Origin of the sequence: Nostoc sp. C057 (assembly GCF_013393925.1) — a bacterium.
Classification (GTDB): Bacteria; Cyanobacteriota; Cyanobacteriia; order Cyanobacteriales; family Nostocaceae; genus Nostoc; species Nostoc muscorum_A.
Window position 1 is genome coordinate 2,554,737 of record NZ_CP040281.1, and the last position, 115,343, is coordinate 2,670,079.

Sequence of the window (115,343 nt, forward strand, 5' to 3'; positions counted from 1 at the left end):
CGGAACGCACGTCGCAGTTAGTACAGATGTGATTTTGCTTACCTCTTCGCTTTCCATTCTTCCGGATTTCCGTAGACCCACAGTATGGACATTGCACAGTAGATAACCTCAATTCATCCCTCTATTATGCAACGCCCATTTTCTAGCTGTCTTAGCCATTGCTCGGCTAGATTCTCTCACCTACATGGATAGTGAGTTGTCACTGGTCGAGGATTCAAGTGCGAACTCTACCCTATATGCGTTACTCAACCATTGCCAGTCATCCCCCCTTTCAGGTTTCGACTGAACGAATCGCACATAAACTAGTCCTATAAAGCATGAATATAGACAGGGACAGGTTTATGCAATGGCAGGAGCAAGTAATGCTCATGTCATTATTTCTCTTAATATTGCTTCAATGCTAAGAAATCATTTGCGCGGGAGTGGTTGTCAGGCTTATATCTCAGACACTAAAGCACATATTGAGTCGATTAATGTCTATTACTATTCCGATGTTATAGTAAGTTGTGACCAACGAGATAGAGCTTTTAACAACTTTCTGCGTTACCCTCGCTTAATTGTAGAAGTGTTATCTCCGACAACAGAAGCCTTTGACCGAGGTGATAAATTTGCTGACTACCGACAGATGGAATCACTTCAGGAATATGTACTTATAAGTCAAACTCGATTAAATGTTGAGTGTTTTCGCCGTAACCCAGAGAGTCAATGGGTACTTTATCCTTATGGACAAGAAGATATAATTCATCTGGCAAGTGTGGATTTTCGGTGTGCTGTTGCAGATTTTTATGAGGATGTTACTTTTGAATCGCTGTAATTGACAGACTACTAGTTTAAAAGCCAGAAACCAGAACCTTGAGGATTTAAAAATGTGTTTTTATAAAGCAAAATAAAAAGGCAAAAGAAGATTTCTTTTGCCTTTTCACTTTTTACATTTTAATAGAGACGCGAAATTTCAAGTCTCTATTCGTCGTCGAAATCATCCTCGTCGTCTTCCTCTTCTTCCTCGAAATCGTCGTCGTCTACGACTTCATCGGCGATTAATTCATCTTCATCATCTAGAACTGACCTTTCTGCACGTCTGCTACCAAAACCAGATTCCCCAAGAGTCGGAGAATCTAAATTATAGGTACGAGCTGTGCGGTCATCTAAGACCATATCCAGAGGATCATCAACTTCATCCAAGACACTACTGCTAATTTCAGCAGCATAATCTTCGATCGCTCCTGGCTCTTCATAGGTATTGTACCCAGTACCAGCCGGAATCAATCGCCCGATAATCACGTTTTCCTTTAATCCGCGCAGCCAGTCAGATTTGCCTTCGATAGCTGCTTCGGTAAGTACCCGTGTTGTCTCTTGGAATGATGCGGCGGAAATAAAGCTGTCGGTGTTCAACGATGCTTTGGTGATACCTAACAATACTGGGGTATACTGGGCCCTCGCACCGCCTGTAATTGCCATAGCTTCGTTCACCTGCTCAACTTGGCGCAGTTCCACCAATTCGCCGGGAAGCATGGTAGTGTCACCACCATCATCAATCCTGACCTTGTTGGTCATCTGGCGAACAATTACTTCAATGTGCTTATCGGAAATATCAATCCCTTGAGATTGATACACCATTTGCACTTCATTCACTAAGAATGTCTGTACCTTCTGCAAGGCAAGGCTAGCACAAGCATAGATTCCGTCTTCGGAACCAAGGCTAAAGAAGATTTCCAAAATTTCGTGGGGATTAGATGGGCCATCAGTTAACGGTTGTCCCGCTAATACTATTGATCCATCTGGCACAATCAAGTTTTGTCCAGGGCCCAGAGGATAATCTGTCACCACGCCATTTGATTCTACGACCTTAATAGCGATCGCTTCATCACCACTTTCAGCGTAAACTACCTTAACTTCTCCGCCCCGCCGACATAAAATACAGGCTTCTTTCGGTTTACGAGCTTCAAGTAGTTCCTCAATCCGAGGCAAACCTTGAATGATATCTCCGGTTTTGGCGCGTTCAAACACCAGCAACACCAAGTTATCACCCCGTTGTACCAAATCGCCGTCTTCTATCTGCAACACAGCACCAGGGCTGACTCGATAAGGGCGACCGATACGGGTAGTAATAACGTAGTTTTTAGTACTCAGAGCTGATTCCCCACCAGATGCAGCAGCAGCATTTTTAATATCTACTACCTGTCCTGATTCTGGAGCAAAAACTCCAGGAGCAACTTCTGTACCTTCTACTAGCAAGTCACCCACTTTCACCTTTGGCTGAGTACTAGTATTAATGGTAAGTCTGTCAGCGTCACGCAACACTAAGCAGCGACGCACGTTTTCGGTTCCTTTGCGGACACCTCGTACTTCCCCACCTTCTTTACACAAGATTTGGGTACGTGCGACTACAGAACCTGGGGCGATGGTTAACCCATCGTATACCTCAAGTGTGGTCTGGGTGCTACCTTGGGTGGCATCGGCGGTAATATCTCGACGAATTACCAAGGATTCCAAAATTACCAGTTGTAAACGTTGAACTTCTGGATCTTCAGTATCCTCTACTAATTCAATATCTGCTGCCAGGGGTGAAGCATTATGGTCTTGTTCGCCTTCTTGCTCAATTTCCAGTACTAGCTGGGTTCGCAGTAGTTCTACACCTTCAACAGATTTGACACGTTCTGAATCTTTGTAAGGTAGTCTCTGTACCGCTCTTAATTGAATCGATCGCCCGGTTTGTTGACTTACCGATGTAGTGGATGGCACATCTGGATTATCTGGTACGGCAAACTCGACTACTGGACGACTCAATAGGGCAGGGCCTTCTGGTGTCTCCACATACTGGATATAACGCAATTCCGTGGCGACATTGCCTTGGAATTCCTCACCTGGTTGGATGAAGGTGTTATCTCGCCCGATGACTGATTCTGGATCGTCCACCATCAGCAGTTCGCCTGGCTTCACTACGACTTCCCGCAGGATGTCGTTTTTCTGGGTCACTTCTACCACACCACTGTTTTGGCAGAAGATATCTTTCACGACTTCGGTGCCAGCTTCGACAAACTGACCGTCTTCCACCAACAGCAAGGAGATATCTTTATTAACTTCGTGGCTTTCTTCAGGAATCCACAACAAGGTACCGCCCTGCACGACTTCATAACCTAGCTTAGCTTTACCTTTTTTCTGGACTTCTACACCTGCGAATTTTAGGAATCCACCAGTGGTTGTGCGATAGCGGTCATCAATTAACTCAGCGACTACTTGACCATTTTGCACTTTTGTGCCTGGTGTAGCTCGGAGGTTAAATACCTGGTTGTTGCCAGTAGATACTAAGTAGTTATTACGACCTTGAGAACTTTGGACTGTCACGGTTGCCTGGTCTAAAACCACAGAAGCAGTGATAATCTCAATTTCCCTGGTACTCTTACCTGGGGTAGCTTCTGGCAAGCGCACCACACCGCCGTGTAAACTGGCTAATTTGGTTTCTGCTAAAACTCCATTAGCAGCGATCGCATCACCATTTTTCACCACCAATTCGGCCCCTGGTGGCAAGTTATAAACTTCCCCAGACAAAATCCAAATCAAACCACCGCGTGCGGCTGTGGTTGTGGTATTGCCTTGACGGTCAGTTTTTTGTTCTGGAACAACTTCGGCAAATTGCACTTCCCCTGCTAAGTCAGAGGCGACATCTTTAACTGCTTTTTCTGTATTAGTCCGAGTTGTCCGTCCACCAAGGGCAACCTCTGCCAACAACTGACCTTGTTTTACCTTATTTCCATCAAATACATATAGTGTTGAACCTTGGGTAAGATGAACCTCTTGGTTCTCTGGAGTAACATCACCTACTTTTGTTGGCTCCAAAAGCATGATGCCATTAGCCTCAACATAGAGGGCATCTTCCCCGTGGCGGGTACGATATGTTCTGGTTTTCAGTTTGCGGGGAAGTTTGACAGTCCCATCAATTTTGGAACGAACTTGTTGTGCCACTTCTCCAGTAAACACCCCACCAGTGTGGAATGTCCGCATGGTTAACTGAGTACCAGGTTCACCGATACTTTGGGCAGCAATAATCCCTACAGCTTCGCCCAAATCCACCATCTTGGCGTGTGCCAAACTCCAGCCGTAGCAGTGTTGACAGACAGAACGTGCGGCTTCACAAGTTAGTGGCGATCGCACCACAACTTCTCCCACCCCAGATTTTTCAATTTTCTTCGCCAAGTCTTCAGGAATTGGCGAATTGCGGGCTGCAATCAATTCTTTTGTGACCGGATGCACCACATCTTCGCCAATTACCCGTCCCATCAAGCGGGTTCCCAGAGGAATCAAGGTTTTAGCACCTTCTGTCATTGGTCGAATCGCTAGACCTCTAGTGGTGCCGCAGTCAAATTCCCGAATAATTACATCCTGGGAAACATCCACCAATCGGCGGGTGAGATAACCAGAGTCAGCCGTCCGTAAGGCAGTATCTACCAATCCTTTTCTGGCACCGTAAGACGAAATAATGTATTCCGTTACAGTTAGCCCTTCACGGAAGTTGGTTTTGATCGGTAAATCGATAATTTCCCCTTGAGGATCTGCCATCAGTCCCCGCATACCCACCAACTGCCGGACTTGTGAGATGTTACCCCGTGCCCCGGAGAATGCCATCATGTATACGGAGTTAAGGGGATTAGTCTTCTTGAAGTGAACGACTACTTCATCTTTCAAGGCTTCACTGGTACCATTCCAAGTATCGATTACCTTTTGGAAGCGTTCTACTTCAGTGATTTCTCCCCGTTGATAACGGGTTTCAGTAGCGCGAATTTCTTCCTCGGCTGCTTCTAAGAGTAATCGCTTAGTTGGTGGTATCATCAAGTCATCTACACTGATGGAAACCCCTGCTTTGGTAGCATAGCGAAATCCCAAATCTTTCAATTTGTCCGCCATCACTGCGGTTCGCGCTGTACCATAATTTGTAAAGGCCCAAGAAATTAAATTTCTCAGTTGACCTTTGTCAACCACGCGATTGCGAAAAATCATTTTTTCGTTAGTCATTAATCATTAGTCCTGAGTCATCAATAATTAATAATTCGTAATACTCGCCCAACGCGAGAAGCTACGTAATTCGTAATTAATTCTTTAATTACGAATTACGAATTAGAAATTACGAATTAACTTGCTAGTGCTTCCTGAATGGCATTGTTGTAAATAACGCGGCCAGGAGTTGTGTATATATACTGTGAAAGTACATTGCCCTTAGCGTCTTGTCTGACTCGACGGAACTTATAGAGTAATGTGCGGGTACCATCCTCGTTTTCCGTCACTTTCACGGGTTCTGTATCCGGCTGGTCTGATTCTATTTCGCCGTCAAACCTTACGTAAATATAGGCGTGCAAGTCAATTTGATCTTGCTGGAAAGCCATAATTACATCTTCCAGCGAAGAAAAGTAATTTCCTGCCCCTTTTGTCGCACCGGGATTTTCTGCCGTTAAATAATAGGCTCCCAATACCATGTCTTGGCTAGGCGTGATGATGGGTTTACCTGTGGCTGGTGACAAAATATTGTTAGAAGCCAACATCAACAACCGCGCTTCAGCCTGACTTTCTAACGACAACGGGACGTGTACCGCCATTTGGTCGCCGTCAAAGTCGGCGTTAAAGGCTGGACACACCAGAGGATGCAGTTGAATTGCTCTACCTTCTACCAAAATCGGTTCAAAAGACTGAATACCCAAACGGTGCAACGTTGGTGCCCGGTTTAGCATTACAGGGTGTCCTTCAATCACCTCTTCCAGCACATCCCAAACACTGGGATCATTGCGGGATATCAGCTTTTTCGCAGCTTTGATGTTATTTACCATCCCGCTACGAATCAGGCGGTTAATTACAAATGGTTGAAATAGCTCAATTGCCATTTCTCTAGGCAAACCGCACTGGTGAATTTTCAGCTTTGGCCCGACCACAATTACCGAACGTCCAGAGTAGTCAACCCGTTTACCTAACAAGTTTTGTCGGAAACGTCCTTGCTTACCCTCAATAATGTCGGACAAAGATTTCAGGGGTCGGTTATTTGCCCCTACCACAGTGCGTCCCCGACGACCATTGTCAATCAAAGCATCCACTGCTTCTTGCAGCATCCGCTTTTCGTTCCGCACAATAATTTCTGGTGCCAAAATTTCCTGCAAGCGTGCCAAACGATTGTTGCGGTTAATTACCCGCCGATACAAATCATTCAAATCGCTGGTGGCAAAGCGTCCGCCATCTAGCTGCACCATTGGGCGCAAGTCGGGAGGAATCACGGGAATAACTGCCATTACCATCCACTCTGGTTTTGAACCAGTAGCGATGAAGTTGTCAATCACCCGCAGTCGCTTAATTAGCTTGGCTCTCTTTTGTCCCTTAGCGTTGCCAATTTCTTCGCGTAGGCTTTCGGCTTCTTGTTCCAAATTGATATCGGCAAGCAAACGCAACAGCGCTTCAGCCCCAATACCTACCTCTACGCCTTGCAGCACAGAATCTTCGCTATAAATTTGGTCTTCTATTTCCAACCACTGGTCTTCACTCAGCAGTTGCTTGTAACTTAAAGTTTCGGCATTACCTGCACTCAGGACAACATAAGAGTTGAAATAGACAATCTGCTCGACATCCCGCAATGGCATATCCAATAGGATGGAAATATAGCTAGGAATGCCTTTGAGATACCAAACGTGAGCTACTGGTGCGGCGAGTTTAATATAGCCCATGCGGTGGCGACGCACCCGTGACTCGGTGACTTCTACCCCACAGCGCTCACAGACAATACCTCTATGACGAACTCTTTTATACTTACCACAATGGCATTCCCAATCTTTCGCTGGGCCAAAGATGCGCTCACAAAATAAGCCATCCATTTCTGGCTTGAGAGTTCGGTAATTAATCGTTTCTGGCTTGGTAACTTCACCGACTACTTGACCATTAGGCAATGTTCTTTCGCCCCACTGCCGAATGCGTTCGGGGGAAGCCAAGCCGATTTTTACGTAGTCAAACTGATTAGTTTGGGCAGGTCTCATACTTAAGTGCTGAGTTTCGAGTTATGAGTTTTGAGTATATTTAGTTTTAAGGTTTGAATTAAGAGATATCCAAGTGCTAAATGCCAATTACTGAGTTTTTTAATACTCAGCACTCAGCACTCAGCACTCAGCACTCTTTATTCGTCATCTTCCAGCGATTCGCGGGAAAGAGATTCATAAGTTGGTCGAGGAGGTGTGCGACGGGCTGATTGGTCTGCCATCAAATCGACTTCTACATCTAGGGAACTGCCGTCTGCTTGGGTTTCTACCTTGTGTACAGCAATATCCAACCCTAATGATTGCAACTCGCGCATTAGCACCTTAAAGGATTCTGGGGTTCCAGGTCTAGGAATTGCCTTACCTTTAACGATCGCATTTAACGCTTCATTTCGTCCTTGCATATCGTCAGATTTAACTGTGAGCAATTCCTGTAAGGTGTAAGCTGCACCAAAGGCTTCCAATGCCCACACTTCCATTTCTCCAAACCGCTGACCACCTTGTTGTGCTTTACCACCCAAGGGTTGCTGAGTCACGAGTGAGTATGGGCCTGTGGAACGGGCGTGGATCTTATCATCCACCAAATGCACCAGTTTCAGCATATAAGCCACACCGATGGTAATTGCTCGGTCAAAGGGTTCGCCTGTACGACCGTCATACACCATGATTTTGCCTGGGTTATCTGGGTTATATACCCAGTCTTTCCCTGTTTCGTCTCGTGCTTCTTGCAATTTGCCATGCACGATTCGGCGAGATGTCTCTTCACCGTACATTTCATCAAAGGGAGTAATCTTAAATCGGACTCCCAAGGTCTGACCAGCCCAACCCAAGAGGCATTCAAATACTTGTCCGACGTTCATCCGGCTGGGTACACCCAAGGGGTTAAGTACAATGTCCACTGGTGAACCATCGGGCAAATAAGGCATATCTTCTGCTGGTAATATCCGAGAAATAATCCCTTTATTACCGTGCCGTCCTGCCATTTTGTCGCCAACTTGGATTTTGCGTTTTTGGGCAACGTACACCCGGACTACCATATTGGCTCCTGGTGGCAGTTCATCGCCTTGTTCACGAGTAAACAAGCGCACATCAACTACGCGACCTTTTTCACCGTTAGGGACTCGCAGGGAATTGTCGCGCACATCCCGCGCTTTTTCACCGAAAATCGCCCGCAATAGTTTTTCTTCTGGTGGTTGGTCAGATTCACCTTTGGGTGTTACCTTACCCACCAAGATATCTCCAGCTTCTACCCATGCCCCTATACGAATGATTCCCTGTTCATCCAATTGGCGCAAGGCATCTTCCCCGACGTTGGGAATTTCCCTGGTAATTTCTTCTGGTCCCAGTTTGGTTTGTCTAGCTTCAATTTCATATTTTTCAATGTGAATTGACGTGTAAACATCATCCTGCACCAGTCTTTCAGAGATTAAAATTGCGTCCTCGTAGTTGTAGCCTTCCCAAGGCATGTAGGCAACGACGATATTTTGTCCTAGCGCCAATTCACCGCCTTCGGTGGAGGAGCCGTCAGCCAATACCTGACCAGCAACAACCCGTTCACCAATGCGGACGAGAGGTTTCTGATTTAAACAGGTGTCTTGGTTTGAGCGTTGGTACTTGGAAAGGGTGTATCTAATTTCGGAGGTGTTAGGTTTAGGACGGACGCGAATTTCTGTAGCATCCACATAAGTAACATCGCCATCGGTACGCGAGACAACCACCATCCCGGAGTCTCTTGCTCCTTGCGCTTCCAAACCAGTACCCACTAGAGGACGCTCTGGCTTGAGCAGAGGTACTGCTTGCCGTTGCATGTTCGACCCCATCAGCGCTCGGTTAGCGTCATCATGCTCCAAGAAGGGAATCATGCTGGTTGCTACCGACACAATCTGTACGGGAGATACTGCTACGTAGTCCACCTGTTCTGGTGTTGTGGTGGAAAATTCTTGACGATAACGGACTGGCACTAGTGGGCCAATAATGTGCCCAGTTTCATCTACAGGAATATCCCCAGGAGCAACCCGTAGATCGTCTTCTTCATCGGCTGTCATGTAGGCTGGAGGCAAGTCAAATCTGACTCGTCCATTTTCCACAGGTCTAAATGGCGTTTCGAGGAAGCCGTACAGGTTAACCCGCGCATGGGTTGCTAAGGAGCCAATCAATCCGGCGTTGGGGCCTTCTGGTGTCTCAATGGGGCAAATACGCCCATAGTGACTAGGGTGAATATCCCGCACGGCAAAACCGGCGCGTTCGCGGGTTAAACCACCAGGGCCAAGGGCGCTCAGACGGCGTTTGTGGGTCAGTTCTGCCAGAGGATTGGTTTGATCCATGAACTGACTTAACTGGCTGGAACCAAAGAATTCTTTAATTGCTGCTACCAATGGTTTGGGGTTCACCAAGGAAGCAGGGGTTAGCACTTCGGCATCGGATACGGTCATCCGTTCCCGAATGATTCTCTCTAAGCGGTTTAAGCCTACTCTTACTTGGTTTTGCAGCAATTCACCGACGCTTCTAACTCGACGGTTGCCTAAGTGGTCAATGTCATCGATGTTACCGATGTCATACTCTAGGTTAATTAGGTAATCTACGGCTGCCAAAATATCGCCAGCAGTCAACACCCGCATGGTGTCTGGGACTGAAAGACGCAATTTCTTGTTGAGTTTGTACCGTCCAACGCGACCAAGGTCATAACGTTTCGGGTCAAAGAAACGAGAATCTAAGAGTTGTTGTCCACCTAAGACCGTGGGTGGTTCACCAGGACGCAGTTTCCGATATAACTCCATCAGGGCTTCTTCTTCAGAAAATTGCCCTTCTTTTTCGATGGTTTTTTGGAAATATTCGGGGTGGCGTAAAGCGTCAAAGATTTCGTTGTCTGATAACCCTAAAGCTTTTAGTAGTACCTGCGCTGAGAGTTTGCGGGTTTTGTCGATACGCACCCACACCAAATCGTTACGGTCTGTTTCAAATTTCAGCCATGCTCCCCGGTTAGGAATTAAGCTAGCTGAATAAGTACGTCGCCCGTTTTTGTCGATTTCTGATTTGTAATAAACTCCTGGCGATCGAACGATTTGGTTGACAATTACCCGTTCAGCTCCGTTAATAATAAACGTGCCGCGATCAGTCATCAAAGGCAAGTCACCAATGAATACCTCTTGCTCTTTGATTTCCCCGGTTTCCTTATTAATCAACCGTGTGGGAACATACATTTGGACGGCATAAGTACTATCCCGCCGCTTGGCTTCTTCGACGCTATACTTTGGCTCCTTGAGTTTGTAGTTATGACCCAAAAAGTGCAATTCTAATTTGCCCGTATAATCTGTAATAGGACTAAAGGAGTTAAGTTCTTCTATCAGCCCTTCTTCCAAAAACCAGCGAAAGCTCGATCGCTGGATTTCAATCAAGTCGGGCAACAGAAAGGCGGGTTCCATGTATGTTTCTTTAGTCATGCCTCTTCCTTTGTCAACCTGGTAAAATTTTCCCTTGGACACTGCTGTTTTACGCTTCCCACTGCTAGTCAGTGTCCTTAGTTGTTTGGGAACTTTTGACACACTTGCTATTTACAGGTGTGGGCAAACGCAGCGATTAAAGCTGGAATGAGCAATTTGGACAAGGGGAGAATTGCCCCTAATCGGGTACTTAGACACCAAAAACTCACTATAGTCTTGATTTAAGAAGAATATACAGTTTAGATATTCCTGAGTTTTATCTACGTTCTTCATTTCCCCTCCAAAAAGCGCGTTAATTTGCTGACGCAGCTCTAGACGGTGTGTTTTAAATCCACCCGGCTATTTATATTCTCAGTGATATCTTAGATATCCTAAGACTGAGGGAACGATCCGCACCTTGTCGGTTTTGAATCAGAATTACTTCGTTTTGCTGGATTGTACTCACAAGGCAATTTCGTTTAAGGATTTTGTATAGGTTAAATACACAGAAGCCGATGTTGTGCAAAAAAGTCTAGCTCAACCTGGTTTGGCACGGTTAGTCATGTGTGGAGAGCATCCGCTTGTAGAGATTTGGAGGATGGCCAAGCCGATAACATCATTTGAAAATTAGGCTCAGAAATTTTAGGTTCCTTCCTTTATCATTATGGCGCACGCAAAATGTTTTTGAGGGAATAATATTAGCATATTTTTGTCCCCCTAGAGTTTTATTTTTTTAGCACAACTGAATAAAAGTGATTAAAGCCCACTTTTATATTGACAGACCAAATAATTCACAGGCGTTTTGGGTGGTTTGATGGGCGATCGCTTCTACCGTTTCTTGACGCAGTTTCGCTACTTGCTCGGCTACATAAAGCACGTAGGCGGGCTCATTACGCCTTTGTCCCCGTTTAGGAACTGGGGCGAGAAATGGGCAGTCTGTTTCGATCAGTAGGCGATCGCTACTCACCATCGCAGCTGATGATTGGATCGCTTTGGCATTTTTGAACGTTACCGTCCCGCTAAAGCTGATGTAGAAGCCTAAATCGAGAAACCATTGGGTTTCTTCTGGCGTTCCTCCCCAGCAATGCATAACACCCCGCACTCTTTCTCCCTTAAGTTTCCGCCATTTTTGCAACACTTCTCTGGTTGCTACAGCAGCATCGCGGCAGTGGATAATTACTGGTAAATTGAGTTCAGATGCGATCGCTAGCTGTGACTCAAATACCAAAAGCTGATGCTCATAGTTATCAGCTTTATAAAAATCAAGCCCCATTTCGCCAATTGCTACCACATTCGAGTCAGAACTAGCTAAAGTTTTGATTGTCTCGGCTGTTTCGCTATTCCATTTCTCAGCATCTAGAGGATGTAATCCCACGGCAAAGCTGATTTCAGGAAACTGGTGTGCTATGGATTGAATGCTGGAAAACTCACCTGGGTGAACACAGGAATGTACTAAACGCACTACTCCTGCTTCTTGCCACCGCGATCGCACTGTTGCTAAATCCGGCTGAAAAGTATCAAAGTTGAGATGAACGTGCGTGTCTATCAGTTGCATTCTTTGTCATTAGTCATGAAATTGTTAGCCCCGATCGCGACTAAGGACAAATCATCCTTCGGGTAAATCTTTTTCCTGTGGTAGCCACTAAGCGATCACCAAATTTTCCAGAGGGAACGCCACTTGTTTTAATTGGCATAAACAAAACCAGTTACTCATGGTGCTACCCTGCTGTAGAAGGGTTAAAAGGCACAGAGTAAATTGGTGTGTGTGTGGAAACCCTCAAGATTACACTAACTTCAAATGAGCAACTGGCGTTTTACGCCAGTTAATTACTACAGCTTTCAGAAAATTTGTAACCTAGTGACTCACTCAGTTAAAAGATCGCATTAGCTCAACAATGACTATTCAGCTACTGTTGTTTGAGTGATGGGCTTTAGTTTATGAGCCAATCTTGACTTTTTCCTTGCCCCATTGTTGGGGTGAAGGACACCCCGTTTGACTGCTTTATCGATTTTGCCGTAAGCTTCGGATAACCGAGCCTGTGCTTCTTCTTGTAATTCTGGGGTAGGATTAGCTGCATAGACAGCTACAGCATTAGAGTATTTCTTCATCAGCGTCTTGACTGCTGATTTGTAAGCTTTGTTACGCAGTCGGTTACGTTCTGCGATTTGGGCACGCTTGAGAGCAGACTTTGTATTCGCCACAGTCAATTCCAAAAATACTATTAATATGTACACACACTACTAGACTTACTAATATAGCATCCAAATTGCCAATGTTATAATTTCCTAAAAAAAATCTGCCATTGGACAATAGTTCTTCTTCCCCTGCTTTCTAAAAATCTCTTCAGTCCGCGATTGAGTGTGTCGTCAATTTAGGAAATGCGTTAAAATAAGCCATATCAAATAAAACTGTTATCCTAACTCACCACTACCTGAGAAAGCGATGTGATTGCCAATGTAATATTTCCTAGATTTTAGGATCTATTATCACAGGCAAAGAACTGTAAACAGCTAAATTTCAGGGTTATCAAAGTATAGAAGCGATACTATATCGTGTCTGTACAAATGTAAACTACTGAGAAGTTAGGAAAATAAGTAAAAATTATACTCAGACCCTACCCCCTGTAAATCTAGGGGATTGGATGTGCAAACACACCACCTGCACCCCGCAAGGAGTGAGGGAAAGGGCATAAGGGTAATGGGAAATGGCACACCCACATCCTGCCGCTATCCTGCTAAGGGTTGTCGGACTGAGCAATTAAGTCGCCTTCTCAAGCAAACCATCTGCTGGCAACCTTGAGAGTATCAAAAAAATCCAGGTTAAGCTAGAGAAGAGAATTAGAGTCAGCTTGCACACCCCAGTGGGTCAAGAGCAATACTAAATCTCAGGTGTGAATATTATAATTTTGGCATTGTCCTTACTCCATGCTGCGAATCATTACTCAGCAGGCAGACGTTAGAGCAGAACTGCAACGGATCTGCGATCGCACCCATGACGAACAGGTGCTTCACAAAGAAGCAACGGTGCGGGAAGTTTTGCAAGCAGTGAAGCGCCAAGGCGATAAAGCTGTATTGCATTACACAGCCGAATTTGACAAACAAACCCTGAAAGCAGAAGAACTCCGAGTTACAGGCTCGGAACTAGATGCAGCCTATCAGCAGGTGTCAAAGGAGTTTTTGGGCGCAGTTCGGCTAGCTCGCCGCCAAATTGAAGCGTTTCATCGTCAGCGAGTACCAAAAAGCTGGGTACACTTTGGCGACGATGAAGTAGTACTGGGCAAACGCTACACCCCTGTAGATCGAGCGGGGCTGTATGTGCCCGGTGGCCGCGCCGCCTATCCTAGTACAGTGCTGATGAATGCAATTCCCGCTCATGTCGCTGCTGTACCTCATATAGTGATGGTGACACCACCAGGCCCAGGGGGTGTAATTAACCCAGCAGTCTTAGTAGCTGCCCAAGAAGCAGGAGTGCAAGAAATTTATCGTATTGGGGGCGCACAAGCGATCGCTGCTTTAGCCTATGGCACAGAAACAATTCCGAAAGTGAATGTGATTACTGGCCCCGGTAACATTTATGTCACTCTTGCGAAAAAACTTGTATATGGCACCGTCGGTATTGATTCTTTGGCAGGCCCCAGCGAAGTGCTGGTGATTGCCGATGAAAGTGCAAATCCGGTGCATGTAGCTGCTGACTTGCTAGCCCAAGCCGAACACGATCCAATGGCGGCAGCAATCTTGCTGACGACAGATGCGGCTTTGGCGAAAAACGTGCAAGTAGCCTTGGAAAGACAGCTAGTGGATCATCCACGGCGAATAGACACAGAAAAAGCGATCGCTCATTATGGGTTGATTGTTCTTGTGGAATCGCTCCAAGCAGCAGCAGAACTGTCAAATGAATTTGCCCCTGAACACCTGGAATTAGAAGTAAAAGACCCTTGGGCACTCCTACCACAGATTCGCCACGCTGGGGCAATCTTTTTGGGTTACTCCACACCAGAAGCTGTAGGAGACTATTTGGCAGGGCCTAACCACACCTTGCCAACTTCTGGCGCTGCCCGCTATGCTTCGGCGTTAGGGGTTGAAACTTTCCTCAAACATTCCAGTATTATTCAATACTCCCAAACTGCGCTGCAAAATGTGGCTGGTGCTATTGATGTGCTAGCAACAGCAGAAGGTTTACCTTCTCATGCTGATTCAGTCCGCCGCCGAATTCAGCAAGAGGAGTGATTTGGAATGGTTAATTTTGTTTAATACTGTTGACAAAAGTCACTTTTTAGGTAGCAAATAAAGCATTTGCTACCCTGCTTTCAGGGTTTTGGCGGGCATCTACTAGACATTGCCCGCCTATTGTATTGTAATTACTGATTATGTAGTAAGCTTTAGCGTGCCCAAATGACTGGCGAAAATATCTTTCTACAATGTACTAGCGTCAAATTTGGGTGAAACCAATTCATCGCATAACCTCGAAAATATATACTAAGTAGGCAAATATAAAAATAATTTAGTGTAGCTGCTAACAAGTTTTACTACATACTTATGTAACGGGGTCTACTCTTATAGGAGACGGGAGCAGTGCTAAAGAATATTTTGATAGCTCTGGACGGTTCGGAAATGGGAGAACGAGTAATTCAGAGTTTAGATAATTTGGTGTTATCAAAAGATGCCAAGGTTATTCTCTGTCATGTATTTCCTACACCAGAGTCTGAAATGGAGATACCTGCCGATCGTCCTCAGCCAGAGTCCCCAACATTTTCTTATTTTCAACTGGAAAAACAGCTGCAATCCTATCAAGAAAAATTATCAGTCCCAAGTGAGTTAGAACTGGTAACTGGCGATCCTGCTGAAGAGATTATTCGTCTTGCCAATATTTACAAAGCTAACCTAATTATAATTGGTAGTCGGGGATTGATTGGGATGAAGCGAATTGTCCAGCGTTCTGTAAGCAGTCAAGTTGTCGAAGAAGCTAATTGTTCGGTGTTGGTGGTAAAGCCGAATTAGAATTAGGTAAATTGAAGTATGTGATTTAACTAATCAGAGACTCAATATAAGTAAGTGGGCATAAATAATTGTCGTTGAGATAAGGCAATAGGCAACAGGCAAAAGTCAAGAAGACTCTTTGAGTTGTACTGAATGTTTTCAGAAATAAAATTATGAGTCCTATATATATGACTGGTGAAGATTGGCGTTTTGGAGTTTATCATCGTGCGAATCGTCAGGTGACTCACAATACGGTTCGGTTAAGGCAAGAGACGCGATAAATCGCCGTCTCTATAAAGGACTGATTATTTTAGAGACGGCGATTTATCGCGTCTTTGCGATCATAAGGCATGTCATCAAAAAACCTTATCCGAACCATATTGAGGTGACTCAAGACCAGAAACGCTATCAAGTTACAGAAGATTTATCTGTCGTGGTAAAAATTATTGTAGGTATTATTTCTACTTCTAGAACTGGGAGCTAGGGACATAGAGACTAAGGAAAGAAGTCGGGGAACAAGCTTGCCATCAGCGTAGGCGAACGGTAGCAGGAAGTAAGGGAACAGGGGCAGAATAAAAATTAGCTCTTTCCCCTCTGCTCCCTGCTCTCTTCCCCTCTGCCTCTTGTGCCCCAATTCCCAATCCCTTCACATTCAGTCGATTCAACGTCCTTGAGTTGCCAGAAATTGACGCAAGCTCAACAAACTCAAGGTTTGACCCAAATTTAAGGGCAAAAGTGAAACTCCTTCCAAGCGGGATTGCACCCAACCTTCTCCCCAATACCATTCATGAAACCCGTCAATACCTCCACTGAGTAGCAAACGGAGACAGTTGGATTTTACAACGTCTACTTGATGATGAATTGAGACTGGCCCAGTCCAGGTAGTAAACTGAAATCCCGGAAGTAGTTCTTCTGGCATTCCTGGCGCAAAGCGTTGCGCTAAGAGCCATTTTTCTAGTTGTACCGGATGCAGCAGACTATCACGAATTGCATCTGTTGGCGCTTCAATTTCGATTCGCAGTTGACTTTGTTGAAAATTACCTAGCATTTTTCTAAGATTGCCTAAAAGTGAGATATCGCTATTTCTAATATTGCAAATAGTCTTTGTCATTAGTCATTAGTCCTTTGTCCTTTGGAAATAACTAATAACCAATACAACTCTTGGAGAGGCTACGCCCTAAGCGTAGCTATGCCGTAGGCTTTAGCGATACGCTCAGTACAAGTGAGCAATGACCAATAACAGCCGTTTATTTACGTGACACCCCACTACGTTACTTTTCTTGCAGCAGAGAACTTAGAATAGAAAAAGTGAACTTGTTAAGAAATGTAAGGTTATTCATGGCGGATCAGTTAATTCGTGCAACAGCAGCCGAAGGTGGAATTCGTGCCGTAGGTGTGATCACCACACGTTTAACAGAAGAAGCACGGCAGCGACACAAGCTTTCATACGTGGCAACGGCAGCACTGGGTCGCACTATGGCGGCGGGCTTGTTAATGGCTTCTAGTATGAAGCGAAGTGGATCAAGGGTCAATGTGCGGGTGAAAGGCGATGGCCCTTTAAGTGGCATATTGGTAGATGCCGGCTTAGATGGTACGGTACGCGGGTATGTGGGGAATCCATCTATAGAATTACCTCCTAATGCCAAAGGTAAGCTAGATGTTGGTGGTGCAGTGGGTGGTGGCTACCTCTACGTTGTGCGAGATGTTGGTTATGGTTATCCTTACTCTAGTACGGTAGAACTAGTTTCTGGTGAAATTGGCGATGATGTGGCTCATTATCTGGTGAATTCTGAACAAACACCTTCAGCTTTAGTTTTAGGTGTGTTTGTGGGAGCAGGGGGAGTAACTGCGGCTGGAGGATTACTAGTACAAGTGTTACCCAAAGCTGCCAGAGATGAAGCTCTTGTAGAAACCTTAGAATCACGGGTCGCTGGTTTGGCAGGATTTACGCCATTATTGCAAGCCGGGAAGAATTTGACTGAAATCTTTAGCGACCTCTTGGGCGATATGGGCCTAGAAATCTTTTCCGAACGGCAAATGCTGCGTTTCCACTGTGGTTGTTCTTTTGATCGCGTTTTGGGGGCACTGAAAATTTTAGGAGAAGCCGAACTGCAAGATATGATTGTTAAAGATAATGGTGCTGAAGCAACTTGCGACTTTTGCGGCAACGTTTACCAGGCAAGTAGCGATCAGTTAGCTCAACTAATTGCCGATTTGCAAGCTGAATCTACTGTTTCAGGATAAAGTATAAAAAGACACTAATTTTTTAGATTGAACATGGTATTCTGTGGAGAGGGATAATCAAAAAAAGTAGCTTTTTGATCGCGAGAAAGTTACTATGGCATCAATGGAATTATCGACCTAAAACAGAGCGCTATTCAATTATTTTGGTGTGAGAGATGACAGAGCGGGATATTCCAGACAGTTGGTCTTCAGCCAGTGATAGAGAGCCAGATCAAAACAAAAGATTATCCCGAACAGAACAATTCGGTGAAACTCAACCATTTGGTGTCCCACCTACTGGTTCTACTTCCAAATCAGTGAAGCGGCGAAAAAAAAACGATACACAAGGATTACCTATAAATAGTCATTCAGGAGAGACTGCCAAACTCAGTAGTGCTTCTGGGAAATGGCCACGCTGGATGAAAAGCTGGACATTGTGGCTAGTACTACTAATGTTGATTCCCGGCAGTGTAGGATTCTTGGCAATGGCAATGCTGCTAAAGTTGCCATCTGCCCCTAATTGCCCCTCGATTTTCTGGCCCCTAGCTAGTGCTTCTGTGCGGCTACATTGCGCTCAGTTGGCGGCTTCTAAGCAAACAGTGAACGACCTATTGCAAGCGATCGCTCTGGTGAAGCAACTACCACAAAATCACCCGTTGCATGGAGAAATTGATCGTTTCATCGAAGAATGGTCGCGGGATATTTTGAAGCTAGCCGATCAAAGTTTCCAAACGGGGAATTTAGAGGAAGCGATCGCTACTGCTCGCAAGATACCCGAAGATGTGGCAGCTTATAAATTAGTCGATGAACAAGTTGATAAATGGCAGTCAATTTGGACAAAGGCAGAAGAAACATACAACGGTGCGATCGCCGAAGTAAAAGAACGGCGCTGGCAATCGGCGTTCATGTTATCTGCCAAAATGCTGCGCGTAGACAATCAATACTGGGCGGGCACTAAATACGACCAATTGAATCGTCTAATCGCCGGAGCGCGGGAAGATGGCGATAAGTTAGGAAAAGCGGAAAGTTTAGCAAGCAGCAAAGTAGTCGATAATTTACTGGAAGCCATCAAGCTAGCTGAGTCTATTGGGCAAGAAAGTTACCTTTACCAAAAAGCTCAGGAAGCGATTCCCGCATTTGGACGCAAAATGCTGGAATTGGCACAGGCAAAACTAGACAAGCGGGATGCCGATGAAGCACTGAATATTGCTAGACAAATTCCAGAGAGTACGAAACTACAGGGTGAAACAGACGACTTTATCGCCATAGCTGACGCGAAAAGAAGTGCTTGGATCGGTAACGTTTCTGGTTTAGAGGCTGCGATCGCTCAAGCACAACAAATCGATCCTTCCAGACCAGTGTATAACGAAGCCCAACAACTGATTGCTCGTTGGCAGTTGGAAATTGAAGATGTTGCCAATCTAGAAAAAGCGAGATTGTTGGCTAGCCAGGGAACAGTCCCTAATTTAACAGCAGCGATCGCACAAGTACAGTTAATACCTGCAAATAATCCCAGGGCCACCGAAGCTAGGCAAGAAATGGATCGCTGGCGTGCCCAAGTGGAGACAATTGAAGATCAACCTTACTTAGAACGTGCCGAACAGATAGCTGTATTCGATGATATCAACTCTTTACAAGCTGCGATCGCTCAGGCCAGCGAAATTCGTAGAGGTCGGGCATTATATCCAGAAGCACGGAAAAGAATTCGGACTTGGATAGGAAAAATTCAGCGAATTCAAGACCAACCCTACTTGGATCAAGCACAAGAACTGGCTCAGAGTGGAAATCTCACCGCCGCCATTAGCGCCGCTCAACAAATTGCCTCATCAGGAAGGGCGCTTTCACAAGAAGCGCAAGCTGCGATAAATGATTGGGAAGGGCAAATCCGCACTAGAGAAAACTGGAAAAAAGCCCAAGAAGTTGGCGCGGCTGGTACGCCAGAAGCTTTGGTTGAAGCAATACGGCTGGCAGATCGGGTTTCAAACAATAGCATCTTACGTATGGATGCGAATCTGGCTATTGACCAATGGAGTCAGCAATTGTTAGAAATAGCTCGCTCTCAAGGTCAGTCTGATATTGCTAGAGGGATTGATATTGCAAAATCGATTCCACGCGGTAGTGCTGCTTACAGTGCGGCGCAAGAGCAAATTAAGACTTGGCAGGATTTTCTGAATCCTAAACCTGAACCTCAGCCTCAACCCCAGACTGAATCTCTACCATTTCCTCAATCAACTACTAATGGGCAGTAATATCGTTATTTAAAGATTAAAACCTTTTAATTTAGCATTTTCAAAAGGCATATCAGGGATGCCGGGGTGTAAAAAAACTTTTTAAGTAGGGTAGCACAGCTAACTGTGCTACCCTACTTAAATTTATCGAAACAGAATTCAGGAGCCAGAATGGGCGAAACCTTAGCTATCCGCTAACAGAATGAATTTTGTACGACACAACGACAGGCGGTAGTTGAGCGTAGCCGAAACTCAGTGCATCGCTGGTGGATAACGCAGTGTCTTCATTCTGACTCCTGAATTCTGACTTCTGAATTCTTCTTCAATCCTCCATCACTCTCCCCATTCTTTAATTACAGAAAATAGTGATGAGTAATCATCATCAGCAAATGACATTTTTACGGCTGTTTGCAAGATTTGCCGCACACCTTTAATACTGCTGAGATCCAAACTTCGAGATTTCGCCTCAGAGATAAACAATTCTGTATCTTTGAGCAAATGTTTGGTGGGGAAATTCGGATCGGCATAATTGCCATCCAACATCCGTTGTAGCTTTTTGTCAAAGGTCGGTGCGTAGAGTGGACTGTCGCGCAAGATTTGCATAAACATATCCACATCAACACCCTGACGCTGGACAAAAGCCAGACTCAGAGCAAAGCTAGTTGTTAGGGAAGCTATTAGTTGATTTAGTGCCAATTTAAGCGCCGCCGCAGATCCTACTGGCCCTATAAGTAAAGGTTCTGTGCCAAAATTTTGGAGTAACTTCAAGTGCCGTTTATATTGTTCTGGCTCTGCCCCTACCATCACACTCAACTTGCCAGCTTGTGCTTCCGGGATACTACCTAATACTGGTGCTTCTAAATACTCACCACCACCACCAACGATCGCGTCTCTAATTTCCTGGCTTTCTGTGGGAGTAATTGTTCCCATTTGGATGATTGTGCGCCCTTCCAGAGTTTGCCAAGAAGTATCTGAAAGCAACACATTATAAATGGCAGGGGCATTAGTCAGCATGAGAATTACGCACTCAGCAGCACGAATGGCGTGGCGGGGATGTGTAGCAATTTCAGCCCCAGCTGCTTGTAGTGGTACTAATTTTTCTGGGGTGCGATTGTAGGCAACTAGCTGTATATCTGCGGCTAATAACCTTTGAGCCATTGGTAGTCCCATCAGTCCAGTTCCCAGAAATGCCACCTTCATTTTTTACGTTCCTTTAATACAGCGTAGGCGTAGTCTGTTGTAGACATAGCGTTTCCATTGTTTGATTTTGATCAGCTGTTCTACATTGAAATTGCACAAGCTGGGCTGGCTTTTCGGCCTACCCCACAAGAGTTATGTTTATTCGATTATGCAAATTAAATGTTTTTTAGCTTATCAGTTATCAGTGAACAGTTATCTTTGAACACTGATAACTTCCTATTTGCTGATTAGCCACCAGCCGCAAAAGTCGCCATAATTATCACTGAAAGCAAAATACCAGGAGTAAGTAGTGTTACTAGCATTAGCAGGTCATGGGTGGACATAATTATTACTTTTGTATTGTGTTTAACTTTACAGTATTCACTGTTATGCTAGTCTAAATAAGATTGATACTGCATTCTTAAATAGAGTTTTAACTTTTCAAATTTACCTGTTACTCTGGCAGAGTCAATCCTTTGAGTTTTTGAGAAGTTTCTGTATTGTCCAGACCTTTGCTTTGAATTAAGACTCCAAAGCCGCCGAGTCCTGTGGGATCTATAAGTTGGTGTAGTGCATCCCGATGCTGTAGTAACTGCGAGAGAGATTGCTTTTGCTCGGAAAGGGCTGCAATGCGATCGCCTAACCCCAACGCCATCAAAAATAATCCCTGCTGGATAAAACCAACTTTTTCTAAACTACACCGCTCACCCCAGCGTTCCAAAGCCGTAAAGTCAACATGGGCAGTGATATCTTGTCGCCCAATATTAATATAAGGGTTGTCATGGAAACGATGCTGGTAATAGCACTGTAGTGTTCCCTGCGATCGCCTGGGATTGTAGTAACGGCTGGCGGGGTAGCCATAATCAATTGTTAACACATAGCCGCGCTGCAAGCGGTCTGCTACTATACTCAACCAGTCACCAGCCGCTAAATTAATTTCACTACGGTAGCCATCTGGATATGCACTTTGGGTAAAGTTCATTTCCACTAGGTCTAAATATTCAGCTAGTTGGGGGGTTGAAGGTTCTCCTGTGACTTCTATAAATGATGAGCAGGTTTCTTTCTCATTACTATCTGTAGTTACATAAATTTCTCGGAGTTCTCCCGTTTCTAAGATGAATTGATGCACGGGGAACGCATCTACTAACTCGTTAGAGAAAAAGCAACCAGCGATCGCACTTGGTGGTATATCCTCTAAATTGCACCAACGCACCGGGAAATCTTGCAAGCGTTGCTGTTGTTCTTGTCTTAAAGTTGGGGACTTTTCAACAATGATGTACTCCAGCGCCGTAAAAAAATCTGGGTAGTGCAGTTGATGATATTTGAGGATATGCAAAGCTAGCAATCCTTGACCTGCTCCCATTTCTACCAGAGAAAAGGGTACAGGTTTTCCTAAAATCTCCCACATTTGCAAAAATTGTTCTGCTAGTAACTCGCCAAAGTCAGAACAGAGATTGGGAGAGGTAAAAAAATCACTATCTTTAAAACCTATTTTGACTGCATCACTGGAATAGTAGCCGTATTCAGGGTGGTATAGTGCCAAATCCATGAATTGGGCGAAAGTAATTCGTTGTTGAGGACTAGTGGTAATATGATTTGCGATCGCAGTACACAGCAAAGCATTGGAATCCATAAAATTTCAGATTTTAGATTGGGAACACGGATAATATAGCGGTTCCCAATTGCATGGAATATAGACCTAACCCCCAGCCCCTTCCCTTCTAGCGTTGGGGAGTAAGATTCAAAGCCTCTCTCCTTTGAGGAGAGAGGTTTGGAGAGAGGTCAAAACTGTACTGCACCCAAGCGAGAACCGCTATATCAACATTACTGTTACGACGCAGAACACCACGGATAATCTGATTGTTAAAGTTCTCATCAGCCAAGAAACGCAGCATCGTAATTTACCCTTGTGGGTTGCGTCTTGCTAAAAGGCGATCGCGCACTCCAATAGGGTTAAAACGCTTTTCAGCTTCCTGCTGAACTTTCGTGGCAAGTCTTTGACGCTCTAGAAGGTAGGCATCAACCTCGGCTTGGTGTTGTAAGTAATAACCAATCACCAAATAGATATCCCAAAGATGAAGCGATGGGTACTGTTCTCTGATCTCTTCTGCTGTAGCCCCTTCAAGGAAAGCTGTAACCACTGTATCTAAAGTGATGCGGGTTTTGCTAATTTTAACAACGCCATTTGCATCAGTTACAAGGGGAATCGGGGTAACAGTAGGAATAAGTAGCATTTTAATATTTGAGCAGTGCTGTTTTCCTATAGTTAGTATAAGCCAAATCTAGAAGCAGCCATCTAGATCAGGACATCTGCTAAAAGGCAATTTGCTAGTTAGCCACTCACCAACGACACCAACACACCATTGGGATCGCGGACACGAGCAATCATTTGTCCCCCAGGCTGAGATTTAGGAGCATCTAGGGTTTTTGCACCAGCGCCGATCGCTCTCATGTAAGCACTACCAACATCGGGGGTAATAAATGATATCTGAATTAATGTCGGTGGTTGTGTGGGATCGTTGGCATGAAAGCCCCCAGGAAATAATTTCTGTGCTTCGCTACTTGAAGAGAAAGCTAGTGTAGTGCTGCCGGTTTCGATTTCCGCCCAGATAGATTGTCCTTTATCCACGAGAGTGCGACGAACCAGACCAAAAGCTTTTTCGTAAAACTCAACCGTTTTAACTACATCGTCTACCCAGATGACCGTATAACCAAATTTCATAATTCTTTCTCCTTATCTAGAAAAAATTGAGGGTTTGAAACCCACGGAGGTGGGTAAAGCCTTGTGTAGACGCGGTTTCTAACCGCCCTTTTAACTACGAATGACGAATGACAAATGACAAATGACGAATTATTTTAGCTCTCCAAAATATTGCGATCTGTTGCTAGAGTTTGCGCCCCTGTTTGCATCATTTCTATATCTGATGACGACCAATCATGAGGCCCTTGACAGTAATGTGCTACTAGCAATCCCCATAATCCTCTAGGGATGACAATTGGTACAACCAAGTTGGCGCGAACCTGCATATTGCGGAGAAAATCTCGGTGACAAGACTCGATCGGCTCTAATTCAATATCAGCGATCGCTTTTACCCGTCCTGCTAAGTATAAAGCAGCATACTCGTTGTTAAAACAATCATCTGGGAGTGGAACCAAGTATTGAAAATTCTTGAGAACTTAAAGATTCAAAAGTCACCTGACCTTGCCACTGACTGTAAAAATAATACAACACCACCCGATCAACCTGAAGCGATTCTCTGAGTTGATTGGTCGTTTGCCGGACTAACTCATCGCGCTGCATTGTTTTAACAAGGCGATCGAGCAAAATTTGCAAACCCTGTTCACGGCGATCGCGGCTCTGGTTAAATTCGGAGTGAGGATGAATTTTCACGGTTATAATATGACGACTAAGTAAATGCTGCCGGATTTATATAGTAATTTATTACACTTTATTTAAATACATTTTTGTATTGATAGCAGCAATTCAATTTTAACGAAACATAATCGGAGTCAACCTTTTTAGGAAATTTAAAATAAATTATTAAGAAACTACAATTTTTGATTCGCACCAAAAATAATTCAAAATTATAAATTTAGTATTAAGAATTTTGGAAAATTACAAATAATATGTTTCGTCTTTCCCAAGCTTGAGGCAATAAATATACTTCAAACTTTAATGTAACAATTTAGTTTGTATTCCTGGTTACAGATATTAGAGGATGTTTGAAAAACCATTTTCACGGTAGCAAAACGTTTTAGATCCCCCTAAATCCCCCTTAAAAAGGGGGACTTTGATTCCGGTTCCCCCCTTTTGAAGGGGGGTTAGGCAGGGTGGATTAATTGTCGGGAGAGAAAAAATTTTCTGACTCGACGGTTGGACTCATAGGTATTCTGGAAGAGGAGTCGGAGTGGTCAAATAGGGCATCAAAAATCATTTGAAGTTGGTTAGCCATCAGCCTTAACGCTTCGGGAAGAGTCCGAGAATCTAACTGACGAGCCAGGGAAACTAAAAACTGTCTGACCATCGCCCAATTAGCTGGTGAAAAACCGCCAGTATGAATACAGTTATCTTCATTTAAAGTTACATCCTTGACCCAATGAAGCTGATTTTCGATTGACCAATGACCACGAATAGCCTCAGCAAATTCTGAGGCTGAACAATTTAAGCTACTCAAATAAAAGTGTCGTTCATGATAATCAACAATCTGGCGACGACTTTTCTTTCCTTGAGGTCGAGTTCCATATCTGTTAACCTCAATTAAACTTTTAGCACCAACCCAATCAGGTAGTGACTCAGGTGGAATTGGATAGACTTTTACTTGGCGAGTAGTCTTTCGTCCATGCAAATTTTCATCCAGGGAATTGGTATCGATAGCGATTGAGGATTGAGCTAGTTCAGTAGCTACTTTCAGCAGATTTGGCTGGTTTCCTTTAATAGTAATAATGTAGTCATTTTCTCCCTCAATAATTAACTCAACAGTTTTTTTTGGCAATGTAGTGCATCTGCTGTAATCACAATATGATGCCCAGAAAGTGTTTTAATTAGCTCTTCTACCACACTAATCTCACTTTTTTCGTGATTCTCCATAGCTTGATGTCTGACTACCCATCCTTGCTGATGACTATAAACTGAAACGATACTCACAAAGTTTTGATAAGATTTATTTCCTCCTGTGACAGTACTTTTAATACATTTACCATCAATGGCAAATAATTCTTTGTAATTAATTGGCAAACTATTCTCTGCCCAGATGTTAAATAGTTCAGCTAATATCTGAAAATCAATAGAAGTCATGATATTTCTGAATGTTGATGCTGATGGAAATTGAATATCTGGAGATAAATCTAATAATTTGATTAGGGATAATCGATGATTTTTAGTGAACTCAGCTAAAGGTTTGTATCCCCAATATCCCGTACAACTACCTAACAAAACTATAGTTAGTATTATCCAAAGTCTATGTCTAATCCCTCTGGCATGTCTATAATCGGGAACCCCTTGAATTGCTTCGATTAAATTCATTCCCAACTTTCCTCTGGTTTTGGTCTTTTTCTCAAGGAATCATCCTTCCATGTTATATTTTCTCTCTCGACAATTAATCCACCCTGCTTTTTAAGGGGGGTTAGGGGGGATCAAAAGCCTGTAGCGCAACTCTAGAAGATTTGTATATACACCGTAGCTTTATAAGGGGGGTTAGAGACAGGGCGAACGCACGGGATTTCTGAAACCCTTGCTGGGCAAGGATCTTGATGAAAAAATAGGCTAAATTAAAAAACGCCAAAACCCTTGCTATTAAAGGATTCTTATACTTTAGATGCGTTTGCCCTGGGGTTAGAGAGGATCAATAAGTGCAAAGATACAGCAAATTACTTTTCAAACAACCTCTTAGTCATACTGATAGTATTCTTTGTTTCCATACTCTGTATGATAACGAGAGACTAACAAGAGACTAATTCTGAGTTTCCAAACATTGGCACAAAGCTACGGTAAGCTGACAATGCTGCTTCTTTAACAGTTGCATTCACAATCGGAAAGGTAGTGAGGATGTAGCTAAATTCATCTTCGGTTAAACCGTAAAGATGTGCTACCATTCCATCGAGTTCTGCGCGGAGTTTGGCGCGTTCTGCTTCGTCGGTAACACCTTGTTGATGGGAACCTAGACCGACTTCTTGCGCGAGTTCGTCAAATTCTGGTGTAGTGCAGATGAGTTTGGCGGCGCGTTGTACAATATCGTTGAAGTTGCGATCGTTTTTTGTTAAACGTGGGACGGGTAGCTGGTAGACATAGAACATATTGAGATTTGTAGTAACCTTCTGCCGTAAACAGTAATCAATCACCAAACTATTGAATACGGCTGTACTAAATAACATCTCTGAGTTATTCATATTGATTTGATTATTTTCTGAATACCTCAGCGATATTAAAAGTGAATTTCCACAAAATACTGATTTTGGTATAATGCTTGAAATCAGCGATCGTTCATTAGTGCTTGATGCTACTGAGCGGAAACCAAGTCGATAGCCTTGATAATCTAAAGTCTGGTCTTTATCAGTTTCATTGCGTCCTAATAAAGCTTTCCTCGCTTCTTGTTCATTCACCCAATATTTTGGTTCAGCATATAAGTGAGTGAACTGATGAATCATCTTACCTTCGTAAAGTGCTAATCTTCCTTTACTAGGCTGTTGCTTGAATAAATGACTATCATTCGTCATATCAAACTCACGGGTTAAGCGCAAATTCCATTTACTCTCAATTTTTTCCCCTAGTAAAGAGAACTTAGCCATTTTTTCAGCCATGTGGATGTCTATCTCATTCTTAAACTCCATCACCGATAGAGAATCAGGAGACAAACCCCGAATAAGTGGAACTGAAATTTTAACTCGTTCATCTTTATTTTTGAAAAAAGTTTCTAGCTGATTTACTTTAATAGCTTCATGCGGATTGATACGGAAAGCTGCCGTAAATGAATCAGTAACACCATCTTTTTCAAAAGTTAAAAGTGAAAACTTGAAACGATGATCTACCCCTTCAAAAATAAATCTTTCGTTTGATAGTCCAAAAATTGCATCAATATTAGTCTGAGAAAATAACATTTCCCTTAGCTGCTTGGCTCCGAGATCAGTATAAACGCCAGAAGGTAATAGAATCCCGCACTGTCCACTGTTACACAGCAGGTTAAAGGATTGTTCTAAAAATAGTTTGTAGAGATTAATATCAGTACCGGATTTTTTACCATTAACAACAGAAATTTGATTTTTATACTGTTCTGCTGAACGATAATAAGCACTTATATGTGGAAATTGACTTTGATATCCTAACCAAGTAGTAGCTATTTCAGGATTTGCTAAAAGTTGCTTTTGCTCTTTTTCAAAAGCCTTGATGTCCATCTTGCTCTTTCTCACAAGATCATTATGCTGAAGAAAGAATTCTCTTGCATTCGGCTTAAATATTTCCCACGGCGGATTAGTGATAATGACATCAAAACCGCCGCGTTCTAAAACCTTGTCAAAATGATAACCCCAGTGAAACGGCTTCAAAGCTGCAATATCCTCAACCTTCAAAACCCGCTTCTGTGATTTCCCAGTTAATTGAACCTCCTCATACTTGATACCCAAACGCTTACTAAACTCATCCAACAGCAAAAGATTTAACTTTTCCTGCGATTTTTTATTGAGTTGTTCAATATTTTTGCGGAGGTGTATCAATCGAGTATCTTGAGGTGTATCTGTATCGGGTAAAGCTTTAGGTAAAAAAGCGTGTTTTTTGTACAACTCAACAGATTTATTTTTTTCTTCTAAAATTTGCTTATAATTATCTGCGGCTAAAGACTGTAATAGATTTCCTTGTAGTGAATTTCCCACAGCATCAAAAGCCGTGTCATCTACCTTAATTAATCCAATCAACGAATTACCCGCCATAATATTAAAATCAATATTAGGCAAAGGCTCTAACTCTTCCACATCATTAGCAGAAGAAACCAAAGCTAAGAAAAGACGTAGTTTAGCAATTTCCGTTGCTTCCTCCATAATGTCTATACCATAGAGGTTATCAGAAACAATCCGCTTTTTTATAAAATAAGGTAATGAGGGATGGGAATTTTCTATATCTTCAAGCTTAGTTTTGAGAATACCATCATCCATCAATTTAATTGTCCCAAACACCGCGCTGTAAACTTGGATAAGCGTCTTCATCGCCGCCACAAGAAAAGCACCAGAACCGCAAGCTGGGTCAAGAATTGATAAATTAGGAAGAATATCATCCATTAGTAGACGACAAACATTTGTATCCAGCTTGATGAGGAGTTCATTAATATCCTCAAATGGCTTATACTGATCAGGCAGCGCATCATTCACACGGTCTACAATTAACTTGTGAATAGTTCTATCACATAGATATTCTGTAATTTGTGGTCTAGTATAATACGCCCCAAAAGCCTTTTGGTTAATATATTTCTCAAAAATATATCCTAAGACATCTGGATTTATCTCGTCATCTTTTCCTTCCGGCGTATCATCTAGATTCCAAGAATAATGCCCAAATAAATCTAGAACTTGCTCAAACGCCTCATCAACAATAGAAATTTTATATTTCTCTTCAATATGATGCTTGAGAAATAATCCACCATTCAGGTATTTAACCTTTCCTACCAATTCTTGTACAGATAAATTGCGTTCAATCTCAGGTTTAGCAAAGCTTTCAAAAAACAAAGCCTTGAGAAATTCACCATAAAAATGATTTTCAGCTTTTTGTTTACTTTGCTCAAGCTTATTTTGCAGATAATTTAAATCTTTATTATCAATAAAACCCTTACGCTGGAGAAAATAAACAAACATCAGGCGATTCAGAATTACCGATGTATACCAACGTCTATCTATCTCATTATCAATTCCTTTCACAAACAGCAAAAACTTCTGGTGTTGCTCTTGAAATTCCTTGTAAAACTTCTTGGTTACTGGTTCAACATCGAAACCGCGTTGTAGTTTATAAGCAATTTCGACAACAGTCGGTTCCCCATGTTCTAATTCAGTAATATCAATAACTAAAGAACCAAGCTTGCTTAAAAACAAGTCTCCTGGTTGACCTTTCACATATAAATGGTCACGAACAGAGGTTTTACTTCCTTCTCGTTTCACCCAATACCAAAGACTCCGTGTGCGTTCTTCGGTAATAAAGATGAGTAGATTTTCAGCTATTAGTTTAGTAACTTCTTGATGAATAGCAACTCTCACTTTAGCTTCTGGTATATTCCCGTCTGCTGCGGTGACTTCAAAGATTGCAACTCCTGAGAGTTCAGCAATTTTCTGATATTGATACGTCTTGTTATCAATCTTTAAGGTTTCAGGTTTTTGTCTTGAGGGTTTAGACCAACCTAATTCTTCTATAAATAAATCACTAAATTTAAACTTAGAGAGTAAATCGCGTGTTCGTTGAAAATTAAGTGACATAATTTACCATGCTTGGTTTTTATTTTCCAAGCATGGTAAATTTGCCATTCAGAAAATAAATCTGTGGCTTTAAAAATTAAGTCTGCGCTGGCGGACTTCAAGAAACTCTGTTTATAGGAGTTAAATTTTTACCATGCTTTTTATACTTTATAAATCCTTTACATTCAATTAGGCTGAGAAATTATACGTAAAAATTATCAATTTATTTAAACGTCGGCTTTATTTGTGCAGCCGTGATTTTTTATTGTCAAGTATATTTGCTGATTACTTTATCAAAACGCTTAATTGCTTTATAAAAAGGTCTGTTTACTTTCTCAAAACACTGAAATGCTTTCTAAAAAGAAGCTTTTACTTATTCAAACCCCAGTTTGCTTTCTCATTTCAGTGTTTTCCGCAAGCAAAAGAAGCTTTTACTTATTCAAACTCCAGTTTGCTTTCTCATTTTGGTGTTTTCCGCAAGCAAAAGAAGCTTTTACTTATTCAAACCCCAGTTTGCTTTCTCATTTCAGTGTTTTCCGTAAGCAAAATGAGCTTTTACTTATTCAAACCCCAGTTTGCTTTCTCATTTCGGTATTTTACGTAATATAAGAAAGAAAGACGCGATAAATCGCCGTCTCTACAAAGGGTTAATTATTGTAGAGACGGCGATTTATCGCGTCTATTGCCTTAATGAGAAATTACAAATTATCAAATAACCCCAAAGAACAAATAATCTGAGGTTCTCGTTTCTCCAGTTCTTCAGTTACAATACACAAACGGTCATCCATGCGTAACGACACAACTAAATCAGCCAACACCTGATTATTTATCCCACTTCTCAATTGACGATTCAGAGTATCAATAGCTGACTGTCGCAAAGGATAACGGTAAATTTCATCAATTGCTTTTAAAAGTTCTTCACTAACAAATAGTGTTCCCTTCATTTCTTGAACATAACTCTTCAGTCGTTCATAACTGCGGAACCTTGCACCTGATGGTCGCCCTAATTGACCGCCGGCATTTTTCTCTTCTTCAGCAATCAATTCAGCACCTTTTTGTACTAACTTGTGATGCTGTTTATCTCTGGGTATCGCTGGGGTAGATTCTTCACACGCCGCCACCCGAAGCACGGCTAACTGTGATTGAGTAACGCTATTTCCATCGCGGTCAACATAAATCAAAGAATCATTTCCCTCGGTGGTTTTCATATAAAGCAATACTCCCTCTGGTTGCACAGGTTGCGGAGTATGGGCGCGGGTAGAATAAACTACATTTTGCATTTCCTCAATCGTCTTTTTCAAACCTGGATTATTATCGGTGGCTTTTTTCCAAATTTGAAATGCTTCTGAAGTCAAATCAACTTCCGTATCTTCTTCACCATCTAAAACTCCAGATTTCTCGTTGTAGAGGTCGAGAATTACCCGTGCATCATCATCTTCAAAAAATGCTTCATCAGTTCCCACCACTTCAGCATTTTCTTGCAGTCGTTTGCGGAGTCGTCCCCGCAAATTAATAATGCGTTCTACTCCCTCGGCTGGTAAAAAAGAATAACAAAGAATTTTATCAGCATTTTGGCCAATGCGGTCTACTCTTCCGGCGCGTTGAATTAAGCGAATAATCGCCCAAGGTAAATCCCAATTGACGATAATTGCACAGTCTTGCAAATTATGACCTTCACTCAAAACATCCGTAGCGATTAAAATCCGCAACTCATCTGATGATGAAATTTGCTCACGTTTTCCATTACTCACAGGGCTAAATCTTCCCGTCATTATTGTGGGGTCTTTAGATTGTCCCGTTACCCCAGCTACATTAGTCATAAGATTCAACTGCAAATTATCTTCAAGGTAGCGGACTGTATCAGCAAACTGTGTGAAAATTAGTACTTTATCTTGAGGGTGAGTTTTTGTTAGCAGTTTGATTAAAGCTGCCAGTTTTTCATCTTTTTGAGGATTCCATTCGCCACACTGTTGCAGTATATTAATCAGTGCTTTGGCATCTTCTAGCAAATCACGTTTCAGTTTTTTAATATCAAAAAGTGTAGACCGCAACCACTTAAATCTTCGTTGATATCGAGTTGTATATTCTTGGTAAATTGATTCTGCTCTTTGACGAAATATTTTTTCTTGACTTTTCACATAATCTGGAAAACCTCTCTCCAAACCTCTCTCCTGCAAGGAGAGAGGCTTTGAATTCTCCCCATTCCCTAGTAGGGAAGGGGGCTGGGGGGTTAGGTCAGAATCATCTTCTTCGGTTTCTGTATCAAATAAAGCTGCTGCTACAGAATCGGCATCTTCATCATTATTACTTGTATCTAATAATTCAGCTTCTTGAGTTCCAATAGGAATATCAAACCCTTGCTCTAAAGCATATAAATAAATAAAATTCCGTAATATATGGCGCTCAATTGATTGAATAAAAGCAACGCCACTACTTTCTAAACGTTTAAATAAATTAGTGCGAGAAAAACCCATTAACCTCCTACCACCACGAAATAAGCTATTAATAAAGCGTTGCTCAGTGTCTGTAGGTGGCTGTTTTTGTTTAGCAATAACGTAATTTCCTAGCCCATAACGAGGTAAGTTAAGTTGATTAATGACTTCTACTACTAACTCAGAGTAAAGACGAGCATAAAAGTCTGTGTTAGAACCTTCTAAAGGAAACTTGAGACTACGAGGTAGACGCTGGGGAAAATAAGAACGTGTCCCATCAGCAAATTCTAAATATTTCCGTCCGGTTTCATCTGTGTGGGCATAATTATCTTTAATAAAAGAGCGAGTGCGTCGCACCATGTAACGCTTCATCAATTCTCGCCAGTCATCAGGGTGTTCGCTTTTTTCAAAAGCAGCTAAAGAACGGACAGAACATTGATGCTTTCTAATAAACTCTAATTCTCCTATGGAACTGCCACCAAGTTCATTAATTAAAGCTTCTGGTCTTAATCCTAAATCTTGGTCTTCTGGCACAAATAGCCGCAGTTGCGCGGAAAGGTCAAGATAACTTTTATTGTATGGAGTAGCAGATAATAAAATACATTTACTTTCGTTAGTAGCAATATATTCTGTAATTGCTCGATAACGTTTACCTTCGCGGTTCCGTAAGTTGTGACTTTCATCAATTAACACAACGCGGTAACGTCGGAGTTTTGGTAACTTATTTTGTACTTGACTAATTGGCATCACTTCAGCAAGTAGCCGATAGTTATTGACATATTCTTGCCACATTGACACCAAGTTTTTTGGGCAAATAATCAGTGTTTCTAAAAAACAATCTTCTTGTAATATCTTGGCAAGGGCGGTTCCAACTAAAGTTTTACCCAAACCGACTACATCACCCACTAATACGCCGCCACGCCTAGTTACATGACGGGCTGCTAGCTGTACGGCGGCTTTTTGGAAATCGAATAAGTTGTTAAATTCGCGGGGGATGCGGAATTCTGAAAGTCCTGCGATCGCTTCATGGGATAAGTGGTAAGCTATCTTCAGGTAGATGTAGTAAGGTGAAACTAACTCTTGCCTAGCCCAACTCTGATCGATAATTTCCGCTAATTCTTGGGAAATATCTACACAACCGTAATCTTGCCAGCGATCGCTAAACCACTTTTGCAGTTTATTACAAGCATCGTGGTCTAAAATATCTACATTCAATTCCCCTTGTTTTGCCAGTCCGGGAAGGGTTAAATTACTACTACCCAAGAATCCCACAGTTGGGGTATTAGGGTCATGGCGATGCACAAGATATAACTTGGCATGGAGAGAATGCCGCAAAAACAGTTTAATAATTACCTTCTGACTTTTTAGCTGATGACTTAACCGCCGCAACCCCGCTTCATCTTGATTAGTCGGCGCACCGATAGTCAGCTGCTGGCGAAATTCCGCCGCCATACGTTTTTTAAACCGCACAATGCTACTGTTGTCAATTCGTCCATCACCACTAACAAGGCTAAATGCTGCATGAACTTCATCACTGGGTAAGCTTTGCATCCCAATTAGCAAACGACAACAAGCATTTTCACCACCAACATACTGTTCGATTAAATCATCAATTCTTCGCCAACCTCTGAGGTTAAAGTAGCCAACGCAAAAGTCTGCGCGATAAGAGACTTTGAGGGTTTCTCGTAAAATTGGTAGTAATTGTAAATCAATGTTGTCAAATATCCGGGGCATTATTTAAAACTCGATAAATATTTTGTACATCTGTTATATGAGTAAAAAATTTTTCTAGCTAGATTAGAGACGCGATAAATCGCCGTCTGTACAATAATCAATCCTTTGTAGAGACGGCGATTTATCGCGTCTTCAAAAATTTATCGCGTCTTCAAAAGTTATAAAAAAAGAGCAGTTGCATAATACAACTGCTCTAAAAATTATTAGATAGATATTTTCTACCTATCTACAGAACCCATAATTACGTCAACACTACCGAGAATGACCACAATATCTGCAACCTTCATGCCGCGCAGTAAATGTGGAACAATCTGAAGGTTGTTAAAATCTGCGGCGCGAATCTTCCAACGTGCAGGGAAGACATTATCATCGCCAACCAAATAAATTCCCAATTCACCTTTACCACTTTCTACACGGGCATAGATTTCACCCTTGGGTATCTTGAAAGTGGGGGAAACTTTTTTACCGATGAATTGGTAATCAAATGCGTCCCATTCAGATTTTTTACCTGCGGCTAAACGCTTGGCTTCCAGATTTTCGTAAGGGCCGCCAGGAAGTCCTTTAATTGCTTGGCGAATAATCTTCACAGATTCGCGCATTTCCCGCATCCGCACCACGTAACGGGCAAAGCAATCACCGGCAGTTTCCCACTGTACATCCCAGTCGAAATCGTCGTAACATTCGTAATGGTCAACTTTCCGCAAATCCCATTGCACCCCAGAAGCGCGTAACATTGGGCCAGAAAGTCCCCAGTTAATTGCTTCTTCACGGGTGATAGTCCCAATACCCTCAACACGTCGCCGGAAGATGGGGTTATCTGTTACTAAACGTTCGTACTCATCAACTTTAGGTAATAAGTAGTCGCAGAATTCCAGACACTTATCTACCCAACCATAAGGTAAATCAGCCGCTACTCCACCAACGCGGAAGTAGTTATTATTTACCATCCGATAACCTGTAGCAGCTTCCCACAAATCATAAATCATCTCCCGTTCGCGGAACTGGTAGAAGAAGGGAGTTTGAGCGCCTACGTCAGCTAAAAAGGGGCCAAACCATAGCAAGTGGTTAGCAATGCGGTTCAACTCCAGCATAATCACGCGGATGTAGCTAGCGCGTTTGGGGACAGCGATACCTGCAAGCTTTTCTGGGGCGTTAACAGTGACAGCTTCGTTGAACATTCCCGCAGCGTAGTCCCAGCGACTAACGTAAGGGACATACATTACATTAGTGCGGTTCTCAGCAATTTTTTCCATTCCCCGGTGCAGGTAGCCGATGACCGGTTCACAGTCAACGACATCCTCGCCATCCAGAGTCATGATTAGCCGCAGAACCCCGTGCATTGAGGGGTGGTGTGGCCCCATGTTTAGCACCATTGGTTCAGTGCGGGTTTCTAGTCTGGTCATAGATTTCGTGTTCTCCTGTTGTGTTCGTGTAGCGTGCCAAAGGCAAGATTTTGAATTGAACCGCGTAGATGCCAACCAGACCCGATTTATCTAGTCTGCCAAGCCAAAGTTAAGCTTGCAGGAGCAATACTTTTAAGAAAACTGCCTTAAGGCGTTTATAATGTATTGCCCATACAGGGGTATGTTGGAGAGGGAGTGACAGAGGAGGGACTTTACTTGATGTTTAATTTTGTTGCACTTCTTCAACTATTATATGGAAGCTTGATCTGCACTTAATTAAGACATCGGATTTTTTTATAAGTAAGGCAGCCTGAAAACCCTTGAGGAACAGGCACAAAGCGCCGTATTCCGTACTTCAGGCATGTTGGTGCGATGTCTACGACAGGCTACGCCTACGTAAACAAGCATTGCAGTTGATCGTCCGAAAAGGCAACAGTTGTAGGCAAGTCAGGATTATCCAAGTAATTAAGTACGATTAAACCGAAGTATGTAAAATTTTATAGGATTAAAGGGTAAAAGTTTTTCTTTTATCCTTTCCCTTTACCGTTGTGAATATAACGTGAGTTTAATTACTGCGATCGCATAGATCGCTAACCAAAATAACTGATTTGCCTTTGTCTGGGGTGCGATCGCAATTGGATTAATCTTGTACCAAGTAAAAATGCGATCGCATTCATTAACGATCCCATCAAGGTCTATAATTATTGATTTTGATTATTTGAGACCACAGTACTGGTTTTGTCATTTTCTAGTTCTCTCATTAGAGAATCAAAACCACTAGCGTTGTTTCCACCTTTAGACAATAAAGACTGAATTTTATTTATTATTGCACTCATATTGTCAGAGAAAAATCTACCAAGATTATTCACAAAGTTTTTCAGTTTCTCAAATATACTAATTTCTACAGTTGAGTACTTATTAACAATTGGATATACAATTTTTCCTTTTTCTGTTTCATAGTACTCTTGCTCAGGCATCAACATAGATGTAAGTGGTTGCACCTGTTTTGCCATATCTGCTTCGGTTCGCTTATGGCTGAGGAATAAAACATCGTAAACCTTTCCGTTCCAGCTAGCCCAATAATGGTTTTGGAAAAACCACCGCTTACCATCATCACAATTAGGCTTTTTGCCTTGGTATGGTGTAACTCCAGCTTCACTCAAAAAAGGTTTGGCAATGCTTTCAACTGTTATTTTTTCGATGCCAAAATATTCTTCTGCAACTTTTTTAAACGCACGAGCTAATGTCTGACAATCTCCTTCTGGAGAGCCTTTCAAGAGAGTTTCTTGGCTCTTGCTCACCATTGTGTATTGAAATTGGATATTGCCAAAGTTTTTGAATAGTTGTTCTAAGATTTTATCTTCTGGTAATGTGTCGTCTATCCCATTTACTAATGTTTTCGCTAGTGAGTAATCTTGTAAAAATTTTTGTTTTTTATTTGCTGAGTTATTTGCTGCTAATATTTCTTCAGAATTTGCTGGCTCGTTTCTGTTACCTGGTAAGGTCGTCTGTTGTCCTTCCTGGCTTTGCAAAATAGGTGGATTAAGTTGGCTAACTACAGAATTAGCTACTCTATCAGCTTCTTGCTCATACTGATCTCCTTGTTGACCAACAGTGAGTTTTGGCTGTATTAGTGGTTCTTGAAGGGGTTGCATTTGTGCCAGTGACACAGTACCAGCACGTTTGATCGCCATTTTGTCAATGTTATGACCAAACTGAAAAGAGTGTTCCTTTCCTTGCTGCAACGACTCATTCATCTTTGCCTGTAATACAGTGAGTCGTTCCTGTCCGTCTGGCGTGATCGTGCCATGCTTGGCTTGGATTTGGAGTTTTGCTGCCTCAAACTGATACTCTTGAAATTTCTGATTTTCTACTTTCGCCTGTAATATAGGCTTGTTGGAGCCAAGTTGAGAGTGAGTAATTAAAAGGTGCGATGGCAACTGACCTTGTTCTGACTTAGAAGCGGATGAGTCAGCTTTTTTGTGGATTTGTAGCCGTTCTTTCATCGCTGGTTTCAAAAGTCAATAGTGGTTAATCTATATATTATGTCACTTCAGATTGCTTGATTACTTATACTTAAGTCGAATACTGTTAAAACGTATCATCACGCGAGGGGCGACCTAATTCTTAAAACCCCACTTCCATTCCTCTCCCCGAAAGGTCGAGAAGCTTTGATTATTGCTCCCCAACGCTAGTAGGGAAGGGGTTGGGGGTTAGGTCTGAGAGAAAGTTGCACACGGCGTTATCATCTATTTTTTCTACAAGACTGACGCAAACCATAGCTGAAACCTTCATTTTCAGCTAAGAGCAATTCATGTAGACGCAAAGTCGCTTCCCGCAGGGTATTGCCCAGTTTTGCGTCGGTTAAGAACGCCGTACATTCAAGCAACACCATTCTTTCCGTTTCCACAGGGTAGCAACGACCCAACCATTTTGTTCTAAAGCGTCAGCAACAGCTTTAGATTGTTCTAGTAAAATACCACTGAAGATCGCCCAAGTTTCAGGTTTAGCGATCGCACTCATTTCGGGAATCAACTCAATAATTACATGAGCCAAAATATTGCAAACTATACCATCCACTGGTTTCTCAAGCAGTTTTGTTAAAACGTCTACACTTCCCAGTGCTGGTAGTAAACGTTCTGAGCCAATGTCATTCAATACACCATTACTGATAGTTGATTGCACCGCTAAAGGGTCATTATCTACTGCATAGACTTTTTTGGCTCCCAGTAGCAGCGCTCCAATGGAAAGGATACCAGAACCACAGCCAATATCTGCAATTACCAGATGTTCATGTTTGCCACTATTACCTACAAATGACTGAGGAACTCCACTCAACCTCATTTCTAGGGATTCCAAACATAATTGAGTGGTGGCATGGTTGCCCGTACCAAATGCTACACCAGGGTCAAGACGAATTACCAACCGTTCTGTTGTTTCTGGTAATGGTAGCCACGCGGGGTTAATTAGGAAGCGATCGCCGATTTCTTGGGGATGCCAATATTGTTTCCAGCTAGTTGCCCAATCTTCCTCATCAATTAACTGCCATTGCAGAGAAGGAGATGAAACTCCTACACAAAGGGCATCTTGACGCAGCCACAGTGATAAAGCTGCCAAATCTAGTAGCTGTGTTTGAATTGTCGATAAATAAGCCCTAACTAAAGATGAATTTCCTTTGTTTTCACTAGCTGTTCCACGACAGCCAAAATCTTCCAGTCGCCAAAAGATCGAATCTTCTAGGTCTGGCTCACATAAAATCTGTAGTTCCCACCAGGTATTTGCCATTTTTGAGTTCTGTTAGCGCTAGCGGGGCGTTCAGCCCGTGCTGAGTGCTGACTGCTGAGTTTGAGAGAGTTATGAGTTATCAGTTAGGAGTTAGGAGCTTTTAACTCTTCACTACTTACTCCTAACTTTTCTTCACTCAGCACTCATTACTCAGCACTCAGCACTCATAGTGTTACTGTATACGCGTCCCGAATACCAGGGACTTTTATAATCTCATCCAAAATGCCCTCTGGTAAAGGGTCATCTATACTCAGAGCCATTACCGCATCACCACGGACGATTTTACGGCCTACTTGCATACTGGCAATATTCACATTAAAACTGCCCAGTAAGGAACCAAGTTTGCCGATAATCCCCGGCATATCGCGGTGCAGGGTAAACAGCATATATTTGCTGGGTGGGACGTTAATGGGGAAACCGTCAACATCAGTTAGGTGGATTTCCCGCTCACCGAGCAAAGCGCCGGTGACAGAATGAGTACCTAAAGTACCCGTAGCTTCTAGATGAAGCGTTCCGGCATAGTCTCTGATGGAAGCATCGCGGGTTTCAATTACCCGAATTCCGCGTTCTTTGGCTTCTATGCTGGCATTGACGTAATTTACCCGTTCCCGCAAAGCTTGGTAAAGTAAACCTTTGAGGGCAGCTACTACCAAAGGCTGACTTTTGTTGGTTGCGAGTTCGCCTTGTAGACGAATATTGAGTACTTCCACCCGTCCGCCAGCTAGCTGTCCTACTAGATTACCTAGAGTTTCTGCTAGCTGCATATAGGGTTTGAGTTCTTCCAACACATCGGGGCCGAGTCCGGGAATGTTGACGGCTGAACGGGCTGGTAGTCCTAAAAGGACATCCCGAATTTGTTCGGCAACATCAATCGCCACATTCACTTGAGCTTCTGCGGTAGAGGCTCCCAAGTGGGGGGTGAGGATAACTTCTTTGCCTAGCGATCGCAATTCCGATTCACCCAATGGTTCTGACTCGAACACATCCAGGGCTGCACCCCCAATCTTACCCGCTTTTAAAGCTGCTGCTAAAGCTACTTCATCAATGATCCCACCACGAGCGCAGTTGATAATCCGGGCTGTAGGTTTCATCTTTGCCAGGGTTGTGGCATTGATTAAGTGGGTAGTTTCTGGGGTTTTCGGGATGTGTAGAGTGATATAGTCTGCTTGCTGGAAGAGTAAATCTAGCTCCACCAACTGACAGCCAATTTGTTCGGCTCGTTCTGTAGAAATAAAAGGGTCATAAGCTAGGAGTTTCATCCCCATTGTCTTAGCTACAGCCGCAACATGGGAACCAATTTTACCCAAGCCGACAACGCCGAGAGTTTTTTTGTAAACTTCCGCGCCAACAAAGCTATTGCGATCCCACGCACCGCGTTTCACCGAAGCGTTAGCATCGGGGATGTGGCGAGACAAGGCCAAAATCATTGCTAGCGCGTGTTCGGCGGCGGCAATTGTGTTTCCCTCTGGAGAATTGACTACTACAATTCCCCGGCGTGTGGCTGCGGGAACATCCACATTATCCACACCCACGCCAGCACGACCGATGATTTTTAGCTGAGTGCCGGCTTCAATGATTTCTTGAGTGACCCGCGTACTAGAGCGAATCATCAGTGCGTCATATTCACCAATAATTTCGAGCAGTTGGGCTGGTTTTAGACCTATTTTGACATCAACAGTAGCAACTTGCGAAAGAATGTCAATTCCAGCTTGGTCAATAGAATCTGAGACAAGAACCTTAGACATGATTACTTCATTTAAAGCTACAGGTTTTGCTGCACAAGACTTTTTAGTTTAGTCTTTATCTGTCGCAATTCAGCAAAAATTATTCGTTTTAATATCAACTTCACCTTTACTTACGCTACGTGCTGATGGTATCGAAGCGTGAGTTGCTCCCGGTGGGTACTGCCTCCTAAGTATTTAAAGATGAGTGGCCGTTTGCACCACCCTGTCGCTAAATATAAAGCATTAATAGCACTAAGCACCTATATATTTATTAATAGTTAAGAGTTACCAAAATTTTATTGCCTTAAGCAATTTCCTTTGTGGGGCAGAAACGCTTACATTCTTGACTGGGCTGCAACTTTAGCTGAGGCAATGCTCTGCACAACTAACAAATGAGCTAGTAACTATTTTATCTGTAAAATCTTAGTTATTTACCAATACCACAAGTGGTATCATTTAGTCAAAATAAAATATTTACATTATCAAGATTATCGGATCGCAATAAGTAAGTAGACGTAAATCCTAATCATTAATCTACGTGCGTTTCCAAACAGCTCTTTTGTAGATATTGCTAGTGGAGAAATCGCTATAATTCTGATGAGCCAAATAGAGCCAAATATCCTTTGATTTTTGGGGAAACTAGCGATGTTAAACTACAACTTGCCAAGGCACTTGCCCTCAGCCGAGGAACTACCAGACTCTGATGAAACACCTGTGGATAATGAACTACAAGAATTGATACCAGGTTTGCTGAAGGCGATCCTGCTGATACTTTGGGCAGAACGTATGGACTGGCTATTTGCCATAGATATGGGTATTTATTATCACCCCGATAAACCGCCTATTGTGCCAGATGGATTTTTGAGCTTAGGGGTAGAGCGGTTTTATGATGAAGAGTTGCGTCCCAGTTATGTGCTGTGGGATGAAAATGTTGTACCGATTTTCGTGCTAGAAGTAGTTTCTCAAAATTATCGCAAGGAATACACGACTAAATTGGATGAATATGAGGCTTTGGGCGTACTTTACTATGTGATTTATTCCTCCCGTCGCCGCCGCAAACCTCATCTGGAAGTACATAAGTTAGTTAATGGTAAGTATGAATTGCAAGAAGGAAACCCCGTTTGGCTACCAGAAATTGGTTTAGGAATTGGTTGCGAAAGAGGAAATTATTGTGGCGTAACGCGGGAATGGATGTATTGGTATGATGAGCAAGGACAACGATATCTCACCCCCGCAGAACAAGTAAAACAAGAAGTACAACGCGCTCAACAAGCAGAACAACGCGCTCAACAAGCAGAACAACGGGTAGAACAATTGACAGAACAATTAAGAGCGCTAGGAATCGATCCAGATAATTTGGGTTAACTGAAATATTTTGCAATATTTTCGACAAGACTAATAAATCTGGTTTTCCAGAATTTATGTATTCACTATCAATTCGGGTTTCCAACTGAAGCTGTCAACTAAAAAACTATTGCTTTTTAGGAATAACGTTCCTAATTCCACTTTTAGTAGAGACAGTATCACCTTTGTAACGAGGGATGATATGAATACTAGCGTGCATAATATTTTGACCTGCGGCTCTATTGATGTTCATTCCTACATTAAAACCATCAGGCTCAAATTCTGCTTTGAGAATTTCTTGTACTTTGTTCACCATAAACCAGCAAGCAGATTGCTCCTTAAATGGGAGTTCAAAATAGCCGCTAACATGACGTTTAGGAATAATTAGAACATGTCCTTTACTTATAGGGTAGCCATCAAAAATAGCATAAGCAGTTGCTGACTCAGTTAATAGTCTGAGAGTTTTATGGGGATTACAAAATATACAATAGTTAGATGAATTTCGCTGATGATTATAGTGAACATACTCATATACTTCTCGATATTCATCTAAGCAAATTGAAGTAAAAGAAAGTTTGGCAATACACTGATAAGTAGGTTTTTTGTGAACATAATGTTCTCGAAACCCTTCTTTTTTGATATCCCTTCTCACAGCATAATAAGCTTTACCTCCTGGTTTTAATAAATGTGATATTTCCATTAGGACATTAGTTTGTTCTTCGGTAAATAAAACATTTAAAACATAAAAGCAAATTATTGTATCGAATTTATTCTCAGGATATTCTGGAAAATAATAAGGGTCATAGCCTGTAATATCACAACCTTTTTGGCGCAATATTTTAACATCATTACCAAAACCACAACCAAAGTCTAATATTTTGCCTTGGAGAAGGTTTTGATTTAATAAAAACTGTGCCGGAAATGATAGATAACTTCTTTCGATCGCAGTAAGATGGCTGAACTGATTTTTTTGCTGTTTCATGGAATGAATTTTGGTGCTGATGTACCAAAATTATTATTCCCAGCATTTGTTAGGTTATGCGATATCTACAACGGGTTACGCCTACGCATCAATACCTAGCTCACGTAACTTAGCTGCTAATATATCAGCACGCTGGCGTTCCTGTTGGGCGCGTTGGCTTTCCTGTTCAGCACGTTGACGTTCTTGTTCAGCGCGTTGGCGTTCTTGTTCAGCACGTTGGCGTTCTTGTTGGGCTTGTTCGCTGCTCCATAACAGCAAATTTCCTTCTGTATCCCACCAGCGCAGCCAATTCATGGTTTGGCATAATCTTTCACCTTGCCAAATTCCGAGAAATAACTCTAACTCAGGAATCCAAAAGCGTCCATTGCTATCTGCTTGCTGCAAGGTATATTGTCCATTTTGCAAGCATCGTAGTTCTATGCTTGGTTCGTAAGGGTCGTAGGTTACGTAGGTTGGAACTTGGAGAATCTTTTCGTAATAATAGAGTTTACCGTAGGGTGGAGTTGAACGGACTGATAGTTCTCCACCTTCTGTATCTGAGAGAAATTCCATCACTACAGCCACAGCAGCACCTTCTAAATTCGGGGTGTAGCTGCGACGAACTACATTTGTTCCCACAGACTGCACTTGAGGGACATAAAACCAGTCTGGGGCTTTGACAACGATTTTTTTGTTGACTGTGGCTACAAGTCCAAAATTAGAGCCAATCAGCATTTGAGGTTGGATGCGTGCTGCGGTTCCCAAAGCATCGGTAAGCGCAGCAGCGATCGCAGGTTGTTGAATATTTTCCACTGGATCGTCTGGTAAAATGAAGTCGGCTGGAAGTGCTTCCCAAGTAACAGTTGGTTCTTTTTTGATGGGGTTAACTTGTAGAACCATAAAAGTACTCCTAATATCCATGCACAGTATATTAGTTATTTTTAACAAATCTTCAGCCAGCATCGCTTTTAAGCTAAAAACCCATAAATCTGGAAAGAATTCTCTGACAGGTGTATATACTCGTAGTCAAGCAGTTAGCAGGCGTGAGTATGATAGTTGAGTGGTTCACTCTGTGGATAGGTCAAAAAGCGGTTGGATTTCTTGTCAAAACTATTACAGCACTTCCGTCTGTTATAAGGTACACTAGATTAAAATATAAATACTTTTAAATGAAGTCATACTCTGTCGAGCTTCGAGAAAAAATAGTTGCGGCACATCTTCAGAAAAACATCTCAATCAGGAAAGTAGCTAATATATTTTCCGTCTCAAATAGTTTAGTCCAAAAGCTTGTAAAACAACAAAAAGTTGAAGGAAATTTACAATCCAAGCCGCGAGGAAAGCCACAATTTAGTCATCTAACAAATGCTGACATAGAGTTGACAGAATTAGTTGCATCACATCCAGATGCAACATTAATAGAATTGTGTGAATTATTTGCAGACAAGACTGGCAATTTCGTAGGTCGAAGTGCAATGTGTCGTGCGTTACAGAAATTAGGATTAAATCGGAAAAAAAAACAAAGCGGAGTACCCAAGCAGGCACGGAGAGAGTCCTGAATTTAAGATTAGATTTTTGGGAAAAGGTCAAACATATAGAGCCAGAAAATTTAGTATTTTTGGACGAAACTGGCGTTCTACTTGGTTTAACAAGGACTCATGCCCGTTCACAAATTGGAACAAGAGCTTACTCTCTTAACCCCTTCTATCGGGTATCAAAAGTTACAGTAATTGGAGCAATTAGTATTAAAAAAGTAGTCGCATTAATGACAATGAATAATTCAATGGATGGCGTTGCAAATGATGTATTTATTGAGAAGTTTTTAGTACCAGAGTTATGGTCAGGAGCAGTCGTAGTGATGGATAATTTATCCGCGCATAAACTCGATTCAATTGTGCCAATGATTGAAGCTGTCGGCGCTTCAGTTCTTTGTTTATCCCCATATTCTCCCGATTTTAATCCAATTGAATTATGGTGGTCACAACTCAAATCTTTCTTACGCAGTTTTGCTCCAACTACAACAGAAATGGTTGATAAACTAATATCAGTTGCACTCGACTTAATAAATCCTCAACATTTAAGAAACTGGTTTGCTAATTGCTGCTACTGTACCTCATAACAGCCGGAAGTGCTGTATTAGCGAAGAATTTTTCAAAGATTTAGTCAAGGACTACGCTAAAGATTTTTTCAAACATATTTTGAATAATGCTGTAACCGACCGCTTTAAGCAAGAACCGCTTCAGAAAGCTGTAGTTATGGCATTGACAGAAAGTTTGCAACTGATGCAGCAGCAGTTCAAGGTTCGTTGCAAACTTTCTGAAGCTGAAATTCAAAATTACGCTGAAGATATCAATATATTTATCCGTGATAAATCGGTTAAAGAAATTCTTGGTCAGGCTTTTGATATTCAATCTGATTCTCTAGATTTTAAAACACTAGCAGATAGTTGGAAAAGACTTCAACTTCAACCTTTACCACCTAAATTTAACTGGCAAACAATTACAAACCAGTATCTCATACAAGTTCAAGATATTCTTTCTGATTCAGAAGAGTTACGCTATATCTTGGAACTTCAAAAATTATCCAGTATTGACAAGAGTTTAAAAGAAAGTGCTGATATTCCCAAGGATTTTAATTTACCGCAATATTTAGAAACTATTCGTGAACGCTACGGCAATCTGAAGTTAGATAGTTTAGAAACTACAGCCCGCGAACATCCGGTAAATTTATGGCAAATGTTTATCCCGCAAAATGTGCGGCAAGTTTATCAGGTTTTACCAGAAGTGCCTAAAGAACATCTCCGCAAGCTACAGGAAAGTAACCAATTAGATGTGGAATTTGAAATAGAAACAGGACTTACGCAACTGGCACAGTGCGATCGCATTTTTATAGTAGTTATGTACTAGAAGGTGGTGGTGTACTCAGAGAACATTGCTGAAATTAGTAACAGTAATCGGCTGTATTAAGTATTCATCAAATCATGAGAAGATTAGCTGAGGAGGCATAAAATAAATCCTGTAGCTTTATGAGATTTACTAAACTTAACTATTGCCAGTACTTGTTAAGTAGTCAGATTAATTATACGCTGACAAATTTGGCAGAGCATTTAGAGCAGATCAGTCATGATAAAATCAACCGTTATTTAAAGAACGAAAAATTAACACCTCGGATTCTTTGGGATAACGTGAAAGATTTAATAGAAATAAATGAGAACGCCTACTTGGTTTTTGATGACACAGTAATTGATAAACGATATGCTATTGAAATAGAGTCAAGTAAACGCCAATATAGTGGCAATGAGCATGGTGTAATTCAAGGGATTGGGCTAGTAAATTGTGTATATGTAAATCATGAACTCGGAAAGTTTTGGGTAGTTGACTATCGCATTTATGACCCAGAACGAGAAAAGAAAAACACAGATGCGACACTGCCCAAGTTAGCACCGGGAATACTGATGAAACTTGGTAGTTATTGTATTAGTCCAGAATATCTGGTGCAGGCAATTGAATACAATCGCCAACTTGGGATTCAAGGAGAGGTATTCTTTTTTTACGAAGGTTTGCGCGAAAATAACAATACCCTAGCTAAAGTTTTGCGAAATGGCCCCTATGCTAAGTCTGCATCATTTCCTACTCTGTCAGATTTGAGTGCGGGTGGTGTGAGTAATAGGAAGTCATCTTCAATTTGGCAAAGGTTGTTAAAAAAGATTTTTTAAGGGAAAAGGCGCGTGGAATCTCAATTATCATTAGAACAAGTAATTAAAACTTTAAAAGAGGATTTACCAACACTTTTTGAAAAAGATATTTCTTATGATATTTATACACAGGATATCTATTTTAAAGACCCGGTAAATACATTCAAATACAAATTTAACTATCGCATTATATTTTGGACATTGCGATTTCACGCTCGTCTATTTTTTACCCAAATTTACTTTGATGTACATGAAGTATCTCAGTCAGCCGAAGATACGATTTTAGCAAAGTGGACGGTGCGGGGAGTGTTGCGTGTTCCTTGGAAAGCTGGTTTGCTTTTTAATGGCTATTCAACGTATAAGCTAAACCAAGATAATTTGATATATGAGCATATCGACACTTGGGATAGAAAGCCAGGGGAGATTTTACAACAGTTTTGGCAAAGGGGATAGATGGCTAATTAGCTATTGGAAAAATGACCCTTGCTTTTAACTCAGACATTTACAGCCAATTCCTGTCTCAACATCAACCTCGGATTATTAAGACAGAAGAGGAAAACGAGAAGTTTTTAGAGACTGTTGAAGAACTGCTTTCTCGTTCACATCTGACTCCTGAAGAAGATGCTTTGTTGGAATTATTGGTAAAATTGATTGAGGATTTTGAAGATAAGCACTATCAGCTTAATTTCTCAACACCTTATTCAAGACTCTTGCATTTGATGGAAGCTAGAGGTTTGGAACAAGCTGATTTGGTAGAAATTCTTGGTTCGAGCGAGATTCTTACTAAAATCATGAATAGCGAACTAGAAATCACTAAAAACCAAGCTGAGGCTTTGGGAAAGTTTTTTCATGTTGATGCAAGTTTGTTTGTTTTAGAATAAGCGAGCGCTTTTTTTAGTGAAACCTAGTTCAGATACAATAGGCGATTATTCATTTAGCCCAACTTAATTGCTATGAAAACTTCTAACTATTATATTGATAAATTAAAATTATTCTTGTATTCTTATTAACTGACATGTTGTATATACTTATAGTAAGTATAATAAACTAAAGAGCCACTTAAGATGCCAAAAGACAGTCTGAAGGTTTGTTTAGATGCCCTGATATGTAGAGAAGCATTTGAAGTACAAGGGCAACAAGGTCAAAATATAGGAAGAAATATTCCTATGATATCTATTCGGGATTTAGAAAAAAATTCTTTTTTCTATCCATTTTTACGCAAACCGGATTTTCAAAGAGAAACTAATGAATGGGAGTCTGAGAAAATATGTGAGTTTGTAGAAAGTTTTTTAGATGGTGATTTAATACCATCTGTTATTCTTTGGAGAAGTACTAGCAGTTATTATTTTGTCATTGACGGCTCTCATCGACTTAGTTCTCTTTAACTCTATAGATCACATCAAGAGAAAAGCTGATGGTGGTCTAGGAACTTTAGAAAATGCACAGTTGACTCATCCATACTGTAATACAACATACAAAAATTGAATATTTTAAAAACAAGTATGAAATTAGATATGGTGGTGGGGTAGTAGGATGCGCTAGCTTTCACTAAATCATCCTACTACTTCTTCATAGCCGGATACTGTTTCAACACCTGCTTTAAATATTGCCCAGTATAAGACCTGGGATTTTTTGCAACTTCCTCTGGTGTACCCACAGCAATCAATTCTCCTCCTTTGTCGCCACCTTCTGGACCTAAATCTATCACCCAGTCAGAACAACGAATTACATCTAAGTTGTGTTCAATTACTAAAATTGAATTACCTTTATCTACTAATCGTTGCAACACATCTAACAATTTATGGACATCGTAAAAAGATAACCCTGTTGTCGGTTCATCTATTAAATAAAGTGTCTTACCTGTGGCGCGTCGAGATAATTCTGTCGCCAATTTTACCCGTTGTGCTTCCCCACCAGATAAGGTAGTCGCAGGTTGTCCTAGTTGGACATAACCCAACCCGACATCAAATAAAGTTTGCAAACGCGCGATCGCTTTGGGTATATTCTGGAAAAAGTCTAAGCTTTCCTCAACTGTCATTCTCAAAACATCAGAAATTGACTTATCTTTATACTTCACCTGCAAAGTTTCGCGGTTGTATCTTGCACCCTTACAAATTTCGCATTGCACGTAAACATCCGGGAGAAAGTTCATTTCAATAACATTTACACCCTGTCCGCTACAAGCTTCGCAACGTCCACCTTTAACGTTGAAGGAAAATTGTCCAGGTTTGTAACCCCTAGCTTTGGCTTCTACTGTTTGGGAAAATACATCCCGAATGGCATCGAAAATTCCTGTGTAAGTTGCAGGGTTGGAACGTGGCGTGCGTCCAATAGGGGATTGATCGATAACGATCGCTTTATCAATCGCATTCAATCCCTGAATTTTATCCAAATGTCTGGGTAAGGGAACTTTCTTAGTTAAATGGTGTTGCAGAGATGGGTAGAGTAATTCGTTAATTAGGGTAGATTTGCCAGAACCAGACACACCAGTGATGGAGACGAGTTTACCTAGCGGAATGTCTACATCTATATTTTGTAGATTGTTGCGATGGGCATTTTTAATTCCCAAACTGCGCCCATTTCCTTCTCGGCGTTCTGCTGGTGTGGTAATTACTCGCCTTCCTGATAAATATGCACCCGTCAAAGAATCTTCTGCTGCTAATAATGCCTCAAAATCTCCTTGAGCGATAATATTTCCACCGTGAATTCCTGCACCAGGGCCAATATCAACTATATGGTTGGCTGCGCGAATTGTTTCTTCATCGTGTTCAACGACAATCAATGTATTACCCAAATCGCGCAATTTAGTTAAGGTTTTGAGCAACCTGCCATTATCTCGTTGATGCAAACCAATACTCGGTTCATCTAAAACGTAGAGAACTCCTGTTAATCCAGAACCAATTTGCGTTGCTAGACGAATTCGTTGGGCTTCGCCACCGGAAAGCGTCATGGCGGGACGGTCAAGGGTGAGATAATCTAAACCTACATCCAACAAAAATTGCAATCTGGCTTTGATTTCTCTCAGGACTAAATCAGCAATTTGTAACTGGCGATCGCTCAACTTAAATTGCTCAATTCTCTCCCGACAATCTCGAATTGATACGGTAGTCAATTCTAAAATTCCATATTGTCCCAACTTCACCGCCAAGGCTTCCGGTTTTAAGCGTTTTCCCTTACAAACTTCACACGGTTGATCAATTAAATACTGCTCTAATTTTTGCTTAATTAATTCCGAACCACCCTCATACTGCCGTTGCAAAATTGGAATAGCACCTTTAAAACTCTGCTTTCTTTGTGCTTCTGCGGCTCGTTCATCTTTCTCTCCAAACAAAATAATTTGTTGCTGTTCTTCTGTAAGCTTGCTCCAATTTGTCTGTAACTCAAACCCATAAATCTGTCCCACACTATAGAGTAATTCCAAGTAATAAGAATTATCTTTTTCTGACCAAGGCGCGATCGCAGCATAAACTGGCGCTTCCCAGTCAGGTACGATCAAGTCTGGCGCAAATCTTCGTAAAGTCCCGATGCCATGACAGTGCGGACAAGCACCATAAGGTGAGTTAAACGAGAACAATCGCGGCGATAATTCCTCCATTACCGCGCCATGTTCTGGACAGGCAAAATTTTCCGAAAATACTAATTCTTCTTCTTTTTCTTGTCCGTCGTCACCAAGCAGACTCACCAGAATGGCTGCAATTCCACCCGATTGCTTGAGACATGTAGACAGGGAATCAACCAAACGCTCTTGGATATCAGCCTTTTTCACCAAGCGGTCAATTACCACTTCGATGGTGTGGGTAAAGTTTTTATCCAATTCAATAGAATCTGACAGTTCGCGGATCTCGCCATTGATCCGCACGCGGACAAAACCTTGAGAAGCCAGACTTGACAAAAGCTTACGGTGTGTGCCTTTCTTCCCACGAACAACGGGTGCAAGAATTTGGAAGCGGGTGCGATCTGGTAATTCCATGATGCGATCGCACATCTCATCGATTGTCTGGGGTGCAATACAGCGATCGCATATCGGACAATGGGGTTCGCCAGCCCGACCAAATAACAGCCGCAAATAGTCGTAAATTTCTGTAACTGTACCCACAGTGGAACGGGGGTTATGAGACGTTGATTTTTGGTCAATAGAAATTGCTGGACTTAAGCCTTCAATGGCTTCGACATCCGGCTTATCCAGTTGTCCTAAAAATTGCCGTGCGTAGGCGCTGAGTGATTCCACATAGCGACGTTGCCCTTCAGCGAAAATGGTATCAAAGGCTAAGGAAGACTTACCAGAACCAGAAACGCCAGTGAATACGATTAGGCGATCGCGTGGCAATTCCAAGTCAATATTTTTCAGATTATGCTGCCTAGCACCCCGAATCCGAATGGTATTCTGGCTGTTGTGGCTGGGGTACGGAAGATGTCCATTCAAGGATGCTGCTAGCTGTTTGTCTGACATATTGGGCGGCGAAGAAGGAGTTTCTTATGAAACAGTCCTTAATAATACTATCTTTAATTAGTTTATAGTAGAACAATCGTACTGTTTTAGTTAGTTATCCTTCCAGATTCATAGCGCAGACATCCTTAAGAGTCTACTAATTTGGAAGCATCCCGATTAAATATCCTTCTGAGGGCGAAGCTATGGTATCGCAAATCCAACGGCCGACCCAGCCAGAGGTCATCTACCTAGATAGTGACGGACAATTAGTTGCTAATAATACCATACAGATTGGCTGGATTGTAGAAATTAAGCCGAATATAGAGCGGCTATTTGCTGACTTAACTCGGAACTTCGACCTTTTTACTCGGCTCTTGGTGTTTGGAACTCGGAACTTCGACCTTTTTGCTCGGTCATTGGTGTTCGGAACTCGGAAGTTCGACCTTTTTGCTCGGTCATTGGTGTTTGGAACTCGGAACTTCGACCTTTTTGCTCGGTTATTGGTGTTCGGAACTCGGAATTTCAACCTTTTTGCTCGATCATTCGTGTTCGGAACTCGAAACACCGAGTTCAGAACTGCGATATCTTCTTTGCGAGACGTTACGCGAACGATGGGCTTCGCCTACGCATTTCTTTTTTAGCGAGCGATCGCTCCACCTCTATATTTAAACTTTGCGAGGTGGTTGAAGTACAATGACTTAGAAGCTTACTGTGTAATCTCTTCAGCTTTATTCGTCAGGACTTACGCATTGAAAACCTGAAACCTCGTTCCCCTTTGGCGCAATCAAGTAAAAATTAAAAATTATAAAATACAAATTTGGTAGGGTATGTTAGCACGGAGACTACGAATTACGGACTAAATAAGCTAGACGTTTTAACACTTTTACCACAGTATCTAGGTCATCTCCACGATTGAGCGACAGTGTATAAGATAATGCATATCTTGGTGTATCCTGTTTCGTCAACTTAATAAATTGAAATTCTCGACCATTGGTTACAAAACCAAACGTAGGTTTATCATTACCAGGATTAGCCAACATATAAGCTAATGCTTGAGAAATTGCTACCTCTAAAGAATATTCTGCTCGTTTTGCCTCAACAACGAGAACCCAAAATGGAGGATGAAACACCAAGATATCAATACGTCCTCTAATAATTGTGCCTTCATCTTCAGAAGAAATTCTGACCTCTTCTTCTGACGCAATGTAAAAAGGCGGTTGATAAAAACCTGCTAGACGCAATAGTGGAGATAGCACCACCATTTTGACTACAGGTTCTAAAATTTGGTAGCGTGATAAATGCAAATATTCTGCCTTGACTTCGTTGAGAGATTGCTTTTCTAAATCACTCAACTCAGGTAAATCTTGCTGCCACTCTGAAAAAAACTGTTCGTTGTCTGCACGTTGTAGCCCAAATTGATCGATGAGTTGGGCTAAGGTTATATCTCTTCCTTGAATAAATTGAACCATTGTTGATCCTTTTAGTTATAGCAATTCAAAAAATGTTTGCGATAGATTACCCCACCCTAACCCTCCCTTTAGAAAGGTACTCGTGTAGTCTATTCAATTGGAAACGACTGTAATCCTTAGCCAGATGCAACCTAATTAATCTTAATGTCCGGTTTTTTCTTGGCAACTTGCGTTTAAATCCCAGCTTTGACATTCTCTTGCTTCCAGCAATTGCCTAACCGCACTACAAGGCTGACAACTCATCAAAGTTGCCCCCATTGCAGCTAGTGTAATAACAGTGGCTAGTCCCAGCATTGTAGCTCGTTTTATAGGTTTTATTGTACTGATTAAATTATCTATTCCAGTGCCAGTACCAACAACCTCAATTGGCTCAAGTGCTTTTAAAGCAATAGCCGCATTAGCATAGCGACGGTTTCGGTTACGTTCCACCATTGTCATTAACCACCACCGAAAATGCGGACTGATTTGAGGAACTAATTGCTGAAAATTAAAGCGGTAGTTATCATCAATTAATTTTCCAATATCAACAGAACGGGTATTAGTAAGTAAGCAAATTAGTGTTGCTCCCAAACTATATAAATCTGATGCCTCAGTCAGGGAATGACCAAACTGTTCTTCTGGTGGCATAAAACCTGGGGTTCCTGCTACAAAGCTGCTAAGAGCTATTTTTGCACCCTGTATCCTAGCTAATCCAAAATCAACTAAATAAGCATTTAGTTGCTCATCAACCAAAATATTTTCTGGTTTGATATCCCGATGAATAATTGGCGGAGCTTGTTTTTGTAGATAAACTAAAAGCTCTAAAATTGACAGAGCAATTTGCTTAATTTCTTCTGGATGAAAACTGTTTTTTAAGCCTAAAGATGGGGCATTTTTATGTTCCTGCACCAGATAAAAAGCCCCTGGTATTTCAAAAGAATCTATATAGCGAGGGATGCGAGAATGATTGAGTTGCTGCAAAATTTCGATTTCGCGCTGATATGCTTTCACACCTGACAAATCAGCATCGGCCCGAGCAAAACAAAACTCTTTAATCACTACCTGTTGCTTAGAGTTGAGGACATTAGCTAAATAAGTAATCCGTCCTCCTTCTCGGTTGCGTCCTAGTTCGCTGATAACTTGATAGCCTTGTAGAGAAAAATCTGGATGGTGATTTGAGGGAATTACCTCTTTATGTCCATTACGCACATCAAGCTCCATTACACACCATACGAGTTTGATTCTGTCAATCCCTTTGGGAGAGGGAATAGGGAATAGGCAACAGTGAAATTTGTGCTTATAGATGCCGTTTGGTTGCCTGTTCAATCTAAATAGGACTTACGCAAGAACTCTCTGAAGCTCTTATTTCTCCGTGTCCTCTGCGCCCTCTGTGGTAGCCTGCGGCAAGCCACTTCGTGTCTACGTTTTCTCATGATTTTGCGTAAGTCCTGCTAAAATCTAAAATCTAAAATTGAGTGACCCAGATTGTTAGCCCCATTTCTACTCTGCATAGGCCAAGACGCGTGGACAGAAAATATCTTTGCATTTGCGTCTTGGCATGAAATTACTAATTTTGCGTTAGCCAATCGATAATCTGGGCATTGACAACATCTGGAACTTCATCGTGCGGACAATGACCAGCATTAGGAATGGGGACTATTTTGATTTCTTTGCCATTCTCACGCGCCTCTTCGTAAATCTTTGCCCCGGTAATTGGTGTCCAGGGATCATCAGCACCCCAAATTACTAATAGAGGACGTTCTACTTTGGGCAAAAGTTCCTCTGGGCTTGGGCCAGGAGGGGCTGTGAGAATGGAAGCGAAGACTTGTTGCGCTCCTGGGTCGCAAGAGGGTGTATAAAGTAAATCGACTAATTCATCGGTGACGGCTTGGCGATCGCGGTAAACTTGGTAGAGAGTACGGCGAATTTGGGCTTTTTGGCGGATGCGGTTATAGACAAATTTACCTGTAATTGGCGATCGCACAAACCGATTAAAAGCTGCCATCACCATCCGTAGCGGCGGGTTCAATTCGTGAGGACGATGACTCAAACCACCCGCAGAGTTTATTAAAATACCACCAGCAGCAATTTCTGGATGTTCTACCAGTACAATCAAGCTCAAAAGTGCGCCGATAGAGTTGCCAATAAATACAGCAGGTTCTTGGATGTGTGTTGTGCAAAAATCTTTCAGCAGTTTCACCCAAACTTCCACACTGTAATCAATAGGCGCTTTATCGGAACCGCCAAAACCTAAAAGGTCTATGGCAAATACCTGGTAGCCAGCATCAGCTAAAATTGGGATATTTTTGCGCCAATGTCCAATAGAAGCACCGAAGCCATGAACCAGTACCAGAGGTCGTCCAGTACCCATGACAGTGTACTGAATTTTGTAGCCCTGCCAAGTCCAAAAGAATTTTTCAAAAGCGTCTTGAGTTGCAAGCTGCTGTGTACTTACAGTCATTATTAAGATTAATAAAGTGTTTCTTTAATATAGTAATGTTCTCTGACCTTATAACGCGATTAACCGCGTCTCTTTCCACTCTCCACTGATTTAGATGTTAGTTCTATATACTCCAAGGGATTAATAGGTCAAGAGGTACTTAGTATGCCTTGACTTATTAGACGAATGGTAGTGTGAGATGAAATACATGAATCAAAGTTACTTTGCTCAAATGAGCAAATTTGTTCTAGCTGTAACCTCTGTGGCAATATTTTCGCCAATAGCTTCCGCATCGGCAGCTTTAGGGTTCTCTACTACCGTTGCCCAAATATCTGATAATTCCACAAATCAACAACTTTTAGCTGATAAAAAAGTAGAAACAACGAATCGCACTCAGGTAAATAGTAATAAAGTTTCGGCAAAAGGGAAAAAAACAGGTTTTAGCCTTGCGATTTGGCAACCAGCAAATACTTTTTCAGAGGTAATTGCCCGCGTTTCTGTCAAGAGTAAAAGTGATAATAATTATTTACAAGAGCGGTTTTTGGGCGATTATAAATACAAGATTAAGCAAAAAGCAAAATTTGTTAAGGGGTTAAAAGCTAGCGATCGCATCGTCGTGCGATTGTATGATATTCAAAACCGCTTTATTGGCTACAGCGAATTTGAATGTTTGCCGGCAAACACCACAGTTAACCTGATTTTGTCAGCCAAACCTAATGAATACCAAGTTGTTCGTACTGTTTATGGTCTTGATGCTGACCAAGACGGCATTATTGACACAAATGCCACCACTTACGACTACTTTACCCAAATCAGAAACCAAGGTGTTATTTTCCTGAGCAGTTCCCAAACCTTTCAAGGTAGTCAGTTCCAAGTAGAAGGTTTGTCAACAATTGCCAAAACTAGTGTTTATCCCCTCTCTTTCACTCAGGGAGATTATGCTTTAGTCCGTCAGTCGTTCGTTAAGGCTTTTAGTTCCGACTTGGCAGATGTTTTGCAAGCTAATCCAGGTAGTTTGGTGCAGGTGATGGAAGTCAGCGATAACTCTAGCTACGACATTAGCCAAATGCTGATGAATTATCGCCAAATCAGTATGTCTCGAACTCTGCAAGTTGGTTTTTCTGATGTTTCCGTAAACTACTGGGCTAAAAATTTTATTACCAAATTGGCAGCAATGGAAATTCTCGAAGGTTTTCCTGATGGGACTTTCCGCCCAGATGCACCGGTAACTCGTGCCCAGTTTGCGGCAATGCTGCGGAAAGCCTTTGCTAAAGAGAAAATTCGCCAAGCGATCGCATTTAAAGATGTCTCAAATCGATATTGGGCTTACAATGCCATCAGCGAAGTTTATCAAATGGGCTTTTTAAACACTGTTGTAGGTAAGGATTTCAACCCCAGCCAAAAGCTTTCTCGCCTTGATGTTTTGGTAGCATTAGCGCAGAGATTAAATTATCAAACTACTGGCTCCACGGATACAATCTTATCTGTTTACAGCGATGCAACTACTATTCGTCCTGAATATCGCAGTCTGATTGCTGCTTTGACACAACGCGGTATAGTCGTCAACTATCCCAATGTGAACTTGCTAAATGCTGAACAGGTAGCAACCAGGTCTGAAGTATCTGCTTTAATATACCAAGCCTTGTCTAGCACTGGAAAGGTAGCAAACATCTCTTCGCAGTATGTCGTTGGACAACAACAAGTTGCAGATGATGATTCGATGGAGCGTGTCAAACCACGTCGCCATTGTAACCAAGGAATTGGTAATGGTGCTGAGGGATGCGACCCAGGTAATTCCCATCCTCACGGTGGTAGTAATGATGAAGGTGGACGCACTCCTGGTAAAAAGTAACACTATTTTTTTAAGAGACGTGATTACTCGCGTCTCTAGCTTGCTCAACTGTAAAATTAATTTCCTGACCATAGGAAATTTCCAGTGTATGACCATCAGGGTCTCGAATATAAGCCCAGTAACCAACTGGAAAGCCCCAGTCATTTGGCCCATCCAGCAGTATTCCCTCAGCGCGTGCCTCATTGCACAGGCGATCAATTTCCTCACGATTCTGATAAGCTACCCCAAGATGGGATTGTGGTGACAGTGCGCCTTCTACTTTAGCTGCTTTAATTAGGACAATTACAAAAGGTCTAGTCAGGTCGCTAATCCAAGCAACATCTGATTGAGTTGCTTGATCAATGCGATGATGCACAACTGTCATCTGAGCATACTTTGCATAAAATGAGATACTTGCATCAACATCACTGACTGCTAGTGCAATGTGAGTAAAACCAAGATCAGACATAAACAAACCCCGTGTGTAGACTTAACCGGACGAATTTAGGTATTGGTCTGAGTGCTTACTAAGAAAGCTGACACGATTGATAATGAAGGTAGGCGTTATCTTCACAAAATTTATGTTTTTAACTTGGTTCGACAGCAACTCTTGGTTACTGGAAATTGGTGGGAAAAGAATACTGATTGACCCTTGGCTGGTTGGTTCGTTAATTTTCAGCAATTTGGATTGGTTATTTAAAGGTTCGCGATCGCAAAATCGCCCAATACCAGATAATATTGACTTGATCCTGCTGTCTCAGGGTTTAGAAGACCACGCTCACCCACCAACGCTTGAGATACTCGACCACAAAATCAAAGTTGTAGCCTCTCCCAATGCTGCCAAGGTAGTACAGCAGTTAGGTTATACCCAAGTAACTACTCTCCCTCATGGTGAAACTTTCACTTTAAATAATCAAGTTGAAATCAAAGCTTTCCCCGGCTCGCCCATTGGCCCCACTCTGGTAGAAAATAGTTATCTCCTCAAAGAATTGGAGAGTGGGCTAACTGTATACTACGAACCTCACGGTTATCATTCTCCACAGCTTCAGCAATCTGCACCCATTGATGTAGTGATTACACCGTTTATTGACATGACATTGCCTTTGCTTGGGCCGATTATTAAAGGCAAAAATAGCGCTTTTGAAGTAGTAAAATCGTTACAGCCTCAAGTAATAATACCTACGGCGGCTGGTGGGGATGTGGCGTTTGAAGGATTGCTGATGAAACTCATACAGACTAAAGGAAGTGCTGAAGAATTTCGTTCGTTGCTAGAGAAGAACAATATTTCAACACGGGTACTTGAGCCGAAACCAGGCGATCGCTTTGAACTACCATTAGAAAAACGAGCATTAGCAATTTAATTTGCACCCAACCTACATAAATCGTTTAAAAAACTCTTGGTTTCAACATAGTTGACATACTCCCCGGCGTGAACACACGGTGATTTTGGAGTAATGAGTAAATACCCATTTTTCATCTACTCATTACTCATTACTCCTTACTCATTACTTTAAAGCATTGCGTGAAGCACGGGGTTTCAGACCTATATTTTTGATGAGGTTTAACGTGGCAAATACTAATTTTTTCCTATAGCTGAATTATTTTGCATATACACTTTTCTAATCGGAAAAGGAATTTGAATTCCAGCTTGCTGATAGCGTTTGTGTAATTTTTTCACAAATAAATGTTTACCAATCCGTTGATCAAAGTATTCACTTACCCGCATATAAAGCGTAAAATCTATACTAAAATCATTAAAAGTATGAAATCTAATATATGGCTCATTATTTTTTAATTCCGGTGCAATTTCTTGCATGACTTCTTTAGCAACTTCTACAGTCACTTTTTCAACTTGTTCCAAATCGCTATCATAACTTACACCCACATCCATTGTTAAAGTAATTTCTTTTGCGGGTAAATGATAGTTTGTGAAAATTGCCGAAGACAATTTAGAATTGGGAACAATGACGACATTATTGGAAATTTCTTTAATTGTCGTATTGCGCCAAGAAATATCTATGACATATCCTTCATGCCCAGCATCTAATTTTACATAGTCTCCGGTTCTAACTTGCTTAGAAATAATTAAGTAAAAGCCAGAAAATAAATTTGCAAGTGTGTCTTGAAGTGCTAAACCAACTGCCAGACCACCAATACCTAATGTTGTGATAATCGGGGTAATTTGAACACCCAGCGTTTGCAATATGATTAATGTTCCCAAAACGAAAACTACTGTTTTAGCGAGGTTAGAAATTAGCGATGTGGGAACCCCTTCTGTTCTGCGAATAAATAAATTCACAAAACCAGCAGTCAATCTGGCTAAAACTATGGTTACTGAATACAACAGTGCGATCGTCAGAATTTTTTGCAGTACTAATGCAATATCTGGTTTGAGGGGTGCGCTCAGAACTGCCCAAAAAAAACCGGCAATGACAAACCAAATAAAAGTCATGCGGTGGAGAGAGTGAAATATAATATTCCCACCCGCAATTCGTTTATTATTAACGAATATTTCCAGTTTTTTGAAGATAACTTTTTCACCAATTATTCCAGCCAGTAAGCCAGCTAGAATAAATGCTATGGGCGGAATCCATTCCATCATATTAATTTAAATTTGGAATTTTAGATTTACAAGAACAGCATTTTTACTGTGATTATGGCTAAATTTTACCTTGTTGTCGGATTAGCTGCTTGAGATTGTCTTTCCTTATGGACTTGCCAATTATTTACCACCCAGATTATATTGCTCCCCTACCTGAAGGACATCGTTTCCCGATGTCTAAGTTCCGACAACTCTACGAATTGCTGTTAGCTGATGGTGTAGCGAATCAAGAACAATTTCACACACCCGAACGTCCACCGCTAGAATTGATAGAATTAGTCCACACCCCAAGCTACGTTCAAGCTTATTGCGAAGGAACCCTAGACCCCAAAGCACAGCGACGCATTGGTTTGCCTTGGAGTCCAGCATTAGCGAATCGTACCTGTGTGGCGGTAGGTGGTACGATACTCACTGCAAAACTGGCATTAAGTCATGGTTTAGCCTGTAATACGGCTGGTGGAACTCATCACGCCTTTCCCAGTTATGGGTCTGGTTTTTGTATTTTCAACGATTTAGCGATCGCTTGTCGCGTTTTACAAAAATTCGGACTCGTCCAAAAAATCCTGATTGTCGATTTGGATGTTCATCAAGGAGACGGCACCGCTTTTATCTTCCAAGACGACGACAGCGTTTTTACTTTCTCCATGCACTGTGAAGTCAATTTTCCCGGTACAAAACAAAACAGTGATTTGGATGTTCCTTTGCCGGTGGGAATGGAAGACGACGCTTATTTACAAACTTTAGCGAATTATTTAGCAGATTTGTTATCTAAAGTCAAGCCAGATTTAGTATTTTATGATGCAGGCGTTGACCCTCATATAGGCGATCGCTTGGGCAAATTAGCCTTAACCGATACGGGCATTTTTCGCCGTGAAATGCAGGTTTTAAGTACTTGTGTGAGTAGCGGTTATCCCGTCGCCTGCGTTATTGGCGGCGGTTATGCTGATGATATGAAATCTTTAGTTTGGCGGCATTCCCTACTGCATCGCGCCGCTAGTGAAGTTTATCAACAGTATAAACTTTGATACAGCCTCTATTCTTTAGAAGTCCCTTAGATGAGAAAATTGGGAAAAGCAATAACAGTAATAATATTAAGTACATTGTTAGGAATTCCGTTAACTATTTTATCGCTGTGGTATCAGAATCCTCCTGGCTGTAACCGATTTTGCTCAAGAGAACCCTGTCCTTCAAGTGCGTGTATAGGTGGTGATTCGTTAACTGCTGGTTTCCCATTCGCAATCTTGCATGATGATAATGCTGGCTCACCAGTACATGGCTGGGGGAGAATTGGGGTTGAAGATATCCAGAATCTAAATCTTGGGGCATTTTTATTAAATGCCTTTTTTTACGGTGTCATAATAGTTATGCTTTTTGCGATTACAAAAAGTATTTTTAAATCCGTAAAACGTTCAATAGGGTTGGGCTAATACGGACAAAGGTAATAGTTGATGAATAACAGTAAACTCAGAGTCTACGAACTAGCAAAAGAATTAAATTTAGATAGCAAGAAGCTATTATTAATTTGTGAAAAACTCAAAATTGTAGTCAAAGGTCATACCAGTACAATCTCAGAACCCGAAGTAGAACGCATTCGTTTAGCGGTAAATAAACTAACAGCAAAATCCTCGAAAACTACTAAAACAACCTCTGAAGATTGGGGCTATACGTTTATAGCTTCAGCAATTGATAGTTTTATCCGCCATCTTGAAGGTGAGGCTGCCTTGAAATCATATTCCGATTTTAGGGAGCGGCGCGATCGCGCCAATGAGTTAATGTATGAATGTGTCGGAAAAAAGCCTTCTTTATTTTATGTGCGTCGCAAAGGTGCAGGGAAAGAAGCAAGAGAGGAAATTTGGGATTTAACAATAGCGACAGACTCCGATGATTTTCCATTGCCTGCAAGACTTGACAAGCTCAGAAAAACATTAGGATTTAGAGCAGCTGTACAAAAAGATGGACGCGACGGTATAAAAATACTTTCGGCTCAGTTGTTACAACCCTCACGCGGACACGCCGACAGCTACGCTGTACCTTGTCGCTTGCGTTTACTGGCTAATCATCAGCATCATCTCGACATTCCGCCAGCGACATTGAAGCGCATCGCCACCGCGCCAGTTTGTGGCGAAAATGTACCTACAGAAGATCAGCTGAAAGCTTGGAAAGCGTTTTTGCAAATTGAGGAAAAAATTGCGAAAGCACGTCAATTTTGTGTGCGTTACGTAAGTCATAACTATAACTTCAAAAGGCGAATTAGTTTTGAAATTGATGTAAACTCAGCCACCCTTGATGGCTTTTATCAAAATTCCCTCGAAGTAGATAATTTTTGGGAACGAGCAAGACGCACAAAAAACGAAGATTTAAAACTTTTTGAAACTGCTCCCGTCGGAAAAAATTGGATTAGCGGTCGTCAATTAGGAACTGTTGAAGAAGTTGATATCAACCGTTCTATTATCAGTCTCAGACTAGAACGCGATTTAGCTGAATTCATGGCAACAGAGCGCTATAAATTACCAGCTACCGGATTCTTATGTTTCGAGGCAATTGGTGATATTCAGCAGATTCAGCGTAAGAAAAAAGCCTTAGATGATTTGAATAATGGTTACACCCAAAATCCTTATTTGGGTAACTTTTTATTCGATGCTTCTCAGGCTAGACAAATCAAAAGTACTATTGAACTTCAGCCACAAGATTTATTATTGTCTTCCGCTAATCCTGGGCAAAAAGCAGCAGTAGAAAAGGTACTTGCTGCCAAGGATCTTGTTCTCATCCAAGGGCCACCGGGTACTGGTAAAACTACTGTAATTGCTGAAATTTGCTATCAAATTGCACTTCGAGGCGGACGAACTCTAATTGCTTCACAAGCGAATTTAGCAGTAGATAACGCCCTGAGTCGATTAGTTCACAACCCAGTGATTCGGGCAGTACGCAAGGGTAGAGCCGAAAAAGTTGGGGAAGAAGGACAGCCCTTTTTAGAAGACCAAGTGATTGGCAGATGGCTAGAAAATACAGCTTATGACTGCGAAAATAATATTACACAGCGTCTCGAAAATATTCAAATCTTCAGTCAATTACTGGCATCATCACAAAGATTTACACCTTACTTCCAAGCAGAGGAAGAATTTAGCCAGCAGCAAACAAAATTCAATAAAAATAAGTTAAAAGTAGAGACAAACTTTAAAAATCAAGAAAAATCTTACAACGAAACCGTAGAAAAACAGAACAACGTTGAATCTCTAATTGCAGGTCTAGAAAACATACTAAACACTGTACCAAATATAAATTGGGAAGCTCCAGAAGTTACAGATTTTTTGCCACTCCTAAAACCATACACAGAAGGTAATAGTTTTGTAGAAGAATTTTTAGCAAATGTTCGTCAAACCATCAAATATACTGATGAACTTGGCTTGGTGCGTCCGCCGCTTGGTGCTTTTGGTTTAGCAGTTTGGTTGCGTGAAACTGTAGCAACAGAAATTTCTGGATTTAAATCTGCTTTTATTCATGCTCAAGAGGCTAGTCAAGCCATCTTAGAAGTTGCAGCATCAGTGAAGATTGTCAAACAGAATTTTGCATTGTTAAATCAAGCGCAACCAGATTATCAGAAATATCTTGATAAACTGCAAAACCTACAGCAAACAATCCAGATTTGGGAAAATCGGCAACGTGAAATTGATTATATTATCTCAGCAGTAAAAGAATGGAAATCTACAGCACCTTCTCATCTATATCAAACTTTAAAAGATTGTCAGCAATCAGGTTTACCACTAACAGAGAATTTGGTGGACTTACCATTAGGTTTATTGATGTTTGCTAATACATTAAAATTACAAATAGTACCAAAACCTTACAAAATTAACCTGCCAGAATGGGAGCTATTGACAAAAGCGATCGCTTATGAAATAGACGGAGGTTTTACTGATAGACGGGGAAAACAGCATAATTTCAGCTATTTCTTGCAAGAAAATTTTAGTCAGATTCCAATGGTGCTATCAAAGAGCGATCGCATCCAATGGCAAGAAACCTATCAACAGTTTAGCAATTATCAGCTACTCAATCCCAAACAGCGAAAATTACTGGTCGAAAATACCCAGGTTTTCTTAATTAGAATGCAACGGACTTATGGTGCATCATGGGAATGGAATAACATCGATTCTACTCTCACCCGACTTACCCAAGAATTGTTAGATACTATTCTTATAAATGCACGTCAATGCGTTTTAAAAGTCAAAACCGAAACTGAACAACAGCTTCAGTATTTACAAAGACAATTAAATGAACTTCAGAAAAATGAAATTAGCCAACAGCAAATATCCATTACTCAAGCTGAGGTAGAAAAAGCACAACAAGATGCTAATTTACAACTTGGCAGAGTTATTAATATCCTGCAAGAACTTAATCAACAAAATATACCTACTCAATTACGCACTTTAACTGAGAAATATCTTGCAACCCAATCAAATATTTGGGAGCATCCACAAGAATTTTCAAATCAAGTTAATTATTGGGTAACTTCCATTAGTCAGCTTGAAATCTTAATTTCATCCTTAGAACCTTTTGCGGTGTTAGAGATGATTAAAAATTCTCTACATGAGCATTTATCAAAACTACAAGAAGAAACTGAAACTTCTCTACAGCAACTGCAAAAATTACAAATTAGCTTACGTGAAATAGAAGACAAATTACAACCACAGCCATCAGATAGTTTAATAGAAGAAAGAAACTGGTGGTTGACAGAATGGCAAAGAATCCCGGATAAGTTTAAACCAGAAAATTCTGCTGCTGACTTGTTTAATATAGAGTTATTGCGCGGTATCAATATTCAGTTTGAATTTTGGCAGAAGGAACTCAAAAAAGAAGAAAATTATCTCAAAAAATATCAGAATTTTGTCCAAGATTGGATTGGGAAATTAAGACAGCCAAATGAGCGCGATAGGGACGATTTAAGGCGCATATATTTAGATAATGCCAACGTCGTTGGTATCACCTGCGTTCAAGCTGCAAATAGAGTTTTTTCGGAAGAATTCAAATCCTTTGATGTTGTCATCATTGATGAGGTTAGCAAGTGTACTCCACCAGAGTTACTAATCCCAGCTTTGAAAGGTAAAAAATTAGTCATGGTAGGCGATCATCGGCAATTACCACCCATGCTTGATACCAGCACTTTAGAGGAAGTTGCTCAAACAATTGGCAATACACGAGACGAACTACAATTCTTAGAAGAATCACTATTTAAAAGTCAGTTTGAATCTGCTGATGAAAGCATCAAACAAATGCTAACTACACAATATCGAATGCACCCATTTATTATGGGTGCAATCAATCAGTTTTATGACGGTAAACTAGAATCTGGCATTTTGGAGCCGGACACAAAACGCGCACATCATTTAGCAGGTGAAATCATCCAAGAATCTCAGCATCTTCTTTGGGTAAAAACGCCTATTGAGAATCAGTTTTTAGAGCAAAGAAACGGAACTTCTTACTTTAATACTCCAGAAATTGATGCGATTGAACGTCTATGTCAACAGTTTGAGACGACTTGGGCTTCTAAAGTTGCTAATGGTGAAGCAAAAAAAGAAATTGCCGTAATTACGTTTTATGGCGCTCAATTAAGAAAAATTGATGAACGTTTGCAATCTGAACTTTTTCCTTCATTAGAGATTCGTACTGGGACAGTAGACAGATTTCAAGGTATGGAAAGACCTGTTGTGATTGTGAGCATGGTTCGCAACAACAGTAAAGGAGATGTCGGATTTGCTAAGAAGCCAGAACGGGTAAATGTTGCATTTTCTCGCGCCCAAGAACTGCTGATAATTGTGGGTTGTCATAATTTGTTTACCCATCAACCAGGTAAAGTCGGAAGTATGTATTCGGAAGTTTCAAATATTGTCAGCCTTCATCAAGGTTTCGTAGATGTTTCTCGGCTCTTCTGCTAAACCTATTACAGTTCTAGAACTAGAAATTTAACGGGAATACGGTACAATCCAGAGGCACTTTTGTTGTTACCAACGTGGGTTAAGGATGGAAGCAAATTTTCTGACGGCTGTTTTTCTGCCCTTGGCTCTATTTATTATCATGTTAGGTATGGGGTTAACTTTGACCCTAGAGGACTTCAAGCGAGTTGTAACCTATCCCAAAGCGGTGGTGATTGGCTTGGTGGCGCAGTTGATTATGTTGCCGATTGTGGGCTTTGGCATTGCATCGGTGTTTCCCCTTGACCCGCAATTAGCAGTAGGTGTGATGATTTTAGCAGCCTGTCCCGGTGGCGCTACTTCTAATATGATTACGTTTTTGGCTGGGGGTGATGTTGCTCTTTCTGTGACGCTAACAGCTATTAGTAGTTTCATTACGGTTTTTACGATTCCTCTGGTAGTAAATTTGTCAATGCAGAGATTTTTGGGGGAAGGAACAACGCTACAGTTACCTTTCTTAAATACTGTTTTGCAGATTGCGGTGATTACACTTCTACCTATAGCAATTGGGATGATAGCCAAGCGGTATGCACCTGGATTGGCAGACAAGGCAGATAAACCTGTGAAGTGGCTATCTTTATTTTTCCTGGCGGTGGTAATTACTGGAGTGCTGCTGCGAGAACGGAATAATTTTGTTTCTTATGTAATAGATGTGGGCGGAGCAACTCTAGTTTTGAATGTGGTTGCAATGGCTTTAGGTTTTGCGATCGCTACTTTAACCCGATTAGGAGAAAAACGCGTTACGGCAATTACAGTAGAAGTAGGAATTCAAAATGGGACTCTAGCGATCGCGATCGCTTCTACCCCTACGCTGCTCAATAATCCTACAATGGCTATTCCTGGGGCAATTTATGGTCTACTAATGTTTGTGACTGGTGCCGGATTTGCGTGGTGGGCTAGTCGTCGCCAAGGCTTACTAAAAGCATAAAGATATTTTGCCTCATGGGTTATAAGTATTAGTACAAATTAAATTACCGATCTCAAGAGTTTGATTGAAAAGATTGAGGCTATCTATTAGACAAATTAGCCTGTGTAAGTAGAGATGATTCAGTAATCTGCATCATTTTTTGCACTTATACTGATGATATGAAGTCTTTTTTGGGCGTTACCTCTTCTCAAAATTAAAGCGATAAATAATATTTTCTTTCCTGTTTCCCTTACCTACAATCTCTTTCTCCCTTTCCCCTTCAACCAAGAATTATTAAAATACTAGACATTTCTGGAAAAGAGATTATGGCATGTGTAGTAACAAAGCACATATCACTTGATGCTTAATTTAGCTCAAGGGGGTCTAATGATTGATCGCTTTGTAAATCTAATTTTTATCGATTCTTTTGCCTTTGCAATTAACCTGACATTTGGTAAATTGCTTCACACCAAAATCTGCAACTATTCATGGGATGGAATGGTAAGCGATGAGCTTTCAACACCAGAAAGTGGCGCTAGTTCTTCTGAATTGCCAGCATCCTTGGAGGAAGATATAACCACTCCTATTTCATAAAGCCTGCTTAGAGGATGTTTTAAAAGTCCCCTTACCGATATCAAAAGTAAGATCCCCCTAAATCCCCCTTAAAACAGGGCAAACGCATCTAAAGTATAAGAATCCTTTAATAGCAAGGGTTTTGGCGTTTTTTAATTTAGCCTATTTTTTCATCAAGATCCTTGCCCAGCAAGGGTTTCAGAAATCCCGTGCGTTCGCCCTGCCCCTTAAAAAGGGGGACTTTGATTCCGGTTCCCCCCTTTTTTAAAAGGGCTAGGTGGGATCTAGAAGTACTTAAAAGCACGGCCAAACACTTTTAAAACAGCCTCTTAGAGACTATTTAGAGACCATTTATAAAGTAAATCTTTAGACGGCTAGACGACGTAACATAATACGAGTCATAACGGCATATATGGCAGCTTCACTCATTTCAGTCAGGCGTTCGTAATCTTTACTCAAACGATGGTACTGGTTAAACCAACCGAATGTTCTTTCTACTACCCAACGCTTGGGTAAAACTTCAAATTCTTTATTAGTACGGCGCATGACCTCAACATGAGCTTGAATCATCAACCAAACAGCCAGCGCAAACTTATCGCCGTCATACCCCGAGTCAACCCACATGACTTCAACTTTTTCCAATAATTCTGGGCGTTCTTCCACCAGTTCCATCAAGGCATACGCTGCAAGCACTCTTTCAGGAGCATTGCCTTCGCTCACAATCACTTTGAGCAATAGCCCAAGGCTATCAACGATTGTTTGGCGTTTTCTTCCTTTGACTAACTTGCCACCATCAAAGCCGTACACATCCCCCTTTTTTCAGTCGTTTTTACCGACTGACTATCTGCTGCGATCGCACTTGGTTGTGTTGACCTACCTAATTTTATGCGAACTTGATCGCGCAGTGTATGGTTTAATTTTTCCCAAACTCCCTTGCGTTGCCATTTACGGTAATAGCTGTATACCGTTGAGCTTGGCGGGAAGTCCCCCGGAAGCATATTCCATTGACATCCAGTTTTCAAATGATAATAGATGGCATTGCATATTTCACGCATATCTGTTGTGCGTGGATGCCCTCCTTCTTTAGCTGGTGGAATCAAGGGAGCCAAGATTTCCCACTCTATATCAGTTAAATCTGTGGGGTAAGACTTTCGCGCCATACCGACTATCTATGTAAATACACTGCACATGAAGTATTTTATCGTTATCATAACTCCTTTCTCCTGGCTTTTAGATTTACTTTATAAATAGCCTCTTATAAAGTAAATCTTAAGTAAGGTGGGTTAAGGCTTTGCTATTAAGCACCGTGTTACATGGCGGTGCGTTAGCACTTTGATGAAATTTTTTGTGACAAATCATCTAGATATATCTGCCTAACACACCGTACAATAATCTTATTTTTACTTTATAAATAACCTCTAAGGTTTTGCGATCGCAACTTTAACCGGATTAGAAGAAAAAAGCGTTACGGCAATTACAGTAGAAGTAGAGATTCAAAATGGGACTCTGGCGATCGCGATCGCTTCTACCCCTATGCGGCTGAATACTCCCACAATGGTCATTCCTAGGAAAATTTATATGTGCTAAGATTTGTCACTGGTGCTGGATTTGCTTGGTAGGCTAATCGTCGCCAAAACTTATTGAAACCATAAAGATACTTTGCCTCATGGTTTATAAGTATTTGTACAAATTCAATTATCCAATCTTATTCCCTTGATGTTTCTTGCCTCTTCTGCTAAACCTATTGATGACAATCTCAAAAATTTTGTAGACGAGATAGAAGCGCAAAGTCCGAGTTTATCGGTTTTAGCAGCGCGTCAATTCCGTTATAGTTTGCGTCAAACTACTATAGAAGTAAATATCAAAGAACCCCGCCAGTTTAACGTACTCGAAGAATTTATTATCCGCGCTGCGATTGAATTTGAACCCCCACCAACAGAGGATGAATTAGCCTCTGTACTTGGACTGGATTCTGTATTTATCAAAACTACCACTGCAACTCTTCGCTCATTACAAACTCTATCACCAACATCACCAATTACAGTTACTTCTGAAGGTCGCTCATTTTATGAAAAAGGATCTGTACCACAGCCCCCATATCCTGTACAGCTTCATGCTATTACAGATCCTTTAAGTGACAAAATAACCTTTCAAGCTGAATCACTAAGCGAGACAGCGATCAATTTGCCAGATTTGGCAGATTTTATAACTATTGATCAGACAATTACTGATATCTCTTCTTTACAACTTGAGGAAATCCAAAAAAGTATTCAGGCTTCAGATTTAGCACTTCATATTCCAGAAGAGGGAAAAATTGTTACTTCTTATAAGGTATTAAATCCAACTCAAAAATTTTGGAGAAAGATATCACTTTTTGTTATCTTCGATGCCCTTGAAGATAAATTAACTATTCAAATAAGAAATGGAAAACAAATTTTAGAGTCAGCATCAAATTGGTTAGAAGCTCTACACGCTCAAGGTAAGATATCCTTGCAAGCATTATGTAAATTGTCAACCGAAACCATCAATTTTGAACTTGAAGCCATTCTCAAACAGAAAAATACTGAAATAGAAGCTAGGCTTGAAAATATTCGCCAAAAAGCGATAAAATCTGGGAAAAAAGTAGATAAATCTCCAGTCGTAGGTGAAGTTGTACAGTTACGCGACGGACAAATTAGCCAAGCTTTCTCAGAAGTTTTAAATTCTGCCAAAAGTCAGGTTATTATTTATTCTCCTTGGGTGAATCAGGCAGTTGTCGATGAAAAATTTCTAACTTTGTTACAAAAATTAGCTAATCGTGGAGTTTGGATTTTAATTGGACATGGAATTGCGCGGCGACAAGAAGATGAAGAGAAACCAATTTCGCCAGAAGTAGAGAAAAAACTGCGAGCAATAAAAACACCTGATGGTTTATCATCTGTACAGGTTTTATGGCTGGGAGACTCCCATATAAAAGAAGTAATAGTTGATCAAGAAATCCATCTTTGTGGATCTCAGAACTGGCTATCTTATCGTGGTGATTACCTACCATTGGGTGAATCAGTTTATAAAGTCACAATTTTGCATCAAGTCCAGGAAGCTTATGAATTTCTTGCTGATCGCTTCCAAAATCAAGCTCAAAAATTATGGCAAAATGCTCTAAACAACGGCGATTCTAAACTGGCTGTGGAGTCTTTATATGTATGGGGTGCGCTGGGTATGGAAGACATTGCACTCAAAAACATACAGCAAAGCAATTGGCTGGAAATTCTGCCTATGTGGTTAAATGTGGCACTTCAAGGGTTAAGAACGAAGAATATACAAGCTGATTCAGAAAGTTTTGAAACCGCCCTTTCGTTGTTGAGTCAAGTTTCTATTGAAGAGGCTTTTCTTGAGTCATTGCAGCAAGGATGGCGTAAAGTTATCGGTGCGATCGCAATTAACAATCCTAAAACTGCTTTAAAGTTACTTAGCGATGAAGTCTGGGCGCAGTTTCTACGTCTCAATATTGCCCAAAAGAGTGATTCACGTGAGAATTTTATCTCGCAACATATCTTTATCAAAGAAAATAAATAGATAACTATAGCAGTCAGCTTTGATTTTTGTTCGCGCAGTGCAAAAGCGATGGCAGCCAACAGGCAACAAGGCTTTTCAAGTGGTACTAAGTTTTTTCAAAAATTAAATATGATTTCTATATCGATATAAAATGCAAAAGCGATAGTCAAATTCTATGCAAGGCAAACGTAGCCAAAACTCGCTATATTGTTCACCTATCTAAATAAATACAAATGTTCTAGTTTTTTACTTATTAGCCGTACTATCCATAACCAACAGCATTCTATAAAATTCCTCCCTAAGAATCACATGATCCCCCTTACCTGTGGTGGCAGACAGTCCTAAACTGAAGATGAGAGTTGAAAGGCAGTCGGGAGAAATTTTGTGAAAAAAGTATTATCAATCATCCTTGGCGGTGGCGCGGGTACTCGGCTTTACCCATTAACCAAACTCCGCGCTAAACCAGCAGTACCAGTAGCGGGGAAGTACCGCTTAATCGATATCCCTGTTAGTAACTGCATAAATTCCGAAATATTCAAAATCTACGTCCTGACACAATTCAACTCAGCTTCCCTGAATCGTCACATCGCCCGTACCTATAACTTTACTGGTTTCAACGAAGGTTTTGTGGAAGTGCTAGCTGCACAACAAACACCAGAAAATCCCAACTGGTTCCAAGGTACAGCCGATGCTGTGCGTCAGTATCTATGGTTGATGGAAGAATGGGATGTAGAAGAATATCTAATCCTTTCAGGCGATCACCTCTACCGGATGGATTATCGCCAGTTTATCCAACGCCATAGGGACACGGGGGCTGATATTACTCTCTCAGTCATCCCCATAGATGAGCGCCGCGCCTCAGATTTTGGCTTGATGAAAATTGACGATTCTGGTAGGGTAATTGACTTTAGCGAAAAACCTAAAGGCGAAGCGTTAACCCAAATGCAAGTTGATACAAGTGTACTGGGATTAACAAAAGAACAAGCCCTGAAACAGCCTTACATCGCCTCAATGGGGATTTATGTCTTTAAAAAAGAGGTTTTGTTCAAGTTGTTGAGAGAAGGTATAGAAAGAACTGATTTCGGTAAAGAAATTATTCCTGATGCCTCTAAAGATTACAACGTTCAAGCTTACCTTTTTGATGATTACTGGGAAGATATTGGAACAATCGAAGCCTTTTATCAAGCAAATTTAGCCCTGACTCAGCAGCCCCAGCCACCTTTTAGTTTCTACGATGAAAAAGCACCAATTTATACCCGCCCTCGTTACTTACCTCCGACTAAACTTTTAGATTGCCATATCACAGAATCAATTATTGGCGAAGGTTGTATTTTGAAAAATTGCCGCATTCAACATTCAGTTTTAGGAGTGCGATCGCGGATTGAATCTGGCTGCGTTATCGAAGAATCTTTGCTCATGGGTGCAGATTTTTACCAAGCTTCTGTAGAACGGCAATGTAGCTTGATAGATAATGACATTCCCGTAGGCATCGGTACAGACACGATCATTCGCGGTGCCATCATTGATAAAAATGCCCGCATCGGTCATGATGTCAAAATTATCAATAAAGATAATGTGCAAGAAGCTGAACGCGAAAATCAAGGTTTTTACATCCGCAGTGGTATCGTCGTCGTGCTAAAAAATGCTGTAATTGCTGATGGAACAATCATTTAGTCATTGGTCATTAGTCATTGGTCATTAGTCATTGGTCATTAGTCATTGGTTAATAGTTACAAGTAACAAAGGACAACGGACAAATGACTAAACTGTTTTTGCTGATTGGTCTTCCAGGTAGCGGTAAGTCAACTTTTGCAAAACAATTAATGACAGAATGCCCCCAGATGCCGCTGATTTCTACGGATGGCATCAGGGGGCAATTGTTCGGTTCTCAAGCCCTTCAGGGGCCGTGGCTACTGATTTGGCAGGAAGTAGAAAGGCAATTTCGACAAGCTACTTCTACAGCAAATACAGCCATTTTCGACGCTACCAATGCCCAGCGCCGTCATCGCCGTGAAGTCATTGCTTTAGCCCGTGAGTTGGGCTTTACCCAAATTATGGGAATTTGGGTGGATACACCAGTCTGGCTGTGTTTGGCACGTAATAAAAGGCGATCGCGCCAGGTTCCTGAAGAAATTATTTTGCGGATGCACCGTCAACTTCGGGATGCCCCCCCAAGCCTGGAAGAGGGGCTAGACGGGCTAATCCGCTTATCAGAAAAATCGGAGTACGGAAATTGCGATCGCACGTTGAGCAAGAACCACACTTGATTTTCTATATTCTTTGTTAATTTAAAATCAGATTCTTTTGCTTGGCACTCTACCTAGCAATCAAATATCTGTGTTCTTAAAAAAAAACATAACAGTAATTTCTATAGGAGGCTAGTAGATGGCTGCAACCGACTTCAAGGACTATTACGCAATTTTGGGAGTTAATAAGACTGCCACTCAAGATGAGATTAAACAAGCCTTTCGTAAACTAGCCCGCAAATATCACCCCGATGTCAACCCAAATAACAAACAGGCAGAGGCACGCTTTAAAGAAGTTAGCGAAGCCTACGAGGTTGTTTCAGATGTAGATAAACGCAAAAAATATGACCAATTCGGTCAATATTGGAAGCAAGCTGGCGAAGGTTTCCCCGGCGGTGGCGTTGGTGCCGATATGGGTGGCTTTGACTTCAGTCAATACGGCAATTTTGATGAGTTCATTAATGAGTTGCTAGGACGCTTTGGCGGTGCTGCCCCTCGTGGTGGAGGCGGGCGACAAAGTTACTCTTACCGCCCTCCTACAGGTGCTACAAGTGGTTTTGGTGGCTTTAACGATTTTGGGTTTCAAGATGCAGGTGCGGGTACTTCCCAGGATAGTGAAGCTATAATCACCCTAACTTTTGCTGAAGCATTTAACGGCGTGCAAAAGCGCTTCAGTTTAGGCAACGAAACAATTGATGTTCGTATTCCATCTGGGGCTAAACCTGGTACTCGTCTGCGCGTGCGGGGTAAAGGTCAAATCAACCCGATGACTCAACAACGAGGGGATTTATACTTAAAAGTCGAACTTCAGCCGCACTCGTTCTTCCAAATGGAAGGCGATAACTTGGTGTGCGAAGTGGCAATCACACCAGATGAAGCTACTCTGGGAGCGTCTATTGATGTACCCACTCCCGACGGTTCAGTTAATGTCAAGCTACCAGCCGGGGTACGTTCTGGACAATCACTGCGTTTACGTGGCAAAGGTTGGCCCCTCGCCAAGGGTGGACGTGGCGATCAGTTGGTGAAGGTGGCGATCGCACCACCAAAAGACCTCAGCCAACAAGAACGAGAATATTATGAAAAAATCCGGGCTATACGTACTTATAATCCCCGCAGTCATTTGCAGCAAGTCAAGCTGTGAAAATTTCGGATTGTAGAAACGGTAAAATTTATCGTTTCTACATTGATTAAGTCTGAGTTTGCCGCGTATTTCTCGCGACAATGACAGACTTAAACGCTTCCATTGCCTCTGGTGTAGACTCGGTAGCTTGCCACGATGGACGTACAATTAAGCGATCGTGCCAAGCATTCAGTTTTGGATAGTCATTTAAAGAAATGCCTACTTCCGGCAGCCATATTACTACAGTTCCAGCCACAACCTCAGCCATAGTTAGGTTTTGACTACCAAAGTAAGGGCGATCGTCAAGTAAATTCTCGAATAATTTGAGTACTGTTGAAATTTTCTGCTTCGCCTGCTCGATTTTTTCGGGATTTTCTCCAGGTAAGCCTAATATCTGAGGTAAAAATGTGGTGGTTGCTGGCAAAAGCTCATTCACAGTTACCAGTTGTACCATCCGTGCGATCGCTAAATCCTTGGCATCTTTAGGCAACATCGCAGGTGTGGGATATTTTGCCTCTAAATAGTCCAGGATTGCCAAAGATTCCACGACATTAAAGCCGTTATCCACCAAAGCTGGAATGTGGTGAAATGGGTTAATTGCCAAAAATTCTGGTTGAAACTGTTCCCCATCTAGCTTTATCTCTACTAATTCAAACTCAAGTCCTTTTTCCAACAGAGTAATCCAGACGCGACGGGAGTTAGGAGAAATAGATGAATGATAAAGGGTAAGCACCATAAAACCTCACAGTTTTATCAGTAGAGTGGGTATTGCCAATTCTACACCTTAAACTCAATTAAATTGTTCTAACAGAGTCTCAACACTAGCATTGTGATCCAGAAAAGAAAATAAATGCCAGTAGCTGAGTTTTCCTTCTTTATCTAATACAAACTGGGCTGGTAAAGGCGCTCCTAATGCTTGCCCTACTTGATAGGTACGAAAAACTCGACAACTAGGATTGCTCAACAACGGCATTTTTAAGCCTAAATCTTTCACAACAATTTGACTCTGCCTTTCATCGGTACTAGTAATCATTAAAACTTCTATACCGCGATTTTTAAATTGCTCATAGTTCTCATTCAAGGCTTTGATATGAGGAAAACAAAATGGACAATATTGTTTTTCAGTAAAGATGCGAGTAAAGGCGAGTAACACTGGTTGCTTGCCTTTATAATCAGACAATTTTACCAAAGTCCCATTGGTAATATCTGGTAGTTGAAAATCAGGTGTTCCTACTCCCAACCTGAGTTGATTTCTAGCTGGAACTGGTAAAAAATTGCGGAAGAATCGCTCATTTAATAAGCCACTAAAATCAGTTGAAGTCAACATACTTTTAACCCTAACTATAGCAGTCCTACATCATTCATGAAAATTACATCTCTCTTTCTTCTTGCCTTCCTTTGCGTCCTTTGCGGTTCGTTTCCTAATCTACATTTTTCACAACTCAAATAGGATTGCTATATTCAAATACTATTTTATGAAAAAACCACAGATAGATATAGAGGTTGACACTGTTTCATGTGTATCTCTGTTCATCTGTGGTTTTCATCGATTTTGCTCTCAACTCCAACAACTTGGATTAGAGTTTGCTAACGAAATTTAGACAGCAGAGAAGTAAACTTTAGACTTCACTGGGTCAGGATTCATTGTCTTATCACCAGGTTGCCAACCAGCTGGGCAAACTTCATCGGGGTGAGATTGAACGTGCTGAATTGCTTGTAATGTCCGCAGGGTTTCATCAACGCTGCGACCAAAAGCTAGGTTGTTGATGGTAGCGTGCTGTATGATACCATCTTTATCGATGATGAACAGACCACGCAAGGCAATGCCAGCTGCTGGGTCAAGAACGTTGTAAGCGGCGCTAATCTCTTTCTTGATGTCTGAGACTAGAGGATAATTCAGGTCGCCGACACCACCGGACTTACGATCTGTTTGAATCCAAGCGAGGTGGGAGAATTCACTGTCAACGGAAGCCCCAAGGACTTCGGTATTGATTTTCTTGAATTCTTCGTAGCGATCGCTAAATGCTGTGATTTCAGTAGGACAAACAAAGGTAAAGTCTAGTGGGTAGAAAAACAGGACGACATACTTACCGCGATAATCGGAAAGTTTGATTGTCTTAAATTCCTGATCTACCACAGCTGTTGCTGTGAAATCGGGAGCTTGTTGGCCAACGCGGAGGCTTCCTTCGGTTCCGTAAGTAAGGGACATTAACCTAATTCTCCTTTATCGGTTTATTAGCGTTGGAATACGGGTCAAGTAAAACTCGCCCATCCACGCTCTTACAGTTTAGTTACGATCTGTTACGACTATATCATACTCATAACGATTTTGAGTAGCCAATGCCCGATTTAGATACAAGAGAATGGTTACTTACCAATGGCTTAGGAAGTTTTGCCAGTGGTACGATTTCTGATGTTCGCACACGCACCTATCACGGTTGGCTGTTTACCGCTACAAACCCACCTTCTGGGCGGACTCTGCTGTTTTCACACTTAGACGCTAGCTTAGAAGTATCGGGGAGCGTTATAGCACTAGGGACAAATGTTTGGGGTAACGGTCAGATTGAACTGACAGGCTACGAACTGTTGCGCTGTTTTGATATTAACCCAGTTCCAAAATGGATTTGGGGTCGAGATAACTGGCAATTAAGCAGACAATTGGTGATGCCTTATGGGTTAGTGGAGGCTGGGGACTGGGGACTGGGGACTAGGAATGAGGAACTGGAAATAGCGAAGAATGCTTCCCAATGCCCAATTCCCAATGCCCAATTTTGCGATCGAATCTTGATCCAATATCGCTATGACGGAAGCGATACAGCAATTTTACGGCTGCGACTGCTGATCGCAGAACGTGATTTTCACCACCCACAAATTGCTAGTTCAGGATTACAGTTCTCAGAATTGCTTGGGCAACAGCAAATCTGCCTGCAAGCAAAAAAATTGGGTAATTTCGGTATACCTTGGCACTTGCGTTGGACAAAAGGAAAATATCAACCAGATGCAGTTTGGTATTGGAATTATGGATTGTCTGAGGAGACAAAACGAGGATTAAGTGACAAAGAAGACCTCTACAGTCCTGGTTACTTGATAGTCAGACTGCAACCAGGAGATGTGGTAACACTAGAAGCACGAGTAGGTTTTCCAAACTTGATGGCAGGTGTTCTCACTTCCGAAACCTTTGCAGAAGCCGTGGAGCTAGAGCAAGACCGACTCTCCCAGATTTTTGGATGGAGTGAGGGGGGTAAAGGGGCAGGGGAGACAAGGGGACAAGGGGACAAGGGGACAAGAGGTGAGAACTTGAAACAAGTCTTTCCCCTTGTGCCCAATTCTCCTTGTCCGCAAGTCCTCTTGCCCATACCCAATGCCCCATGCCCAATGCCCCATGCCCAATCCCCAATCTGGCAACAACTACTTAAAGCAAGCGATCAGTTTATCGTCTATCGAGCCTCAATTGCAGGCCCCACAATCATTGCTGGTTATCACTGGTTTAATGAGCGAGGGCGCGACATATTAATCGCCTTACCTGGATTGGCACTAGTTCCACAGCGCTTTGATCTGGCAAAAGGAGTATTACGGGCTTTTAGGCATTACTATCGTCACGGTTTAATGCCTAATGTATTTCCTGATGCCGATGGCGAACCACTTTATAACAGTATTGATGCGGCGCTGTGGTGGGTTGAAACTTTAGGGCTTTATTTAGAAGCTACCCAAGACTGGGAATTTTTGGCAGAGCAATTCTCTGTAGTCCAACAAATCCACAAAGCCTTTGTGGGTGGTACACACTACAATATCCAGGTTGATGCTATTGATGGGCTAATTAGTTGGGATGCTCGTGGTGTAGCCCTTACCTGGATGGATGTGGTAATTGGGGCACAACCCGTCACTCCACGTCACGGTAAGCCGGTGGAAATCAATGCGCTGTGGTATTCAGCTTTATGTTGGCTAAGTCGGTGGGCAGAACGCTTAAGTTCGCTTGAACTTGGCGATCCAGTGCGTCTCACTAAACAAGCACAGCGTTATGCTCTGCAAGCACAAAAGGTTAAAATCTCGCTGCAAAAGTTCTGGAATCCTCAGCTGGGTTATTTGTACGATACTATCGAGCCAGACGATCGCCGGAATTTTCAAATTCGTCCCAATGCGGTTTTGGCGCTGTCACTGCACCATTGTGGGTTTTCTGCCCAACAGGGGAGTCAGATACTAGATTTGGCAACTATCAGCTTGCTAACTCCCTATGGTCTTCGCAGTCTCGATCCAGGAGATCCCGAATACAAAGGGAGATATGAGGGTAATCAAGAGCAACGCGATCGCGCCTATCACCAAGGCACTGTTTGGGGTTGGCTAATTGGGCCATATATTCGGGCTTGGCAACGTTTTTATCCACAACAATCGCTGCCTTTTGATTGGCAACCTCTGCTAGATCATTTCTTATCTGGCGCTTGTCTTGGCTCTATTTCTGAGATTTTTGATGGCGATGCACCTCATACACCCAGAGGTGCAATCGCTCAAGCTTGGTCAGTTGCCGAAGTAATTCGCCACATACAAAAATAATTCGTAATTCGTAATTCGTAGAGGATGTTTTAAAATGTCATAGCCTCTTGTCTACGTAACAAGCTACAACTAGCATGAAATCAAAAGGCAGTTTTAAACAACCTTTTAACTTACGAATTACTAATTTTTTAAAGTGGCTCAGGTTGGAATTGAACCAACGACCTCAGGCTTATGAGTCCCGCGCTCTAACCAACTGAGCTACTGAGCCATATATCTTCAAATCATAAACTAGTATAGCATACAAATTTGCTCAATACTAAGATTTTTGCAATTTTCTTACAGCTTTCATCCCTGTTGAGTTTATAAAAAGCAAAAGAGGGAGGTAAACTCCCTCAACAAAACAAGGCAATGATTTAGTTACAGATAGCCAAGAAATTATATGCGATCCGGTAACATGGCGATTGGGTTAACAGCACCCTTACCTGATGGATGGATTTCAAAGTGGGTGTGTGGGCCAGTACTGTGACCAGTGCTACCCATCAAAGCAATTGTTTCTCCTTGATGTACTGGCTGACCAGCTTGCACTAGAATCTTACTGTTATGAGCATAACGAGTCGTGCTGCCATCTGGATGGCGGATTTCGACAAGGTTGCCGTAGCCACCATTGTTCCAGCCTGCTTTTTCTATCGTCCCCTCAGCTGAGGCGACAACTGGCGTGCCAGTGGAGTTAGCAACGTCAATTCCTTTGTGCATTCTACCCCAGCGCCAGCCATAACCAGAGGTAAGGGTACCTTTTGCCGGCCATGTGTAAGCTACGGTTGAGGAAGATGGAGGAGGTGTCAGTTCGTCAATGGGCCTGGGCAGGTATTGATCCACTGCTGCCAAAGGCGGTAGTATCTGTGGAGTAACTGTGGTTCCCCGCATCTTTCCTAAGGAGTCAGAGGCATTTACTCTTCCAGGAGGAGTTGCAATTCTTGTAGGAGATTTAGTGCGAGTGGGAGTCCACTGACTAGCAGAACCGAGATTGGGCAAGAATTCTGGGTTTACTGGTTCGGTAGGACGTACACTAGTACGGAATTGGGGCTTGATTGGTTGAGCGCTATAGGTAGCTCTAATAGGTGTAGGAACTGGAATTGGTATCGCTACACTATTTGGTCGAACAGCAGAATTAGGTACGATGAAATTATTGGGAGTAGAAATAGGAGTGAGCATTGCAGCGTTAGTAGTATCGCTAGCTGCTGGCACAACTAAATTACCAGACTGTTGAGCGCGGTATTTCTGCTGTAATCTCTGAATTTCCGCTTGCAAGCCCCGCAAACGGTCATTATTATTTCCCCGTGCTACCCTATTTGCCGATGTTTTAGGCTGTTGTATTTCAGCAAAAGCTGTTGGCACTGGATCTTCACCACCAACACCATAAGACCTAGCAGGAGTGGTAGGGCGTACTTCTAAGTCAGTGGCACTATTTGCCTGAACCTGATTGTTCGCAATTACTGGTGTAGGGACGGCAACGCTGCTGTTGTCGGCAATAGATGGTGATTGTGAAGGAGTTGGTAGATAGGAGTTGGCACTACCAATGTTCATAGGAGAGGTAGCTACTTTTGGAGTTTTGCTGGACTCCACAAAAGTAGGTTGACTCGCTACAGCAGGTTGGCTGACTACAGTAGGTTGATTCGCTACTGTTACCTCAACTTGACTAGCAGGAATAATTAGTTTTTGACTAATTTTCAGTTCATTGGGATTGTTGAGGTTATTTACCTTAACTAGTTCTGATACTGAAGTATTGTATTTGCTGGCGATCGCTGCTAGTGTATCTCCAGGCTTAACTTCGTAGGCGGTTCGAGTCGAGGACGCAATAAGTGTTGGTGTAGCTGGTACTGGTGCAATTGCACTTGTCTGATTCTTCTGTTTTAACTTCGATATCAAGTTCGCTTTGCTTGCATCGTCAGAAGTATTCGGCTGGACTAATGCAGTTTTTTCAACTCCAGTCGTCGGTTGTGCCAAACCAATATCAGCTGGTGATAAGTTTTCAGTTTCCCCAGACTGTAACTGTGCGAGACTTTTTCTTAACCGATTAGATTTTTCTTGTAAGCGATTCAGTGCAAACTCTTGTTGTGCCTTAAGTTGTGCATTTGTCTCACCGTTGACTGCACCAGATGTTGCTAATGTTTGTGGCTGGGCATTCAATAAAACATTTGTACTGCCAACACCATCAGCACTATAGTCAGACAAATTATTGACTGTTGGGAAACTAGTCTCAGCTAATGTGTTGTTCAAACCCTGTGCCACTTGTGGCTTCAGGTTAGTGGAATTTTTATAACCAGCTGTTGCTTGGGAAAATGTTTCTGATGCAGGAATTTGCAAAGATATTCCATTTGCCGCGACTTGCCATTTAGCTTCAAGCCCAGGCACTTGTGAGACTGCCGTTGGTTCCACGATCACAGGATTTTCCGGCACGCTCGCTGATGAGACTGCTTGGGACTCCAGCTTTGTGGAGGCAAATTTCACTTCAGTGTCAGGAGCAGCAGGAATCGAAGAGGAAGCCTTTTGGCTGCCTACTGGCACCGCTGCTTGGGCTTGATCGCTTTGTCGAGTCACCAAAAGGCTGGTTGCTCCCATAGAGATTGCCAAGCCAATCATGGCGGCTTTTGTCCGCACCCGGCGGTTAACTTTTGGATTCATCACATTTTGCAGTTCTACCGGGGCATCATCGCTGTTGGGGTTATTGTTCAACACAGCTTTTACTCTCTTTTTTAATGCTCGTTTCAAAGACGACCTCCTATGATCACTAGCGCTTAACTGACCTCGATTTTTCAGTTGGATACTAGTCAATGATTTAGATCACAACAAATGATAGATCAAGATCACATTCACCAGAGATGCTTACGCAAGATTAACCTGCTTCTCTGATTTAGACAAGTTTACATGTATTAGCAAAACTTAAAGTTTGCTGTGTTTACTTGTCCGAACCACTCCTAACACCACTTAGGACGTTTATAACTCTTTACCATTATCCGCGCTTGTCTTGCGTCAATCACGGGGACTAAACAAATGATTTGCCTAGTCTATAGTCGCTGCCGAAAAATAAATTGCTTGCGACTTCTGGAAAAGTGATGCCCCCTGCTGTAGATATCTTCAAGATATTTCTAGCCCATCAGTCTTCTCAACACGAGACTTTACGTTGATTATTCCCTAAAAAACAACCGTATTAACTATCGTCTAATTTTAGGCTGCTTTTGGGAGTTCAACGAGCAAAAACAGCTCAAATACATGATATGACTGGATTTTAGCACTTTTGTTCCCAATTTAGGATGCTTCAAATTCATCAAAATCTATCATTCAAATTTGGCATTATCTCAAGTTTTATATATAAATTTCTTATAATAACCTTCCTCTCTTTGTAAGTATCTTCCACTACAATTGGCGAATAAACCCAGAATTTGGTATATTCTTTTACATATTTTGCCGTAAACAAAAAAATCTTGCTGCCAAAATTCTCCAGTTTAGATAGATATTTGTAGAGACAACAAGTAAATATACTTAGCTTGTGAAGGTAAACAACTATTGTAGATAGCCTAACTGACGACGGGTTTCAAATAAGCCAATTGCCACACTGACTGACAAGTTCAAGCTGCGAACCCCTGGTTGGCTCATGGGAATATACAGAGTAGCATCGCAATCTGACAAAATTGTTGGTGGTAAGCCTGTAGTTTCACTACCAAACAGTAGCCAATCATCGGCTTGAAATTGAAAGCTGACGTAACTAAAATTCCCACCAACCGTATAACCTAACCATCTGCCTCCACGCTCTTGATGTACGGTTTTAAAGGCTTCTAGGGATTCGTGATAGTGGAGTTTGACATAAGGCCAGTAATCTAAGCCGGCTCTTTTGAGGTAGCGATCGCTAATTTCAAACCCCAAGGGCCCTACCAAATGCAACTCTGTACCTGTTGCTGCACAAGTACGAGCAATATTACCTGTATTAGGAGGAATTTGTGGGTTAACTAAAACGACCTGGGGCATTGTCCGTATAATCTACGTATTGTATAAAACAATTTCTTGTCAATGTTAAATCTACCAAAGGGTAGAGGCTATTCATAGGTTTTGTTAATAATAATCAAGCATCATCCATCGATTAGATTTTTAAAACAATAGCACAAACCCTCCCAGAGCAATCCCTGAGAGGATATTTGGCTAAAATTGGTAAATATTAAGTTTTATGTAGAAAGATTAATCACTTGTGTCTTTTAGGGCTGGTAGTATGTCCAAAGAAATCTACCATTGGGTATGGGGCATCGAGAAGAGACATAGGAGACAAGGAAGAAACTTGAATAATTTTCCCTTGTTCCCTGTTCCCTGTTCCCTGTTCCCTGTTCCCTGTTCCCTGTTCCCTTGCCCCCTGCTCCTCTGCCTCTTCAATTAAGCTAGTAGGGACGAACACAATTTGTCTTCGAGTTCGATTTCGCGTTCTTGGGTGGCTAGAATAGCCTGAGTGATAACGCGCTGGCTGTCAAAACCGACTGTGTGTAACTGCAACCACTGTTGAGACTCATTGCCTTCGCGGAGAATTTTGTGCAATGGGGAAAGGAAACAGCTAAAGCCTCGTTGTTTCGCGATCGCCCAAACATCTTGGTACATTTGGGTAATCCAATCTCTAGCTAGGATGCTTCTACCATCTTGCCAATGCTTCAAATGAGCATCGAGACTATCAGCCGCCGCCGCCGCTTCGTTTTCAGCAGTCAGGGTGACGAGTTCTTCGTTAGAGAAAATACTTTGAGTTAAAGGATCGATATTGGGATTTTCGATTACTTGCAATAAACGCGCTTCTAATAAGGCAGTAATGGCTAGTAAGGCAATGGGATCTGTGACTAAATCGCAAATTCGTAGTTCTAGGCGATTTAGATCATAAGGGCGGCGATCGCCATTTGGTCGCACCGATGTCCATAAATGCCGAACATTTTGCATGGTTCCGGCAACCAGTTGATCTTCCACCCACTGGATATGATCGGCATGGCTGGCAAATAAAGGTACATGGCTAGGCGTTTGCGGAAATAGGCCCCAGCGAGTGGAGTGATAGCCAGTAGTTTTGCCATCTAGGAAGGGAGATGAGGCGCTGAGGGCGAGAAATAGAGGTGCTTCCATACGGATCACCCGACACGCCCGCATTAATACTTCTGGATCGCTGATGCCTATATTAATGTGTACGCTGGCGGTGACTACTTTTGTCCCGTAGGTGTTCTCAATGTAGTCATGATAGGGATTTGCTGGATCGGAACGCAGAAAGCGATCGCCGCCACCCAACGATAAAGTACTTCCCGGTATCAAAGTGTAATCACCCAAGTGATTGAGGTAGTTTCGCAACTCCCGCCGAGGACGCAGCAAGGCACACAATAAATTTTCGTAATCATGGGATGGTTGGGTTATGTATTCGACATTGCGGCTATCTGGCTCCCGCATAAATCCATCCAAGGCTGCAATAATTTTGTCGGAGAGACCGACGATTTCACCTTGAGGCGTGCCAGTATACATCTCGATCTCAAAGCCTTTTAATAAGACCACCTTGTTCTCCTCGGCTCTCTCTGCCTATAAATTGTATCGAATTAGACGCATCTTTAGGATCTATCTTTCAGTCAATCAAAGGTTAAGAATCATGTAATTAATAATTCATGCCAAGTTATGATGGCAGATTTCTTGGCTGTTCTTCAAAAAATTATTACTACTGAAATTACTGAAGGCTCGGCTGTAAGTAATCTGGAAATTGAGGTGAAGTGTAAGTTTCCAGAAAAAACAACCTAATTCACAGTAAATACAAAAAATTATCTGCGTAGTGTGGGGTTAGATAATGGTCATTAAACACCCAACTTGCCTGTATTTATTCTCCTATTAACCAAACGCAATTGCTGCGATCGCTTCAAATATTTTACCCAAGGTTCCTCTGACAACTGGGAAAGTGCATTTAGTGACAGTCTTGCCGTAAATATATCTCTTCCACTGATAACACCACTGATGCCTAAATTTTTTAAAACAGCAGTTGCAGCAGAGTCTAAAATTGGTTCAGTATGGATGAAAACTTCTAAACTCGGTTCCTCTGGGTTTTGAACATCATTGAGCGCTGTAGCAAGGGCAGCATCTAGCTTTTGAAAATCCATAGAGCATTAAGTGGGTAAAAAGCAGGCAATTCTTAACCTATCGTATAGCTAAGGTATCAAACTTGCGAGTTTTTATTGCCTATCTCTGTATAGATTTAATGGGCGATTTCCTATGTCCAATTACAGATTAATTGCCGTTCTCTCTGGCTTTGAGGTTTATTGAGAGCCTAAACGCAGATTATGCTTATATATTAATATTCCCTTTCTCGATGAAAGTACCAATCAAAGTTGCTCCTTAAAAATCAGCATCTCAAGCAGTTATTCCGATTTAAATTGCCTCTGTTAAGTCAGCAATTTTAAAATTAGCACTGTTTAATTTGGTAGCCGTATAATCTTCAAGAGACGCGATATATTTATTGTGTTAAAGGTGTTAAATATATCGCATCTCTGAGGCTAATTACAGATTTAAAGCGTTAATCACTCCATAACCCCATTTCTCATCAAATGTCCCTGCGGGTTTTCCAGGAATTGCACTATTTTTACGTAGCAAGTCTTTCACAGCAGCCGGATCGAGATTGGGATCTCGCTGCAATAGTAATGCTACTAACCCACTAACAAATGGTGTTGCCATACTCGTACCAGCCTGCACCACAAACTTAGAATTAATCATCGATGAACGGTCAAAACTTGCATCGGCAGAAAGTGTGGAAATAATCATTGCTCCTGGTGCTGCTACATCCGGCTTGTGTCCATCATTTCTGAGTGGGCCTTCACTACTGAATTCCGAAATAGTGTGCAATTCTAATCCCATTTCTCGCACTTCGTTATCAATATCTGTGTACTTGGTTTTAGTAGTATAAGCGGCAACTGTAATTGCACTGCTGGCGGCTCCTGGCGAACCAATTTTTAGCGCATCTTTCACACTTTTACCGGTAAAAAACACTGATGAAGTGTCATCTAATGTCCATACATCTAAACGTGTGTCAGTTGCAGAACTGTTGCGAACTCGCAGTTGCCAAACACCTCCCATAACTGGCGAGGAGCCAATACCCCGGATTTGCACAAAGAAATTATGGTCGCCATTGGCTTTATCTGGCGCTGGTGTCGCTAATTGCACCCTTGCATCTGGTAACTGGTAATCTTGTGCGGCATTACCGTCAGTAATTATTTTTTGGAATGGGGTGACAAAACCGTTAGGACTCCGCACAGACACTTCTAATTCGCTGTCTTTGGAATACCAAGCATTTAACCAAACTATGCCTATTTGATTCAAAGGAACATTAAAGCGCATACCACGAGTGCGTCCACTGGGTATTATCGCTTGTCCATGAATGTTATCGTTTCCTTCGTTACCAGCAGCACAGCAAACTATTCTTCCGGGGCCAGTTTCCGCGTCAATAACTTTGGATAAGGAATCACTACCATCATGGGCATCAGCGTGTCCACCCAAGCTGAGATTCACCACGGCTGCGCGTCCTAACTCTCTAGCAATTCGGAAAATGTAACGCACACCATCAGCAATATGGGCATCCTGTAAATCTGACCTGACAACAACTAATTCCGCTTCTGGTGCTACACCGCCATAGCTAGCATCGGCACCGGCGGCAATTCCGGCAACATGAGTACCATGACCGCCAGTATCCTGAGAAATTGTCAGTTGCGCTCCCGTAAATTCCGCCCCATAGCCGCCTTCGGTTACTCCTGGCCCTGGCAGTGTTTGATCCCAAATGTGTAAAATTCGTCCAGCAAAAGCGGGGTGTTTCGGATCAATGCCACTGTCTATAATGCCGATGATTACTCCTTTACCGGTCAGTCCGGTTTTGTTCTGGAACTCCGGGAGTTTGACTGCTCCCATTGCAGTGTCCATCCTCAAATGAAGTTTGCGTGATGGCTTAATGCGTTGGATAACATCTTCTTCAGACAAGACATCTAAACTTTCTATCGGTAAAAAAGCCGTCCGCACACTCCCAGAGTTTTGATTGACTTCAATGTTATATTGTGATAAATAACTCAAGTCTGCATCAGGATCGCAATAGATAAAAACGACGCTCTTTGTTGGCTTGACTGGGCTTTTGTGGGCAATGATGCCAAGCGATCGCTTGTGTGTAACTAAAGCTTTATCTCCCTCATTTTGATAGTCTTGAAATGCCAACAGTAGTCCGGGAGAAAGTTTTTCGTGTCTCATTTTTACCTCAAATTCAATTTATTGAGTGAAAGCAAAGTAGTTTATTAGCATAAGTCGCTCTGGCATTAATGCAGACTATGCAGTTTTTTCGCCTTGATTATTTGATGCGACTATAGTTATCTATTTTTTATAGATAACATCAAATAAGCTTAGGAGGCGGTAATTAATTCCTAAGACAATTGCTAATTCATAACTCATATTCCTGAATTATGTCTCCTAATAGTGAGTGATTTTCTGTACTTGTAAGACATTTTTGAGCAGACGCATCTCAGAATTACCTAAGACTGAGCTAACAGGTAATTTTTATGGAGCTATTAAACTAATCCACTATCTGCCTAAATCATTACGGACAAAGTTAAAAAAATAAAATTAAGAATAATTAAGTAATAAATAAAAAAGATAAATTTAAGAAATTTTAAATACTAAAAAGTTGTATACTAATTTTTTTTGATTTCTGTGCGCGAAGCGCGATAGGCAATAAGCAAAAAGGCTCTTTGAATTGTACCTAGCTTCGCAAAAATCAAAGATGAGTCCTGTAGCTAAAATTGCTCAATTGGTATAAATTGTTAATAAATACTGACAAATTACAGATTCTCTATCATAAGTAAGAGCCATAAAGAAGCTAATATTTGCAACGATCGCTTCTGAACGTACAAAAAGTTATTCATGCAAATTAAAACACCAGATTGGGTAAAGCACGCTGTTTTCTACCAAATTTTCCCAGATCGCTTTGCCAGAAGCAAACAGCCGCGTAAACGGTTATTGCAAGAAGCCCGTTGGGAAGATTGGGACTCTATGCCAACCCTCCAGGGCTATAAAGGCGGCGATTTATGGGGCATCATGGAGGATTTAGACTACATCCAGAATTTGGGGATTAACGCGATTTATTTCACACCTATCTTTCAATCCGCCAGTAATCACCGCTATCATACCCACGATTATTATCAAGTTGACCCGATGCTGGGGGGCAACGAGGCTTTTAAGGAATTGCTAGATGCAGCTCATAAACGGAATATCAAAGTTGTTCTGGATGGGGTATTTAACCATTCCAGCCGTGGCTTTTTCTTTTTCCACGACGTTTTAGAAAATGGCCCGCATTCGCCTTGGGTGAATTGGTTCAAAATAGAAGGCTGGCCCCTTTCACCTTATAACGGTGAGTTCCCTGCAAACTACGTGGGTTGGGCGGGAAATCGCGCCTTGCCAGAATTTAACCACGACAATCCAGAAGTACGAGAATACATTATGGAAATGGCCGAATATTGGATTAAATTCGGCATTGATGGTTGGCGATTGGATGTACCATTTGAAATAAAAACTCCTGGTTTTTGGCAGGAATTCCGCGATCGCACTAAAGCCATTAATCCCGAAGCCTATATTGTGGGCGAAGTCTGGGGAGATTCCCGCCAGTGGTTGGATGGAACGCAATTTGACGGCGTGATGAATTATTTATTTGCTGGGCCGACAATTGCCTTTGCAGCTGGCGATCGCGTAGTCTTAGAACAAGTCCAAAGCCGCGACTATCAACCCTACCCACCCTTATTTGCTGCCGAGTACGCCACCAAAATCCAAGAAGTACTGCAACTTTACCCTTGGGAAATTCAGCTAACTCAACTCAATTTGTTAGCAAGTCACGATACAGCACGATTGATGACCATTGCAGGCGGTGATATAGCGAGTGTAGAATTATCAACTCTACTTTTACTCACCTTTCCCGGTGCCCCCAGTATTTACTATGGTGATGAAGTTGGCTTACCTGGTGGCATAGATCCCGACTCACGGCGTGGCTTTCCTTTAGAAGCTAACTGGAATCAAGAAATCTTCAATACTCATCATCAATTGATTGCTATCCGCCAAACATACCCAGCCTTGCGTACAGGTGATTACCGAGTCCTCTATGCTCAAGGACAACTTTATATCTTTGCACGAACTTTAGGCACAGAAGAATTGATAATTGCTATAAACGCTGGCACAAGTTCGGCAACTGCAAATGTAGATGTGGCTAGTTTGCATACTCAACCCAACAAGCTGTTATATGGTACTGCTGAAGTTGAGTGGAATGGTGAAGAAGAAACTCAGCAATTATCATTAACTCTTCCCGCACGCAGTGGCTGCATTCTGGGAGTGGGGAGTAGGGAGTAGGAGGATAAGGGAGCAGGGGAGGCAGGGGGAGAAAGAATAACTAATGCCCCATGCCCAATGCCCTTATTTTCCGGCAACCATTGCAGGCATCAAAACCTCATCAATAATGTGGATCACGCCATTGTCTGTCAAAATGTCTGTTTTGATAACATTGGCGTTATTCACTTTGATTTTGCCATCGGCAGATTCAATGGCTACAATTGACCCTTCAAGCGTCTGTGCCTCATTAATCTGTACCAAGTCATCAGACCGAACATCCCCACTAGCGACATGATATGCCACAATTTTCTGGAGCTTGGGAATGTCTTTTAGTAAGGAATCTAATGTTCCTTCTGGCAGCTTGGCAAAAGCTTCGTCAGTTGGTGCAAATAGTGTTAAAGAACCAGGACTCTTTAGAGTTTCTATGAGATTTGCAGCTTGAGCAGCTTTCACCAGGGTATTGAAGTTTCCCGCATTGATAGCAGTTTCCACAAGGTCAGCCATAAGGATGTGTGACTTTAGTCAGATAGTATTATAAGTAACTTATAAAATGACTAGAAGGCTCTTAGCCTCTATCAACAGAAAGGTTGCTGGCGATTAAATACAAGACAACAGATTTATCAGTACTGCTACACTGGGGAATGACCCCAAGAACCACTGATTATGCTAAAGCGTTCTAAGTTCGAGACAACTCAGTCTCAGATTATGCACCGAGCTGAGGAACTGATTAGTGCAGCCTCAAATCGTTACCGCATTACGGTTCAGGTGGCCAATCGTGCTAAACGTCGGCGTTATGAAGATTTTGAAAATAACGAAGATGCGATGATGAAGCCAGTGCTAAGAGCAATTATCGAAATGTCCGATGAATTGACTCAACCAGAGATTATTGGCGAACTATAAAAAAAGGCTTTAGAGAAGGCAGGATGAGCAAAAATCAATCGTTCATTCAACCCCGAATCAAGCCCTGGCAAACACTCACTGCCTTAATGGTAGTGGGTGTAATTGCTTTGAGTTCAGGGGCGGGAAAATCAATATACACAAGTTTGTTTAGTATCCAACCTGCTTATGCTCAGAGAATAACACCTAGTGATGTTTGGCAGTTGGTGTACCAGCAACTACCAGATTTACCACGAGAAAACAAGTATATCAGCAAAGAAAATGGGAAAGTTGCCGAAAACAGCACCTTGGCAAATCGCCTGATTAGATATCACATTTATACTAAAGGGCGGGCCCCAGTTTATCGCTTAGATTGGAAGCTGACTTTAGCTGATTACCTGGGGGCGAATGAAATTATGTATGATACTACCTATCCAGGCTATGATTCACTACGGGAAAACCCTATGGAAGGCGATCGCAAAGCCATAACCCGTCTCACCCGTAGTCAGCGAGATGCCTTAGTGCAAGTCTTAGTCAACATATTTAATCCTACTTCCCAAAATACCCTATCTCCTAAACCCAATACCGCACCCAGTCCGAGTAGATCAACTACCCCACAGCCACCCCAACGAGGAGGTGCTGAACTACTTAGATAGTGGGAAATTTAGGAGTTATAAGTTGTAAATTCATAGCTCCTAACTTATAACTCCTCAGTTTTAACTAAAATATGGAACGCGTTGTAAAAACCGGATTTGGTTGGCGTATTGGCTGGAATCCCCATGCACCTGAATTTAAAGGTTTAGTCGGTACAGATGATTGGGCAATTGAGTTAACCGAAGCCGAGTTGAATGATTTTTGCCGTCTACTAGCACAGTTAGCTGACACCATGAAGCAACTCGCAACGGAATTAATGGAAGAGGAAAAAATTGCTTGTGAAGCCGAAAGCGATTTATTATGGATGGAAGTAGAAGGCTATCCTCATGATTACAGTCTGTGCTTTATTTTAAATACAGGACGATGTGTAGAGGGTAAATGGAGCGCTTCTGCTGTTCCAAGTTTACTGCAAGCGGCTGGGATGCTTAAAGTTTTTTGAATGATCCTCTTGATTATCCGAGAGTTTTGTTATATGATAGTAATTCTGACCGGGGCGTAGCGCAGCTTGGTAGCGCGCCACTTTGGGGTAGTGGAGGTCGTGGGTTCGAATCCCGCCGCTCCGATTGATGATAAGCCATGCCTGCTAGTCTTTTAAAAAGATTGGCAGGTTTTTCAATAAAGTCTGTAAGGCTATCGCAAAATCTCCAACTACAACTCATTGGTTAGTTAAGCGTCAGCATTCTATGGACTTGGTGAAAGAATCCTGTACAGACGCGATTAATCGCGTCTGTATTCCTAACTCAGCACTATCCTATTCCCAAACGCCCAGCCAAGCCGGGAGTTAGAGGTAAGAGTGTAGTAATCATTAAGAATAGAGCCAAAAGCCCCAAAGCGGCTCTAGCATCATCGGGTTCAGTGATTTCATTCAAACTGGGGCGTTCTTGATCTCGTTGCAAGAAGAAAATCACGATCGCCCAGTACATGGCAAGAGTATTACCGAGAGATACTAGTGCCAGTAAAATTAAAGTTGCGATCGTTGCGCGTCCTGCGGTTTTGCGTCCATAAATCGCCTGAACAATGCGTCCACCATCTAGTTGTCCTGCGGGCATTAAGTTCAAAGCGGTGATAATTAACCCCAACCAACCAATTATCACTAGGGGATGAACACTTACCAAAGATGACTGCAACGCCGAACCCAAGACAACTCGCGCCAAACTTCCTACCAAAATCGACCCTTGGAAAAACTGATTGGGTAATTGAAATAAACTACCTGGGTGAGAAAGCAATAAGCCTGTCACCAGCATTAACAAGGAAACGATACCACCTGCGGCTGGCCCTGCCAAGGCAATATCAAATAATACTTTGCGGTTAGGTAACAAAGATTCAAAGCGGGTAATTGCCCCAAAGGAACCAATTTGCACTGCGGGTAGAAAGAAAGGCCAGCTAAGACGGATTTGGTGGCGTTTAGCAAGTAACCAATGACCTATTTCGTGAGCTACTAAAATCGCAAATATCCCAGCACCTATGGGCAAAGCTTCTTGAAATCGCCCTGGATTGCCAAAGAAATCAAAATTCAGCAGTAATCCCGCAGCTTCTAGATTGGTGGCAATGGTTGCTATTAACAAAATACCTGCAAAAGCTTTTTGCGATCGCAACATCGGCTTGGGATCATTGCGACTGGGTAAAACAATTACCACTGGTTTGCCGTCTGTATTTTCTACTAAAAACAGGCGATATTGCTCACCAAGGCGTTGCTGTAAACTTGCAGTTAGACGGTTGTGAGTTTCTTCTGGTTCTCCCCGTAAATTGCCTTTGAAAATAGCTCCATCTTGATAGGCAATGGTTTCTGTGGCAAAAAACGTATCGATACCAAAGATACCTTTAATTGCATTCAAGTCCTCTTCTGGTATCGGCGGAATCTCTGGTTTCAGTTCTGCTACTGTTGGTTGTGGGGAATTGGCTTCAAGTAAGGAATTAGCAGCGAGTCTTTCTGTTGCGCGTTGTTTGAGAATGGCATCTTGTCCAGCTGCGCGTAACTGTCTGCCCAAGTAGACATACAATCCGGCGGATGTCACCACTAAGAACAATATACCCGCTATATTGATGTAAATCCCTGCGGCAAACAATCCAAAAAACAGGAGCCAGGGAGTCATCAACACCACCGACTGTAACCAGGCTAAGATTCCCAGTTTACCAAAAGGTCTGGCGCGATAAAAGCCCCAGCCCAAAATGCCTAAAGCTACCAGTAGGATTGCCGCCAGGATAGAAGTTTCTGATAAAGTAAACATCTCCAAACCTTTGCTATTGAGACTAAGCCAGAACAAGTCCGGTATTGCAGATACACTTATTAATGTATAACGCCGCCTGTCGTCTGCCAAAATTATGCGGTTTTGCGTAGGCGTAGCCAAACCCACGCGAGGGGTAAAAAAGTTCGTAGTCAGGACTTTAGTCCTAGATTTTTAAGCACTAAAGTGCTTACTACAAACCTAGCAAATTTGATTCACCTATCAGAACTAATGGGACAGACCACTAGGTTTTAAAAAGCAATTCTTTTGTAGGATGTGTTACAGCTTTAGCCTAATGCACCTGATCAACCGGAAAAGAGAGCGATCGCATCATATATCAATCGCTCTCTTGCCCAATAATTAATTTGCTCAAATACAGTTTGAGCAAAGTAGTCTTCTAAGTCCAATAAAGAACTTCAGCATTTGGAAAGCGCCTACTAATCTCACTCTCAAAAAAGCAACGCAACGCTTTCATTGTGTCCTTTTCGTAAACGTACTTCGTCCCGCCAAACTTATTACGCTTTACACTGCGTTTTGCCTCATCCATCTCTAATTTGGATTGCGGATACCAAGTTTGTAACACTTCTTTTGACCCTGGTGTAAACCGATGGGAGATTAGCTCAAAGGTAAGGTTACAGTCAAAATCCAGTGCCTCGTTTATCTGCTCAAACAAACGACTATAGTGCATCTGCCAATCGTCTATCGGCATAATTGGCGCAATAACCAAGCCTATTGGATAACCGCCACCGCCACGTTCTTGTGGTAGCGCCAACCGTCGCAACGCATTTAGCCTAGATGCTACGGATGCCGTGCCACCTTCAAACTTACCAGAAATCGGTGCTGCATTAACGCTCATTCGACAGCGAGTATTCCCATTGTGTGGTAAATCGAGTAATCCATCCACAGCATCAAACTTCGATACCCAACGTAGATGTGCATTGGGACGAGTGCCGAAGTAACGGATACATTCAGCCAGACTTCCAGTTAAATGCTCAATACCCAATGGATCTGTGTAACAGCTAACTTCAAAACTTGTGGTTTTCCCCTGTTGCTCGTAGTTAGCTAAATTCTCTAATATCTGCGGTAAGTTGGCAAAAACGCGGATAACAGGTGGTCCCGACAAGCTACCAGCCAAGTAGCAGTATTGACAGTGAGCCGGACAACCTTCGGCAATGTGAAACTGCCAATCCGCAGAAGGTGGGATGGGACTCAGCTTAAAAGAACTGGGTGGTGCAGTAACCACCGCTAAGGTACGCTTGGCGATGTTGTAAGTATCCCGCTCAGACTCACCACGCAGTCCCTTCAGGCGGTTCTGTGATAGTTCTTCTATTGGTAAGTTAAGTGACTGCACACGTTTAAGAATCTGCTGCCCCCAATCCTCATCTAGGGCAGCAGGTGTAAACAGTACCCGTTCAGGTATCCACAACCTTGGCGATTTTGTTTGTGTATCTGATACTGAAACTTGGTCTGTAATGGTATTCAGCAATATCTTTCTCCGTTATTTAGTTTGCTGATTTCTGCAATTAATTTTCCAGGACTTGCTTAATTCGTCGCTCTAACAAATCAAGATCCAAACTGCCTTCATCACGGTTAATTCGGCGCACAGTCAAATTAACATTAGCTAAATTAACCAATAAATCTTGAAGAATTTCCTGCTGCTGACGTGCTTGGGTAACTTCGCGTGGTTCTTGTACTAAATCACGCACGATGGTATCTTCAGCGCGAGAGGCGATAATTGGATCGTTTTGCCCTTGAACGTGAACAAAGGTTCGTCGCCCTGGGCCTCGCTCCTCTTCTATTGGTATAACTGCCGTCACTTGGTCAGAACGCACATATTTGCCAAATCCCAAATGGACTAGCTCTGATGAGAGTATTTTCATATAATTGAAGCGTTATTTTTATGTCTTACTTATATTGTAAAATTTAAAAAAGTGACTTGAAGCCATAGACCATACGGGTTCTACCCAATTCCAAGTAGTAGTTTCCTTGTATGGTTACGGCAATATCATGTCTTTACCCAATACCTAATGAATTGATGACAAAATCAAATAAATGATGGGCCATTTCCAATTTAGAACAAAGTGCGATCGCTACTTGCCGTCCTTGGCTATCTAAAAATATCGCTTGATTATTATCACTCCCAAAACCACTATCAGGTTGATCGATGGGATTGGCAACAATAGCATCGAGGTTTTTACTCTGTAATTTTTCTAATGCTGGCTTGACAATATCTCCAGTCTGTGCAGCAAAACCAATTAATTTCTGGTGCGGCTGTTTATGTTTTGCTAATTGGGCGACTATATCCGGTACTGGTTCGAGGGGTAAGGCTTGGGGGAGCGATCGCTTGGGCAATTTCTCTGTACTATAATTCTTTGGCTTTACATCTGCCACGGCTGCTGACATGACAATTACATCAGCGTTGGGTAAATATTCCAGCATGGCGTGCTGCATTTGCTCGGCACTAATAACAGGAATTGCTTGTACTCCTAATGGTACATCCCAATTGGCTGGGCCATGTACTAGGGTGACGTTTGCCCCTCGGTGAAGTGCGGCTTGTGCTAAAGCTAATCCCATTTTACCTGTGGAAGGATTACCAATAAACCTTACTGGGTCAAGAAACTCCCGCGTTCCCCCAGCACTAATTAACACTCGCTTACCCGCTAAATCTCGTTTACCTTGAGTGTGTAACAGCGATTGGATATGAGCCAAAATTTCTCGTGGTTCTGCTAATCTACCAGCACCGATGCGATCGCACGCTAATAAACCCGATGCTGTATTCATCCCATGATATCGGCTATCGATCAATAGCTGTTGCCAATTCCGTTGCACCGATAGCTGTTCCCACATATCCGTATTCATTGCGGGTGCTAACAGCACGGGACAAGTAGAAGCCAGCACGGTATTTGTGAGTAAATTATCAGCCATCCCGTAGGCTAATTTTGCTAATGTATTAGCTGTCAAAGGAGCAACTACCATGACATCTGCCCATTCACCCAACCCAATATGCAAGGGACGAGAGTGAGTTGGTTTCCAGAAATCATCATCGGTGTAGGCGGGATGACGAGATAGGGTGGCCATTGTCAGAGGTGTAATAAATTCTTGCGCCGAACGGGTGAAGATAACTCGGACTTCGACCCCAGTTTTAAACAGCGTTGAAACCAATTCACAAATTTTGTAGGCGGCGATACCGCCACCTACACCTATTAGAACCCTGTTCAATTTTGGATTAGTCATGGTAAAAAGTTAGGAGTAAGTAGTAATTTAGGAGCAAGTAGTTACGAATATTAATTGCCAACTCCTAACTCCTGTACAGGCGCGATTAATCGCGTCTCTCCTAACTTTCAACTACGCTTCATCGTAAGGTTCCAAGTCTAAGAGGTAGATATAGGGTTCAACTAACTCTGGACGCTGAAATGCGATCGCTCGTAATAGATGCCAATCATTTAAACCATCAAAAGCATTACTGTAATTATCCAGATCCAGACGTGTAGCCAGTTCTTCTACTTCTGCCGCAGTTATGGCAGCAATTTCTTTCCTGGAAATGCTTAGAGTTGTCATAATGCTCGCCCCTCCCTTATGCAGCACTCGCCTTCAGCATGGGTTAAGTTGCGCTGAACGCAGCCACCCTATATATATTACTCATTAGAAGGCATGGATTTCGTGAAAATTTTCAGCATTTATACCAGAATTTATAAAAAATTCGTAATTCTGACTAGCTAATTGTATTTACAACGAAATTCCGCAGCACCTTTAACGTTTGTGGATTTATTTCATGCCCCATGTCAAATTCATGGTATTCTGCCGCCATTCCTAGAGATTTTAAAGTGTCTCGTGCCTTTAAAGCAGCTTGCAGTGGAACAACTTCATCATATTTCCCGTGGCTGATTAAAGTCGGCGGAATATCTCTTTGATCTGCCGTTAGTGCATCAGGATGTAAATACCCGCTCATCACAACTAAGCCTGCTAGTGGCAATTTTGAGCCGACATCTAAAGTCATTGCTCCGCCTTGAGAAAATCCACTTAAAATAGTGCGTGACAAAGGTATGCCAGTGGTACTTTCTAAAGATTGCAAAAAATCTATTAGCAGTTTCCGACTTTCTACCAAGCCTTCATACATATTTTCCACCCGCAGGTCATACCATGCCCTCCCTATAGGGGAATAGGGATAAGGATAAGGTGCATTGGGTAATATAAACTGGTAATCAGGTAAATTGAGCAAGGGTAGCAAAGATGCAACATCCTCAGCATTAGCTCCCCAACCATGCAAAGTAACAATTAACCCTGTGGCGGGTTGAGAAGTTTCGGGGGGAACGGTAATAAATTGTAAAGACAGAGGTTTACTCCTAAAATCTACTTTTCTCATAGATCCTATCTCTTCAAACAGACTTAGTATTTAAGGGCATTTGTTGCTTACCCAAAGAATGGCTATATGTCATGGTGCGAGTAGGAAAAATTTAAATTTTTTGTTTACGAGTACATATTAGTGGAAGTGGATGTAAATCAGAAATTTCACTAAAAGTTAATTTACCTTACACAAAAACCAATTTTTGATATTTTAGGGACTATTGAATCTGAATCCCCAAAAACCATTCGCAGTAAGCATTTTTGATTTGCAAATAACTCTAATTTAGCCTTAGCCTTTGAAAATGATGTCGTACAGTGACAGCAGAATTTCCACCACAATCAAAATCACCACATACCACTCTACTCGTTGGCTACTGCTATGCTGCATGAACTCCAAGACTGTTTGTGCAGTTTGGGTAATTAGTTCTAGTTTGCGTTCTAAAGCAGTGTGACGCTCACGAATTTCGTATTCATCCTCCAAGCGCAGATATAAGTTTTCTAGCTGGGGAGATTCCCAGAGCAACTCTGGCTTATCGATGATCTCAACTCGACCTACAATCTTATGTTGAACTAACAGCGCAGTCCCAAGTTGACGCAGTAATTCCCGACTCTGCCGTCTTTCCCTGTGTTCACGCTGGAGACTAGCTGCAAACGGTTCAATTTGATCGAATACAGTCGCTAGGCTAGTTTCATAATGAGACAGCACAACACTTTTAGCGAGGATATCAGCCACTATCTGCAAGCGTTCTACACTAAATTCATGCAGTGAAATTTTTCCTTCCTTAACTCTCTCACTCTCTACAATGTTGAGATGAATTTCCACCTCTTCTGTCTCCGGTTCGGCAAAGGAGCCACTAACTAGAGAGGATAGTTTAGTCAAAAAGGCTACTTTTTCTACAGGCTCAAGGTTAAACAGGACAACTGCCCCATAGTCTAGCAGTACCGCACAACCGTGTTCACCCACTGAAACCATTAATGGCATAGTCGCCAAGGAAACGTAATTCTCCAATGTCTGTAAGTTAATATCCTTACCAAGGAATAGGGCCTGCGCTCTAAATCTATCTGTATCGTTAAAAAGGAGTTTTTGCATTGTCGCCCTGTTTGCTTTTCTGTCTGCTGATCTTGGAGGTTAGCGATCGCAATTAATGCCTGTTATCGAAGATCGCTACAATCTCAGCTTACCAATAAAGCTATCTAGCACTGCCGAAGGTACCTTTGTATTTCGATTGAAATTGGTTACACGTTTGGGGAGAATCAGTTTATCAACGCTAAAGAGGAGTGGGGAGTGAAAGATATTAGGCAATACTGCTCGTTTCAGAATTTTAAACTGGAATTTGGTTTGGGGAAAAGGTTAAAGGGTAAGGGTTAAAGGTTTTTTCTTTCCCCTTTACCATTCCCCTTTTCCCCTTAACAGCTATGCAAAGGAACCGACACTCACAGGTTCAGGAGCAGGTGTATTTGTGGTGAACTGGTTTACTGGACGGGGTAAACCGAGATTTTCGCGCAGGGTACTGCCTTCATACTCAGTACGAAATATTCCTCGGCGTTGCAGTTCGGGAATTACCAAGTCTACGAATTCCTCTAAACCCCCAGGTAGCCAGGGCGGCATGATGTTGAATCCATCAGCCCCACCATTGACGAACCAATCTTCTAACTGATCGGCAATATGTTCTGGTGTTCCGAGAATTGTTCGATGTCCCCGCGCTCCTGCAATCCACAGATACAGTTGTCGGATTGTTAAATTCTCTCTGCGGGCAAGATCGGTAATCAGTTGCAAGCGGCTTTTGCCACCATTGGTATCTGGCAAATCCGGCAGCGGCCCATCTAGGGGATATTTAGACAAATCATGGCCACCCACTAGCCCAGAAAGCAGCCCCAATCCTACCAAAGGATGGATCAACTCCTGAAGTTGCTCATATTTATCCTTAGCTTCTTGCTCAGTCTTACCAATTACTGGGAATACCCCTGGCATGATTTTGAGATGGTCAGGGGAACGTCCGTATTTAGCCAATCTCCCCTTGACGCTGGCGTAGAAGGCTTGAGCTTCTGCCAATGTCTGTTGTGCAGTAAAAATCGCCTCTGCTGTTTGGGCAGCTAACTCCTGTCCAGCCTCGGATGATCCAGCTTGTACGATTACTGGATATCCTTGTGGTGGACGTGCCACATTGAGCGGCCCGCGCACCGAGAAATATTTGCCCTTGTGGTGGGGAATATGCAACTTTTCTGCATCGAAGTAAATACCTGACTCCTTATTGTGGAGGAAAGCATCGTCTTCCCAACTGTCCCAAAGTTTGGTGACAACATCCACAAATTCTCTCGCCCGTTCATAGCGTAGCGAGTGTTCTAAGTGATTTTCTTGGCTGAAATTCTGCGCTGCGGCTTCAGCAGCAGAGGTTACAAGATTCCATCCGGCACGACCACCACTGAGATAATCTAATGATGCAAACTTGCGAGCAAGATGAAAAGGTTCATCATAAGTTGTTGATGATGTTGCCACTAATCCGATATTTTCTGTCACCGCAGACAGAGCCGACAACAAGGTTAAAGGTTCAAAGTGGACGCTGAATTGTCCCGAACGGCTAAAAGCCTCAGCCCCTTGCCCTCGATCCCAGACGGCTAAACCATCTGCGAGGAAAAGCATATCAAATTTACCCCGTTCAGCCGTTTGTGCCAGCTGCTTGTAATGTTGGAAGTTCAGACCTCCATCAGCCGGGGTGTTGGGATGTCGCCATGCTGCCACGTGATGACCACTACCGGGTAAAAATGCTCCGAGTTTAAGTTGTTTTTTTGTACTCATGTTTGTATTTGCAAAGTCGTACTTATACTTTGAAAAAATCTGGTAAATAAATTAGGAAATCTTGGAAAGATATTTCAGTGGCATCTACTAATCTGTCATGTTTAAATTGATAGATAAGCAAGTTCGTAGTAAGGACTTTAGTCCTTACTACAAACCCTCAAAACTAGCTTGACAAAGTGCTATTTTGAGTCTCCATCCAAAGTCAATGGAAGGTTAAGCCAGCAAAGGGGAGTGGGGAACAGGCAGCAGGGAGAGTGGAGTTGAAAGACTCATTAACGGAGTTCAAAGACTCATTAACGGAGTTCAAAGACTCATCCGCGAGTATCAAAGACTCATCCGCGAGTATCAAAGACTCATCCGCGAGTATCAAAGACTCATCCACGAGTATTAAAGACTCATCCACGAGTATTAAAGACTCGTCCACGAGTATTAAAGACTCGTCCACGAGTATCAAAGACTCATTAACGGAGTTCAAAGACTCATTAACGGAGTTCAAAGACTCATCCACAAGTATCAAAGACTCATCCACGAGTATCAAAGACTCATGCGCGAGTATCAAAGACTCGTTCACGAGTATCAAAGACTCATCCCCTATTCCCAATGCCCAATGCCCAAGTATTATGCAGCCACCGCCTCACGTCGGTTGTACTCAGAAGCATCTCCCTTGATAGCCTCACTTTGTTTACCATCGATACCAACTGGGAGATCGCCGACAATTGTGACGCGTTGAACGTGGCGGGGCTGATCGCCGTAATCTGCGATCGCATAATGTTGAGTAGCCCGGTTATCCCAAAAGGCTACGTCACCAACTTGCCAACGCCACCGCACTGTATTCTCAGGACGTGTTACGTATGCTTGCAACAGCCGCAGAATATCATCTGATTCAGTTGTTGATAAGCCACGGAATTGGCGCACAAATCCGCCGATGAATAGTCCCCGCTCTCCAGATTCTGGATGGATGCGTACAACTGGATGCAGAGTCTCGTATACAGTCGAGGTAAAGACAGCCCGATGAGCTTTGACATCTTCAGGTAGGTCGAATCCAGTTGCATAGTCGTAGGCGTTGCTGTGTACTGCCCAAAGTTCGTCTGCCAGATTACGCAAATGAGTAGGTAAATCTTGGTATGCAGTCACGGAGTTTGCCCAGATTGTATCGCCACCAGTTGGGGGAATATCAAGCGCTCGTAAGATAGAGCCGAGAGGAGGACGGTCTACAAATGTTACATCAGTATGCCAGTTATTGGCACGGGAAGTAGTGCGGCCATAATTCAGGTCTAACACTTCTGGGTTTTCTGGCAGCGATGGTACAGTGGGGTGGGCTGTAGTAACTTCACCGAAACGACGAGCGAAGGCTACCTGTCCATCAGCATCAAGTTGTTGCTGATCGCGGAAAAAGATCACTTTGTGTTTGACTAGAGTCTTGCGAATATCACTGATGATGTCATCGCTGAGGTTAGAACTCAGATTAACACCAATAATTTCAGCACCGATACGTCCTGCAACTGGTTTGATATCAAAGTATTGAGAACCCATGATTTTTATCTCCAATAAATTTATGTTTGGGACTAGCCTTTTCAAGTTGGATGAAAATTTGCCTACACGAAACTCCTCTTTAACCTCTTAACTCTGTGTTCTCTGTGCCTCTGTGGTTAAAGAAAAGATTTTTTAACCGCAGAGACGCGGAGGGCGCAGAGAGAAAAAACAGCTTTTACAAGTCATCTTGAAAGGGCTAATGTTTTTACTAAGAGGTTGTTTGAAAAGTGTTTCGCTGTAACTTTAGGCACTTTAGATCCCCCCTAACCCCCCTTAAAAAAGGGGGGAACCGGAATCAAAGTCCCCCTTTTGAAGGGGAGCCACTGCGGTCTTGGGGTCTCCCCAAGTAGAGCAAGTGGCGCGGATTTAGGGGGATCTAAAATTTTTGATACCGACAAGAGGACTTTTCAAACATCCTCTTAGGTCGTCAGCAGTCATTCAATTTTGGATCGAAGGAAAAATCTGCTGATTTCTAATTCCTTTCATCTGCTAAATACCAGGAGTAGAACCGCCATCAACGATAATTTCTGTTCCTGTAATCGATGCAGCTAGATCCGACACCAAAAATAACGCTAACGCGGCAATTTCTTCTGGTTGGGCGATTCTTTTTAAAGGAATACTTTGGATGTTTTGTGCCTTCACTTGCTCGACGGTGATGCCTTGCGCTTGGGCGTTTTGTCGAGCTAAAGTCTCGGCACGCTCAGTAGCTGTAGCACCGGGCGATATGGCATTAATGCGAATCTTGTACTCGGCTAACTCTTTAGAAATACCCTTTGTAAAATTGAGTAGAGCCGCATTGCTTGTACCACCAGCTAGGAAGTTAGGGCGAGGTGTACGTCCTGCACCGCCAACGATATTGACAATCCGTCCATCACCGCGACTTTTTTGATGGGGGACGACGGCTCTAACTAAGCGGATGTAGCCCAATAATTTTAAGTTCCAAGCATCCAAGAATAAATCATCAGTGGATTCAAGGAAAGATCCAGCACGGGCTGAACCAGCGTTATTAATCAAGATATCAATCTGACCAAACTGGGACAAGGTGGTTGAAACAACTTTCTCAACATCCTCTGCTTTTGTTAAATCAGCACTGATGGCAATAACTTTCGCCCCTGGCGTGGGTAGGGACTGGATGGCAGCTACTGCATTTTCTAGTCTTTCTTGATTGCGGGCTGCGATCGCAACATTCACACCTTCACTATAAAGGGCTTTGGCAGTAGCTAACCCTATTCCTGCACTTCCTCCTGTAACAATCGCGGTTTTACCTGATAGTTTTAGTTCTAAACTCATACAAATTTACCCTCACAAATGTAAGTAATTTATTTGCGAACCAATAATATTGCCGATTGAGAGCCTGTATTGTGGATATCCAAGATTGCTTGCCTTTCCTTAGATGTACAACCCAGAAGTATCTTGATTTCTGTATCTCGCTTTTCTAAATCAACACTACAAATAACGGCAGTTACGGTTTGACTAGACAAGCTACCTATCCAAACATCAATATCATTTCCATCTCCAGATTGAGTATCTTGTAAGTATCCATAATCTAGTGGATAAATAAAAGATGGATAACGTGGATGTGATGTCCCTTTTTGGCGATCTATCTTGATCTTACTAGCAGCTACAAGCCGATCTAATTTGAACCAGAAATCAGCATAATTCGTAATTATCACCCCACTGATAAATCTGCTTGATTGCAGCAAGAAAGAAAATTAGTCTCTATCCAGAAATGAGTACATAAAAATAGAATTAATTACGAATTATTCGGTAATACTTCAATTGGAAATGTGCAACACAGCCTTACCAGGAAAACGCCTGTCGAGTAGTTGTTGCGCTACGTCAGCTATTTGTGTCCAAGGAGCTTCTAAATCAATGTGAGGATGCAACTGACCGGCTTCTACTAGACTCAAAAGCCGTTTTAGACCGACTGCGGCTGATTCAAATCTCAATTCATCGAACAGACGTAAACCATACAGGCTCACGCTACCAGTCCCGAAAAATTGGGCAGCATTGAATGTCACTTCTGCTCCCCCAGATACTCCATACAGCACAGTTTTTCCATCTTGCGCCAGTAAGCCAAGGGCTACCCCCAAAGTCTTACCACCCACTGACTCTATAATTAGATCATAGGGCCCATACTCACTAGCAAATGAAAGGTCTTCGCCAATCACTACCGATTGTGCCCCTGCTTCTCTAACCAAAGTTTCATAGCCAGGTTGACGAATATGTGCTGTTACTTGCGCCCCTGACAGTTGCGCCAATTGAATAGCGAAGTAACCAACGCCTCCTGATGCACCTGTAACCAGAACTGGACGACCTAATAGTGAACCACCTTTTAGCACTGCATGATACGCGGTTAAACCCGCTACAGGTAGGGTGGCAGCTTGAGCAAAAGATACCGATGGCGGCAGTTCTGCTAAGGCGTTAGTAGGAACAGATACAAGTTCCGCCCAAGCACCGGCGCGGCGTAAGCCAACTACACGCGCTCCTTGGGGAGGCCCAGACCCATCAGCCGCAGGGATTTCTACTACACCTGCCAAGTCCCAACCAGGCTGCCAACCAGCCTCAGCAGTGGTTGAACGTTTTATTTCTCCCCGATTCAGAGAAATCGCCGCTACCCTGACTAGAGCTTCATCTGGGGCAGACTTTGGTGCATTCACTTCACTCAGTGCCAAACGCCCCGGCACATTGGGGTCAACAATCACAGCACGTATTTTGCTCATAAGGTTGCCCTGGCTTAGAGATTAATTTCTAGTTCGTTGGTTTGCAATGTACTGTCTGCAATAGATAAACTCGATAGATTAGTTATTTATTCTTAATTCCAAATCCCTGTAACTAGATTAACGAAATTTTATTAACTACGGTAACACAATAGGTTTACAGTATTTTTGGAACGTAAGAAGAAAATTATCACAGACAGCCAGAATAATCAAGCACCTGGCAAAAAGATTTGTTGCATCAATGCTTACATCTATTGCTGTGTTGTAAGCTAGTCCCTGTCAACCTCCACCTTCTAACTGGCTGTATGACTAGCCGCTCTCCAACTGTCTCTAGATTTTGCTAGGTAGTATGGGGAAATTCAAAATTCAAAACTTTTATATCTTTTATCTAATGAAACTCAAGCGTTATTTCTGGATAACTATTTTAACCATTACTGCATTATTATTTGCTATTTTACCCGCTAGAACTCAGCAACATACACCATCAAATACCCTTTTTCAAGCATCAACAATTAGCGCTCTTGCAGTGGGAATTTTTGACGGTAATACTAATTTTCAGCAGTTGAGAAAACATGGTAATTTTGGTTTGGGGACAGTAAATGCTCTAGATGGAGAAATGGTTGGATTAGATGGCAAATTTTACCAGATAAAAGCTGATGGAGTTGCTTCTGTTATTCCTGATTCAATGACAAGCCCTTTTGCTACAGTCACCTTTTTTCAACCAGAAACATTAATTAATCTAGAAGGGCAGATGAATTATAAACAATTGCAGCAATCTTTAGATCAGCGCTTACCAACTAAAAATTATCCTTATGCGATTCGTATCCAAGGTAATTTTCCTTATCTAAAATTTAGAATTCCTCCTAAACAAACTCCGCCTTATCGTTCTTTGGCTGAAGCACTAAAAGAACAATTAATTTTTGAATTAAGGAATATTAATGGCACTTTAGTCGGTTTTCGGACACCCGAATATATGCAAGGAGTAAATGTTAATGGCTATCACTTTCATTTCATCGCTGCAAATCGCACAACTGGAGGACATATCTTAGATGGACAATTTCAAAATGCTAAAATAGAAATTGATCATCTATCAAACGTTGAGATAAATTTGCCCAAGAGTGCTGAATTTGTGCAAGCTGATTTAGGAGATAACAAACCTGTTGAAATCAACAGAGTTGAACGCAAGTAAATATTTTTGAATAAAAACTATGTCACTACCAGAAACTATTGCAAAACAAACGGATGCACGCCCACCTGTGGCGATTGGGCATGTAAGATTATATGTGAATAATGTACCGGAGGCTAGCGATTTTTTCGTCAGTATAGGACTGCGGTTGATTACCCAATCAGAACAATTAGCTGTTTTGGAATTACGGGGAGGAACGCACTTAGTTTTGAGAACAAGTTCAGAGGCGATCGCACCTGGAATCAACGCACCTTTTGATCTGATGGTAGATGATGTTGTTGCCACCAGAGATACTTTTAAGAAGTGGGGACTGACTGTTTCTGAGATTGAAACAGGCAGAATCCACAGTTCATTTACCTTAACTGGGCCGGATGGCTATTTATTGACGGTGACTTCTTCACACACAGGCGGTAGAGAAGTTTAACAATCAAAGAGAAAGGTCTTAGCCCGGATTTCTCACGATACTGTAGGCAGAGAAGTGTGGGGAGTGTGGGGAGTGTGGGGAGTGTGGGGAGAAAGAGGAGGAATTGAATAACTGCACATCAATGAACGCTGCATTGCCTCCCACACCTCCCACACCTCCCACACTCCTTGATTTCTCACAAGTGAGAAATCAAGTTAGCCGTCACAATTGGGTGTAGTGCGTAATTAGTAGCGATGCCCACTACGGCGTGCGCCAACGCACTATCTTAGCGACGCAACCCAATTACCCGCTCTAAGTCTGCTCCTGTAAAAATTGCATCGGTAACATTAGCATTGGTCAAATTTGCATCTTCTAGATCAGCTTTCGTAAAATTAGCTTTGCTGAGGTTTGCTGCTGTTAAATTTGCCTTTCCTAAGTCTGCATCAGTTAAATCAGCGCCACTCAGGTTAGCATTACTCAGATTAGTTTCATCTAAGTCAGCGTCAATTAGGATGGCATTACTTAGATCGACTCCGTTGAGGTCGGCTTTATCTAAGTTAGCGCCTTGGAGGTTACAGCCTTGACATTTTCTGGTGGATAGAAGCTGTTGAACTGGATTGCTTGTCGCAGTTACAAAGGTGGGAGGAGTTGGAACACTCTCTGAATTTTGCTGATTTGTTTGTAGAGGTGTAGTTGGAGTGGGGGCTAGATTTGGTTCTGCCGCTTGTGGTTGTTCCGCTTTAGAACATCCGATGACGAATCCTGCTGCTAACATAGCGATCGCAGCTAGACTAATTTTTTTCTTTACAGCTACAGACTTCAATTTTCGATCAACCTCTTCTAATTTACATCAATTCTTAATTTAGCAATTCAGGCAGTAATGCCAATCTATCTTAAGTTTAAAAAAATGATAATTTAGCTTGTTAGTTCTGGGTTAGCTCACAAGATGAAAATATACTCTCAACGACTCTGTTTAGAACCACTAAAACCGCATCATGCCGAACTGCTTTTTGATGGATTACAGAGTGAGAGTATATACAACTTTATCGAAGATATACCTCCACAAAGTGTTGAATCGCTTCGCGATCGCTACATGATATTGGCACGTCGTCAATCACCAGATGGTACGGAGATTTGGTTGAATTGGGCTGTCTGGTCTTTTATCGAAAAATGCTACGTTGGATATGTTCAAGCAACAATTACTGTAGATAATAGTGCAATCATTGGATATGTATTTTTCCCTAATTTCTGGGGAAAAGGTTATGCACGCGAAGCAGTGAATTGGATGATTAGTTATTTAGTTGAGACCTACCAAAATATTGATTTTTGCGCTTACGTTAATGTCCAGAATCACCGTTCTATTGCTTTATTGCATAATCTGGGATTTGTCCGCTCAACATTTTTTCCAAATATTGAGTCTAATCAAGATGAATTTAACCAGGAAGTACAGTACCGAAAAGGCTGATAGATAATTAAATTCAGATTATTGGTTTTACAAATGCAAATTGTTTTGCATTTATTAACACCAGGTTTGCACAACATGACCCTTTAACTGTTGTCCTAACCAAGGTGTATTTTGTGAAAGTGTATAAAGACTTTTTCGTTCAACTTTCCAGATTTTCTGGGGGTCAAATAAAGTAAGTTCTGCTGGTTGATGAGGTAGAATTGCACTGACTTCTTGCCCCAAACATTTTGCTGGACTGGTACTTAATGCCCGCCATAATTCTAAAGCTGTAAATTCCTCAGTTTCAACGAGATATTGCCACAGCAAGGGTAATGCTAACTCTAAACCAATTGCTCCTGGAGGGGCTTCGGCAAAGGCTTGGACTTTTTCTTCGTAGCTGTAGGGTGTGTGATCGATAGCGATCGCATCGATCACACCTGCACGTACCCCTGCACGCAACGCCGCAACATCACGCGGATTTCCTAAAGGCGGGTCTAAATGCAAGCTAGTGTGATAACTCTTAACTGCTTTTGTATCAAGTAAAAGGTGCATCCAGGTGGTGCTGGCGGTGATGGGTAAACCAGCCGCCTTAGCTGAGGCGATTAATTCCACGCTGCGAGATGTGGAGACGCGCATGATGTGGACTGGTGTACCGATGGCTGCAACCAATTCAAGCATTGCTGCGATCGCAGTAGTTTCTGCGCTGGCGGGTATTGGGGGTAAACCGAAACGGAGTGCATCTGGCCCTTCTCTCATTACACCATTTGCAGTTAACTGGCGATCGCTCGGCCAAAATGCGACTGGTTTGCCCAACGGCTGGAGATACTCTAACACTCGCCGCACCAGCGCCAAATTTTCAAAGGGCTTACCATCGCTAAAACCAACAACTCCAGCAGACGCTAAATCTGCTAATTCTGTCATTTGGTTTCCAGCAACATCTAGGGTGATAGCACCCCAGATATTAAGCAGGGGGAGGCGAGAGGCAGGGAGGGCAGGAGGAGCAGGGAAAGACAAATTAATTTTCTTTTTGTCCCTTATTTCCTTCATCTCGCCGTGTCTTTTCTCCTGCAATTGGGTTACAAGTGCAGGGTTATCAATAGCTGGGGATGTATCGGGTAAGATGCTAACTCTGGTAAAGCCGCCAGCAGTAGCAGCGTGTAAAAAAGATAATAGGGTTTCCCGTTCTTCAAATCCTGGTTCACCGGAGTGGCTATACAAATCCACTAACCCAGGCCCGAGAACTAATCCCTGACAATCTCTAATTTGAGTATTGGGATGAATATCAGCAATGTGCGAAGCCACTTCTTTGATATAACCATCAGCAATCAGCACATCAAAGAGTTCGTCGATTTCAGAAACTGGGTCAATCACCCGTACTTTTTGCAGCAGTTCAGTCATAAAACTTTTTAGTTAGGAGTTAAGAATAAAGTTAGGAATTAGAAGTTATAAGTTATGAGTTAGGAGTTATCAGTTATTTGTTCCTTGCTCATCATTTTTAACTTTATTCATCACTCATAATTTTTAACTCCTAACTTTATTTCTAATTCCTCGCTCCTAACTCCTAACTTCTTTACAATGCTCCTGCTGCTGTTTTATCTAGTACGCCTCCACCAAAGTGAGCGGTGATGTTCATCGCTTGCAATACTGGTAAACCATTGATTCCAGAAGGGTAGTCGATAACGCTGACTGCGCCATTACCCTGGCGGAAATTCCAGAAATTTTCTAGCGATAAACCCAGAATGTGACAAAGTAGAGTTTTATTTGTAGCATCATGAGCTACTACTAATACAGTTTTGAATTGATTGTTTAATGCTGCTTCCACAATTGATTGCCAAGCTGCAACGCTGCGTTCCCAAACCTCTTGTAAATTTTCCCCTTCAGGCATTTGTACTTGGGTAGGTACTAAGCGCCAGCGCTGCAACTCTCCGGGAAACTCTTGTTCTATTTCTGTTTCTAATTTTCCTTCCCAGAGTCCGTGGCTGATTTCTCTTAAACCATCTTGCAAGTCTAACTTCACATTAGGATGCTGTTTTAAGATAATTTCTGCTGTTTCTTTCGGGCGCAGCATTGTGCTACTTACTGCAAAATCAATCGCTACCTCTTGGAGAAATTCGCCTGCTTTTTGCGACTGTTGTCTACCGTTGTCGTTGAGGGGGATATCAATTTGTCCTTGAAACCGGGTTTGGCGATTCCAGTCGGTTTCGCCGTGACGCACTAGCAACAACCTAACTCCTTTATGATCTGGTCGCAATGAGGGTAAAGTTTCTCCTGTATGTTGCGTCTGATTTAAAGATTCTAGCTGGACTGGTTCGCCCAATCCCCCAGCAAAATTAAGTACGCTGATGCCACAGTTAGATTGCTGTATGGAATGGTAGCGACTTGCAGGGATTCCCAAGGCTGTACTAATCAGGGCTCGATTAATGCCGTTATGTCCCACTATCAGAATAGTTTCGCCTTGATGCTGAGACAAAGTTTCTTGCCAAAACTGCCGCGCTTGTTCGTATAAAGCAAGAACAGGAAAATGTTCTCTTGTTCCTTCTGCATCATTTAGCAGCATCCGCAGTTCGTCTGGGCGTTGATGCCAAGTGCGGTAGTCTTCGGCAAATTTTTGCTTAACTTCAGCAGTTAGCAGTGCTTCCCATAAAGGAAGGTCGATTTCTAGTAGCAAATCAGAAACTTGAATTACAGCAGATTGTTCGGAATGAGTAGCTAACTCACTATGAATAATATCTGCTGTGTGTTTTGCTCGTTGCAGAGGACTGCTGTAAATAGCATTAAATGAAATATTGCTGAGGGCTTTGCCAGCTTTACTGGCATCGTTACGACCTTTCTCGGTTAATGTTGACGCATCAGTGCGTCCCTGAATACGCCGCTCGGTGTTATAACCGCTTTGACCGTGGCGCACAATGATGACACGAGTCATCTCAAAGCCCTCCTGTATCTAGACGATTAATTTTACTGCAAAATGATTGCAGAATTACCGACTCAGGAAAGCCGATTTAGTTAAAAGGGTAGTTAGGAATCGCAACTATACAGGCAAAACCTACCTTTGTGGGTTTCAAACCCTCAATTATTTTCTTAATCAGCCACGCCAGTAGGGTGTATTATGCCGTAGGCTAACGCACCGTAAATTGTTGATGGTGCATTGCGCTATGCGACAACACACCCTACATGAAAGCGTCAATTGTATACCTGATTATTCTCTCCCTAAATCTAACTGTACCTGCAATCCATCGTTGTCATTGCCAGACTGAGCGGGTGTTAAGAAAACAGAAGTGTCTGGCTGTGATAATGTCTCGTTAAAGTGGATTTTAACTGGAGTTTTGTCTCTTCTATTATTGTTAGAGATTGTTGCTGGATTAGTTTGCTCAAAAAACTTTCCAAAGTCATCTTGGGCTGTTCTATTATCAATTCCAACTAGAGAATCACCAGTTAATCTGTATTGTCCTGGATTTAAGCTTGATGCTGGTGACTGGGCGTACACCTGGCTTTCTAAGCTTGTAAAAGCTGCGGTAATTCCCAACAAAGCAATAATTTTGGCGTTCATTTTTTTGTCCAAATTATCTTTAATATTGCTTGTCTTTATTCTCTGGGCAAATTATTTTAATTAACTCTATCGTTAGGTTCTACTACAATAATTGTATTGCGTATATACTTGGCTCGTCAATTATTTCTGCTCTATGTTGATAGTAATACATCTTAATTTAAGTAAGTTGGCGTAAATAATTTTCGTTGGGATCAGGCAATAAGTAGAAGGGTTTTAGAGGATGTTTTAAAAGTCCTTTCGTCGGTAGCAAAACGTTATCGATCCCCCCAACCCCCCTTTTGAAGGGCAGGGCTGTTTCATTCCACAAGATGAATGAGTTTGTCAATATCATGAGAGATAAATCTTTGAGCAATTGTGATGGAATGATAACCATTGCGACGAAGAATATTGAGTGCGAAGCTCTCATAATGGAAAGATTGGCGGGAGCGTTGCCGAGACGGATTGTAGAACAATCCTCTTTGAAAACAACGTCTTTCACCCAGTGCAGGCAGTTTTCGATACCCCAATGACCACGAATACCGAGAGCAAATTCCTTCGCGCTTGCTATCAAACTGCTAATATAACAAACAATTTCATGATATTTATTGCCCTTTCTCGTACCAATTCTTTCGACCCTGATTAAAGATTTTATTCCAGTCCATGCAGGGTCAATTCCATTGGAATCATGAAAAACTTCTACAATGCGTGTTGTATATCCAGGGCAAACGCATCTAAAGTATAAGAATCCTTTAATAGCAAGGGTTTTGGCGTTTTTTAATTTAGCCTATTTTTTCATCAAGATCCTTGCCCAGCAAGGGTTTCAGAAATCCCGTGCGTTCGCCCTGGTTGTATATCTATCTCTAGTTTTTTCAGTCTCAACTATACGAGAAGTTGGTTTTTTTGTGGCGGCAATGTGTTGAATATGACTATGTAGTTTGGGCTGATTACCTTTAACAGCAATGACGTAATCGTTACCGCTCTCTATAATCATTTGACAAGTTTTTTTGACAATGTAAAGAATCAAAGCTCAAGACTACACCTTCTAAACCTAATGCTGTAACTAACTCTTGGACAACTTGAATTTCGCTTTTTTGCTGGTTCTCAAATTTTTCCATCCCCACAACCAGCCCTCTTTTGCAAGCAAACACCGACACTATACTGACAAAATTTTGATTAGATGAACTGTAGTTTTGCACTGTACCCTTAATACTTTTTCCATCTGTTGCACACCATTCGGATTCTTCTAAATCAACATAATTTTTTGCCCATTCATTAAATCTTTCTGCCAGCTTATCGAAATCTACTCCCATCACTACACGTCGGATTGTTGAGTATGATGGTACTCCATGTTTTTCAATCCCAAATTTCTCTATTAATACCCGACTATGCCTTTTGACAAAATCTCCCCACCCCCTATATCCCACATATCCATTCATTGTTTCCATTATCACCAACAGCAACACTAACCACAGTGGGTGTCTTCGCCCATCTGTCGTTCTAAAGTCTGCTACTTGCTTCAATTGTTCAATCAGAACTGCACCCATCATTTTTATCCCCTCAACCCTTGCTATTTTACCTGTTTTAGGGAATGAAACAGCCCTGCCTTAAAAAGGGGGGCTTTAATTACGGTTCCCCTTTTTAAGGGGGATTAGGCAGGGTGGATTAATTGTCGAGAGAGAAAATATAACATGGAAGGATGATTCCTTGAGAAAAAGACCAAAACCAGAGGAAAGTTGGGAATGAATTTAATCGAAGCAATTCAAGGGGTTCCCGATTATAGACATGCCAGAGGGATTAGACATAGGCTTTGGATAATACTAACTATAGTTTTGTTAGGTAGTTGTACGGGATATTGGGGATACAAACCTTTAGCTGAGTTCACTAAAAATCATCGATTATCCCTAATCAAATTATTAGATTTATCTCCAGATATTCAATTTCCGTCAGCATCAACATTCAGAAATATTATGACTTCTATTGATTTTCAGATATTAGCTGAACTATTTAACATCTGGGCAGAGAATAGTTTGCCAATTAATTACAAAGAATTATTTGCCATTGATGGTAAATGTATTAAAAGTACTGTCACAGGAGGAAATAAATCTTATCAAAACTTTGTGAGTATCGTTTCAGTTTATAGTCATCAGCAAGGATGGGTAGTCAGACATCAAGCTATGGAGAATCACGAAAAAGTGAGATTAGTGTGGTAGAAGAGCTAATTAAAACACTTTCTGGGCATCATATTGTGATTACAGCAGATGCACTACATTGCCAAAAAAAACTGTTGAGTTAATTATTGAGGGAGAAAATGACTACATTATTCCTATTAAAAAAAACCAGCCAAATCTACTGAAAGTAGCTACTGAGTTAGCTGAATCCTCAATCGCTATCGATACTAATTACCATGATGAAAATTTACATGGACGAAAGACTACTCGTCAAGTCAAAGTCTATCCAATTCCATTTGAGTCACTACCTGATTGGGTTGGTGCTAAAAGTTTAATAGAGGTTAACAGATATGGAACTCGACCTCAAGGAAAGAAAAGTCGTCGCCAGATTGTTGACTATCATGAACAACACTTTTATTTGAGTAGCTTAAATTGTTCAGCCTCAGAATTTGCTGAGGCTATTCGTGGTCATTGGTCAATCGAAAATCAGCTTCATTGGGTCAAGGATGTAACTTTAAATGAAGATAACTGTATTCATACTGGCGGTTTTTCACCAGCTAATTGGGCGATGGTCAGACAGTTTTTAGTTTCCCTGGCTCGTCAGTTAGACTCTCGGACTCTTCCCGAAGCGTTAAGGCTGATGGCTAACCAACTTCAAATGATTTTTGATGCCCTATTTAACCACTCCGACTCCTTTTGCCCAATGCCTGTGAGTCTAACGGTCGAGGGAGAAAACTTTTTCTCTCCCGACAATTAATCCACCCTGCTTTTTAAGGGGGATTAGGGGGGATCTGAAAGTGTCTAAAGTCACAGTTTTGTAGCGACTGTCTTAAAAGTCAAGCGATCGTTAACAAAAAAACGTGGGTTGGAGCATTGACGCAACAGAGGAACGCTGCGCTAGATTCGGCGGTGTCTGGTACAGCCTAGAAGACTTATGGCTTGTAGTCTAGATAGTCAAAGCCCGCACCAGACACTCCGCTTCGCCGCCGAATCTTCCTCAGTTGCTGGATTTCTCGTGTAGGCAAAAACAGCATGAAAAATTTACCCCAGTCATAGGGGAGCATCAATGCGGATGCCGTACATTGCTGGCTCTGGGCATCAAGCAAAGTATAAAAAGGTTGACTTGTGATTAAACATTGACAATTGGTTTAAAGTTGTCAGTTAGACACCAAGGCAAATTATCTCGAACCATTGCATTTAAAATACTCACATCAATGCCTACCCATTGAGAAATATTTTCCATATTTCACTCTCAACTAATTTCTGTACCCTGTTTTGAATTCATCCCCTTGATTTAACTCATCCTTGCCCGATACGGACTGTATACTTTAAATATCAGTGTTTAAAGCTTTGACCCCGGCGACTGTTCGAGTTCTGTCAAAGAGATTGTTGTAGTGACCCATGCTACGAAGCGGTCTATTATGACCAAGGTTGGGACGGTCTACTACTCTTTCTAAGATACAAGGTTGGGTGCAGCGATCGCGTAACCCAACATAAATAGGGTGGTAATGTTGGGTTGCGTTTCACTCCACCCAACCTACATAAATATATCTTTTAAAAAAGTTTAGGTTTCAACATAGATGAGGTTTACACTTTAATCGGTAAATAATTGTCATTGGGATAAGGAAATAGGCAATAGTTAAAAGGGTTTTAGGCTAGTTCATTTTTCTGATTTTATTGTGCCTAACTTACTTAGTATTAAACTTAATTTAGGATTGCAAAAAGTGGAAACATGGGACGATAAAGAGTTGCTACAATAAACGTCTTAGTCGGTATCATCCACCACTCAATCCAAGTTTAAATTATATATACTTTTAGGGGGTTGTTTGAAAAAGCGTCCATTGGGGTTAGTAGCAATTGTTGTCTACAAATCATTTGCAGCCTCGCTACTTATGTTTACTTCCATTGCTTTATTATTGACATTAAAAAATTATCAAACTCTAGAGGCTTTTTCAGAAAATTATGTTTTAGAAGGTAAATCGATAATTATTGATTGGATTTTAAAGAAAGTTATCAACTTAAATCCTAGAACTTTGGCATTTAGCGGCATTGGAGCAGGAGTTTATGCTATTGTTACTACTATTGAAGCTGTTGGTTTATGGTACGAGAAGCGTTGGGCCCATATCTTAGTATTGGGACTTGTCGGTATCAGTATCCCACCAGAAGTTTATGAATTAATTCGGGGAATATCTCTTATAAAAATATTCGTATTTTTGTTAAATCTAGCTGTATTTGGATATTTACTCCGAAATTTTCCTAAACATCCAAAATAATTTTTTATTCGATAATTTAGGATCTATCTTTGAAAAGTTTCTTAGTGCTAAGTCTTGATTAAGAAGTAGTACTTGTGAATCTTTTGACTCAGTACGTTGTACAATCGCTAAAAACACAATCTGGAGAGCGACTTGCCTAGATCGATTCAGTCTACTCAACCACCACTGAAATTTATTACTCAACGGTTTAATCCGTTGGTACTCCAGATTGTTCGGTGGTTACTGCCGATCGCACTACGGTTTCGCACTCGCCCTTGGCTAACGGCTGGGATTGTCGGTATTGAAGCCCAAAATGTTGAGGTATTAGCTGACCTTTATCAACAATTCCAGGCTGGGAAAATTCGCTTTTTGTTAGCATTCCGTCACCCAGAGGTAGAAGATCCTCTGTGTATGCTGTATTTGCTTTCCCGTATTGTGCCACGAGTTGCCCGTGAGGAAGGTATTGTACTGCAATCCCTTGTTCACAGTTATTTTCTCTATGACCGAGGTATGACGGTTTGGGCTGGAAATTGGCTAGGTTGGTTATTTTCACGGGTGGGAGGTGTGCCGGTTCATCGGGGTAGACGACTAGATCGGCAAGCGATCCAAACTGCACGGGAGTTATTTGCTAATGGCGAACTACCGATCGCAGTAGCGCCAGAAGGCGGTACTAATGGTCATAGTGGTATTGTTAGCCCACTGGAACCAGGCGT

90 protein-coding genes, 2 tRNA genes and 5 pseudogenes (2 of these 97 cut by a window edge) are annotated in these 115,343 nt (G+C 42.0%); 39 read left to right on the forward strand and 58 right to left on the reverse strand.

Annotation, left to right across the window (positions count from 1 at the left end; all coding sequences use genetic code 11):
• A pseudogene (locus FD724_RS11200) lies at positions 1-97 on the reverse strand (IS1 family transposase); it reaches 619 nt to the left of the window's first position.
• Between the two features lie 249 nt (positions 98-346).
• Between FD724_RS11200 and FD724_RS11205 the strand changes: the two are divergent.
• A complete protein-coding gene (locus FD724_RS11205) occupies positions 347-814 on the forward strand; it encodes a Uma2 family endonuclease (protein WP_256874525.1) in 468 nt (155 codons plus the stop codon).
• A gap of 146 nt (positions 815-960) precedes the next feature.
• On the opposite strand, the gene FD724_RS11210 is transcribed toward FD724_RS11205, so the two are convergent.
• The 5 genes from FD724_RS11210 to rpsT all read right to left on the reverse strand — a co-directional run bounded on the left by FD724_RS11210 (position 961) and on the right by rpsT (position 12,622).
• Positions 961-5,010, reverse strand: coding sequence for a DNA-directed RNA polymerase subunit beta'' (locus tag FD724_RS11210; RefSeq protein ID WP_179072682.1), 4,050 nt, complete (start codon positions 5,008-5,010; stop codon positions 961-963).
• A 116-nt stretch (positions 5,011-5,126) separates the two neighbouring features.
• Positions 5,127-7,004 (reverse strand): DNA-directed RNA polymerase subunit gamma, encoded by a 1,878-nt coding sequence (locus FD724_RS11215; protein WP_179072683.1) that lies wholly within the window; start codon positions 7,002-7,004, stop codon positions 5,127-5,129.
• A gap of 137 nt (positions 7,005-7,141) precedes the next feature.
• Positions 7,142-10,441, reverse strand: coding sequence for a DNA-directed RNA polymerase subunit beta (gene rpoB, locus FD724_RS11220; protein WP_094350031.1), 3,300 nt, complete (start codon positions 10,439-10,441; stop codon positions 7,142-7,144).
• 748 nt (positions 10,442-11,189) lie between these two features.
• Positions 11,190-11,975, reverse strand: coding sequence for a TatD family hydrolase (locus tag FD724_RS11225; protein WP_179072684.1), 786 nt, complete (start codon positions 11,973-11,975; stop codon positions 11,190-11,192).
• Between the two features lie 344 nt (positions 11,976-12,319).
• The gene (gene rpsT / locus FD724_RS11230) at positions 12,320-12,622 is read right to left on the reverse strand and encodes a 30S ribosomal protein S20 (RefSeq protein WP_114085393.1); all 303 of its coding nucleotides are present in this window, start codon (positions 12,620-12,622) and stop codon (positions 12,320-12,322) included.
• 723 nt (positions 12,623-13,345) lie between these two features.
• On the opposite strand from rpsT, the gene hisD reads away from it, so the two are divergent.
• Together hisD and FD724_RS11240 are read left to right on the forward strand one after the other, a co-directional pair.
• A complete protein-coding gene (hisD, locus tag FD724_RS11235; RefSeq protein ID WP_179072685.1) occupies positions 13,346-14,647 on the forward strand; it encodes a histidinol dehydrogenase in 1,302 nt (433 codons plus the stop codon).
• 345 nt (positions 14,648-14,992) lie between these two features.
• The gene (locus FD724_RS11240; protein ID WP_012411280.1) at positions 14,993-15,418 is read left to right on the forward strand and encodes a universal stress protein; all 426 of its coding nucleotides are present in this window, start codon (positions 14,993-14,995) and stop codon (positions 15,416-15,418) included.
• 640 nt (positions 15,419-16,058) lie between these two features.
• Here the strand turns inward: FD724_RS11240 and FD724_RS11245 are convergent.
• Positions 16,059-16,445, reverse strand: coding sequence for a hypothetical protein (locus FD724_RS11245; protein WP_163928971.1), 387 nt, complete (start codon positions 16,443-16,445; stop codon positions 16,059-16,061).
• A 290-nt stretch (positions 16,446-16,735) separates the two neighbouring features.
• Here FD724_RS11245 and hslO point away from each other — a divergent pair, with 290 nt between their 5' ends.
• Together hslO and FD724_RS11255 are read left to right on the forward strand one after the other, a co-directional pair.
• Positions 16,736-17,641 (forward strand): Hsp33 family molecular chaperone HslO, encoded by a 906-nt coding sequence (hslO, locus tag FD724_RS11250; protein ID WP_114085285.1) that lies wholly within the window; start codon positions 16,736-16,738, stop codon positions 17,639-17,641.
• A 155-nt stretch (positions 17,642-17,796) separates the two neighbouring features.
• Entirely contained in the window at positions 17,797-19,869 is a 2,073-nt protein-coding gene (locus FD724_RS11255; protein WP_179072686.1) for a chromosome segregation ATPase, read from the forward strand.
• Between the two features lie 312 nt (positions 19,870-20,181).
• Here the strand turns inward: FD724_RS11255 and FD724_RS11260 are convergent, their stop codons facing one another.
• The 13 genes and pseudogenes from FD724_RS11260 to serA all read right to left on the reverse strand — a co-directional run bounded on the left by FD724_RS11260 (position 20,182) and on the right by serA (position 40,551).
• On the reverse strand, positions 20,182-21,048 hold the full coding sequence (locus tag FD724_RS11260; protein ID WP_179072687.1) for an NAD(P)-dependent oxidoreductase: 867 nt from the start codon (positions 21,046-21,048) through the stop codon (positions 20,182-20,184).
• A gap of 433 nt (positions 21,049-21,481) precedes the next feature.
• Positions 21,482-22,660 carry a class I SAM-dependent methyltransferase gene (locus FD724_RS11265; protein ID WP_179072688.1) on the reverse strand — a complete coding sequence of 393 codons (1,179 nt, stop codon included), beginning with the start codon at positions 22,658-22,660 and terminating at the stop codon, positions 21,482-21,484.
• 88 nt (positions 22,661-22,748) lie between these two features.
• Entirely contained in the window at positions 22,749-22,922 is a 174-nt protein-coding gene (locus tag FD724_RS11270) for a hypothetical protein (RefSeq protein WP_179071155.1), read from the reverse strand.
• A 6-nt stretch (positions 22,923-22,928) separates the two neighbouring features.
• Positions 22,929-23,261, reverse strand: coding sequence for a DUF433 domain-containing protein (locus tag FD724_RS11275; protein ID WP_179072689.1), 333 nt, complete (start codon positions 23,259-23,261; stop codon positions 22,929-22,931).
• Between the two features lie 98 nt (positions 23,262-23,359).
• Positions 23,360-23,749 (reverse strand): VOC family protein, encoded by a 390-nt coding sequence (locus tag FD724_RS11280; protein ID WP_179072690.1) that lies wholly within the window; start codon positions 23,747-23,749, stop codon positions 23,360-23,362.
• Positions 23,750-23,883: 134 nt separating this feature from the next.
• Positions 23,884-24,418: pseudogene (locus FD724_RS11285) on the reverse strand (GAF domain-containing protein).
• Between the two features lie 445 nt (positions 24,419-24,863).
• Positions 24,864-26,050, reverse strand: a pseudogene (locus tag FD724_RS42025) (ISAs1 family transposase).
• Positions 26,051-26,466: 416 nt separating this feature from the next.
• Positions 26,467-29,973 carry an Eco57I restriction-modification methylase domain-containing protein gene (locus FD724_RS11300; protein ID WP_179072692.1) on the reverse strand — a complete coding sequence of 1,169 codons (3,507 nt, stop codon included), beginning with the start codon at positions 29,971-29,973 and terminating at the stop codon, positions 26,467-26,469.
• Positions 29,974-30,650: 677 nt separating this feature from the next.
• On the reverse strand, positions 30,651-34,118 hold the full coding sequence (locus FD724_RS11305) for a helicase-related protein (protein WP_179072693.1): 3,468 nt from the start codon (positions 34,116-34,118) through the stop codon (positions 30,651-30,653).
• Positions 34,119-34,336: 218 nt separating this feature from the next.
• Positions 34,337-35,521, reverse strand: coding sequence for an NAD(P)H-quinone oxidoreductase subunit H (locus FD724_RS11310; RefSeq protein WP_179072694.1), 1,185 nt, complete (start codon positions 35,519-35,521; stop codon positions 34,337-34,339).
• 701 nt (positions 35,522-36,222) lie between these two features.
• On the reverse strand, positions 36,223-37,527 hold the full coding sequence (locus FD724_RS11315) for a hypothetical protein (RefSeq protein ID WP_179072695.1): 1,305 nt from the start codon (positions 37,525-37,527) through the stop codon (positions 36,223-36,225).
• A gap of 358 nt (positions 37,528-37,885) precedes the next feature.
• Positions 37,886-38,806: a 50S ribosomal protein L11 methyltransferase gene (gene prmA / locus FD724_RS11320; protein WP_179072696.1), complete on the reverse strand. Its 921-nt coding sequence runs from the start codon at positions 38,804-38,806 to the stop codon at positions 37,886-37,888.
• 164 nt (positions 38,807-38,970) lie between these two features.
• Positions 38,971-40,551 carry a phosphoglycerate dehydrogenase gene (gene serA / locus FD724_RS11325; protein WP_012411500.1) on the reverse strand — a complete coding sequence of 527 codons (1,581 nt, stop codon included), beginning with the start codon at positions 40,549-40,551 and terminating at the stop codon, positions 38,971-38,973.
• Between the two features lie 624 nt (positions 40,552-41,175).
• Between serA and FD724_RS11330 the strand changes: the two genes are divergently transcribed.
• Complete coding sequence (locus FD724_RS11330) at positions 41,176-41,895, forward strand: Uma2 family endonuclease (protein WP_179072697.1); 720 nt, start codon at positions 41,176-41,178, stop codon at positions 41,893-41,895.
• Positions 41,896-42,001: 106 nt separating this feature from the next.
• Here the strand turns inward: FD724_RS11330 and FD724_RS11335 are convergent, their stop codons facing one another.
• Positions 42,002-42,856: an HIT family protein gene (locus tag FD724_RS11335; protein WP_179072698.1), complete on the reverse strand. Its 855-nt coding sequence runs from the start codon at positions 42,854-42,856 to the stop codon at positions 42,002-42,004.
• 81 nt (positions 42,857-42,937) lie between these two features.
• Positions 42,938-43,735: a Uma2 family endonuclease gene (locus tag FD724_RS11340; RefSeq protein WP_179072699.1), complete on the reverse strand. Its 798-nt coding sequence runs from the start codon at positions 43,733-43,735 to the stop codon at positions 42,938-42,940.
• Positions 43,736-44,004: 269 nt separating this feature from the next.
• Here FD724_RS11340 and FD724_RS11345 point away from each other — a divergent pair, with 269 nt between their 5' ends.
• From FD724_RS11345 to FD724_RS42040, 9 genes and pseudogenes are all read left to right on the forward strand, one after another.
• Positions 44,005-44,391: an IS630 transposase-related protein gene (locus tag FD724_RS11345; RefSeq protein ID WP_179071816.1), complete on the forward strand. Its 387-nt coding sequence runs from the start codon at positions 44,005-44,007 to the stop codon at positions 44,389-44,391.
• Between the two features lie 59 nt (positions 44,392-44,450).
• Positions 44,451-44,951: a transposase gene (locus tag FD724_RS11350; RefSeq protein ID WP_179071815.1), complete on the forward strand. Its 501-nt coding sequence runs from the start codon at positions 44,451-44,453 to the stop codon at positions 44,949-44,951.
• Positions 44,923-45,738, forward strand: coding sequence for a hypothetical protein (locus tag FD724_RS11355; RefSeq protein WP_179071814.1), 816 nt, complete (start codon positions 44,923-44,925; stop codon positions 45,736-45,738). The genes FD724_RS11350 and FD724_RS11355 overlap by 29 nt, the downstream gene beginning before the upstream one ends.
• Positions 45,739-45,857: 119 nt before the next feature.
• Positions 45,858-46,244, forward strand: a pseudogene (locus tag FD724_RS42030) (transposase); the annotation flags it as partial.
• 3 nt (positions 46,245-46,247) lie between these two features.
• A pseudogene (locus FD724_RS42035) lies at positions 46,248-46,547 on the forward strand (hypothetical protein); the annotation flags it as partial.
• 12 nt (positions 46,548-46,559) lie between these two features.
• Entirely contained in the window at positions 46,560-46,979 is a 420-nt protein-coding gene (locus FD724_RS11370) for a DUF2358 domain-containing protein (protein ID WP_179072700.1), read from the forward strand.
• A 23-nt stretch (positions 46,980-47,002) separates the two neighbouring features.
• Positions 47,003-47,407 (forward strand): type II toxin-antitoxin system HigA family antitoxin, encoded by a 405-nt coding sequence (locus FD724_RS11375; protein ID WP_179072701.1) that lies wholly within the window; start codon positions 47,003-47,005, stop codon positions 47,405-47,407.
• A gap of 183 nt (positions 47,408-47,590) precedes the next feature.
• Entirely contained in the window at positions 47,591-47,911 is a 321-nt protein-coding gene (locus FD724_RS11380) for a DUF262 domain-containing protein (protein ID WP_256874527.1), read from the forward strand.
• A complete protein-coding gene (locus FD724_RS42040; protein ID WP_372726522.1) occupies positions 47,880-48,011 on the forward strand; it encodes an HNH endonuclease in 132 nt (43 codons plus the stop codon). The genes FD724_RS11380 and FD724_RS42040 overlap by 32 nt, the downstream gene beginning before the upstream one ends.
• Before the next feature lie 76 nt (positions 48,012-48,087).
• Here FD724_RS42040 and uvrA read toward each other — a convergent pair whose 3' ends face one another.
• The 4 genes from uvrA to FD724_RS11405 form a co-directional block, all read right to left on the reverse strand.
• On the reverse strand, positions 48,088-50,976 hold the full coding sequence (gene uvrA / locus FD724_RS11390; RefSeq protein ID WP_179072703.1) for an excinuclease ABC subunit UvrA: 2,889 nt from the start codon (positions 50,974-50,976) through the stop codon (positions 48,088-48,090).
• Positions 50,977-51,797: 821 nt separating this feature from the next.
• Positions 51,798-52,424: a type I restriction endonuclease gene (locus FD724_RS11395; protein WP_179072704.1), complete on the reverse strand. Its 627-nt coding sequence runs from the start codon at positions 52,422-52,424 to the stop codon at positions 51,798-51,800.
• 141 nt (positions 52,425-52,565) lie between these two features.
• On the reverse strand, positions 52,566-53,624 hold the full coding sequence (locus tag FD724_RS11400; RefSeq protein ID WP_179072705.1) for a serine/threonine-protein kinase: 1,059 nt from the start codon (positions 53,622-53,624) through the stop codon (positions 52,566-52,568).
• 346 nt (positions 53,625-53,970) lie between these two features.
• A complete protein-coding gene (locus tag FD724_RS11405) occupies positions 53,971-54,864 on the reverse strand; it encodes an alpha/beta fold hydrolase (protein ID WP_179072706.1) in 894 nt (297 codons plus the stop codon).
• 187 nt (positions 54,865-55,051) lie between these two features.
• Here FD724_RS11405 and FD724_RS11410 point away from each other — a divergent pair, with 187 nt between their 5' ends.
• Positions 55,052-56,695: an S-layer homology domain-containing protein gene (locus FD724_RS11410; protein ID WP_179072707.1), complete on the forward strand. Its 1,644-nt coding sequence runs from the start codon at positions 55,052-55,054 to the stop codon at positions 56,693-56,695.
• A gap of 10 nt (positions 56,696-56,705) precedes the next feature.
• Here the strand turns inward: FD724_RS11410 and FD724_RS11415 are convergent, their stop codons facing one another.
• Positions 56,706-57,143 (reverse strand): VOC family protein, encoded by a 438-nt coding sequence (locus tag FD724_RS11415; RefSeq protein WP_179072708.1) that lies wholly within the window; start codon positions 57,141-57,143, stop codon positions 56,706-56,708.
• 112 nt (positions 57,144-57,255) lie between these two features.
• Here FD724_RS11415 and FD724_RS11420 point away from each other — a divergent pair, with 112 nt between their 5' ends.
• The gene (locus FD724_RS11420) at positions 57,256-58,035 is read left to right on the forward strand and encodes an MBL fold metallo-hydrolase (RefSeq protein WP_179072709.1); all 780 of its coding nucleotides are present in this window, start codon (positions 57,256-57,258) and stop codon (positions 58,033-58,035) included.
• Between the two features lie 215 nt (positions 58,036-58,250).
• On the opposite strand, the gene FD724_RS11425 is transcribed toward FD724_RS11420, so the two are convergent.
• Entirely contained in the window at positions 58,251-59,276 is a 1,026-nt protein-coding gene (locus FD724_RS11425; protein ID WP_179072710.1) for a mechanosensitive ion channel family protein, read from the reverse strand.
• Between the two features lie 107 nt (positions 59,277-59,383).
• Here FD724_RS11425 and FD724_RS11430 point away from each other — a divergent pair, with 107 nt between their 5' ends.
• From FD724_RS11430 to FD724_RS11450, 5 genes are all read left to right on the forward strand, one after another.
• Complete coding sequence (locus FD724_RS11430) at positions 59,384-60,301, forward strand: histone deacetylase (protein WP_114084232.1); 918 nt, start codon at positions 59,384-59,386, stop codon at positions 60,299-60,301.
• 30 nt (positions 60,302-60,331) lie between these two features.
• A complete protein-coding gene (locus FD724_RS11435; protein WP_179072711.1) occupies positions 60,332-60,703 on the forward strand; it encodes a hypothetical protein in 372 nt (123 codons plus the stop codon).
• A gap of 21 nt (positions 60,704-60,724) precedes the next feature.
• The gene (locus FD724_RS11440; RefSeq protein WP_179072712.1) at positions 60,725-65,206 is read left to right on the forward strand and encodes a translation initiation factor IF-2 N-terminal domain-containing protein; all 4,482 of its coding nucleotides are present in this window, start codon (positions 60,725-60,727) and stop codon (positions 65,204-65,206) included.
• Between the two features lie 85 nt (positions 65,207-65,291).
• Positions 65,292-66,170, forward strand: a complete 879-nt coding sequence (locus FD724_RS11445; RefSeq protein ID WP_179072713.1) for a bile acid:sodium symporter family protein — start codon at positions 65,292-65,294, stop codon at positions 66,168-66,170.
• A 366-nt stretch (positions 66,171-66,536) separates the two neighbouring features.
• The gene (locus tag FD724_RS11450; protein WP_179072714.1) at positions 66,537-66,743 is read left to right on the forward strand and encodes a hypothetical protein; all 207 of its coding nucleotides are present in this window, start codon (positions 66,537-66,539) and stop codon (positions 66,741-66,743) included.
• Positions 66,744-67,088: 345 nt separating this feature from the next.
• On the opposite strand, the gene FD724_RS11455 is transcribed toward FD724_RS11450, so the two are convergent.
• Positions 67,089-67,882 (reverse strand): IS5 family transposase gene (locus FD724_RS11455; RefSeq protein ID WP_179072334.1). Its coding sequence is split into 2 segments (ribosomal slippage): positions 67,089-67,543 and positions 67,543-67,882, totalling 795 coding nucleotides; the frame shifts between segments, so codons are not numbered across the junction.
• A gap of 556 nt (positions 67,883-68,438) precedes the next feature.
• Here FD724_RS11455 and FD724_RS11460 point away from each other — a divergent pair.
• From FD724_RS11460 to FD724_RS11475, 4 genes are all read left to right on the forward strand, one after another.
• Complete coding sequence (locus tag FD724_RS11460) at positions 68,439-70,277, forward strand: hypothetical protein (protein ID WP_179072715.1); 1,839 nt, start codon at positions 68,439-68,441, stop codon at positions 70,275-70,277.
• A gap of 363 nt (positions 70,278-70,640) precedes the next feature.
• Positions 70,641-71,930, forward strand: a complete 1,290-nt coding sequence (locus FD724_RS11465; protein ID WP_114084227.1) for a glucose-1-phosphate adenylyltransferase — start codon at positions 70,641-70,643, stop codon at positions 71,928-71,930.
• Positions 71,931-72,013: 83 nt separating this feature from the next.
• Positions 72,014-72,523, forward strand: a complete 510-nt coding sequence (locus tag FD724_RS11470) for an AAA family ATPase (protein WP_179072716.1) — start codon at positions 72,014-72,016, stop codon at positions 72,521-72,523.
• 118 nt (positions 72,524-72,641) lie between these two features.
• Positions 72,642-73,643 (forward strand): DnaJ C-terminal domain-containing protein, encoded by a 1,002-nt coding sequence (locus FD724_RS11475; protein ID WP_114084225.1) that lies wholly within the window; start codon positions 72,642-72,644, stop codon positions 73,641-73,643.
• Between the two features lie 46 nt (positions 73,644-73,689).
• Here FD724_RS11475 and FD724_RS11480 read toward each other — a convergent pair whose 3' ends face one another.
• From FD724_RS11480 to FD724_RS11490, 3 genes are all read right to left on the reverse strand, one after another.
• A complete protein-coding gene (locus FD724_RS11480; protein ID WP_179075477.1) occupies positions 73,690-74,355 on the reverse strand; it encodes a glutathione S-transferase family protein in 666 nt (221 codons plus the stop codon).
• 57 nt (positions 74,356-74,412) lie between these two features.
• Positions 74,413-74,949 (reverse strand): peroxiredoxin, encoded by a 537-nt coding sequence (locus FD724_RS11485; protein WP_179072717.1) that lies wholly within the window; start codon positions 74,947-74,949, stop codon positions 74,413-74,415.
• A 270-nt stretch (positions 74,950-75,219) separates the two neighbouring features.
• Positions 75,220-75,831 carry a peroxiredoxin gene (locus FD724_RS11490; RefSeq protein WP_179072718.1) on the reverse strand — a complete coding sequence of 204 codons (612 nt, stop codon included), beginning with the start codon at positions 75,829-75,831 and terminating at the stop codon, positions 75,220-75,222.
• A 131-nt stretch (positions 75,832-75,962) separates the two neighbouring features.
• Here FD724_RS11490 and FD724_RS11495 point away from each other — a divergent pair, with 131 nt between their 5' ends.
• Positions 75,963-78,170, forward strand: coding sequence for an amylo-alpha-1,6-glucosidase (locus FD724_RS11495; protein WP_179072719.1), 2,208 nt, complete (start codon positions 75,963-75,965; stop codon positions 78,168-78,170).
• Between the two features lie 134 nt (positions 78,171-78,304).
• Here FD724_RS11495 and FD724_RS11500 read toward each other — a convergent pair.
• From FD724_RS11500 to FD724_RS11525, 6 genes are all read right to left on the reverse strand, one after another.
• Positions 78,305-78,378: transfer RNA gene (locus tag FD724_RS11500), tRNA-Met, on the reverse strand.
• 167 nt (positions 78,379-78,545) lie between these two features.
• The gene (locus FD724_RS11505; protein WP_179072720.1) at positions 78,546-80,879 is read right to left on the reverse strand and encodes a peptidoglycan DD-metalloendopeptidase family protein; all 2,334 of its coding nucleotides are present in this window, start codon (positions 80,877-80,879) and stop codon (positions 78,546-78,548) included.
• A gap of 792 nt (positions 80,880-81,671) precedes the next feature.
• Complete coding sequence (locus FD724_RS11510; protein ID WP_163930469.1) at positions 81,672-82,133, reverse strand: tRNA (cytidine(34)-2'-O)-methyltransferase; 462 nt, start codon at positions 82,131-82,133, stop codon at positions 81,672-81,674.
• Between the two features lie 396 nt (positions 82,134-82,529).
• A complete protein-coding gene (gene gshA / locus FD724_RS11515; protein WP_179072721.1) occupies positions 82,530-83,669 on the reverse strand; it encodes a glutamate--cysteine ligase in 1,140 nt (379 codons plus the stop codon).
• Positions 83,670-83,959: 290 nt separating this feature from the next.
• Positions 83,960-84,259, reverse strand: coding sequence for a hypothetical protein (locus FD724_RS11520; protein ID WP_179072722.1), 300 nt, complete (start codon positions 84,257-84,259; stop codon positions 83,960-83,962).
• A gap of 397 nt (positions 84,260-84,656) precedes the next feature.
• The gene (locus FD724_RS11525; RefSeq protein ID WP_179072723.1) at positions 84,657-86,384 is read right to left on the reverse strand and encodes a S8 family serine peptidase; all 1,728 of its coding nucleotides are present in this window, start codon (positions 86,382-86,384) and stop codon (positions 84,657-84,659) included.
• Positions 86,385-87,050: 666 nt separating this feature from the next.
• Here FD724_RS11525 and FD724_RS11530 point away from each other — a divergent pair.
• Complete coding sequence (locus FD724_RS11530; protein ID WP_179072724.1) at positions 87,051-88,523, forward strand: glycoside hydrolase family 13 protein; 1,473 nt, start codon at positions 87,051-87,053, stop codon at positions 88,521-88,523.
• A 63-nt stretch (positions 88,524-88,586) separates the two neighbouring features.
• Here FD724_RS11530 and FD724_RS11535 read toward each other — a convergent pair whose 3' ends face one another.
• Positions 88,587-89,006 (reverse strand): fasciclin domain-containing protein, encoded by a 420-nt coding sequence (locus FD724_RS11535; protein WP_114084216.1) that lies wholly within the window; start codon positions 89,004-89,006, stop codon positions 88,587-88,589.
• A 159-nt stretch (positions 89,007-89,165) separates the two neighbouring features.
• Between FD724_RS11535 and FD724_RS11540 the strand changes: the two genes are divergently transcribed.
• The 4 genes from FD724_RS11540 (at position 89,166) to FD724_RS11555 (ending at position 90,595) form a co-directional block, all read left to right on the forward strand.
• Positions 89,166-89,402, forward strand: coding sequence for a DNA-directed RNA polymerase subunit omega (locus FD724_RS11540; RefSeq protein ID WP_012412301.1), 237 nt, complete (start codon positions 89,166-89,168; stop codon positions 89,400-89,402).
• A 23-nt stretch (positions 89,403-89,425) separates the two neighbouring features.
• Positions 89,426-90,034, forward strand: coding sequence for a hypothetical protein (locus FD724_RS11545; protein WP_179072725.1), 609 nt, complete (start codon positions 89,426-89,428; stop codon positions 90,032-90,034).
• Between the two features lie 71 nt (positions 90,035-90,105).
• Positions 90,106-90,471 carry a DUF1818 family protein gene (locus tag FD724_RS11550; RefSeq protein ID WP_114084214.1) on the forward strand — a complete coding sequence of 122 codons (366 nt, stop codon included), beginning with the start codon at positions 90,106-90,108 and terminating at the stop codon, positions 90,469-90,471.
• A gap of 50 nt (positions 90,472-90,521) precedes the next feature.
• Positions 90,522-90,595 (forward strand) — tRNA-Pro (locus FD724_RS11555).
• A gap of 183 nt (positions 90,596-90,778) precedes the next feature.
• Here the strand turns inward: FD724_RS11555 and FD724_RS11560 are convergent.
• The 13 genes from FD724_RS11560 to FD724_RS11620 all read right to left on the reverse strand — a co-directional run bounded on the left by FD724_RS11560 (position 90,779) and on the right by FD724_RS11620 (position 103,654).
• Positions 90,779-92,260, reverse strand: a complete 1,482-nt coding sequence (locus FD724_RS11560; RefSeq protein ID WP_179072726.1) for a site-2 protease family protein — start codon at positions 92,258-92,260, stop codon at positions 90,779-90,781.
• Positions 92,261-92,654: 394 nt separating this feature from the next.
• The gene (locus FD724_RS11565) at positions 92,655-93,677 is read right to left on the reverse strand and encodes a spore photoproduct lyase family protein (protein ID WP_218651534.1); all 1,023 of its coding nucleotides are present in this window, start codon (positions 93,675-93,677) and stop codon (positions 92,655-92,657) included.
• 103 nt (positions 93,678-93,780) lie between these two features.
• The gene (locus FD724_RS11570; protein WP_179072727.1) at positions 93,781-94,137 is read right to left on the reverse strand and encodes a hypothetical protein; all 357 of its coding nucleotides are present in this window, start codon (positions 94,135-94,137) and stop codon (positions 93,781-93,783) included.
• 133 nt (positions 94,138-94,270) lie between these two features.
• Positions 94,271-95,491: a bifunctional phosphopantothenoylcysteine decarboxylase/phosphopantothenate--cysteine ligase CoaBC gene (gene coaBC, locus FD724_RS11575; RefSeq protein WP_179072728.1), complete on the reverse strand. Its 1,221-nt coding sequence runs from the start codon at positions 95,489-95,491 to the stop codon at positions 94,271-94,273.
• A 111-nt stretch (positions 95,492-95,602) separates the two neighbouring features.
• The gene (locus FD724_RS11580) at positions 95,603-95,815 is read right to left on the reverse strand and encodes a DUF2555 domain-containing protein (RefSeq protein ID WP_012412287.1); all 213 of its coding nucleotides are present in this window, start codon (positions 95,813-95,815) and stop codon (positions 95,603-95,605) included.
• A 154-nt stretch (positions 95,816-95,969) separates the two neighbouring features.
• Positions 95,970-96,620, reverse strand: coding sequence for an alpha/beta hydrolase (locus tag FD724_RS11585; RefSeq protein WP_179072729.1), 651 nt, complete (start codon positions 96,618-96,620; stop codon positions 95,970-95,972).
• A 270-nt stretch (positions 96,621-96,890) separates the two neighbouring features.
• Positions 96,891-97,691, reverse strand: coding sequence for an RMD1 family protein (locus tag FD724_RS11590; RefSeq protein ID WP_179072730.1), 801 nt, complete (start codon positions 97,689-97,691; stop codon positions 96,891-96,893).
• Between the two features lie 324 nt (positions 97,692-98,015).
• Positions 98,016-99,398: an LLM class flavin-dependent oxidoreductase gene (locus FD724_RS11595; protein ID WP_179072731.1), complete on the reverse strand. Its 1,383-nt coding sequence runs from the start codon at positions 99,396-99,398 to the stop codon at positions 98,016-98,018.
• A 202-nt stretch (positions 99,399-99,600) separates the two neighbouring features.
• Positions 99,601-99,969, reverse strand: a complete 369-nt coding sequence (locus tag FD724_RS11600) for a hypothetical protein (protein ID WP_256874528.1) — start codon at positions 99,967-99,969, stop codon at positions 99,601-99,603.
• Positions 99,970-100,016: 47 nt separating this feature from the next.
• Positions 100,017-100,931 (reverse strand): TauD/TfdA family dioxygenase, encoded by a 915-nt coding sequence (locus FD724_RS11605; RefSeq protein WP_179072732.1) that lies wholly within the window; start codon positions 100,929-100,931, stop codon positions 100,017-100,019.
• A gap of 489 nt (positions 100,932-101,420) precedes the next feature.
• Positions 101,421-102,221, reverse strand: coding sequence for an SDR family oxidoreductase (locus tag FD724_RS11610; RefSeq protein ID WP_179072733.1), 801 nt, complete (start codon positions 102,219-102,221; stop codon positions 101,421-101,423).
• A gap of 29 nt (positions 102,222-102,250) precedes the next feature.
• Positions 102,251-102,604 (reverse strand): inorganic diphosphatase, encoded by a 354-nt coding sequence (locus FD724_RS11615; protein ID WP_218651517.1) that lies wholly within the window; start codon positions 102,602-102,604, stop codon positions 102,251-102,253.
• Positions 102,605-102,706: 102 nt separating this feature from the next.
• Positions 102,707-103,654, reverse strand: coding sequence for a zinc-binding dehydrogenase (locus tag FD724_RS11620; protein WP_179072734.1), 948 nt, complete (start codon positions 103,652-103,654; stop codon positions 102,707-102,709).
• 346 nt (positions 103,655-104,000) lie between these two features.
• On the opposite strand from FD724_RS11620, the gene budA reads away from it, so the two are divergent.
• Both budA and FD724_RS11630 read left to right on the forward strand, forming a co-directional pair.
• Positions 104,001-104,840 carry an acetolactate decarboxylase gene (budA, locus tag FD724_RS11625; RefSeq protein ID WP_256874529.1) on the forward strand — a complete coding sequence of 280 codons (840 nt, stop codon included), beginning with the start codon at positions 104,001-104,003 and terminating at the stop codon, positions 104,838-104,840.
• Positions 104,841-104,859: 19 nt separating this feature from the next.
• Positions 104,860-105,261 (forward strand): VOC family protein, encoded by a 402-nt coding sequence (locus FD724_RS11630; RefSeq protein ID WP_179072736.1) that lies wholly within the window; start codon positions 104,860-104,862, stop codon positions 105,259-105,261.
• 265 nt (positions 105,262-105,526) lie between these two features.
• Here FD724_RS11630 and FD724_RS11635 read toward each other — a convergent pair whose 3' ends face one another.
• Positions 105,527-106,063 (reverse strand): pentapeptide repeat-containing protein, encoded by a 537-nt coding sequence (locus FD724_RS11635; protein ID WP_256874530.1) that lies wholly within the window; start codon positions 106,061-106,063, stop codon positions 105,527-105,529.
• 123 nt (positions 106,064-106,186) lie between these two features.
• Between FD724_RS11635 and FD724_RS11640 the strand changes: the two genes are divergently transcribed.
• On the forward strand, positions 106,187-106,705 hold the full coding sequence (locus tag FD724_RS11640) for a GNAT family N-acetyltransferase (RefSeq protein WP_179072737.1): 519 nt from the start codon (positions 106,187-106,189) through the stop codon (positions 106,703-106,705).
• Between the two features lie 54 nt (positions 106,706-106,759).
• Here FD724_RS11640 and FD724_RS11645 read toward each other — a convergent pair whose 3' ends face one another.
• The 5 genes from FD724_RS11645 to FD724_RS11665 form a co-directional block, all read right to left on the reverse strand.
• Positions 106,760-108,082 carry a dihydroorotase gene (locus FD724_RS11645; protein WP_179072738.1) on the reverse strand — a complete coding sequence of 441 codons (1,323 nt, stop codon included), beginning with the start codon at positions 108,080-108,082 and terminating at the stop codon, positions 106,760-106,762.
• A 172-nt stretch (positions 108,083-108,254) separates the two neighbouring features.
• Entirely contained in the window at positions 108,255-109,607 is a 1,353-nt protein-coding gene (locus tag FD724_RS11650) for a histidine phosphatase family protein (RefSeq protein WP_179072739.1), read from the reverse strand.
• A 273-nt stretch (positions 109,608-109,880) separates the two neighbouring features.
• Positions 109,881-110,231, reverse strand: coding sequence for a hypothetical protein (locus FD724_RS11655; protein ID WP_179072740.1), 351 nt, complete (start codon positions 110,229-110,231; stop codon positions 109,881-109,883).
• Positions 110,232-110,388: 157 nt separating this feature from the next.
• On the reverse strand, positions 110,389-110,964 hold the full coding sequence (locus FD724_RS11660; protein ID WP_179075482.1) for an ISAs1 family transposase: 576 nt from the start codon (positions 110,962-110,964) through the stop codon (positions 110,389-110,391).
• A gap of 217 nt (positions 110,965-111,181) precedes the next feature.
• A complete protein-coding gene (locus tag FD724_RS11665; protein WP_179072741.1) occupies positions 111,182-111,757 on the reverse strand; it encodes an ISAs1 family transposase in 576 nt (191 codons plus the stop codon).
• A 192-nt stretch (positions 111,758-111,949) separates the two neighbouring features.
• On the opposite strand from FD724_RS11665, the gene FD724_RS11670 reads away from it, so the two are divergent.
• The 4 genes from FD724_RS11670 to FD724_RS11685 form a co-directional block, all read left to right on the forward strand.
• Complete coding sequence (locus tag FD724_RS11670) at positions 111,950-112,420, forward strand: transposase family protein (RefSeq protein ID WP_179072742.1); 471 nt, start codon at positions 111,950-111,952, stop codon at positions 112,418-112,420.
• Positions 112,421-112,478: 58 nt separating this feature from the next.
• Positions 112,479-113,135: an ISAs1 family transposase gene (locus tag FD724_RS11675; RefSeq protein ID WP_179072743.1), complete on the forward strand. Its 657-nt coding sequence runs from the start codon at positions 112,479-112,481 to the stop codon at positions 113,133-113,135.
• A 1,069-nt stretch (positions 113,136-114,204) separates the two neighbouring features.
• On the forward strand, positions 114,205-114,651 hold the full coding sequence (locus FD724_RS11680; RefSeq protein ID WP_179072744.1) for a DUF2127 domain-containing protein: 447 nt from the start codon (positions 114,205-114,207) through the stop codon (positions 114,649-114,651).
• A gap of 132 nt (positions 114,652-114,783) precedes the next feature.
• Positions 114,784-115,343 carry the 5' end (the start) of a 1-acyl-sn-glycerol-3-phosphate acyltransferase gene (locus tag FD724_RS11685; RefSeq protein WP_179072745.1) on the forward strand. 847 nt of this gene lie beyond the right edge of the window, so the window shows 560 of its 1,407 coding nt (coding positions 1-560); the start codon lies at positions 114,784-114,786; its stop codon lies beyond the right edge, outside the window.

What these genes read in the sequence shown, in the direction of transcription:
- FD724_RS11585 (WP_179072729.1), bottom strand. Translation starts at nt 96,620, where the DNA reads ATGAGAAAAGTAGATTTTAGGAGTAAACCTCTGTCTTTACAATTTATT.
- FD724_RS11445 (WP_179072713.1), top strand. Translation starts at nt 65,292, where the DNA reads ATGGAAGCAAATTTTCTGACGGCTGTTTTTCTGCCCTTGGCTCTATTT.
- FD724_RS11345 (WP_179071816.1), top strand. Translation starts at nt 44,005, where the DNA reads ATGAAGTCATACTCTGTCGAGCTTCGAGAAAAAATAGTTGCGGCACAT.
- FD724_RS11535 (WP_114084216.1), bottom strand. Translation starts at nt 89,006, where the DNA reads ATGGCTGACCTTGTGGAAACTGCTATCAATGCGGGAAACTTCAATACC.
- uvrA (WP_179072703.1), bottom strand. Translation starts at nt 50,976, where the DNA reads ATGTCAGACAAACAGCTAGCAGCATCCTTGAATGGACATCTTCCGTAC.
- FD724_RS11495 (WP_179072719.1), top strand. Translation starts at nt 75,963, where the DNA reads ATGCCCGATTTAGATACAAGAGAATGGTTACTTACCAATGGCTTAGGA.
- FD724_RS11530 (WP_179072724.1), top strand. Translation starts at nt 87,051, where the DNA reads ATGCAAATTAAAACACCAGATTGGGTAAAGCACGCTGTTTTCTACCAA.
- FD724_RS11340 (WP_179072699.1), bottom strand. Translation starts at nt 43,735, where the DNA reads ATGGTTCTACAAGTTAACCCCATCAAAAAAGAACCAACTGTTACTTGG.
- FD724_RS11435 (WP_179072711.1), top strand. Translation starts at nt 60,332, where the DNA reads ATGAGAAAATTGGGAAAAGCAATAACAGTAATAATATTAAGTACATTG.
- FD724_RS11510 (WP_163930469.1), bottom strand. Translation starts at nt 82,133, where the DNA reads ATGCCCCAGGTCGTTTTAGTTAACCCACAAATTCCTCCTAATACAGGT.
- FD724_RS11460 (WP_179072715.1), top strand. Translation starts at nt 68,439, where the DNA reads ATGTTTCTTGCCTCTTCTGCTAAACCTATTGATGACAATCTCAAAAAT.
- FD724_RS11415 (WP_179072708.1), bottom strand. Translation starts at nt 57,143, where the DNA reads ATGTCTGATCTTGGTTTTACTCACATTGCACTAGCAGTCAGTGATGTT.
- FD724_RS11405 (WP_179072706.1), bottom strand. Translation starts at nt 54,864, where the DNA reads ATGACTGTAAGTACACAGCAGCTTGCAACTCAAGACGCTTTTGAAAAA.
- FD724_RS11610 (WP_179072733.1), bottom strand. Translation starts at nt 102,221, where the DNA reads ATGAGTTTAGAACTAAAACTATCAGGTAAAACCGCGATTGTTACAGGA.
- prmA (WP_179072696.1), bottom strand. Translation starts at nt 38,806, where the DNA reads ATGGCAAATACCTGGTGGGAACTACAGATTTTATGTGAGCCAGACCTA.
- FD724_RS11210 (WP_179072682.1), bottom strand. Translation starts at nt 5,010, where the DNA reads ATGACTAACGAAAAAATGATTTTTCGCAATCGCGTGGTTGACAAAGGT.
- budA (WP_256874529.1), top strand. Translation starts at nt 104,001, where the DNA reads ATGGGGAAATTCAAAATTCAAAACTTTTATATCTTTTATCTAATGAAA.
- FD724_RS11330 (WP_179072697.1), top strand. Translation starts at nt 41,176, where the DNA reads ATGTTAAACTACAACTTGCCAAGGCACTTGCCCTCAGCCGAGGAACTA.
- FD724_RS11265 (WP_179072688.1), bottom strand. Translation starts at nt 22,660, where the DNA reads ATGGATTCCAATGCTTTGCTGTGTACTGCGATCGCAAATCATATTACC.
- FD724_RS11550 (WP_114084214.1), top strand. Translation starts at nt 90,106, where the DNA reads ATGGAACGCGTTGTAAAAACCGGATTTGGTTGGCGTATTGGCTGGAAT.
- rpoB (WP_094350031.1), bottom strand. Translation starts at nt 10,441, where the DNA reads ATGACTAAAGAAACATACATGGAACCCGCCTTTCTGTTGCCCGACTTG.
- FD724_RS11305 (WP_179072693.1), bottom strand. Translation starts at nt 34,118, where the DNA reads ATGCCCCGGATATTTGACAACATTGATTTACAATTACTACCAATTTTA.
- FD724_RS11430 (WP_114084232.1), top strand. Translation starts at nt 59,384, where the DNA reads ATGGACTTGCCAATTATTTACCACCCAGATTATATTGCTCCCCTACCT.
- FD724_RS11260 (WP_179072687.1), bottom strand. Translation starts at nt 21,048, where the DNA reads ATGAAGGTGGCATTTCTGGGAACTGGACTGATGGGACTACCAATGGCT.
- FD724_RS11395 (WP_179072704.1), bottom strand. Translation starts at nt 52,424, where the DNA reads ATGGTTCAATTTATTCAAGGAAGAGATATAACCTTAGCCCAACTCATC.
- FD724_RS11490 (WP_179072718.1), bottom strand. Translation starts at nt 75,831, where the DNA reads ATGTCCCTTACTTACGGAACCGAAGGAAGCCTCCGCGTTGGCCAACAA.
- FD724_RS11410 (WP_179072707.1), top strand. Translation starts at nt 55,052, where the DNA reads ATGAATCAAAGTTACTTTGCTCAAATGAGCAAATTTGTTCTAGCTGTA.
- FD724_RS11650 (WP_179072739.1), bottom strand. Translation starts at nt 109,607, where the DNA reads ATGACTCGTGTCATCATTGTGCGCCACGGTCAAAGCGGTTATAACACC.
- FD724_RS11655 (WP_179072740.1), bottom strand. Translation starts at nt 110,231, where the DNA reads ATGAACGCCAAAATTATTGCTTTGTTGGGAATTACCGCAGCTTTTACA.
- FD724_RS11450 (WP_179072714.1), top strand. Translation starts at nt 66,537, where the DNA reads ATGATTGATCGCTTTGTAAATCTAATTTTTATCGATTCTTTTGCCTTT.
- FD724_RS11420 (WP_179072709.1), top strand. Translation starts at nt 57,256, where the DNA reads ATGTTTTTAACTTGGTTCGACAGCAACTCTTGGTTACTGGAAATTGGT.
- FD724_RS11525 (WP_179072723.1), bottom strand. Translation starts at nt 86,384, where the DNA reads ATGAGACACGAAAAACTTTCTCCCGGACTACTGTTGGCATTTCAAGAC.
- FD724_RS11215 (WP_179072683.1), bottom strand. Translation starts at nt 7,004, where the DNA reads ATGAGACCTGCCCAAACTAATCAGTTTGACTACGTAAAAATCGGCTTG.
- FD724_RS11665 (WP_179072741.1), bottom strand. Translation starts at nt 111,757, where the DNA reads ATGATGGGTGCAGTTCTGATTGAACAATTGAAGCAAGTAGCAGACTTT.
- FD724_RS11630 (WP_179072736.1), top strand. Translation starts at nt 104,860, where the DNA reads ATGTCACTACCAGAAACTATTGCAAAACAAACGGATGCACGCCCACCT.
- FD724_RS11520 (WP_179072722.1), bottom strand. Translation starts at nt 84,259, where the DNA reads ATGGATTTTCAAAAGCTAGATGCTGCCCTTGCTACAGCGCTCAATGAT.
- serA (WP_012411500.1), bottom strand. Translation starts at nt 40,551, where the DNA reads ATGTCTAAGGTTCTTGTCTCAGATTCTATTGACCAAGCTGGAATTGAC.
- hslO (WP_114085285.1), top strand. Translation starts at nt 16,736, where the DNA reads ATGGCGGATCAGTTAATTCGTGCAACAGCAGCCGAAGGTGGAATTCGT.
- FD724_RS11335 (WP_179072698.1), bottom strand. Translation starts at nt 42,856, where the DNA reads ATGAAACAGCAAAAAAATCAGTTCAGCCATCTTACTGCGATCGAAAGA.
- FD724_RS11425 (WP_179072710.1), bottom strand. Translation starts at nt 59,276, where the DNA reads ATGATGGAATGGATTCCGCCCATAGCATTTATTCTAGCTGGCTTACTG.
- FD724_RS11540 (WP_012412301.1), top strand. Translation starts at nt 89,166, where the DNA reads ATGCTAAAGCGTTCTAAGTTCGAGACAACTCAGTCTCAGATTATGCAC.
- FD724_RS11470 (WP_179072716.1), top strand. Translation starts at nt 72,014, where the DNA reads ATGACTAAACTGTTTTTGCTGATTGGTCTTCCAGGTAGCGGTAAGTCA.
- FD724_RS11280 (WP_179072690.1), bottom strand. Translation starts at nt 23,749, where the DNA reads ATGAAATTTGGTTATACGGTCATCTGGGTAGACGATGTAGTTAAAACG.
- FD724_RS11275 (WP_179072689.1), bottom strand. Translation starts at nt 23,261, where the DNA reads ATGCTACTTATTCCTACTGTTACCCCGATTCCCCTTGTAACTGATGCA.
- FD724_RS11245 (WP_163928971.1), bottom strand. Translation starts at nt 16,445, where the DNA reads ATGCTAGGTAATTTTCAACAAAGTCAACTGCGAATCGAAATTGAAGCG.
- FD724_RS11440 (WP_179072712.1), top strand. Translation starts at nt 60,725, where the DNA reads ATGAATAACAGTAAACTCAGAGTCTACGAACTAGCAAAAGAATTAAAT.
- FD724_RS11670 (WP_179072742.1), top strand. Translation starts at nt 111,950, where the DNA reads ATGAATTTAATCGAAGCAATTCAAGGGGTTCCCGATTATAGACATGCC.
- FD724_RS11475 (WP_114084225.1), top strand. Translation starts at nt 72,642, where the DNA reads ATGGCTGCAACCGACTTCAAGGACTATTACGCAATTTTGGGAGTTAAT.
- FD724_RS11580 (WP_012412287.1), bottom strand. Translation starts at nt 95,815, where the DNA reads ATGACAACTCTAAGCATTTCCAGGAAAGAAATTGCTGCCATAACTGCG.
- FD724_RS11315 (WP_179072695.1), bottom strand. Translation starts at nt 37,527, where the DNA reads ATGAAAGAACGGCTACAAATCCACAAAAAAGCTGACTCATCCGCTTCT.
- FD724_RS11205 (WP_256874525.1), top strand. Translation starts at nt 347, where the DNA reads ATGGCAGGAGCAAGTAATGCTCATGTCATTATTTCTCTTAATATTGCT.
- FD724_RS11310 (WP_179072694.1), bottom strand. Translation starts at nt 35,521, where the DNA reads ATGACCAGACTAGAAACCCGCACTGAACCAATGGTGCTAAACATGGGG.
- FD724_RS11400 (WP_179072705.1), bottom strand. Translation starts at nt 53,624, where the DNA reads ATGGAGCTTGATGTGCGTAATGGACATAAAGAGGTAATTCCCTCAAAT.
- FD724_RS11560 (WP_179072726.1), bottom strand. Translation starts at nt 92,260, where the DNA reads ATGTTTACTTTATCAGAAACTTCTATCCTGGCGGCAATCCTACTGGTA.
- FD724_RS11375 (WP_179072701.1), top strand. Translation starts at nt 47,003, where the DNA reads ATGACCCTTGCTTTTAACTCAGACATTTACAGCCAATTCCTGTCTCAA.
- FD724_RS11590 (WP_179072730.1), bottom strand. Translation starts at nt 97,691, where the DNA reads ATGCAAAAACTCCTTTTTAACGATACAGATAGATTTAGAGCGCAGGCC.
- FD724_RS11225 (WP_179072684.1), bottom strand. Translation starts at nt 11,975, where the DNA reads ATGCAACTGATAGACACGCACGTTCATCTCAACTTTGATACTTTTCAG.
- FD724_RS11545 (WP_179072725.1), top strand. Translation starts at nt 89,426, where the DNA reads ATGAGCAAAAATCAATCGTTCATTCAACCCCGAATCAAGCCCTGGCAA.
- FD724_RS11645 (WP_179072738.1), bottom strand. Translation starts at nt 108,082, where the DNA reads ATGACTGAACTGCTGCAAAAAGTACGGGTGATTGACCCAGTTTCTGAA.
- coaBC (WP_179072728.1), bottom strand. Translation starts at nt 95,491, where the DNA reads ATGACTAATCCAAAATTGAACAGGGTTCTAATAGGTGTAGGTGGCGGT.
- FD724_RS11605 (WP_179072732.1), bottom strand. Translation starts at nt 100,931, where the DNA reads ATGGGTTCTCAATACTTTGATATCAAACCAGTTGCAGGACGTATCGGT.
- FD724_RS11380 (WP_256874527.1), top strand. Translation starts at nt 47,591, where the DNA reads ATGCCAAAAGACAGTCTGAAGGTTTGTTTAGATGCCCTGATATGTAGA.
- hisD (WP_179072685.1), top strand. Translation starts at nt 13,346, where the DNA reads ATGCTGCGAATCATTACTCAGCAGGCAGACGTTAGAGCAGAACTGCAA.
- FD724_RS11595 (WP_179072731.1), bottom strand. Translation starts at nt 99,398, where the DNA reads ATGAGTACAAAAAAACAACTTAAACTCGGAGCATTTTTACCCGGTAGT.
- FD724_RS11300 (WP_179072692.1), bottom strand. Translation starts at nt 29,973, where the DNA reads ATGTCACTTAATTTTCAACGAACACGCGATTTACTCTCTAAGTTTAAA.
- FD724_RS11270 (WP_179071155.1), bottom strand. Translation starts at nt 22,922, where the DNA reads ATGCTGCGTTTCTTGGCTGATGAGAACTTTAACAATCAGATTATCCGT.
- FD724_RS11640 (WP_179072737.1), top strand. Translation starts at nt 106,187, where the DNA reads ATGAAAATATACTCTCAACGACTCTGTTTAGAACCACTAAAACCGCAT.
- FD724_RS11485 (WP_179072717.1), bottom strand. Translation starts at nt 74,949, where the DNA reads ATGTTGACTTCAACTGATTTTAGTGGCTTATTAAATGAGCGATTCTTC.
- FD724_RS11570 (WP_179072727.1), bottom strand. Translation starts at nt 94,137, where the DNA reads ATGAAAATACTCTCATCAGAGCTAGTCCATTTGGGATTTGGCAAATAT.
- FD724_RS11255 (WP_179072686.1), top strand. Translation starts at nt 17,797, where the DNA reads ATGACAGAGCGGGATATTCCAGACAGTTGGTCTTCAGCCAGTGATAGA.
- FD724_RS11620 (WP_179072734.1), bottom strand. Translation starts at nt 103,654, where the DNA reads ATGAGCAAAATACGTGCTGTGATTGTTGACCCCAATGTGCCGGGGCGT.